Source organism: Micromonospora sp. NPDC049171 (assembly GCF_040648275.1).
GTDB lineage: Bacteria > Actinomycetota > Actinomycetes > Mycobacteriales > Micromonosporaceae > Micromonospora.
On record NZ_JBEZDJ010000007.1, the window covers coordinates 1 to 111030 of the forward strand.

General features: G+C 70.4%; 103 protein-coding genes, 25 tRNA genes and 3 pseudogenes (1 of these 131 only partly in view). 62 read left to right on the plus strand and 69 right to left on the minus strand.

The features are described from left to right. Window positions 1–25: 25 nt before the first annotated feature. Complete coding sequence (locus tag AB0B14_RS10680; RefSeq protein WP_357522293.1) at window positions 26–238, minus strand: hypothetical protein; 213 nt, start codon at window positions 236–238, stop codon at window positions 26–28. A gap of 33 nt (window positions 239–271) precedes the next feature. Between AB0B14_RS10680 and AB0B14_RS10685 the strand changes: the two genes are divergently transcribed. From AB0B14_RS10685 to AB0B14_RS10700, 4 genes are all read left to right on the plus strand, one after another. Next, on the plus strand, window positions 272–1747 hold the full coding sequence (locus AB0B14_RS10685) for an arabinofuranosidase catalytic domain-containing protein (protein WP_357522294.1): 1476 nt from the start codon (window positions 272–274) through the stop codon (window positions 1745–1747). Window positions 1748–1888: 141 nt separating this feature from the next. Further along, window positions 1889–2599, plus strand: a complete 711-nt coding sequence (locus tag AB0B14_RS10690) for a DNA alkylation repair protein (RefSeq protein WP_357065179.1) — start codon at window positions 1889–1891, stop codon at window positions 2597–2599. A 138-nt stretch (window positions 2600–2737) separates the two neighbouring features. Then, window positions 2738–3091, plus strand: a complete 354-nt coding sequence (locus AB0B14_RS10695; protein ID WP_357065178.1) for a YciI family protein — start codon at window positions 2738–2740, stop codon at window positions 3089–3091. Continuing rightward, window positions 3091–4323, plus strand: a complete 1233-nt coding sequence (locus AB0B14_RS10700; protein ID WP_357522295.1) for a sigma-70 family RNA polymerase sigma factor — start codon at window positions 3091–3093, stop codon at window positions 4321–4323. The genes AB0B14_RS10695 and AB0B14_RS10700 overlap by 1 nt, the downstream gene beginning before the upstream one ends. A gap of 32 nt (window positions 4324–4355) precedes the next feature. Here the strand turns inward: AB0B14_RS10700 and AB0B14_RS10705 are convergent, their stop codons facing one another. Further along, a complete protein-coding gene (locus AB0B14_RS10705) occupies window positions 4356–4784 on the minus strand; it encodes a hypothetical protein (RefSeq protein WP_357522296.1) in 429 nt (142 codons plus the stop codon). Between the two features lie 424 nt (window positions 4785–5208). Between AB0B14_RS10705 and AB0B14_RS10710 the strand changes: the two genes are divergently transcribed. Further along, window positions 5209–6522 (plus strand): cellulose binding domain-containing protein, encoded by a 1314-nt coding sequence (locus AB0B14_RS10710; protein ID WP_357522297.1) that lies wholly within the window; start codon window positions 5209–5211, stop codon window positions 6520–6522. A 98-nt stretch (window positions 6523–6620) separates the two neighbouring features. Here the strand turns inward: AB0B14_RS10710 and AB0B14_RS10715 are convergent, their stop codons facing one another. After that, on the minus strand, window positions 6621–7358 hold the full coding sequence (locus tag AB0B14_RS10715) for a TetR/AcrR family transcriptional regulator C-terminal domain-containing protein (protein WP_357522298.1): 738 nt from the start codon (window positions 7356–7358) through the stop codon (window positions 6621–6623). A 95-nt stretch (window positions 7359–7453) separates the two neighbouring features. Between AB0B14_RS10715 and AB0B14_RS10720 the strand changes: the two genes are divergently transcribed. From AB0B14_RS10720 to AB0B14_RS10755, 8 genes are all read left to right on the plus strand, one after another. Further along, window positions 7454–7684, plus strand: a complete 231-nt coding sequence (locus tag AB0B14_RS10720; protein ID WP_357065168.1) for a hypothetical protein — start codon at window positions 7454–7456, stop codon at window positions 7682–7684. Further along, window positions 7681–8121, plus strand: coding sequence for a Scr1 family TA system antitoxin-like transcriptional regulator (locus AB0B14_RS10725; RefSeq protein WP_357522299.1), 441 nt, complete (start codon window positions 7681–7683; stop codon window positions 8119–8121). The genes AB0B14_RS10720 and AB0B14_RS10725 overlap by 4 nt, the downstream gene beginning before the upstream one ends. Next, on the plus strand, window positions 8118–8303 hold the full coding sequence (locus tag AB0B14_RS10730) for a DUF397 domain-containing protein (RefSeq protein WP_357522300.1): 186 nt from the start codon (window positions 8118–8120) through the stop codon (window positions 8301–8303). Before AB0B14_RS10725 ends, AB0B14_RS10730 begins: the two co-directional genes overlap by 4 nt. A gap of 515 nt (window positions 8304–8818) precedes the next feature. Then, window positions 8819–9808: a hypothetical protein gene (locus AB0B14_RS10735; RefSeq protein WP_357065159.1), complete on the plus strand. Its 990-nt coding sequence runs from the start codon at window positions 8819–8821 to the stop codon at window positions 9806–9808. Window positions 9809–9828: 20 nt separating this feature from the next. Next, window positions 9829–10512 (plus strand): hypothetical protein, encoded by a 684-nt coding sequence (locus AB0B14_RS10740; RefSeq protein WP_357065157.1) that lies wholly within the window; start codon window positions 9829–9831, stop codon window positions 10510–10512. Window positions 10513–10593: 81 nt separating this feature from the next. Then, window positions 10594–10830: a hypothetical protein gene (locus AB0B14_RS10745; protein WP_357065156.1), complete on the plus strand. Its 237-nt coding sequence runs from the start codon at window positions 10594–10596 to the stop codon at window positions 10828–10830. Window positions 10831–10836: 6 nt separating this feature from the next. After that, the gene (locus AB0B14_RS10750; protein WP_357065154.1) at window positions 10837–11808 is read left to right on the plus strand and encodes a PaaX family transcriptional regulator C-terminal domain-containing protein; all 972 of its coding nucleotides are present in this window, start codon (window positions 10837–10839) and stop codon (window positions 11806–11808) included. A 209-nt stretch (window positions 11809–12017) separates the two neighbouring features. Beyond that, window positions 12018–13223: a cellulose binding domain-containing protein gene (locus AB0B14_RS10755; RefSeq protein ID WP_357522301.1), complete on the plus strand. Its 1206-nt coding sequence runs from the start codon at window positions 12018–12020 to the stop codon at window positions 13221–13223. A gap of 68 nt (window positions 13224–13291) precedes the next feature. Here the strand turns inward: AB0B14_RS10755 and AB0B14_RS10760 are convergent, their stop codons facing one another. Then, on the minus strand, window positions 13292–13762 hold the full coding sequence (locus AB0B14_RS10760; RefSeq protein WP_357065151.1) for an Rrf2 family transcriptional regulator: 471 nt from the start codon (window positions 13760–13762) through the stop codon (window positions 13292–13294). A gap of 116 nt (window positions 13763–13878) precedes the next feature. Here AB0B14_RS10760 and AB0B14_RS10765 point away from each other — a divergent pair, with 116 nt between their 5' ends. Then, a complete protein-coding gene (locus AB0B14_RS10765; RefSeq protein ID WP_357522302.1) occupies window positions 13879–14346 on the plus strand; it encodes a cupin domain-containing protein in 468 nt (155 codons plus the stop codon). Between the two features lie 138 nt (window positions 14347–14484). On the opposite strand, the gene AB0B14_RS10770 is transcribed toward AB0B14_RS10765, so the two are convergent. Continuing rightward, the gene (locus AB0B14_RS10770) at window positions 14485–15726 is read right to left on the minus strand and encodes a cellulose-binding domain-containing protein (protein WP_357522303.1); all 1242 of its coding nucleotides are present in this window, start codon (window positions 15724–15726) and stop codon (window positions 14485–14487) included. 443 nt (window positions 15727–16169) lie between these two features. Here AB0B14_RS10770 and AB0B14_RS10775 point away from each other — a divergent pair, with 443 nt between their 5' ends. Continuing rightward, window positions 16170–18149: a GTP-binding protein gene (locus AB0B14_RS10775; RefSeq protein WP_357522304.1), complete on the plus strand. Its 1980-nt coding sequence runs from the start codon at window positions 16170–16172 to the stop codon at window positions 18147–18149. Between the two features lie 8 nt (window positions 18150–18157). On the opposite strand, the gene AB0B14_RS10780 is transcribed toward AB0B14_RS10775, so the two are convergent. Continuing rightward, window positions 18158–19195, minus strand: coding sequence for a DJ-1/PfpI family protein (locus AB0B14_RS10780; protein ID WP_357522305.1), 1038 nt, complete (start codon window positions 19193–19195; stop codon window positions 18158–18160). A 210-nt stretch (window positions 19196–19405) separates the two neighbouring features. Between AB0B14_RS10780 and AB0B14_RS10785 the strand changes: the two genes are divergently transcribed. From AB0B14_RS10785 to AB0B14_RS10800, 4 genes are all read left to right on the plus strand, one after another. Then, window positions 19406–20044, plus strand: a complete 639-nt coding sequence (locus AB0B14_RS10785; RefSeq protein ID WP_357522306.1) for an HD domain-containing protein — start codon at window positions 19406–19408, stop codon at window positions 20042–20044. A 55-nt stretch (window positions 20045–20099) separates the two neighbouring features. Further along, the gene (locus tag AB0B14_RS10790) at window positions 20100–21041 is read left to right on the plus strand and encodes an NADP-dependent oxidoreductase (RefSeq protein WP_357522307.1); all 942 of its coding nucleotides are present in this window, start codon (window positions 20100–20102) and stop codon (window positions 21039–21041) included. A 231-nt stretch (window positions 21042–21272) separates the two neighbouring features. Next, the gene (locus AB0B14_RS10795; protein ID WP_357522308.1) at window positions 21273–22154 is read left to right on the plus strand and encodes a fructosamine kinase family protein; all 882 of its coding nucleotides are present in this window, start codon (window positions 21273–21275) and stop codon (window positions 22152–22154) included. A gap of 33 nt (window positions 22155–22187) precedes the next feature. After that, a complete protein-coding gene (locus AB0B14_RS10800; protein ID WP_357522309.1) occupies window positions 22188–23513 on the plus strand; it encodes an MFS transporter in 1326 nt (441 codons plus the stop codon). Here AB0B14_RS10800 and AB0B14_RS10805 read toward each other — a convergent pair. Together AB0B14_RS10805 and AB0B14_RS10810 are read right to left on the minus strand one after the other, a co-directional pair. After that, window positions 23439–24707 carry a hypothetical protein gene (locus tag AB0B14_RS10805; RefSeq protein WP_357522310.1) on the minus strand — a complete coding sequence of 423 codons (1269 nt, stop codon included), beginning with the start codon at window positions 24705–24707 and terminating at the stop codon, window positions 23439–23441. The genes AB0B14_RS10800 and AB0B14_RS10805 overlap by 75 nt on opposite strands. Continuing rightward, window positions 24704–25225, minus strand: coding sequence for a SigE family RNA polymerase sigma factor (locus AB0B14_RS10810; protein ID WP_357065139.1), 522 nt, complete (start codon window positions 25223–25225; stop codon window positions 24704–24706). The genes AB0B14_RS10805 and AB0B14_RS10810 overlap by 4 nt, the downstream gene beginning before the upstream one ends. Window positions 25226–25428: 203 nt before the next feature. Here AB0B14_RS10810 and AB0B14_RS10815 point away from each other — a divergent pair, with 203 nt between their 5' ends. After that, window positions 25429–25953 carry a hypothetical protein gene (locus tag AB0B14_RS10815; RefSeq protein ID WP_357065137.1) on the plus strand — a complete coding sequence of 175 codons (525 nt, stop codon included), beginning with the start codon at window positions 25429–25431 and terminating at the stop codon, window positions 25951–25953. Window positions 25954–25984: 31 nt separating this feature from the next. On the opposite strand, the gene AB0B14_RS10820 is transcribed toward AB0B14_RS10815, so the two are convergent. Both AB0B14_RS10820 and AB0B14_RS10825 read right to left on the minus strand, forming a co-directional pair. Continuing rightward, window positions 25985–27484: an FAD-dependent monooxygenase gene (locus AB0B14_RS10820; protein WP_357522311.1), complete on the minus strand. Its 1500-nt coding sequence runs from the start codon at window positions 27482–27484 to the stop codon at window positions 25985–25987. Between the two features lie 106 nt (window positions 27485–27590). After that, entirely contained in the window at window positions 27591–28211 is a 621-nt protein-coding gene (locus tag AB0B14_RS10825; RefSeq protein ID WP_357522312.1) for a TetR family transcriptional regulator, read from the minus strand. Between the two features lie 143 nt (window positions 28212–28354). Between AB0B14_RS10825 and AB0B14_RS10830 the strand changes: the two genes are divergently transcribed. Beyond that, window positions 28355–29773, plus strand: a complete 1419-nt coding sequence (locus AB0B14_RS10830; RefSeq protein WP_357522313.1) for a transposase — start codon at window positions 28355–28357, stop codon at window positions 29771–29773. Window positions 29774–29784: 11 nt separating this feature from the next. Here AB0B14_RS10830 and AB0B14_RS10835 read toward each other — a convergent pair whose 3' ends face one another. Together AB0B14_RS10835 and AB0B14_RS10840 are read right to left on the minus strand one after the other, a co-directional pair. Further along, window positions 29785–30042, minus strand: a complete 258-nt coding sequence (locus AB0B14_RS10835) for a hypothetical protein (protein WP_357065133.1) — start codon at window positions 30040–30042, stop codon at window positions 29785–29787. Between the two features lie 285 nt (window positions 30043–30327). Beyond that, the gene (locus AB0B14_RS10840; protein WP_357522314.1) at window positions 30328–31245 is read right to left on the minus strand and encodes an oxidoreductase; all 918 of its coding nucleotides are present in this window, start codon (window positions 31243–31245) and stop codon (window positions 30328–30330) included. A gap of 72 nt (window positions 31246–31317) precedes the next feature. On the opposite strand from AB0B14_RS10840, the gene AB0B14_RS10845 reads away from it, so the two are divergent. Next, complete coding sequence (locus tag AB0B14_RS10845) at window positions 31318–31749, plus strand: MerR family transcriptional regulator (protein WP_357065129.1); 432 nt, start codon at window positions 31318–31320, stop codon at window positions 31747–31749. A 1-nt stretch (window position 31750) separates the two neighbouring features. Here the strand turns inward: AB0B14_RS10845 and AB0B14_RS10850 are convergent, their stop codons facing one another. Further along, on the minus strand, window positions 31751–33451 hold the full coding sequence (locus AB0B14_RS10850) for a TIR domain-containing protein (RefSeq protein ID WP_357065127.1): 1701 nt from the start codon (window positions 33449–33451) through the stop codon (window positions 31751–31753). 547 nt (window positions 33452–33998) lie between these two features. Here AB0B14_RS10850 and AB0B14_RS10855 point away from each other — a divergent pair. Together AB0B14_RS10855 and AB0B14_RS10860 are read left to right on the plus strand one after the other, a co-directional pair. Then, window positions 33999–34748: a phosphotransferase gene (locus AB0B14_RS10855; RefSeq protein WP_357522315.1), complete on the plus strand. Its 750-nt coding sequence runs from the start codon at window positions 33999–34001 to the stop codon at window positions 34746–34748. Between the two features lie 180 nt (window positions 34749–34928). Then, window positions 34929–35381, plus strand: a complete 453-nt coding sequence (locus tag AB0B14_RS10860) for a pyridoxamine 5'-phosphate oxidase family protein (RefSeq protein ID WP_357065124.1) — start codon at window positions 34929–34931, stop codon at window positions 35379–35381. 46 nt (window positions 35382–35427) lie between these two features. Here the strand turns inward: AB0B14_RS10860 and AB0B14_RS10865 are convergent, their stop codons facing one another. From AB0B14_RS10865 to AB0B14_RS10895, 7 genes are all read right to left on the minus strand, one after another. Beyond that, window positions 35428–36351, minus strand: a complete 924-nt coding sequence (locus tag AB0B14_RS10865) for a hypothetical protein (protein WP_357522316.1) — start codon at window positions 36349–36351, stop codon at window positions 35428–35430. Further along, window positions 36348–37448 (minus strand): hypothetical protein, encoded by a 1101-nt coding sequence (locus AB0B14_RS10870; RefSeq protein WP_357065120.1) that lies wholly within the window; start codon window positions 37446–37448, stop codon window positions 36348–36350. The genes AB0B14_RS10865 and AB0B14_RS10870 overlap by 4 nt, the downstream gene beginning before the upstream one ends. Further along, window positions 37445–37891: a DUF4188 domain-containing protein gene (locus AB0B14_RS10875; protein ID WP_357065119.1), complete on the minus strand. Its 447-nt coding sequence runs from the start codon at window positions 37889–37891 to the stop codon at window positions 37445–37447. The genes AB0B14_RS10870 and AB0B14_RS10875 overlap by 4 nt, the downstream gene beginning before the upstream one ends. Further along, a complete protein-coding gene (locus tag AB0B14_RS10880) occupies window positions 37888–39429 on the minus strand; it encodes a phenylacetate--CoA ligase family protein (RefSeq protein ID WP_357065118.1) in 1542 nt (513 codons plus the stop codon). The genes AB0B14_RS10875 and AB0B14_RS10880 overlap by 4 nt, the downstream gene beginning before the upstream one ends. A 105-nt stretch (window positions 39430–39534) precedes the next feature. Further along, window positions 39535–40335: an alpha/beta fold hydrolase gene (locus tag AB0B14_RS10885; protein WP_357522317.1), complete on the minus strand. Its 801-nt coding sequence runs from the start codon at window positions 40333–40335 to the stop codon at window positions 39535–39537. Window positions 40336–40470: 135 nt separating this feature from the next. Further along, on the minus strand, window positions 40471–41544 hold the full coding sequence (locus AB0B14_RS10890) for a glycosyl hydrolase 53 family protein (RefSeq protein WP_357065578.1): 1074 nt from the start codon (window positions 41542–41544) through the stop codon (window positions 40471–40473). Window positions 41545–41618: 74 nt separating this feature from the next. After that, on the minus strand, window positions 41619–42809 hold the full coding sequence (locus tag AB0B14_RS10895; RefSeq protein ID WP_357065114.1) for a cellulose binding domain-containing protein: 1191 nt from the start codon (window positions 42807–42809) through the stop codon (window positions 41619–41621). Between the two features lie 217 nt (window positions 42810–43026). Between AB0B14_RS10895 and AB0B14_RS10900 the strand changes: the two genes are divergently transcribed. The 3 genes from AB0B14_RS10900 (at window position 43027) to AB0B14_RS10910 (ending at window position 46695) form a co-directional block, all read left to right on the plus strand. Further along, window positions 43027–44787 (plus strand): DUF1996 domain-containing protein, encoded by a 1761-nt coding sequence (locus AB0B14_RS10900; protein WP_357065112.1) that lies wholly within the window; start codon window positions 43027–43029, stop codon window positions 44785–44787. Window positions 44788–45176: 389 nt separating this feature from the next. Continuing rightward, the gene (locus AB0B14_RS10905) at window positions 45177–45704 is read left to right on the plus strand and encodes an SMI1/KNR4 family protein (protein ID WP_357065575.1); all 528 of its coding nucleotides are present in this window, start codon (window positions 45177–45179) and stop codon (window positions 45702–45704) included. A gap of 163 nt (window positions 45705–45867) precedes the next feature. Then, entirely contained in the window at window positions 45868–46695 is an 828-nt protein-coding gene (locus AB0B14_RS10910) for an SAM-dependent methyltransferase (RefSeq protein WP_357065111.1), read from the plus strand. 137 nt (window positions 46696–46832) lie between these two features. Here the strand turns inward: AB0B14_RS10910 and AB0B14_RS10915 are convergent, their stop codons facing one another. After that, on the minus strand, window positions 46833–47456 hold the full coding sequence (locus AB0B14_RS10915; protein WP_357065109.1) for a TetR family transcriptional regulator: 624 nt from the start codon (window positions 47454–47456) through the stop codon (window positions 46833–46835). Between the two features lie 87 nt (window positions 47457–47543). On the opposite strand from AB0B14_RS10915, the gene AB0B14_RS10920 reads away from it, so the two are divergent. Beyond that, entirely contained in the window at window positions 47544–48806 is a 1263-nt protein-coding gene (locus tag AB0B14_RS10920) for an NAD(P)/FAD-dependent oxidoreductase (protein ID WP_357065108.1), read from the plus strand. Between the two features lie 37 nt (window positions 48807–48843). On the opposite strand, the gene AB0B14_RS10925 is transcribed toward AB0B14_RS10920, so the two are convergent. The 5 genes and pseudogenes from AB0B14_RS10925 to AB0B14_RS10945 all read right to left on the minus strand — a co-directional run bounded on the left by AB0B14_RS10925 (window position 48844) and on the right by AB0B14_RS10945 (window position 52625). Continuing rightward, the gene (locus AB0B14_RS10925; protein WP_357522318.1) at window positions 48844–49551 is read right to left on the minus strand and encodes an alpha/beta hydrolase; all 708 of its coding nucleotides are present in this window, start codon (window positions 49549–49551) and stop codon (window positions 48844–48846) included. A gap of 534 nt (window positions 49552–50085) precedes the next feature. Beyond that, a complete protein-coding gene (locus AB0B14_RS10930) occupies window positions 50086–50331 on the minus strand; it encodes a hypothetical protein (RefSeq protein ID WP_357065621.1) in 246 nt (81 codons plus the stop codon). 59 nt (window positions 50332–50390) lie between these two features. Further along, a pseudogene (locus tag AB0B14_RS10935) lies at window positions 50391–50483 on the minus strand (FAD-dependent monooxygenase); the annotation flags it as partial. Between the two features lie 158 nt (window positions 50484–50641). Next, entirely contained in the window at window positions 50642–52063 is a 1422-nt protein-coding gene (locus AB0B14_RS10940) for an NAD(P)/FAD-dependent oxidoreductase (protein ID WP_357522319.1), read from the minus strand. 1 nt (window position 52064) lies between these two features. After that, complete coding sequence (locus AB0B14_RS10945; RefSeq protein ID WP_357065103.1) at window positions 52065–52625, minus strand: hypothetical protein; 561 nt, start codon at window positions 52623–52625, stop codon at window positions 52065–52067. A gap of 333 nt (window positions 52626–52958) precedes the next feature. Here AB0B14_RS10945 and AB0B14_RS10950 point away from each other — a divergent pair, with 333 nt between their 5' ends. Further along, complete coding sequence (locus AB0B14_RS10950; RefSeq protein WP_357065101.1) at window positions 52959–53567, plus strand: TetR/AcrR family transcriptional regulator; 609 nt, start codon at window positions 52959–52961, stop codon at window positions 53565–53567. A 27-nt stretch (window positions 53568–53594) separates the two neighbouring features. Here the strand turns inward: AB0B14_RS10950 and AB0B14_RS10955 are convergent, their stop codons facing one another. Continuing rightward, window positions 53595–54830, minus strand: a complete 1236-nt coding sequence (locus tag AB0B14_RS10955; RefSeq protein WP_357065100.1) for a low temperature requirement protein A — start codon at window positions 54828–54830, stop codon at window positions 53595–53597. 170 nt (window positions 54831–55000) lie between these two features. On the opposite strand from AB0B14_RS10955, the gene AB0B14_RS10960 reads away from it, so the two are divergent. Continuing rightward, complete coding sequence (locus AB0B14_RS10960) at window positions 55001–56221, plus strand: MFS transporter (RefSeq protein ID WP_357522320.1); 1221 nt, start codon at window positions 55001–55003, stop codon at window positions 56219–56221. Window positions 56222–56345: 124 nt separating this feature from the next. Here AB0B14_RS10960 and AB0B14_RS10965 read toward each other — a convergent pair whose 3' ends face one another. Further along, window positions 56346–57029, minus strand: coding sequence for a TetR/AcrR family transcriptional regulator (locus AB0B14_RS10965; protein WP_357065096.1), 684 nt, complete (start codon window positions 57027–57029; stop codon window positions 56346–56348). Window positions 57030–57121: 92 nt separating this feature from the next. Here AB0B14_RS10965 and AB0B14_RS10970 point away from each other — a divergent pair, with 92 nt between their 5' ends. The 4 genes from AB0B14_RS10970 (at window position 57122) to AB0B14_RS10985 (ending at window position 61557) form a co-directional block, all read left to right on the plus strand. Then, complete coding sequence (locus AB0B14_RS10970; RefSeq protein ID WP_357065094.1) at window positions 57122–57787, plus strand: hypothetical protein; 666 nt, start codon at window positions 57122–57124, stop codon at window positions 57785–57787. 62 nt (window positions 57788–57849) lie between these two features. After that, the gene (locus AB0B14_RS10975; RefSeq protein WP_357522321.1) at window positions 57850–58173 is read left to right on the plus strand and encodes a DUF4260 family protein; all 324 of its coding nucleotides are present in this window, start codon (window positions 57850–57852) and stop codon (window positions 58171–58173) included. Between the two features lie 315 nt (window positions 58174–58488). Then, complete coding sequence (locus AB0B14_RS10980; RefSeq protein ID WP_357522322.1) at window positions 58489–60003, plus strand: FAD-dependent monooxygenase; 1515 nt, start codon at window positions 58489–58491, stop codon at window positions 60001–60003. A 180-nt stretch (window positions 60004–60183) separates the two neighbouring features. Continuing rightward, window positions 60184–61557, plus strand: coding sequence for a serine hydrolase domain-containing protein (locus AB0B14_RS10985; RefSeq protein ID WP_357522323.1), 1374 nt, complete (start codon window positions 60184–60186; stop codon window positions 61555–61557). A 65-nt stretch (window positions 61558–61622) separates the two neighbouring features. On the opposite strand, the gene AB0B14_RS10990 is transcribed toward AB0B14_RS10985, so the two are convergent. Both AB0B14_RS10990 and AB0B14_RS10995 read right to left on the minus strand, forming a co-directional pair. Continuing rightward, window positions 61623–61850: a ferredoxin gene (locus AB0B14_RS10990; RefSeq protein WP_357065088.1), complete on the minus strand. Its 228-nt coding sequence runs from the start codon at window positions 61848–61850 to the stop codon at window positions 61623–61625. Further along, complete coding sequence (locus AB0B14_RS10995; RefSeq protein WP_357522324.1) at window positions 61847–63076, minus strand: cytochrome P450; 1230 nt, start codon at window positions 63074–63076, stop codon at window positions 61847–61849. Before AB0B14_RS10995 ends, AB0B14_RS10990 begins: the two co-directional genes overlap by 4 nt. Before the next feature lie 299 nt (window positions 63077–63375). On the opposite strand from AB0B14_RS10995, the gene AB0B14_RS11000 reads away from it, so the two are divergent. Beyond that, window positions 63376–64029 carry a hypothetical protein gene (locus AB0B14_RS11000; RefSeq protein WP_357522325.1) on the plus strand — a complete coding sequence of 218 codons (654 nt, stop codon included), beginning with the start codon at window positions 63376–63378 and terminating at the stop codon, window positions 64027–64029. Window positions 64030–64060: 31 nt separating this feature from the next. On the opposite strand, the gene AB0B14_RS11005 is transcribed toward AB0B14_RS11000, so the two are convergent. From AB0B14_RS11005 to AB0B14_RS11135, 27 genes are all read right to left on the minus strand, one after another. Further along, window positions 64061–64131: transfer RNA gene (locus tag AB0B14_RS11005), tRNA-Cys, on the minus strand. Window positions 64132–64140: 9 nt separating this feature from the next. After that, a tRNA-Arg gene (locus tag AB0B14_RS11010) sits at window positions 64141–64213 on the minus strand. 6 nt (window positions 64214–64219) lie between these two features. Beyond that, a tRNA-Tyr gene (locus tag AB0B14_RS11015) sits at window positions 64220–64303 on the minus strand. A 1-nt stretch (window position 64304) separates the two neighbouring features. Next, a tRNA-His gene (locus tag AB0B14_RS11020) sits at window positions 64305–64379 on the minus strand. A gap of 20 nt (window positions 64380–64399) precedes the next feature. Further along, a tRNA-Val gene (locus AB0B14_RS11025) sits at window positions 64400–64471 on the minus strand. Window positions 64472–64543: 72 nt separating this feature from the next. Further along, window positions 64544–64617, minus strand: a tRNA-Asn gene (locus tag AB0B14_RS11030). Window positions 64618–64871: 254 nt separating this feature from the next. Then, a tRNA-Val gene (locus tag AB0B14_RS11035) sits at window positions 64872–64943 on the minus strand. Between the two features lie 86 nt (window positions 64944–65029). Then, window positions 65030–65108 (minus strand) — tRNA-Met (locus tag AB0B14_RS11040). A 2-nt stretch (window positions 65109–65110) separates the two neighbouring features. Next, a tRNA-Lys gene (locus AB0B14_RS11045) sits at window positions 65111–65182 on the minus strand. 44 nt (window positions 65183–65226) lie between these two features. Then, window positions 65227–65300: transfer RNA gene (locus tag AB0B14_RS11050), tRNA-Lys, on the minus strand. A 1-nt stretch (window position 65301) separates the two neighbouring features. Further along, window positions 65302–65390: transfer RNA gene (locus AB0B14_RS11055), tRNA-Ser, on the minus strand. A 5-nt stretch (window positions 65391–65395) separates the two neighbouring features. Further along, a tRNA-Thr gene (locus tag AB0B14_RS11060) sits at window positions 65396–65468 on the minus strand. 5 nt (window positions 65469–65473) lie between these two features. Further along, window positions 65474–65546: transfer RNA gene (locus tag AB0B14_RS11065), tRNA-Arg, on the minus strand. A gap of 1 nt (window position 65547) precedes the next feature. Continuing rightward, window positions 65548–65624: transfer RNA gene (locus tag AB0B14_RS11070), tRNA-Ile, on the minus strand. A 1-nt stretch (window position 65625) separates the two neighbouring features. Further along, window positions 65626–65715: transfer RNA gene (locus tag AB0B14_RS11075), tRNA-Ser, on the minus strand. A 1-nt stretch (window position 65716) separates the two neighbouring features. Then, a tRNA-Asp gene (locus AB0B14_RS11080) sits at window positions 65717–65792 on the minus strand. Between the two features lie 25 nt (window positions 65793–65817). Beyond that, window positions 65818–65901: transfer RNA gene (locus AB0B14_RS11085), tRNA-Leu, on the minus strand. A 1-nt stretch (window position 65902) separates the two neighbouring features. Continuing rightward, a tRNA-Met gene (locus AB0B14_RS11090) sits at window positions 65903–65977 on the minus strand. 1 nt (window position 65978) lies between these two features. Continuing rightward, a tRNA-Leu gene (locus AB0B14_RS11095) sits at window positions 65979–66054 on the minus strand. A gap of 8 nt (window positions 66055–66062) precedes the next feature. Further along, window positions 66063–66139: transfer RNA gene (locus tag AB0B14_RS11100), tRNA-Gln, on the minus strand. Between the two features lie 7 nt (window positions 66140–66146). Next, a tRNA-Gly gene (locus AB0B14_RS11105) sits at window positions 66147–66219 on the minus strand. A 17-nt stretch (window positions 66220–66236) separates the two neighbouring features. Next, window positions 66237–66310 (minus strand) — tRNA-Glu (locus tag AB0B14_RS11110). Window positions 66311–66343: 33 nt separating this feature from the next. After that, window positions 66344–66416, minus strand: a tRNA-Ala gene (locus AB0B14_RS11115). Between the two features lies 1 nt (window position 66417). Then, a tRNA-Pro gene (locus AB0B14_RS11120) sits at window positions 66418–66493 on the minus strand. 110 nt (window positions 66494–66603) lie between these two features. Next, window positions 66604–66676: transfer RNA gene (locus AB0B14_RS11125), tRNA-Trp, on the minus strand. 73 nt (window positions 66677–66749) lie between these two features. After that, a complete protein-coding gene (locus AB0B14_RS11130) occupies window positions 66750–66881 on the minus strand; it encodes a hypothetical protein (protein WP_357065083.1) in 132 nt (43 codons plus the stop codon). A gap of 196 nt (window positions 66882–67077) precedes the next feature. Next, complete coding sequence (locus tag AB0B14_RS11135; RefSeq protein ID WP_357065081.1) at window positions 67078–68568, minus strand: endo-1,4-beta-xylanase; 1491 nt, start codon at window positions 68566–68568, stop codon at window positions 67078–67080. Window positions 68569–68893: 325 nt separating this feature from the next. Between AB0B14_RS11135 and AB0B14_RS11140 the strand changes: the two genes are divergently transcribed. Further along, window positions 68894–69469: an NADAR family protein gene (locus AB0B14_RS11140; protein ID WP_357065079.1), complete on the plus strand. Its 576-nt coding sequence runs from the start codon at window positions 68894–68896 to the stop codon at window positions 69467–69469. A gap of 148 nt (window positions 69470–69617) precedes the next feature. Beyond that, the gene (locus AB0B14_RS11145; RefSeq protein WP_357522326.1) at window positions 69618–71894 is read left to right on the plus strand and encodes a glycoside hydrolase family 44 protein; all 2277 of its coding nucleotides are present in this window, start codon (window positions 69618–69620) and stop codon (window positions 71892–71894) included. Between the two features lie 109 nt (window positions 71895–72003). Here AB0B14_RS11145 and AB0B14_RS11150 read toward each other — a convergent pair whose 3' ends face one another. Beyond that, window positions 72004–72234 carry a hypothetical protein gene (locus AB0B14_RS11150; protein ID WP_357065076.1) on the minus strand — a complete coding sequence of 77 codons (231 nt, stop codon included), beginning with the start codon at window positions 72232–72234 and terminating at the stop codon, window positions 72004–72006. A 168-nt stretch (window positions 72235–72402) separates the two neighbouring features. Between AB0B14_RS11150 and AB0B14_RS11155 the strand changes: the two genes are divergently transcribed. The 4 genes from AB0B14_RS11155 (at window position 72403) to AB0B14_RS11170 (ending at window position 77614) form a co-directional block, all read left to right on the plus strand. Then, complete coding sequence (locus AB0B14_RS11155) at window positions 72403–73629, plus strand: sensor domain-containing protein (RefSeq protein WP_357522327.1); 1227 nt, start codon at window positions 72403–72405, stop codon at window positions 73627–73629. Next, the gene (locus AB0B14_RS11160; RefSeq protein WP_357065074.1) at window positions 73617–74273 is read left to right on the plus strand and encodes a response regulator transcription factor; all 657 of its coding nucleotides are present in this window, start codon (window positions 73617–73619) and stop codon (window positions 74271–74273) included. The genes AB0B14_RS11155 and AB0B14_RS11160 overlap by 13 nt, the downstream gene beginning before the upstream one ends. 111 nt (window positions 74274–74384) lie before the next feature. Beyond that, the gene (locus AB0B14_RS11165) at window positions 74385–75146 is read left to right on the plus strand and encodes an ABC transporter ATP-binding protein (RefSeq protein ID WP_357065072.1); all 762 of its coding nucleotides are present in this window, start codon (window positions 74385–74387) and stop codon (window positions 75144–75146) included. Then, window positions 75143–77614 carry an FtsX-like permease family protein gene (locus tag AB0B14_RS11170; protein ID WP_357522328.1) on the plus strand — a complete coding sequence of 824 codons (2472 nt, stop codon included), beginning with the start codon at window positions 75143–75145 and terminating at the stop codon, window positions 77612–77614. Before AB0B14_RS11165 ends, AB0B14_RS11170 begins: the two co-directional genes overlap by 4 nt. A gap of 183 nt (window positions 77615–77797) precedes the next feature. Here the strand turns inward: AB0B14_RS11170 and AB0B14_RS11175 are convergent, their stop codons facing one another. Continuing rightward, a complete protein-coding gene (locus tag AB0B14_RS11175) occupies window positions 77798–78385 on the minus strand; it encodes a hypothetical protein (RefSeq protein WP_357522329.1) in 588 nt (195 codons plus the stop codon). Window positions 78386–78551: 166 nt separating this feature from the next. Here AB0B14_RS11175 and AB0B14_RS11180 point away from each other — a divergent pair, with 166 nt between their 5' ends. The 3 genes from AB0B14_RS11180 (at window position 78552) to AB0B14_RS11190 (ending at window position 81025) form a co-directional block, all read left to right on the plus strand. Next, on the plus strand, window positions 78552–79013 hold the full coding sequence (locus AB0B14_RS11180) for a hypothetical protein (RefSeq protein ID WP_357522330.1): 462 nt from the start codon (window positions 78552–78554) through the stop codon (window positions 79011–79013). A gap of 250 nt (window positions 79014–79263) precedes the next feature. Beyond that, window positions 79264–80436, plus strand: a complete 1173-nt coding sequence (locus AB0B14_RS11185; protein ID WP_357065066.1) for a S1 family peptidase — start codon at window positions 79264–79266, stop codon at window positions 80434–80436. Between the two features lie 28 nt (window positions 80437–80464). Continuing rightward, window positions 80465–81025 (plus strand): hypothetical protein, encoded by a 561-nt coding sequence (locus tag AB0B14_RS11190; protein ID WP_357065064.1) that lies wholly within the window; start codon window positions 80465–80467, stop codon window positions 81023–81025. Window positions 81026–81122: 97 nt separating this feature from the next. Here AB0B14_RS11190 and ilvC read toward each other — a convergent pair. After that, window positions 81123–82135, minus strand: a pseudogene (gene ilvC / locus AB0B14_RS11195) (ketol-acid reductoisomerase). Between the two features lie 267 nt (window positions 82136–82402). Between ilvC and AB0B14_RS11200 the strand changes: the two are divergent. Together AB0B14_RS11200 and AB0B14_RS11205 are read left to right on the plus strand one after the other, a co-directional pair. Continuing rightward, entirely contained in the window at window positions 82403–84322 is a 1920-nt protein-coding gene (locus AB0B14_RS11200; protein ID WP_357522417.1) for a penicillin-binding transpeptidase domain-containing protein, read from the plus strand. Between the two features lie 14 nt (window positions 84323–84336). After that, a complete protein-coding gene (locus AB0B14_RS11205) occupies window positions 84337–85368 on the plus strand; it encodes an alpha/beta fold hydrolase (protein ID WP_357522331.1) in 1032 nt (343 codons plus the stop codon). Between the two features lie 104 nt (window positions 85369–85472). Here AB0B14_RS11205 and AB0B14_RS11210 read toward each other — a convergent pair whose 3' ends face one another. From AB0B14_RS11210 to AB0B14_RS11235, 6 genes and pseudogenes are all read right to left on the minus strand, one after another. Further along, a complete protein-coding gene (locus AB0B14_RS11210) occupies window positions 85473–85880 on the minus strand; it encodes a nitroreductase family deazaflavin-dependent oxidoreductase (RefSeq protein WP_357065058.1) in 408 nt (135 codons plus the stop codon). 77 nt (window positions 85881–85957) lie between these two features. After that, complete coding sequence (locus AB0B14_RS11215; RefSeq protein ID WP_357522332.1) at window positions 85958–86554, minus strand: hypothetical protein; 597 nt, start codon at window positions 86552–86554, stop codon at window positions 85958–85960. Between the two features lie 144 nt (window positions 86555–86698). Continuing rightward, on the minus strand, window positions 86699–90013 hold the full coding sequence (locus tag AB0B14_RS11220; RefSeq protein WP_357522418.1) for a S8 family serine peptidase: 3315 nt from the start codon (window positions 90011–90013) through the stop codon (window positions 86699–86701). A 231-nt stretch (window positions 90014–90244) separates the two neighbouring features. After that, window positions 90245–90868, minus strand: coding sequence for a CPBP family intramembrane glutamic endopeptidase (locus AB0B14_RS11225; RefSeq protein ID WP_357522333.1), 624 nt, complete (start codon window positions 90866–90868; stop codon window positions 90245–90247). Between the two features lie 290 nt (window positions 90869–91158). Next, a pseudogene (locus AB0B14_RS11230) lies at window positions 91159–91794 on the minus strand (alpha/beta hydrolase); the annotation flags it as partial. 39 nt (window positions 91795–91833) lie between these two features. Beyond that, window positions 91834–92073: a hypothetical protein gene (locus AB0B14_RS11235; RefSeq protein ID WP_357522334.1), complete on the minus strand. Its 240-nt coding sequence runs from the start codon at window positions 92071–92073 to the stop codon at window positions 91834–91836. A gap of 93 nt (window positions 92074–92166) precedes the next feature. Between AB0B14_RS11235 and AB0B14_RS11240 the strand changes: the two genes are divergently transcribed. The 4 genes from AB0B14_RS11240 to AB0B14_RS11255 all read left to right on the plus strand — a co-directional run bounded on the left by AB0B14_RS11240 (window position 92167) and on the right by AB0B14_RS11255 (window position 95266). Then, on the plus strand, window positions 92167–92736 hold the full coding sequence (locus AB0B14_RS11240) for a helix-turn-helix domain-containing protein (protein WP_357065051.1): 570 nt from the start codon (window positions 92167–92169) through the stop codon (window positions 92734–92736). 114 nt (window positions 92737–92850) lie between these two features. Next, window positions 92851–93570 carry a VOC family protein gene (locus tag AB0B14_RS11245; protein WP_357522335.1) on the plus strand — a complete coding sequence of 240 codons (720 nt, stop codon included), beginning with the start codon at window positions 92851–92853 and terminating at the stop codon, window positions 93568–93570. A gap of 216 nt (window positions 93571–93786) precedes the next feature. Next, window positions 93787–94659 (plus strand): prephenate dehydrogenase, encoded by an 873-nt coding sequence (locus AB0B14_RS11250; RefSeq protein WP_357065047.1) that lies wholly within the window; start codon window positions 93787–93789, stop codon window positions 94657–94659. A gap of 4 nt (window positions 94660–94663) precedes the next feature. After that, window positions 94664–95266: a 4'-phosphopantetheinyl transferase superfamily protein gene (locus AB0B14_RS11255; RefSeq protein ID WP_357522336.1), complete on the plus strand. Its 603-nt coding sequence runs from the start codon at window positions 94664–94666 to the stop codon at window positions 95264–95266. Here the strand turns inward: AB0B14_RS11255 and AB0B14_RS11260 are convergent. From AB0B14_RS11260 to AB0B14_RS11270, 3 genes are read right to left on the minus strand one after another with little or no spacing between them, the layout of a single operon-like run. Continuing rightward, a complete protein-coding gene (locus AB0B14_RS11260) occupies window positions 95258–96112 on the minus strand; it encodes a MaoC/PaaZ C-terminal domain-containing protein (RefSeq protein ID WP_357522337.1) in 855 nt (284 codons plus the stop codon). The genes AB0B14_RS11255 and AB0B14_RS11260 overlap by 9 nt on opposite strands. A gap of 43 nt (window positions 96113–96155) precedes the next feature. Beyond that, on the minus strand, window positions 96156–97574 hold the full coding sequence (locus AB0B14_RS11265; protein WP_357522338.1) for an MFS transporter: 1419 nt from the start codon (window positions 97572–97574) through the stop codon (window positions 96156–96158). Continuing rightward, entirely contained in the window at window positions 97571–98536 is a 966-nt protein-coding gene (locus tag AB0B14_RS11270) for an alpha/beta hydrolase (protein WP_357522339.1), read from the minus strand. The genes AB0B14_RS11265 and AB0B14_RS11270 overlap by 4 nt, the downstream gene beginning before the upstream one ends. A gap of 318 nt (window positions 98537–98854) precedes the next feature. Between AB0B14_RS11270 and AB0B14_RS11275 the strand changes: the two genes are divergently transcribed. The 12 genes from AB0B14_RS11275 to AB0B14_RS11330 all read left to right on the plus strand — a co-directional run. Continuing rightward, the gene (locus AB0B14_RS11275; RefSeq protein ID WP_357065037.1) at window positions 98855–100276 is read left to right on the plus strand and encodes a class I adenylate-forming enzyme family protein; all 1422 of its coding nucleotides are present in this window, start codon (window positions 98855–98857) and stop codon (window positions 100274–100276) included. A 96-nt stretch (window positions 100277–100372) separates the two neighbouring features. Next, window positions 100373–100624 (plus strand): acyl carrier protein, encoded by a 252-nt coding sequence (locus AB0B14_RS11280; protein WP_357065035.1) that lies wholly within the window; start codon window positions 100373–100375, stop codon window positions 100622–100624. Beyond that, window positions 100621–100866: an acyl carrier protein gene (locus AB0B14_RS11285; RefSeq protein ID WP_357065033.1), complete on the plus strand. Its 246-nt coding sequence runs from the start codon at window positions 100621–100623 to the stop codon at window positions 100864–100866. The genes AB0B14_RS11280 and AB0B14_RS11285 overlap by 4 nt, the downstream gene beginning before the upstream one ends. After that, entirely contained in the window at window positions 100863–102023 is a 1161-nt protein-coding gene (locus AB0B14_RS11290; RefSeq protein ID WP_357522340.1) for a beta-ketoacyl synthase N-terminal-like domain-containing protein, read from the plus strand. Before AB0B14_RS11285 ends, AB0B14_RS11290 begins: the two co-directional genes overlap by 4 nt. Beyond that, window positions 102020–102637: a beta-ketoacyl synthase chain length factor gene (locus tag AB0B14_RS11295; RefSeq protein ID WP_357522341.1), complete on the plus strand. Its 618-nt coding sequence runs from the start codon at window positions 102020–102022 to the stop codon at window positions 102635–102637. The genes AB0B14_RS11290 and AB0B14_RS11295 overlap by 4 nt, the downstream gene beginning before the upstream one ends. Then, the gene (locus AB0B14_RS11300) at window positions 102627–104270 is read left to right on the plus strand and encodes a class I adenylate-forming enzyme family protein (protein WP_357522342.1); all 1644 of its coding nucleotides are present in this window, start codon (window positions 102627–102629) and stop codon (window positions 104268–104270) included. Before AB0B14_RS11295 ends, AB0B14_RS11300 begins: the two co-directional genes overlap by 11 nt. Continuing rightward, a complete protein-coding gene (locus AB0B14_RS11305; protein ID WP_357065026.1) occupies window positions 104267–105538 on the plus strand; it encodes a beta-ketoacyl-[acyl-carrier-protein] synthase family protein in 1272 nt (423 codons plus the stop codon). The genes AB0B14_RS11300 and AB0B14_RS11305 overlap by 4 nt, the downstream gene beginning before the upstream one ends. 37 nt (window positions 105539–105575) lie before the next feature. After that, window positions 105576–106643: a 4-hydroxyphenylpyruvate dioxygenase gene (gene hppD, locus AB0B14_RS11310; RefSeq protein ID WP_357065024.1), complete on the plus strand. Its 1068-nt coding sequence runs from the start codon at window positions 105576–105578 to the stop codon at window positions 106641–106643. 46 nt (window positions 106644–106689) lie between these two features. Next, window positions 106690–107601, plus strand: coding sequence for a phytanoyl-CoA dioxygenase family protein (locus AB0B14_RS11315; RefSeq protein WP_357522343.1), 912 nt, complete (start codon window positions 106690–106692; stop codon window positions 107599–107601). Window positions 107602–107610: 9 nt separating this feature from the next. Next, a complete protein-coding gene (locus AB0B14_RS11320; protein WP_357522344.1) occupies window positions 107611–108504 on the plus strand; it encodes an alpha/beta hydrolase in 894 nt (297 codons plus the stop codon). A gap of 20 nt (window positions 108505–108524) precedes the next feature. Next, window positions 108525–110186: a 2-succinyl-5-enolpyruvyl-6-hydroxy-3-cyclohexene-1-carboxylic-acid synthase gene (menD, locus tag AB0B14_RS11325; protein ID WP_357522345.1), complete on the plus strand. Its 1662-nt coding sequence runs from the start codon at window positions 108525–108527 to the stop codon at window positions 110184–110186. 43 nt (window positions 110187–110229) lie between these two features. After that, window positions 110230–111030, plus strand: the 5' portion of a protein-coding gene (locus tag AB0B14_RS11330; protein ID WP_357522346.1) for a methyltransferase. Its footprint extends 264 nt past the window's final position; only the first 801 of its 1065 coding nucleotides appear in the window; its start codon is at window positions 110230–110232; its stop codon lies off the right edge, out of view.

A 111030-nucleotide genomic window follows, 5' to 3' on the forward strand; every position in this document is an offset into this window, starting at 1 on the left:
ACCCGACCCACCACCCCAGCCGCGGTCACCCCCCCCTGCCCACCGCGGTGGCCCCACCGCCGGCGGTGCCGCCACCGGTCAGCGCGCGCTGCATTCCGGGCAGCGCGGCCTCGTTGATGGTGGCGATGGCCGTGACGTCGGGATGTGTCACGAGCAGCTGTTCCACGCACGCCTCGCCGGAGGCCGTGTCCTCGCCGCAGCAGACCTCCACGCCGGTCAGCCCCCGTTCCACCGCCACCACCCCGCTCCACCACACCGCCGAGAGGATCCAATGAATGTGAAGAGAAGACTGAGTCGTCTGCTCGCCGCGACGGGAACCCTGCTGGTTCTCGCTGTAGGCGCCAGTATCTACGTGGTCTCGGACGCGCCGGGTGTCGCCCGCGCCGCCGGCACGGGACCGTGCGACATCTACGCCTCGGGTGGCACCCCGTGCGTCGCCGCGCACAGCACCACCCGCGCGCTCTATGGCGCGTACAACGGCCCGCTTTACCAGGTTCGCCGCTCGTCGGACAACACCACCCGCGATATCGGTGTGCAGAGCGCGGGCGGCTACGCCGACGCCGCCACGCAGGACACGTTCTGCGCCAACACCAACTGCGTCATCACCATCCTCTACGACCAGTCCGGCCGCAACAACCGCCTCACCCAGGCACCTCCCGGCTACTGGCCCGGCCCTTTGCCCGGTGGATGGGACAACCTGGCCGACGCGAAGGCGGCCCCGATCACCATCGGTGGCCAGAAGGCCTACGGCGTCTACATCGCTCCCGGCACCGGCTACCGCAACAACAACACCAACGGCGTCGCGACCGGCGACCAGCCCGAGGGCATCTACGCCGTCGTCGACGGCACGCACTACAACCAGTGGTGCTGCTTCGACTACGGCAACGCGCAGACGGACGGCCAGGCCGACGAGCGCGCAATCATGGAGACTGTCTACTTCGGCGCCAACAAGCAGTGGGGCTACGGGGCGGGAGCCGGGCCCTGGGTCATGGCCGACCTGGAGTGGGGTCTCTTCTCCGGCGTGAACGCCGGGTACAACAACATCGCGCCGATCAACCACCGCTTCGTGACCGCCATGGTCAAGGGCGAACCGAACCACTGGGCGATCCGGGGCGGAAGCGCCCAGTCGGGCGGTCTGACCACCTACTTCGACGGGCGTCGCCCCAACGGCTACCACCCGATGAAGAAGGAAGGCGCCATCCTCCTCGGCATCGGCGGCGACAACAGTGTCTCCGGTCGGGGCACCTTCTTCGAGGGTGTGTTGACCTCCGGCTACCCGACCGCCGCGACCGAGGACGCGGTACAGGCGAACATCGCCGCCGCCGGGTACGCGCCGGCCGGTGGCGGTAACCCGCAACAGGGCGTCCAGCTCGTCGGCGCCCAGTCCAACCGGTGCGTGGACGTGCCGAACGGCACCACCACCAACGGCACCCAGGTCCAACTCTGGGACTGCGTCGGCAACACCGCCCAACGCTGGACCCACACCGCCGGCAAACAACTGCAGGTGCTGGGCAACAAGTGCCTCGACGCCAGCGGCCAGGGCACCACCAACGGCACCCAGGCCATCATCTGGGACTGCCACAGCGGCACCAACCAACAATGGAACATCAACTCCAACGGCACCATCACCGGCGTCCAGTCCGGGCTCTGCCTCGACGCCAGCGGCGCCGGCACCGCCAACGGCACCAAGCTCCTCCTCTGGGCCTGCAACGGGCAACAGAACCAGCGCTGGTCCACCCGCAACTGACCCGTACCACCACCCGACCGGCGGTGCCGCCTCCGTGAGACTCACGGAGGCGGCACCGCCGTCGGTGCCGGAAGCTGCCGAACCGCCAGGGCTCGGTCGGAGGTCATGGCCGGCCCGGCGGTCCCGGTAGGTTGGGCGGTGATGGCCACGATCGCCGACGTCCGTGCCGAGCTCGCCAGCCTCGCCGACCCGCACCGAGCGGCGGCGTCGAGCCGGTTTCTCCAGATGACCCCGGGCGGGTACGCCGAGGGCGACCGCGCCATCGGCGTCTCCGTGCCACAACAGCGCAAGGTGGCCGCCCGGTACTGGCGCGATCTTCCTCTGTCGGCAACGGCGGACCTGCTGGCCGGCGACGTACACGAGGAGAGGCTGACGGCGCTGTTCGTCCTGGTGCGCAAGTTCGCCAAGGGCGACGAGCAGGCCCGAGGCCAGATCTTCGACATCGTCCTGGCCAACACCGACCGCATCGACAACTGGGATCTGGTGGACTCGTCCGCGCCGTACATCGTCGGGCCCTGGCTGCTCGACAAGGACCGCGGCGTCCTGGATCGGCTGGCCGCGTCGAGCCTCGTGTGGGACCGGCGCATCGCGATCATGGCGACGTTCGCCTTCATCAGGGCCGGCGACTTCCAGTGGACCTTCCGGCTCGGCGACCAGCTCCTGCGCGACCCCCACGACCTCGTGCAGAAGGCGGTGGGCTGGATGCTGCGCGAGGTGGGCAACCGTGACCGGGCGGCGGCGGAGCGGTTCCTCGCCGGGCGCTACCAGGTCATGCCACGGGTCATGCTGCGGTACGCGATCGAGAAGTTCGAGCCTCGACGACGTCGGATGTACCTGACCGGAGTGGCCTAGGGACTGCTGTTGAGGCCGACGGCCGCGCCGGGTTCGAACGGAGAAATTTCGCCAGGCTGTCGATCCGGGGCTCCGCGAACTCGTCGTCTAGGTAGTGGCCACCACCGACGGGGGCCAGCACACGATGGGATGCCAGACATGGCCAAGTACATGATCCTCATCTACGGCGACGCGCAGCAGTGGGACGCGATGACCGACGAGCAGTGGAAGGCCCACGACGCCGCCCACGTGGCGTTCGTGGCCGAGGCCGGCGCGCGGGTCCTCGGCGGGCAGCAGCTGGAACCGGCGCCCACGGCCACCTCGCTGCGGGCGGACGCACTCGGCCAGCTCGACACGACCGACGGCCCGTTCCTGGAGACCAAGGAGGCGCTGGGCGGCTACTACCTGTTGGAGGCGGCCGACCTGGACGAGGTGCTGACTCTGGCGGCACTGCTGCCCGAGGTGCGCGCCGGTCACAGCGGTGTGGAGATCCGTCCGGTGGTCGACCACTGATGAACGACACGGTCGTCGCGGCGGTCGCCCAGGCGCACCGCCGCGACTGGGCCCAGGTGTTCAGCACCACCGCCCAGCTGACCCGCGACCTCGATCTCGCCGAGGAGTGCACCCAGGACGCGTTCGCGCAGGCCCTGGAGACGTGGGCCGAGAGTGGCATTCCCGACCGGCCGGGTGCCTGGCTCACCACCATCGCCCGCAACCGGGCCCGGGATGTGCTGCGTCGTGAGTCGGTGTTCCGTCGCAAGATGCCACTGCTCGTCGCGGACGAGACGGTGCCGGGCCCCGATGATGGCCTGGTCGACGACCGGCTGCGCCTCATCTTCACCTGTGTGCACCCCGCGTTGTCCCGGCAGGCGCGGGTCGCGCTGACCCTGCGCCTGGTGTGCGGGTTGTCCACCCCGGAGGTGGCGCGTGCGTTCCTGGTGCCGCCGACCACCATGGCCGCGCGGATCACCCGGGCCAAGAGGAAGATCGCCGCGGCCCGCATCCCGTACCGGGTACCGGGGCCTGACCAGCTCGGTGAGCGGACCGGCGCCGTACTCGAGGTCGTCCATCTCATCTTCACCACCGGCCACACCGCGCCGGTGGGCGCGCACCTGGTGCGGCAGGACCTGGTGGACTGCGCGATTGGTCTGGCCCGCATGCTGCACCTGCTCATGCCGACCGACGCGGAGGTCAGCGCCCTGCTGGCACTGCTGCTGCTCACCACGGCACGCCAGGACACCCGCACGTCCGCCGACGGGCGGCTGGTGTTGCTGTCCGAGCAGGACCGCAGCCGTTGGAACCGGCAGCTCATCGGCGAGGGCCTGTCCCTGTTGACCGAGGCGCTGCGCCGACGGCCACCGACCCGGTACGCCCTGGAGGCCGCGATAGCCGCCGTGCACGCCGAGGCGCCAACCTGGCATGACACCGACTGGAACCAGATCGTCGGGCTCTACGACACCCTGCTCCGGCTGTGGCCGTCGCCAGTCGTCGGCCTCAATCGCGCCGTCGCGATCGGGCTGCGTGACGGCCCCGAGGCCGGCCTCGACGCGCTCACGCCGATGCTCGCCGACCCGGCCCTGGCCACCTACGGATATCTGAGCGCGGCCCGCGCCGACTTCCTGCGCCAGCTGAGGCGGTGGCCCCAGGCCGTGACCGCCTACGAGGAGGCGCTGACCCTCACCGACAACGATGTGGAGCGTGCCTTCCTCGTCGAGCGGTTGGCGGACGTGCGGCGGCAGCACTGATCGTCCGCAGCACCTCGGGGCGGCAGGCGGCTTCAGGCATCCCGGCCTCCCCGCACCGCCGCGCCTCGGCCCGGCACGGTGGCGATCGCGGCCATCCCCAGCAGCAGAGCCGGGAGGACGAACCAGAGACCGACGCCGAGGCCCAGGAGGAGTGCCCACAGCAGCAGCACCACCGCCGAGACCGTCGTGGTGATGCCGACCGCGCGGTGGGTCAGGTCGGCGACGAGGGGACACCCGGCCGCGACCACCGGCACACCGAGCAGATAGCTGACCGCACCGCCACTGTCGTCGATCGTGAACGGCAGCAGCGCGATGACGATCCAGGCGGTGGCCGCGACCGCGAGGAGTCTCAGCAGCAGACCAACGGAACCGGATGCTGGACCGCGCCTGCGTAGGCTCACGAGCGCCGCCGCGGCGATGAAGAGTGCGACAAGGCCGCCGACCAGGGTAGCCACGTTCATTGCGACTCCTCGCTCCTAGGCCTTTTGCGGCCTGTTGTGGGGGGTGTGCCCTCGGACGGTTGAGCGAGACATCGATGACATGCTATCTTTCCGGCGCGGGGGCGCAGGGCACGCTTCCCAGCACCCAGCCGATCGACATCGGCACGCCGAGGGCGACGCCCTCCGGCCGCCCCTGCCAGTCGGTGACCAGTCCGGGCCGCTCCGCCGATGCCAGGCGACCGCGGGCGGTTGCCGGACGACCCCGGTCTCCGGCCGCACACCCCAGCTTCCCACGCCCGTCGCGGCGGACACCCGGCAGCGACGGTACGGCCCCGCACGCCGCACGGGCCGGCAACCGTCATCCACCTCCCCGGTGTCACCACGGGCGCGGCCGGCGGTCGCCGGAGCCGGTCCCGCACCACCACCAGTGGCAAGGAGTCAAGCAATGGCGAAGCATAGACAGCTCTTCTCGTTCATCGCGGGCGCGGCGGTTCTCCTCGCGGCGGCCGCCGGTGGCGTGCTCAACGGCGGCTTCGGCCCGGAGGCGGTGGCCGCGACGAACGGCACGCTCGCGGCGACCGCCGGCTGCGGCAAGGCCCCCACGCTCACCAACGGGACACGCACCATCCAGAGCAGCGGCCAGAGTCGCACCTACATCCTGCGGATCCCGGACGGGTACGACAGAAACAAGCCCTACCGGCTGATCTTCGGCTTCCACTGGCTGAACGGCTCGGCCAACAACGTCGCCTCGGCCGGCTACTACGGGCTCGCGCCGCTGTCGAACAACACCACGATCTTCGTCGCGCCCCAGGGCATCAACGCCGGTTGGGCCAACACCAACGGTCGGGACCTGACCCTCTTCGACGACATCTCCCGACAGGTCGAGAACGACCTCTGCGTCGACACGACCCAACGCTTCGCCCTGGGCTGGAGCTACGGCGGCGCGATGAGCTACGCCGTGGCCTGTGCCCGACCCACAGTCATCCGCGCGGTCGCCGTCCTGTCCGGCGCCAATCTCAGTGGTTGCAACGGTGGCACCCAACCCGTCCCCTACTTCGGCATCCACGGCATCTACGACAGCGTGCTGAACATCTCCCAGGGTCGGGCGCTGCGCGACACGTTCGTCAGGAACAACGGCTGCACCGCCCAGAGCCCCCGCGAACCGAGCCGGGGCAGCGGCACCCACATCACCACCACCTACACGGGCTGCCGAGCCGGCTATCCCGTGCAGTGGGCCGCGTTCGACGGAGACCACACCCCGAGCCCGGTCGACGGGTCCAGCCCGAACGACTCCAGGACCTGGACCTCGGGGGAGATCTGGAGATTCTTCAGTCAGTTCCAGTCCACCACTCCCCCCACGACCCCTCCGCCGACGACGCCCCCGCCGACCACCCCGCCCCCGACCACCCCGCCCCCGACCACTCCGCCGCCGACCACGCCTCCGCCGACCGGGGAGCCGGGCAGTTGCGCCGCCACCTACCGCATGGTCAACAACTGGCCCGGCGGCTTCCAGGGTGAGGTCACGGTCACCAACAACACCGCCGCCACCGTCAACGGCTGGACTGTCGGCCTGACCCTGGCCAGTGGCCAGGCCATCAGCAGCCTCTGGAGCGGCACCAACACGGGCACCACCGGCAGCGTCTCCGTCCGAAACGCCGCCTACAACGGCACGTTGGCCCCGAACGCGTCGACCACCTTCGGGTTCACCGCCACCGGCGACAGCGCCACCCCGCCCACCACCACCTGCGCCAGTCCCTGAGCAGAGGGCGAAACCGAAAGGCCCGGAGCCGGTGGCTCCGGGCCTTTCGGCTCGACTGCCGACCCCGCTCTCCCACGGTCACGCCGGCGGCGCGCCGGTCATTCCGGCAACCCGGCCCGTGCCGCTGCCCGGAGAATGCCGTCGAGGCCCTCCTCGAACAGCAGGTCGTCGTCCCATCGGGTGTCGTCGAGATGGCCGGAGGCGTCGAGGGTCGGGTAGGTGTCGGCCCTCGCGGCGATGTGGTCGCGGGCCGCGGCCCGGGCGTGCGGATCCGCGGTCTGGTGCCAGGTGGCTTCGGTGAGCGCGGCGCCGATGACGTAGTTGGCCAGCATCCGCGTGGCCACCGCGAGCTGCAGTCCGTGGCAGCCGCCGCGCACCAGCGCCGACTGCAGGAATTCGGTACGGGCGAGGACGTTGGGCCCGAGCATCGGACGTCCGACCAGGTTCGGCGCCCAGGGATGCCGCCGCATGGCGGCGCGCCAGGCTCGGGCGAGCAGGCGGGCGTCCTCCAGCCAGTCGTCGCTCACGTCCGGGATGGGCACGTCGCCGAAGATCTGGTCAACGGCCAGGTCCAGAACGTCGTCCCTGGTCTTCACATGCCAGTACAGGGCGGTAGCCGTCACGTCGAGCTGCTGGGCGAGGCCGCGCATGGTCAGACCCTCGACGCCACGCTCGTCCAGCAGTGTCACCGCCGCGTCCACGATGCGCCCGAGGGTCAGCGGCGCTCTTCGTGCCGGACGGGGTGACTCCGCGCGCAGCCATACCGGCGACGACGTGCGGCTGTCTCGTCGCCCGGCCGTGGGCATCGACGGTACGCCCGGCTCTGCGGTGGTCATGGCACCACCCTAGTCCACTGGACAGGGGACTTAACATCGGTAAGCTAGCTGAACAAACGAAGGTTGGCCGTGCCGGTCGGCAGGGAGGTCGGAGAATGCCGCTGCTACGTGTGCACCTCGACAGCGACCGGATCACCGCCCGTCGCGTTCTCCAACTGCACCAGGAGGGCAGGACCCACCACGAGTCGCGGGAGGCGGCGCGCGCGGAGGTGTGGCGTCAGGGCCGCACCCCGGCCGGCGACCCGACCTTCGTCGGCATCACCAACGGCCGCCGGCACGTGCAACTGCTCTACGACGTGGAGGTCTACTCCGACACCGCCGGTTGAACGCCCACCGATACGGCTTAGATCGAGCGACGGCTAGCCGTGCGTCTCGGTCGTCAGGCGCTGCTGACGCTCGGCACCACCCGCTCCGCAGTTCGACGTTCTGCTTGAGGAGGCTGTCTTGCGGCGAGGTGGACGCAGAACAACTACAACACCTGATCAGGGTCAGTAGGCAGCCGAACGTCTCGCTGCGAGTGATTCCGTTGGCCGGGGGCCTGCACCGGGGCAACATGACCAGCGGCACGTTCACGATCCTCGAATTCGAGGGGGGAGCCGAGCCGTCGATCGTCTACTCCGACAGCCTCACGGGTGCGCTCTACCTCGACAAGCCCGCCGAGGTCGCAACGTACGGGGAGGCGTGGGACATCATGGAGAACCCGGCGCTGACCGAAGCGCAGTCTCGCAAACTCATGGCATCGATCGCAGAGGAACTAACATGACCACGCTCAACTGGAAGACGAGCACCCGCAGCAACGAGGGGAACTGCGTCGAGGTTGCCACGCCATCCCCGGTAGTCATGGTCCGGGACTCCAAAGATCGGCTTGGACCGGTGCTAGCGTTCAGCGCCGGTCAGTGGATCGACTTCGTCCAAGGGATCAAGTCCGGCAAAATCGACGCGTGAACAAGGGTGCCGGGTGTGGTCACTGAAGGCCACCACACCCGGCTACCGCAAACGTCCGTAGGCTGGCCACCGCCGCCCTTTCCGCGCGAGCCTGCCCAGGAAGTCGGGCCCTGACCTTCGGCGTGGTGCTCGTCGCCTGCCGTCCATGGTGGCCTTCCGTGCTGCCCGCGTGTCCATCACGGCCATCCCTGCCGCCTTCTGCTTGGCCTCGGCGACCTTCCGGTACGACGCGCCCAGGGCCCGCTCGGCATCTGTCACTCCGGGGTGCCGGTCTTCGTGCCACACGACACCCGGCCGGCGCGCGGATGTCACCTCGCCGAGGGAGCGCAGTCCCCTCTGCCGGGGGAGGAGGAGTCGCCCAGCGCCACAGATCATCGATCCATGGCTGCCGGTTGGTGCCTGCTGGGTTCCGGTGTGGACAGCGGGCACGGCGACGAGCGGCCCGGTGTGCCGGCGCGGCACCGTCCGTGGGGAGTGGGATGTCCGACCGTACTGCTCGAACGTACCGATTCGCAGTGGCCAACCGGGCCAGACCGTGGGCGGTGGCGTGCGGCGCCTTCCTCCTCGGCGAGCTGGCTCTGCGCCTCTTCTGGATCGCCGGTGGCCGGTGGGCGTACACCGCCTGCGACCGGACCGACCTGGTCGATCCGGCGGGGGGATGCGGCGCCGACCACGTCGAGACACTGCCGTTCTGGGCTGGTTGGGGAGCGGTGGCGATCCTCGTCGCCCTCGCGGTGGTGGTCGTGGGCGTACTCCGCTCCCCCGGCCGCCCCGCGACCACGGCCAGTTGGTTGGCGGCGGCGCTGCTCCTGGTCGGCGCGTTCCCGCTGCACCTGCTCTTCGAGGTCCCGGCGGCGTTGACGGGACGTCCCTCGGACTGGCGTGACCTCGGCGCCCGGCTCGCCCTGCTGGCCGGTGGCATCCTGTTCACCGGGCTGGCGAACGCGTCCGGTCCCCGGCGCGGACCGGTGACCCCCGGCTACCGGCCGGTGCCCCGGTGGACACGGCGCTGGGCGTACGTGGCGGTCACTCTCCCGGTGGTCGGCTGGGCCGTACCCCATGGGCTCTGGGTGCTCGGCGTTCCGTTCGGCATCTCGGAGCGGGAGCTGGACGACATCCACCGCGACCTGTCGACGGCGACGGGCGTGGCGCTCACTCTCGCCCCACCGCTCGCCGGCCTGCTCGTTCTCGGGCTGGTGCAGCGGTGGGGGCAGCAGTTTCCGCGCTGGGTGCCGGGGCTCGGCGGTCGACGGGTGCCCCGGCTGCTGGCGGTGATCCCGGCCGGGATGGTGGCGCTCACACTTGTCGCCTACGGCGTGCTCAGCACCGCGGTGGTCGTCGACCGACTAGTCACGGGCGAGCTGCGGTGGTCGGAGGTGTGGGACGGCTGGGCGGTCACCGCCACACTGCTCGTCTTCCTCGGCTGGGGTGTGGCGCTGGGTGTCACGACCGCCGGCTACGCCCTCAGCACCCGACCGACGGCCGCTGCCGGCCCCCTTTACTGACGGTAGGTAGGGTCCAACCGGTGAGGCTGAATCTCTTTCACCACGTTCCGGAAGGGCTGACCCGACGAGCCCGGTCGTTCATTGTCGCCGACGGGGTTCAAGCCGACCTGCCGGACGTCGAGCAACACCGCTCCGCCTGGCTGGAGTCGGGCGTCCCGGCCGACGAGATCGACCGCGCCGTGGCGTTCCAGCGTCGGTGGGGCGGCCTGGTCCTGCCACCGGCACCGAAGTACGACGGCGGCCCCAGATACTTTCAGGTCGGCATCCCCGAAGGTTCACCGGCGGAAACGGCAGATGGTCCCGCGATTTCGGGATGGTGGTTCGAAGCCGGCCCGCAACGGACAGCCGTTCCCTATTCGTTCATGATCGGCCCGGCTGGCGAGTTCGGGATCCACTGTGGCCGACGGTGGGTGCCACTCCACGCCAGTGTGGAAGGCTGGGTCGAATCAGTCGCCCTGTCTGATCACGCCGCGCACTGGGCGAAGCAGATCACGAAGGTGACCGGCGAGGCACTGGATCACCTGGAGTTGCACGACTTCGAACCAGTGGCAGAAGTTCGCGGACTGGCAGACGTCTGGTGGCGCGGCGCCGACTCGCTGATCTCCATCTACTCGGGCGAGTCCATCTGTCTCGGTGCGCCGGTCGTCCGCGCCGGCCTGATCTACTCGGGTTTGGATGAGTGGGGTCTGCGCGGAGGCGGGTAGCAGCGGGAAGTTCCGCATCGCGGCCTTCCTCGTCTGAGGCTCAATGCGTGCATCCCGCCAGTCAGCGTGAAAGGAGAGGTCGTGTTCGACCACGTCATCGGCCTTGGCACCGAAGATGCCGCACGCTGGACAGCGCTGGTCGAGCAATGCCGCCCCATCCTCCAGAGCGACGGGATGGACGCGGTCCAAACGTTCCTGGCCGAGCACGAGGTGGGGATGATCCAGGCGATCGCGATCACACTCGAACTGCTCGACAGGGCGGAAACACCTCTGCGGGTCGCCATCGACATCGTGGGCACGAGTTCGGCTCGGGCGTGAGCGGAGGTGAGTGCCCACGAGCCCGCCGACGACGTCCGAGTCCCCCGAGCCCAGATCGGGTCCAGCCCGCAACATCTGCTGACGACGGTGCTCGGCGAGTATCTCGACTCCGCGGATGCCCAACTGCCGTCCACGGCGGTCATCGCGATCCTGCGGGAGTTCGGTGTCAGCGAGTCCAGTGCCCGTGCGGCGCTGTCCCGGCTGGTGAAGCGCGGTCTCATCGCGGCGCGGGGTAACCGGCGGCCACCGGTCTACCACCTCACGCCCACGGCGATCGCCAGGCATCGCTCCCGGATGCGGCACTTCCTGACCTTCGGCGCGCAGCCGCCGCGCTGGACCGGTGACTGGGTGATGGCCTCCTTCTCGGTTCCGAGCGCCGGCCAGGCGCCCCGGCACGCCGTGCGCAGGGCGTTGAGCGAACTGAGGTTCGTGGGCCTGTACGACAGCGTGTGGATCCGGCCCGGATCCGATGCCGCGCCGGTGCGGGAGGCGCTGCGCGAACTGCTGCAGCAGGTCGGCGGTGCGCGGTGGTCGGTCCTGCACGTCCGGTTCGACGACGAGGCCGGGCCGCACGGCCCGGCGTCCGCGTACGACCTGGGCGCCCTCGCGTCGGCGTACGCGGATTTCATCGAGCGGTACGCCGAGTTGCGGGTGGCGGCCCGCAACGGGGAGGTGGCCCCGGCCAGGGCGCTTGTCGCCCGGACGTCCGCCATGGACTCCTGGCGGAGGTTCGCGGACCTCGACCCGGATCTGCCCCAGCACCTGCTGCCGACGCCCTGGCCGCGTCGGGAGGCCAGGGAGATCTTCCTGGACATCCACTCCACGCTCGGCTCGCTCGCGCAGGCGCGTCTCGTCGAGGTGGCGACACCGCACTGGCCGGACGCCTCGTCGTGGATCACCCACTTCCAGGCTTCGAGAGATCCCTCGCGACCGGAACCGACAGGTGGCACGCGCGCCGGCCCACCCCATGGGGGCTGACGACACCGCCGAGACATTGACACTTTTCATTGCGAGAGTGATAGTAACTGCATACCGCTCCCCTCGGATCGCCTGCGGGAAACCGCGGCCGGGTGGTCGACCCGCCCACGTCGACCTGGCCCGTGACCAGCGCTGACGACCATGGTCGAGGGGCGCCTGCCCCACCGCCGCCGCAGGGAGCGCCGTCGCGTCATCCGCTGGAGGGGTACATGAGAACGAGATCCAAGATCTGTGTGGGCCTGGCCGCCGCCGTCGTCCCGATCACATCCGTGCTCATGGCGCTCGGCGCGACACCCGCCGATGCCGCGGTCGGCGGTTCCGGCCCGTATCCCGCGGACTACGAGACCTCGGCCAGCCTGGCCAACCACACCATCTTCCGGCCGCAGACACTCCCGTCCGAACGGCTCCCCATCGTCGTCTGGGGCAACGGCGGCTGCTCGGCCAACGGCCTCTCCCAGGGCAACTTCCTCCGCGAGATCGCCTCCCACGGCTTCCTCGCCATCGCCAACGGGGCTCCGAACGGATCCGGCTCCACGAACTCCCAGATGCTCACCCAGTCCATCGACTGGGCTGTCGCGGAGAACTCCCGGCAGGGCAGCAAGTACTTCAACAGGATCGACACCACGAAGGTCGCCGTCGCCGGCTTCTCCTGCGGGGGCTTGGAGGCCTACGCCGTCTCCAACGACCCGCGCGTCACCACGACCGGCATCTTCAGCAGCGGCCTGTTGAACGATGCCGACGACTACCAACTCCGCCGGCTGACCAAACCGATCGCCTACTTCGTCGGCGGGCCCAGCGACATCGCCTACCCGAACGCCATCGACGACTGGGGCAAGCTGCCGGCCGGGCTGCCCGCCTTCATGGGCAACCTGAACGTCGGGCACGGCGGCACGTACGACCAGCCCAACGGCGGCGAGTTCGGCCGGGTGGCAGTGCTCTACCTCAAGTGGCGGCTGAAGGGCGACACCACCGCCGGCGGGAACTTCGTCGGCCCGAACTGCGGCCTCTGCCGCAGCCAGTGGAGCGTCCAGCAGAAGAACCTGACGCTCGACGACGGCACGCCGCCCACCACACCCCCGCCCACCACGCCGCCGCCGACCACGCCTCCGCCCGGCGGCACCCCCGCCTGCACCGCCGCCTATTCCGTTCAGGACCAGTGGAACGGCGGGTTCGTCGCCACCGTCACCGTCACGGCGGGGACCACCGCGCTCACCGGCTGGCGGGTCACCCTCAACCTGCCCAGCGGAGCTTCGGTCAGCTCGGTGTGGAACGGCGTCGCCAGCGGTACCAGTGGCACCATCACCGTCGCGAACCAGAGCTACAACGGCCGACTGGGCACGGGTCAGAGCACCAGCTTCGGATTCCAGGGCACCGGAAACGGCAGCGGCACCACCGCCACCTGCACCGGGAGCTGAAGCCCACCCGATCCTGACGAACGACAAGGCCGCTCGGCGGGCCGGTGCCGGCGCACCGGCCCGCCGCACTAGCGCAGTTCGGCGATCCTGGCCCGGGTGTTGGCGGCCGCCTCGGGGTACCCGCGCTCGACGTCGGCCCGGACGTCGGCCACGGTCCGGCCGGCCAACTCCCGCCGCCAGGCCAGGTCGGCACCCCGCATGGCCTGGGCGAACGCGCAGGACTGCCGATAGTCGACGCCCGCATGCTCGCCCGGCCCCTTGCGGAGGATCTGGTCGCACTGGAACAGCTCCTCCGGGCCCTCGATCGCGGCGACGATGTCCAGCAGGGAGACCGCACCCGGGGCACGGGCCAACTGGAAGCCCCCGCGCGGCCCCGAGGTCGACGTCAGGATCCCGGCCCGGACCAGGGCCTGTAGCTGCTTGTTCAGGTAGGCCGGGGGCAGCTCGTAGAACGCGGCGAGGGTGCCCGTTGGCACCGGCGCGTCCAGCCAGCTCAGGTTGAGACACGTGTGGAGTGCCCATTCGACACCCTGGCTCATCCGCATGATTCTGGACTTTACCTGTCCAGAACCTGGGACGAGTGTCATGCTCACTGGCGTCGACGGGTTCTGGACATTTAATGTCTAGGATTCAGCGATCGTCGAAGGAGTCGACAATGACACTGGTACGCGCGGCCCAGGCCGAGGTTCTCGACAGCGACCCCGCCAGCGTGATCACACTGCTTCTCGACCCGGAGCACACCGGCGGCGCCCTGACCAGCAACCGCACCCTGCTCAGGCACGGCACCGACGGCGCGCCACCACACCTGCACACGCACTCCGGCGAGCTATTCTTCGTGCTCGACGGCGCCCTGGAGATGCTCGTCGGCGACGAGTTGCACACCCTGCACCGGGGAGACACGCTCTTCGTCCCGCCGAACACCCCGCACGCCTTCGCCCCCGCCGACGGACAGGACGCCGACTTCCTGGTGGTGATCACCCCCGGGAAGCCTCGGTTCGACTACTACCGACTCCTGGACAGGGTGCACCGGGGCGAAGCCACCTGGCAGGACGTCGGCGAGACCCAGGACCGCTACGACAACCACTACGTGGACAGCCCGTTGTGGGCAGGCCGCCGCGGCTGACCACGAGCCGCGCGGGTGCTTCGTCGACCCCGGGGCCGCGACGACGAGGGGGATGCGGAGATCGGCCCCGGCGACGAGAGGGGTGCGGAGATCGTTCGTGGCGACGATCCCCGCACCCCTCCTTCCGATAGCTGGAGGTCAGCAGCCGATCCGGCTGGACCCGATCGCGACGTCGTCGTACCAGAGGGTGTCGGCCCCGCCGCCGTAGCTCTCCCAGCCCAGCTTGAGGTCGGTGAGCTGCGGCCGCCAGGTGCGGTTGTACCACTGGCCGTCGATGTCGTGCGTCGGTACGCCGTCCGCGGTCAGCCCGGCGATGGCGGTGCCGTCCAGCCAGGTACGGAGCTGACCGGCCGAGCCGTCCACCATGAACTCCAGGCAGGCCCACCGGTTGGTGGGTAGCGGCACGCTCTGGGCCACCCCGGCGGGGCTCTGCTCGGGCAGGGTCGCGTCGTCGGAGGCGCGGTTCCACTGCAGGGCGCCGTTCTGGCCGCCGATCCGCAGGTCCTTGTTGCCGTCGGCGGCGTCGGTCATCGCCATCATCGTGGTGTGCTCGGTGGGCTGGGCGGTGGTGTGGCGGACCCAGATTCGGCCGTACCGGACGCTGCCCACGCTGCCGAGATTCTTGGTGGAGCGGATGAAGACGTGGTTGCAGTAGCCGGCCGCGCCGTTGATCCGGACCGCCCGGCTGCCGCTGTGCGTGGTGGTCGTGTCGATGGTGGCCGTGCCGGCACCGGAACAGTCCGGGCTCACCACGGTCCAGTCGCCGGACGGTGTCGAGCCGGTCTGGTTCTCGAAGCCGTCGCAGAGCACCGCCCCGGCACACCCGACCGGCGGCGGCGTGGTCGGCGGGGGCGTGGTCGGTGGCGGGGTGGTCGGTGGCGGGGTGGTGGGCGGGGGTGTCGTCGGCGGCGCGCTGGTCGGCGGGGGCGTCGTCGGCGGCGCGGTGGTGGGGGTCGGCCCGGTGCCGTTGCACGGTACGCCGTTCAGGCTGAACCCGGTCGGCGCGCCGCCACTGGACCCGAACGTGCCCTGCACACCGAACTCGGTGGCGCCGCCGGCCGGGATGCTGCCGTTGTACGACACGTTGCGGGCGGTCACCGTCGAGCCGGACTGGCTGACGGTGGCGTTCCAGCCGTTCGTGACGCGTTCGTCTCCGGCGTACGTCCAGGTGACTGTCCAACTGGAGACGGCGGTGTCGCCGGGTGACACCTTGATGTTGGCGGTGAATCCGCCGGACCACTGGTTGGGCGTGTAGTCGACCCGGCAGCCCTGGGCCGCCGAGGCGGGGCTGGTGAGCAGGGCCGTTCCGGTCGCGGTCACGGCTGCCAGCGCGGCGACGACCGCCAGGGTCGAAGCGGAGCGGGCGCGGAGAATCGTCATGGGAGGTCCTTCTGCCATCGAGCTGAACGGAGGCGGCACGGCGACGCGCGTCCGGGACGGACGCGGCACGGCAGTGCGCCCTGGGTGCGGCGCGGCGGTGCGCCACAACGGCTGGTCGGTGCGTACGACCGCGGTGCCCGGCTCGGGGTGGACCTGTCAGTCGCCGACGGCCCGGTCACCCGGACCCCGGCGGCGCCCACCCTCAATCTATTGACGGAAGACGATCTAATCAAGCGTCACCCGTCCGGGTGGGTGCCGGCCGGCTGACAGTTATTTCGGTGGACCGGCCGGTCCCGGCCGTGCCAGCGTTGCCGGAAGACGGATCCGGGCCACCATCGGTCCGGCGCCACGACAGGCACGAACGACCGACGGGAGCACGGCGATGCGAGGACTCGAAATCTTCCCGCCCATCCGGACGCGAGTTTTCGAGGACCCGTCAGCCCATGCAGACCGTCAACCTTGGCATCGTCGCCCACGTCGACGCCGGTAAGACCAGCCTGACCGAACGCCTGCTGCACGCCACCGGCGCCATCGACCGGCTGGGCAGCGTCGACGCGGGCACCACCCAGACCGACACCGGCGAGATCGAACGCCGTCGGGGCATCACCATCCGCAGCGCCGTGGCCGCGTTCGGGCTGGGCGACCGCCAGGTCAACCTGCTCGACACCCCCGGGCACAGCGACTTCGTGGCCGAGGTCGAGCGCGCCCTCGGGGTGCTCGACGCGGCGATCCTGGTGCTGTCGGCCGTCGAGGGGGTGCAACCGCACAGCCGGCGGATCATGCGGATCCTCCGGTCGCTCCGGCTACCCACGCTGATCTTCGTCAACAAGATCGACCGGGCCGGCGCCCGCCCCGAGGAGCTGGTCGGGGACGTGCGCCGCCTGCTCACCCCGGCCGTCGCCCCGCTGGGCACGGTCCACGCGCCCGGCACCCCCGAGGCCGCCTTCCGCCGTGACGATCCACGGTACGACCACCGCAGCGTCCACCGTCTCGCCGAGACCCTCGCCGAGCACGACGACGAGCTGCTGACCGACCTGGTGGACGACCTGCCGCCCGACCCGGACCGGATCGACGAGGTGCTTCGGGCGCAGGTCGCGGCCGGGCAGGTCCACCCGCTGCTGTTCGGCTCGGCGCTGTCCGGAGCCGGCGTACCGGAACTGCTGGACGCCATCGCGGCCCTGCTCCCGGCGTCGCCTCCGGCGGAGTCCGAGCCGCGGGCCCGGGTCTTCGCCATCGAACGCGACCCCGCCGGGGAACGGGTGGCGTACCTGCGGTCGTACGGCGGGCAACTCCGGGCCCGCCAGCGGGTCGTCGCGTACCGCCGGGAGCCGGACGGGCGGACCACCACGACCCGCGCCCGGATCACCCGGCTCGACGTGATCGGCACGGCCACCCACCACGCCCAGACCGGGCGGGACGATCCGCCGGCCGCGCTGACCGCCGGGCACATCGCGCGGGTGGCCGGCCTGACCGGGGTACGCCTCGGCGACCAGCTCGGCAGCCCGGCCGGCCTCGACGGGCGGTCGCACTTCCCGGCGCCGACCCTGGAGGCGGTGGTCCGACCCCGCGACCCGGCCCGGACGCTGGCGCTGCACGCCGCGCTGCTGGACATCGCGGACACCGACCCGTTCATCCGGACCCGGGTGGCCCCGGACGGCGGCACGAGCGTGCTGCTCTACGGCGAGGTACAGCGCGAGGTGCTGGCCGCCACGCTGACCGAGACGTACGGGATCGAGGCCGAGTTCGGGCCGGGCCGACTCATGCACGTCGAGCGGCCCACCGGCACCGGCACGGCGGTGGAGATCATCGGGCACGGCTTCCTCGGCACGGTCGGGTTCCGGGTCGAGCCCGACTCCGGGGTGCAGTACCGGCTGGAGGTCGAACTCGGCTCGCTGCCGCTGTCGTTCCACAAGGCCATCGAGGAGGCCACCCGGGCCGCTCTCGACCAGGGTCGGCACGGTTGGCCGGTCACCGACATCCGAGTCACCCTCACGCACAGCGGCTACTGGTCGCCGATCACCACGGCCGGGCACTTCCGCGATCTGGCGCCGTACGTCCTCATGCGCGCGCTCGCCGAGGCCGGCACCCGGGTCTTCGAGCCGTGTCGCCGGTTCGAGGCGGAGGTGCCGGCCGACCGGCTCGGCGCGGTCGCGGCGTACCTGGGGCGGCTCGGAGCCCGGATCGACGGCACCGACGAGATCGCGGCCGGCTGGCGGATCGGCGGGGTGCTGCCGGCGCGGCTCGAACCGGAGGCGCAGCGGCGGCTACCGGACCTGTCCAGCGGCGAGGGGCTGTGGTCGTCGACGCCCGGCGGGGACAGCCCGGTGTCCGGTGACCCGCCGTGCCGGCCGCGCACCGACGGCAACCCGTTCGACCGGGTGGAGTATCTGCGTTTCCTGGCCCAGCCACGCAACCGGTCCTGAAGCCGGCCCTACGGGTGTGCTCCGCCCACCTCGCGGGCGCGGCGAGCCGTGCTGAACCGCCGTTGGTAGGCGGCGGGACTGAGCGACAGCTTCCTGGCGAAGACCCGGCGCATGCTCTCGTAGCTGGGGAACCCGGCCAGAGTCGCGGCCTGCGTCGCGGAGTGGCCCTGGTCGAGCATCGCCCGGGCCAGGTCGAATCGGATGTTCTCCACGTAGCGCGCCGGAGTCGTGGACAGCTCGTCGTGGAAGAGCCGGGTGAGCTGCCGGGTGCTCACGTTGAGGTGTTTCGCGAGTGCACCGAGCGAATGGTCGGCGCGCGGGTTCGCCGTCACCACGTCGGTGATTCTCCGCAGGGCCGGCGAGCGGGGCGGCGGCCCCTGCAACGGCGCGGAGAACTGGGACTGGCCGCCCGCACGCTGCATGTACACCACCAGGGCACGGGCGACGTCGCGCGTCAGGCCGGGCCCGTGGTCCTCCTCGACGAGAGCGAGCGCCAGGTCGATGCCGGCCGTCACCCCCGCCGAGGTGTACGTGGTCCCGTCGCGAACGTAGATCGCGTCGGGCTCGACCCGGCAGGTCGGACACCGGACGGCCAGCTCGTGCGCGACCTGCCAGTGCGTGGTCGCGCGCTTGCCGTCGAGAATGCCGGCGGCGGCGAGGACGAACGCCCCGGTGCAGATCGACGCGACCCGGCCGGCCGCGGCCGCCGGTAGCCGTGCGGCGTCCGCCAGGTCGGCGGGGACGTGGGCGCGCGGATAATGGTCCGATCCCGCCACCAGCAGTGTGTCGAAAGCCGGCTTCGAGGAGACCGCACCGTCGACCGCCAACCGCACCCCGAGACTCGACGTGACGTCCGCGCCGGTCGGCGACAGCAGCATGATCCGGTAGTCGGCGCCGAACCGGTTCGCCTCCTTGAACACCTCGGCCGGACCGGCGATGTCCAGCAACGTCACTCCGTCGTAGACGAGTATCGCGACGGAATGGGGGCCGACGTTCACCACCGCGGCCCGCGCGAGGCCGAACACGCGCGGCGGGAGGCGCCCCACCGGCCTCGACCGCCACTGGTTCGCCGAACAGCGGAAATGAACACCAATCATTGGTAGCACGACCGCCGGTGTCGGGTCGCACGTCCGCGATCTCACCCCGTCCGGATATGAGGGATTCCTGGCCGGACAAAGGCGGCGGCGTACGACGATCGGAAGGCAGCATGAGGGTCGTCAACAGGTACGAACACTTGTCCCGAAAGGTCAGAGACCATGCCAGAGGTCATCGCGGGGTTGGAGATTCCGGACACCACAGCGGTCGCCGAGGCGACCAGGCACATTCAGGAAACGACCAGACCTCTCATCTACCACCACTCCCGGAGGGTCTTTCTCTTCGGCCTGATCCACGCGCGCAAGCTTGGCGTGGAACCGGACCCGGAGTTGCTCTATCTGGCGGCCCTGTTCCACGATTCCGGCCTCCTGACCCCCTTTTCCGACGCCGAGCAGCGCTTCGAGATCGATGGCGCCGACCACGCCCGCAGATTCCTCCTGGACCGGGGTTTCCCGACGGCCGCCGCCGAGACCGTCTGGACGGCGATCGCGCTGCACACCTCGCCGGGCATCCCCGACCGGATGGGCCCGGAGATCGCGACCACCTACCTCGGCGTCCTGACCGACGTGCTCGGCCTCGGCCTGGACGGCCTGGAACGCGATCAGCTCGACGAAATTCTCGCCGCCCACCCACGGGGTGACTTCAAGGAGGGGTTTCTGCGCGCCCACGTCGACGGGCTGAAGAACCGCCCGGAAACCACGAACGGCACAGTGAACTCCGACATCCTCGAACACTTCGTCCCGGGCTTCCAGCGCGTGACGACTGTCGAGCGCATCATCGGGTCGCCCTGGCCGAGCTGAGCGGCCGGTCCCCCAGCACGACGTGTCGACGAACTTTCCCGGAGAGGCTTCGAGCATGCGAGCGATCACCGTACGCGACCGTACCGCGGGTGTCGGCGGGCTCACCCTGACCGACATGCCGTACCCGCACGCCGCGGAGAACGACGTCATCGTCCGCGTACACGCCGCGGGTTTCACTCCCGGAGAGCTCGACTGGCCGGCAACGTGGTCCGATCGCGCCGGCCGTGACCGGACCCCCACCATCCCCGGGCACGAACTGTCCGGGGTCGTGGTCGAACTCGGGTACGGCACCACCGGCCTCACCGTCGGCCAGCGGGTGTTCGGCCTGACCGACTGGGCCCGCAACGGATCCCTTGCCGAATACACCGCGGTGGAGGCGCGTAACCTCGCCCCGCTCCCGGCCGGCATCGACCACACCGTGGCCGCGGCGCTGCCCATCTCCGGGCTGACCGCATGGCAGGGACTCTTCGACCACGCCCACCTCACGACCGGCCAGACCGTCCTCATCCACGGTGCCGCGGGCGGCGTCGGCTCGATCGCCGTCCAACTCGCGCGAGAGGTCGGCGCCCACGTGATCGCGACCGGTCGGGCCGGCGACCGTGCTGTCGCGCGCACTCTCGGTGCGCAGACCTTCGTGGACCTGGCCGCCGACGATCTGCGACACGTCGGCGAGGTGGACGTGGTGTTCGACGTCATCGGCGGCGACATCCTCGAACGATCGACCGCACTGGTACGCCCGGGTGGCACCCTGGTCACCATCGCCGAGCCGCCCACCGTCCAGCCAAGAGACGGGCGAGCCATCTTCTTCGTCGTCGAACCCGATCGCGCCCGACTGGCCGACCTCGCCGAGCGGCTCCGCGACGGGCGACTCAACCCCCTCGTCGGCGCGGTACGGCCACTTTCCGAAACGGCCGCCGCGTTCGCCCCCGACCGTCGTACCCCCGGCAAGACGATCATCCAACTCGTGGACGAACAGGAGACGCGTTCGCCAGAGTGAGGGCGGGGTCCCCAGGCCCTCAGGGCCTGTTTCATCAGGACTGGCCGGCCTGCGGCGGGCCCGAACGACGACCGGCGGCGTTGCGGCTTCGTCCGGATACGACACCGGTATCCGGACGAAACCGCGCCTTGCCGGATCGCCGCCCGGACTCCGCCTCGGCTCGACCGCCCTGATGAAAACAGGCCCTAGGATTGGGCGACCGAGCACGCCGACGGTGGGGGGTGCGTTCTGATGCGCTCGACGACGATCCTGCTGGAGCGCCTCCTCGAAGCCGGAATGCGCGAGGTCGTCACGGTGCAGCCGGTGGCCGGCGGGGTCGCGGCGCTCGCGGGCATGGTCACCCGCCGGGACGCGCCGCCGGTGTTCGTCAAGGCGTTCGCCGACGAGCCGGACGACGGGGTCTTCCTCGCGGAGGCCGAAGGGCTGGCCGCCCTGCGCGAGCTCGGCGGCGTGGCGACACCCGAGGTGCTCCTGGCCGACCGTCGACTGCTCGTGTTGTCGGTGTTGCACGAGCGGCCGCACAGCGAGAGCTTCTGGGAGCGACTCGCACACCTCCTCGCCGACATGCACCTGGGCACGACCCATCCTCGCTTCGGATGGCACCGCGACAACTGGCTGGGCCGTCGCCGCCAGGTCAACACCTGGCAGGACGACGGCCACGCGTTCTTCGCCGAGCACCGGCTGCTCCGGTGGCTCGGGGAGCCCCGCGTGCAGGCGGCACTCGACGCCGGAGACCGGGCGGCACTGGAACGACTGTGTCACCGGCTGCCCGACCTGCTGCCGGTCCGGCCCGCGTGCCTGACACACGGCGACCTGTGGGTCCAGAACGTGCTGGCCACCCCGGACGGGCAACCCGCGCTGATCGACCCGGCGGTGTCGTACATGTGGGCCGAGGTCGACCTCGCCCACCTGTGGTCGACCTCGCCCCCGCCCGAGGCGCGCCGGTTCTTCGATGTCTACGCGGACCGGACCTCGCTCGACGGCGACTGGCGGGCCCGCATGCCGATCGTCCAGTTGCGACAACACCTCGCCGTGCTGGCCCAGTTCGACGACGACTGGGGTGCGGCTGACCAGATCCGTGCCGTGCTCGCCCCGTTCCGGCCGCGTTCCTGACCTCTGGTGGCCAGGGATGGGGGTGGGCGACGGGTGCCGGAGGTGTCGCCGCGCAGGGCCAGGGCCGTGCTCGTCGCGCTCTCCCTCGCCGCGTTCGCGTTCATCACGACCGAGTTGCTGCCCGTCGGTCTGCTGACCCACATCGCACCCGATCTCGACAGGTCCCGTTCCCAGGTGGGTCTGCTGGTCAGCGGATACGCCGTCGTGGTCGTGCTGGCCTCCGTGCCGCTGGCCCGGCTGACCCGGCGGATCCCCCGACGTCACCTGCTCGGCGGCACGATGCTCCTGTTCGCCGCCGCGAACGGCACCGCCGCGCTCGCGCCGACGTACACCGTGCTGGCCGGCTCCCGACTCGCCACCGCCCTCGCGCAGGCCCTGTTCTGGTCCGTCGCCACGGCGGCCGTGACCGGTCCCTTTCCGGTGGCGGTACGCGGCCGGGTGGTGGCGCTGTTCGCCACCGGGGCGACGCTGGCCCCGGTGCTCGGCGTACCCCTCGGCACCTGGCTCGGGCAGCACGCCGGTTGGCGGGCGGCGTTCGCGGCGCTGGCCGGGGTCGGTCTGGCCGTCGCCGCCGCGGTGCTCGTCTTCCTGCCCTCCTATCCCCCGGCCGCTGGTGGCGCCGCCCGGGGCACCGCACCGGACGGGCGACGCTTCATCCTGTTGCTTGTCGCGACCGCCCTCGGCATCGGCGGTTTCCTGACCCTGCAGACCTACGTGGCACCGTTCCTGCTGGATGTCAGCGGCTTCGCCGACGCGTTGCTCGCGCCGTTGCTGTTCGCCGCCGGTGCCGCCGGGGTGGTCGGCACCCTGGCTGCGGCGCGGACCCTGGACACCCGGCCGATCGCCTCCCTGCTGACGCCGCTGGGCATCGGCACGGCCGCGCTGTTCGGCCTGTACGCGTTCGGCGCGCTCCGGCCCGGCGCGGTCGCGCTCCTGGCCGGGATCGGCCTCGCCTACGCGGCGTTCGGCTCCGCCGTGCAGAACCGGATGCTGCACCTGGCCCCGGGCAGCACCGACATCGCGTCGGCCGGCGTCAGCACCGCCTTCAACGCCGGCATCGCGGGCGGTTCACTGCTCGGCGGTGCCCTCCTGCCCACCTCGGGGGCACGCACGTTGGCCCTCGCCGGTGGGCTGCTGACGCTGGCCGCGCTCCTGCTGCTCGCCGTGGACGCGCGGCGAGGCTCAGCAACACACCGCACGCGTTCCCGCGAAGCAGGTGAGGCATCTCGACTGCCGGCCACCGCGCCGGCCGCCGGCGGGGCTGCCGGCGGCCGGTCTGCGGGATCAGGGCCCGACGGGGACGCTCGTCGCGGTCCCGTCGGCGTCGGTGACCCGGACGTCGGTGGCGGTGGCGGGTAGGAGTGCCGCGTTGCGGCCGGCGTCCTGCCACTGCCCGTCGCCGATCCGGTAGCTCAGCGCCGACCCCTCAGCGGCGACGAAGATGCCCTGGTCGTCGGGCAGTCGTAGCCGTACCGGCAGGGGTGCCAGCCAGTCCGTGGTCGTGCTGGCCACCGCTTCGAAGGGAAGGTTCCTGCCGGCGAGCAAGGCGATGACGCAGGAGGGGTGGTCGTCGTACTGGATGCTCTCCACGAGGAGCCGGCGACCGTCCGGGGTTGCCCCGTAGACCGACAGCCGGGGGGACCCGTTGTGCGTGTGCGAGCCCACCGGGTCGATGTAGTCCGCGATGGCCTCGGCGGGCGCGCTCACGTCTTCGGCAGCCGGGTCGCTGCCCCACACCTGCTCGGCGCCGGGCAACGTGTGGCGGAAGAGCGGTGCCGCCGGCCGGTCCTTCCCGTCGGGAAAGAGGACGAGCGACGTGTTGCTGATGTGGAGTGCGTTCCTCCGGTCGACTGGCGTCCTGGCGAGCGCGACGGTGAGCTTCGTGCGCTGTGGGGGCACCGACAGCACCGCCGCGCCGTCGCGGAACGCCACCGGCGTGAACGTCCGCTCGACCTTGCCATCGGGCCGGAAGCGCAACTCCGGGGAGAACTCCACAGCTTGTCCGAAGTCGAGGACGAGGAGCACGTCGCGCTGGGACCCGAGCAGTGTGGCCTGCTCGAGGCCGTCCGTCCCCGAGTCGCCGACCTGCGTCAGGGTACCGACGCGCGGCCCGTCGGCGGTGGGTTCGACGAACCCCACGGTCGTGGGGCGCAGGGTGCCGTCGGCGACGTAGGCGGCCGGCCCCGCAGGTGTCCTGCCGGCCCAGACGACGTGCGGCGGGCCGCTCGTCGGCTCTCCGATCTGCTTCAGATGACGATCCCATGTCGTGCGGACCTGCCGCAGGTAGCCTTCGTCGGCGGCCAGGTCACCGCGCGTGGGCTCGTCGAAGAGCGGTGCGGCGACCTGGGCGTCTCCCGCGTCGCCGGCCAGCCGAAGTCCGCCAGCCACCGGGAGGGCCACCACGGCCACGCACACGGCCGCCAACACCGCCCGGCGGCGCACCACTCGGCGCCGCCCGCCCCGGCGCACCGCGCCGAGCAGACCCGCCGGGGCGACCAGGTCATCCGTCGCGCGCTGCAGGATCTCGCGCACCTCACTGTCGTTCATCGTCATCGCGCACTCCCGGTTTCCGTGATGGGCATGGCGAGACTCGAATCCGCCAGCACCTCCCGCAGCCGCGCCAACCCACGCGAGGCGTGACTCTTCACCGCACCCTCGGAGCAGGCCATCGCCGCCGCGACGTCGGCGACCGGCAGATCCTCCAGGTAACGGAGCACGACCACGGCCCGCTGCCGGGCCGGCAACGCCCGCAGCGCCCCGACGACCAGCTCGCGAACCGCGACGGCGTCGGCATGGTCCCGGGCGACCCCGTCGTGGTCACCCAACGCCCGCTCCGGACGCCGGGCACGCCAACGCCACCGGTTGATCGACCGGTTGACCAGCGCACGTCGCGCGTACGCCTCGGGGCTGCTCTGCACCCGACGCCAGCGCACGTACACCTGCTCCAGCACCTCCTGAAGCAGGTCCTCCGCCGCGTGCCGGTCCCCGGTCAGCAGGAAGGCAACCCGCAACAACACCACCGACCGAGTACGCACGAAGTCGTCGAACTCCGCCCCACGCGAATCACTCATCCGCCCTCCCGAGCCTCGTCAACCTGCAAGACACCGGATCGGCTCGCACGGTTTACCGGTCGGCGCGACTTTGCTCGGCGAACCCCTGCCGTCGGCGGACGCCCCAAGCCCTACGGGCAGCGCAAGGCCGCCGGTGGCAGCCGCGCGGACCTGCGGCCGGCCACGGGTTTCGCCGGCCGTCGCTTTCGGGTAGCGGATGGTTCATGAACCGTAATCTCGTCAAGGCCTTGCAGGTTGCCTGGGGGCTGCCGGAGTTCCGCAGCGCGTTGCGCCACCTCATCGACCTCGACGAGGTGGCGGTGCTGCTGGCCACGCTGTCCGCCGCCGATCACGACCGCGAGGTGGAGCGCAGCCTGTTGAGCCTGCTGCGGTCCGCCCTGGACACGATCGAGATCCGGGAGGCCGTGTTGCTGCTGCTGGAGCAGGACGAGGTACGCCGGCCACTCGTCGCGGCGGCGCTGGAGCCGCTGGCGGACAAGCCGGGTCAGGTCGCCGCCTTCGCCTCCGCGGCCGAGGACCCCGCGGTCCGGCGTGAGCTGCGGGCGGTGCTGGACAACGCCAGGGTGCGCGAGCTGATCTGGCAGGCTGTCGACAACCAGGCGAGCGACAACCGTTTCGGCCTGATCCGTCAGGTGGCGGTGCTGTTCGTCAGGCACCCGAGCGTCCGACGCCTCGCCTGGGCCGTGCGCCGGCACGGCGTGCTGCGCGAACTACGCCGGAAACCCTGATCCGCGTCCACCCGCGATCGTGGTTGCCTCCTCATCGTGGGACGCCGAAGTGGTGGGTGAGCGAGGCGCGCAGCGTACCGGCATCCCCAGCGGACCAGGCGACGAAGCAGTCGGGGCGTACGAGCATCGCGGTCGCGGTCGTGCCCTCCAGTGGGCCGGTGACCACGTCGACCCGGTCTCGCCACGGCGCGGCGACCTCGGCGTACACGCCCGTGGAGTCCAGCAGCAGCGGCCGGGCGGCGCGGGTCAGCTCGGCGAGGCGGATCGGGCCGTGGTCGCGGTGCACGATCACGTCGGGGGCGAAGCGGCCGGCCAACGGGTCGGCGGGGTCGGCCCGATAGCGGATGTCCGCGCCGGACATCAGCGCCGCGATGTGCCCGGTCACCTCCGGCTTGCGCAGCAGCTCGGCAAAGAGCTCCCGCAGGCCGGTGATCTCGTCGCCGGGGCCGATGAGCGCCGACTGTGCCTGGGTGGACATGACGACCCGTTCGGCGACGGGGCGACGCTCGGTCTCGTACGTGTCGAGCAGGCCCTGCGGTGCCCAGCCGCGTACCGTGGCGGCGAGCTTCCACCCCAGGTTGACCGCGTCCTGGAGGCCAAGGTTGAGCCCGGGGCCGCCGATCGCGGGGTGCACGTGCGCGGCGTCGCCGACCAGCAGCACCCGGCCGGCGCGGTAGCGGGCGGCGATGCGGGTGTTGCGGCCGGTCAGCCGCCGCAGCAGGCCGGGGCCGTCCGGCGCGTCGAGGGGGGCGTCGGCGCCGAGCACCCGGGCGACGCTGGCGCGTAGCTCCGCCAGGTCCATCGGGGTCTCGTCGTTTGTGGGCGTGTCGGGCCACTCCGTCGTGCTGAGGATCGCCGGGCGGCCGGGGAACGGGGCCCAGGCGATCAGGCCGCGGGCGGTGCGGGTGTGCTGGAACGGCGGGACGACCCCGTAGCCGGGAACCCGCAGACCGCCGGTCTCGGGATCGAGAGCTGACGCGGGGACGGTCACGGTGGCGGTGCGGGATATCGACCGGTCGACGGTGGCGCCGGGGAACTCGATGCCGGCGAGGCGGCGCACCGCGCTGCGACCACCGTCGGCGCCGACGAGGAAGCGGGAGGTGAGCTGCGTACCGTCGGCGAGGTGAACCTCGACCGCGTCGGGGCGTTGGCGGAGGTCGACGACCTCGTGGCCGCGGCGCAGGTCGACGCCGAGCTCGGCGGCCCGGGCGGCGAGGGCGGCCTCGAGCTGGGCCTGCGGCACGCCGAGCACGTAGTGCGGGTTCTCCGTGAGCATCGTGAGATCCAGCGGGAACGCGCCGAAGACGAAGGCTGGTTGGGGGGTCGGCGGGGTGCTCGTGCCGCTGAGCCGCGCGTACAGGCCGCGGCGGTCGAGCAGGCGGACGACCTGGCCGACGAGGCCGTTGGCGCGGGGCTCGCCGGTGGGCGCGGCGTGGCGTTCGAGGACGACGGGGTGGACGCCGGCGAGGGCCAACTCACAGGCGAGCATGAGGCCGTTGGGGCCGGCGCCAACGATCAGGACATCGATCATTATCGTGATCCGTTCTGGGCGTGCGTCATCGCCACGGCGGGCGCGGCGCGCGGCCGGCCCGCCGCGTGTGCCGCGGCTGGAGAGGTAAGTGAGGTTGTGTCGGGGCTCAGCGGGGCGGTGCCGGGAGGCCGGCGGCGACCTGGGTGAAAGCGTCGGTGATGAGGCGCTCGATCGGGGCGGGCGGATCGGCGCTGTCGAGATAGTGCTGCATGGCGACGGCGACGGCCGCGCTGGCGGCGGCGGCGACGAGCCGCGGATACATGTCGGTGGCGAGGTCGGTGCCGGTGCGCTCGGCGACCGCGGCGGCCAACTCGGCCTCGGCGATCGCGACGGCGCGCAGCCGCTCGCCCTGCAACGCGGGCTCGGCGAGCATGGTGCGGACGCCGGCTGCCCACTGGTCGTGTGGCGGGGACGGCATCGCCTCGACCTCGGGGCCGCGCGTGAACTGCTCCAGCGCGGCCTGGGTCAGCGCCGCCCAGAGCGGCTCGTCGGCGGGGCGTTCGCGCAGCGCGGCGGCGGTGCGCCGGCTGCGGTCGAGATGGCGCGAGGCGATGGCCTCGGCCTTACTGGAGAAGTAGTTGTTGAAGGTGCGCGGGGACACCCCGGCCGCCTCGGCGATGTCCTCGACGCGGACGTTGTCGAAGCCGCGCTCCACGGTGAGGTGGATCGCCGCCCAGCCGAGCGCCGCCCGCGTCGCGGCCTTCTTGCGCTCCCGTAGCCCCGTCATGCCACCACGGTAGCACTATTTGCGTGGCGCGCAAATATGCGCGCCACGCAAATATCTGGCCGATCCTTCCTGGGCCGTCCAGCTAGTGCTGTGTCCACTAACGTTGGCCGGGTTGTGTCAGACCCTCGTGGTTGGCTTCGGATATGCCCAGACGTAGGGATTCGGTGGCGCCGCGGGTGGTGCATCGCACCGCCCGGGTCGGCCTGCGTCTGACCCGGGCGCAGCGGCAACGCTGCTTCGGCCTGCTCCGCGCGGCCGGGGATCTTTGGGCGTGTGTATTGGAATACAACAGCTGGCGGCATCGTCGTCAAGATCGGCCGGTCGCGAGCTATCAGGAGTTGTGTCGACTGCTCGCTGCGTCTGGTCCGGGCACGTTCGGTGAGCTCGACTCGACCGGCGCCCGGTCGGTGTTGCGTCGCTATTCTGATGCGTGGTTCAGCGCTGCCGCCCGCCGTAGGGCGGGGCATGGTGAGGTGCGGTATCCGCGGCGGCGACGGTCGTTGATGCCGGTCCGTTGGTATCACGGCACGTTCGGTCTGAGTGAGCGGCGGCTGCGGTTGCCGACCTCGGCCGGGAGCCCGCCGCTGGTGGTGCGCCTGGACCGGGCGGTTCCCTACCCTGATGATGCGGTGCGGTCAGTGACGCTGGTGTTCGATCAGGGGCGGTTGTGGGTCGAGGTCACCGCGGAGCTTCCGGTCGCGACCTACTCTGCGGGTCAGGAGCCGGAGCGGGGGCGGGTCGCAGGGGTCGACCTGGGCATCATTCACCCGTACGCGGTGGCAGCCGGTGATGGGCAGATGTTGCTGGTGTCCGGGCGGGCGATCCGCGCCGAGCACCGTCAGCACCTGGCCGACACGAAAGGCCGCCGCCGGGCGACCGCGGCCCGTGCGCCGAAGAGGGGCCAGCGGGGTTCGCGGCGGTGGCGCAAGACCCGCCGGCGGGCTCGGCTGATGCAGGGGCGGCATCGGCGTCGGGTGCGGCAGGCCGGGCACGAGGCCGCGAAGACCGTGATCGGCTGGGCAGTGCAGCACCGGGTCGGGACGCTGACCGTCGGTGACCCGCGTGGTGTCCTCGATCTGCCGGCGGGTCGGCGGCACAACCTGCGGTTGCGGCAGTGGCAACTCGGCCGGGCGATCGCGGTCCTGAAGGACAAGGCGGAGCTGGCCGGGATCACCGTGCATCTGGTCGATGAGCGGGGTACGTCGTCGACCAGATGCACGGTGTGCCGGCGCAGAGTGGTCAAGCCCCGCGGGCGGACCATGGTGTGCAGCAGTTGCGGGTTCGTCGGGCATCGTGATGTTGCCGCGGCGTTCACCATCGCCACCCGGACCCCGGGCGGCGTCACCACCACCGCACCCGACACGGGTGCGGTCATCACGCACCGTCGAGCAGGCCGACACCTTCCCGGTGCCGGGCTGTCCCGGCGTGACCCACGCCGCCCACCAGCGGTGTCAGGGTCGGTTGGCCGGCTGAGGCCCGCCCCACCACCGGTGGGGAGTCGCTCGCTCCGACAACGGCTGGGCGAGGAACCACAACACCACCGACAACCCGGTGAACGTTAGTGGTCACAGCACTAGTAGGTGAAGCTCCAGAGGAAGTAGAAGCCGGGGGCGTTGGGGCCGTACTGGCGGTACTCGCAGTAGTACCAGCTCCACAGGCCGGTCCGGACGCCCTCGCTGCCGTAGCTGTTGCAGAACTGGCCGTCGGAGTAGACATTGCGCAGCGTGCCGCCCTGCGGGTCCGCCGCAGCCGGAGTGGCGCCGATCCCCACCAGCCCACCCAGTGCGAGCGTCGCGCCCACCACCAGGGTCGCCCATCTGCGTCCGCGCATGAAGTCTCCTCCCACCACCGCCCGCGGTGCACCGACGCTCCCCATTGAGCCGGGACCCGGACATCGAAGTTCGTGAACGCAAGGCTTGCATGGGCACGCATGGATGGACTCCCGACAACGGGCGGCGCTGTCGCGATGATCCGCCAGCGCGGTCTCCGTCGAACGGGCATCCGCCCTGACCGCGCGGGGTCACCTCCCGGCGGTCCGCGCGCGGCCGGCAGCACCGCGGGGCACCCGTGACCACGAACGGACGAGGCTCAGCCGACGAGATCGAGGCCGGTCAGCTCAGCCGACGAGATCGAGGCCGGTCAGCTCGGCCGACAGCGCCCACAGGCGGGCTGCCGCGCCGCTGTCGGTGGGGCTGCCGTCGGTGCGGTGGCAGTCCACGCAGTAGTCGCCGCCGCACGCCTCAAGCTGAGGTGACGTGGCAGCCCAGACCTGGGTCGCCGCGCCCTGCTCGACGGTCTTGAACAGGCCCGGCGCGGGAGTCCCGTCCGTGTCGATCCAGCCGGCGGCGACCATCTCCTCGACGGCGAGGTGTCGTTGCAGAGGCGTGCGGACATAGCCGGGATTGACCGAGAACGCGCGGACGCGGCACGGCTCGCCGAGCAGGTCGAGATGGCGGGCGAACAGGATGTTCGCGAGCTTGGACTGGGCGTAGGCCTCCCACTTGTCGTAGCCGCGCTCGAACTGCACGTCGTCCCACCGGATCCGCCACGACGGGTCACGCCCGGAGGCGACCGAGACGACCCGAGCAGCGCCGGAGGCGGTGAGCGCCGGCCACAGCAGGTTCGTCAACGCGTAGTGGCCGAGGTGGTTGATCGCGAACTGCGCCTCCCAGCCGGGCCCTACCCGTGTCTGCGGGCAGGCCATGACCCCGGCACCCGCGATCAGGATGTCGAGGGCGGGATGGCTGCGGAGGAACCGTTCGGCGAACGCACGGACGGAGGCGAGGTCGGCGAGGTCGAGGTGACCGATCTCGACGTCGGCCGCGCCAGCGAGCGCCTGCTGCGCCGCGTCCGGCCTGCGCGCTGGAACGACGACCCGAGCCCCGGCTTGCGCGAGCGCACGGGTCGTGGCGAGACCGAGGCCGGAGTAGCCGCCCGTGACGACGGCGGTCCTACCGCTGAGGTCCATTCCGGCGAGGACGTCCGCGGTCGTGCTGTGGGCGCCGAACATGGTGTGGGTCGTGTCGCTGGTCATGCCACGGACGCTAGGTGCTAGACCGAGGTCTAGGTCAACGAGCTGCGCGGTCCACGGGCTACCGTCGACGCCATGACGGACGGGGGTCTGAGCATCGGACAGGTGGCGCGGCTTACCGGGTTGAGCGTGCACACGCTCCGGCTCTACGAGCGTGCCGGCCTGTTCGCCAGCGACGTGCGGCGGGACACCTCCGGCAGGCGCGTCTACAGCGCCTGGGACGTGGAGTGGGTGGCAAACTGCGTGAAGTTCCGGGCCTCCGGGATGCCACTCGCGACGATCAGCCGCCTGGCCCAGCTCGTCCGCGAGGGCACCGGCAACGAGGCGCAACGGCTCGAACTGCTCCGCGAACACCAACGCCACATCACCGAGCAGCTCGCACGTCTGACCGACTGCCTCGATCTCGTCAACGGCAAGGTGTCCAGCTACGAACAGCACCTCGCCGACGGCGCTCGCGGCGATCCCTGGCAACAACAATCCCGGCCCGCAGCGCAGGCCAAGCGGTGAATCAGTAGTGGCGCAGGCCCTCCCACAGGGACATCTCGCAGACGGCATCGGTGCGCTCGTGGTCGACGTCCCACACCCGTACTTCGGTCGATTGGACTGTCACCACATGTCGGTCGTCGGGCCAACCCACCACATCCGCGTGTTCGACGTGGTCGGTGAGGTCGGCTCGCCGCTGTCCGTCCCTCGCCCACACCAGCACTTGGGACTTGTGTGCTGAGGCCAGCGCCATGCCGCCCGGCGCCCACCGCAGATCCGCGTCGTAGATGTACAACACGCCGAGGACCTGCTCAAGCTCCCGGGTGTCCGCGTTCCAGATCCGGACCGTGTAGTCGTTCAACTCGAACCAGGCAAGGCTGTCGCCGTTCGGCGCCCAATGCGGATCACTCACATCGCCGGTGGTGCCGGACACCTCCGTCATGGTGCGGTCGCCGATCTCGTACACCTGCAGGTTAGGCGACTTGTCAGCGTAAGCGGACTGGTAGGTCGCGGTCACCAGCCGGGTCCCGGCGGTGTTCCATTCCATTGCGGAGAAGTTCTTGGTGTGCTGGTACCGGTAGGCCTCGTGCAGCCGCGGACCGTCGAGGTCCCAGACCAAGAGCGTGGATCCGCCGCTCACGGCCAGGCGGCGGGCTCGCGGTGACCAGGCAACCGTCTTGATGCGAGAGTCGCCGAGCGCGCGGACCACCCGGTGGAGCAGTGCACCGGTGTCCGCCTGCCACACCCGGACCGTCCCGACGCCGTCTCCGGTGGCGACCAGATCGCTGTCGGCCGACCAGGAAATCTCGTCGAGACGGCCCTGGTGGCCAGGTATCGGCGGACCGGGCTCCAGCCGATCCGCATCCCAGATCCGCAGCTCACCACTGCTGTGACCGGTCGCGAGCCGCTGTCCGTCCGGAGACCACACGACGGTCCAGACCGGGGCATCACGACGGGCGGGGAAGTCACGCGCCGCGATGAGCCCGCCGGTGGTGACGTCCCACAGCCGCACGCTGCTCGTCACATTCTCGCCCTGACCGTGGGTCGTCGCCAGCCGCGTGCCGTCCGGGGACAATGCCGCGTCGTTGACCATTCGTGACCAGCGGGTGAGGCCATCGGTCAGGCTCCAGCCGAGCGGAGCCAGCAGTAGCACGAGGACGCTGCCAATCACCAACCGCCGCTGCCATCGCCGAGCGGGTGGCAGCAGGGCCAGCGAGTCTCGCGGATGATGTTTGAGCTCTTCCTCGAACTGGTCGATCAGAAGCTCGATGTCGTCGGGCAGGTCGACTCCCGGCCGTAAGCGTGCGCCCTGCCGGTAGGGCAGGGCGGCCAGGCTCTCCGGTAGATCATCTGGCCGGGGCCGCTCCGCGCCGTCGATGAGCACCGGTACGACGGTGCGCTGAGGCTCCAGCGCCGTCTCGATCTCCAGACAAACGTAATCATTGGGCTGGTCCAACCGCCGCCGACCGGCGTTGTCGCAAGCCCCCAGCCACGACGGCCCGATCATGACGAGGACCACGTTGCAGCGCCGCACCACGCGGGGCAGTTCGGTCCGGTAGTCGCGGCCGGGTACGAGTGAGTGCGCGTCGAGGAAGACCTGGTGCGGGCCGTATCGCTCGACCAGCGCGTCGTAGACCGCCCGAGTCACCTGTCCGGAGTCACTGCGCCGGTAGCTCAGGAACACCCGCGGGCGCTGACGAAATTGGGTCAGGTCACCGAGCCACATCGACGCGGCGTTCGCGAGGAGACCGGCACCGAGGCCCAGGACAGCACCGACCGTCCCCTCGCCGCTGCCGACGAGCCCGAACAACAGGCCGAGCCCGGTCAGGCTCAGCACGTTCCAGGCGAGTGCGCCGCCGGGCCGCAACCGGCCCCGCAACCAGGTTATCTGCACCACGACTGACAGGCCCGCCCCGATGAGCACGGCGGCCAGCATGCCCATGCGGTCGCTGCCGTTCATCCCCGCGAAGAAGAACAGCCACAATCCGACGGCGTAGGGCGGCAACAGAATCAGCACTCGGGTCTTGGTGGTTACTTCGATGGTTCACTCCCTACCGTTGGGATGTGCGGTGCTTCGGGAGAACGGGAGTGGCTGAGGGAGCTGACGTCAAAATATCGACCACGACGAGTGGTCCCCAAAATACTGTCGGTATGGCGACATCTCGATGGGCTTTCCGCTGCTCTCCTTGGGCTCGACGACAAGGGCCGGATCCGGTGTCGACACGTCGATACCGAACAACCTGCCGTACCGGTTGTGGAGGCAGAATCTCGGGGTGAGTGACCGCGAAGAAGTGTTGAAGGGCAACGTGACGACCGGCGTCGTGCGCATCGGCGACACTGTTCGCCGGCCCGTCGGGCCGTGGACGGAGACTGTCGACCTGCTGCTCGACCATCTGCACGCCGTCGGGTTCACCGCGTGCCCTCGTCCGATGGGCCGGGACAAGCAGGGCAGGCAGGTGCTGGAGTACGTCCCTGGCGAGATGGGTGCGGCGTCCGGCACCTACCCCGCCACGGAGCTGCGCTCGATTGGGCAACTGCTGGCGCACCTGCATGAGGCGCTGGCCAGCTTCGTACCGCCGGCCGGCGCAAACTGGAACCAGGTCATCCCGCCCGACCGGGAAGAGATGATCTGCCACAACGACGTAGCGCCTTGGAACCTGGTCAGGTCGGATCGGGGCTGGGTGCTGATCGACTGGGACGGGGCCGCGCCAGGCTCTCGACTGTGGGACCTCGCGTACGCCGCCCAGAGCATGGCCGGCCTGCGCGCGGACCGGACGGTTCCGCAGTCCGCGGCACGGCTGCGGGCGTTCGTGGACGGCTACGGTCTCGATGACGCTTCCCGTCCGGCGCTGGCCGACCTGTTGGGCCGCCGTGCCAGAGCCATGTACGACCTGCTGCGTGAGGGCGCCCGCCAACAGCGTCAGCCCTGGGCCAGGATCTGGACCGAGGACGGTGCCTACTGGCTGGCGACCGCCGACTACCTCGACGCGCACCGTTACGCATGGCGTGCGGGGCTGGAGTGATCAGGGCGGGGACCGGGCCGGTCGGCACCGTCCATGCGACCGACGGTCCGCCGAATCCAGAAGTCACCTGCCGGGAGCGCGCAACGTTTGTCAATGACAATCTGCGCTGTATCGGGGCGTCATCGCCGGATCTGGCCCGTGGGGCTGACGCAGATCGTCGAACCAGGGAAGGATTCGGTCGTGGAGCCCGCAGCACCGCGCAGTCCGCGGCAACGTAAGCAGGACACGCTCGCCCGCCTCGACCACGATGTGGACGCGTGGGTCGCCTCAGCGGACCGGGAGGGCAACCCCTATCTGGTGCCGCTGTCCTTTCTCTGGGACGGCGCCACCTTCATCCTGGCCACCGGCGAGTCCAGCCCGACCGCGCGCAACCTGCGATCCTCCGGCCAGGTGCGGATGTCGGTCGGCCCGACCCGTGACGTGGTGCTCGTCGAAGGCACCGTCGAGACGTTCTCCCGCGAAACCGTGCCGGGCGATCTGGCCGACGCATTCGCCGCGAAACTCTGGGACGCGCGGGTCGGCACCACCCGTTACGCGTACTTTCGGGTGACACCGCGCCGGATACAGGCGTGGCGGGAGGAGAACGAGCTCACCGGTCGTGACCTGATGCGTGCTGGTCGCTGGCTCGTCTGACGGCCGGGGCACCGGTCAGGAGAGCAGGTGCCAAGGTGCGACAGGGCTATTCCGGCTGAGTCGACGGCTGCTCGCCGCGTCGGGCGGACCGGACCGGGGCGGTGCGGGGTCGGCCGACCCGAAACACCGCGAGCGGAAGGCCGGCGACCCGCTCGGCGAGCCGACCGGCGGTCGCCGGGCAGTCGATGAGCTGGCTGAGCGGGTGGACCGCCAGGCCGTGCCGGGCGAGAGCCAGCCAGGTACGCAGCAGACGTCGGCCCGCGCTGATCCGGTCTTCGCCATCGGCGGCGAGGAGGACCAGGACGCTGCCGTCGTAACGCAACAGGCCGCGGCCGCTGGCGGCCAGCAGCGCCGGCAGGCCCAGTCGGCGGGTGACCGGGTACGCGCGCAGCACGGCGGACAGGACGCGTGCTTCGGGCCGGGACAGGCTGAGCGCCCGGTCGGTGAGGCCGTCGAGGTGATATCGAGGATGGCGTGGGCTCAGGCGCAGCCAGTCCCGCAACTCGACCGCGACGGCAGGCGTGCCGAACATCCACCGGTCGGCGACGGCCAGGTCCGCTACGAGATCCCGGGTCGGGACGTGTGCGACGCCCGGCTCGAGATCGGCGAGGACGGTGTCGTCGACGTACCCGGGCGCGTATGGACCACGGGCGACCCGGCGGGCCTCGATGTCGGCGATCGTGAACGGAGTCGCGTACCGATGTGCCGCGGGGACCAGTCGTGGACCTGGCGCCACGGTGACGGTGAGACCGAGTTCGGCGGAGACGATGAGGCAGGTCTCGACGAACGCGCCGATGCCGAGGGCCAGGTCACGCCCGGTTGGGTCGGAGTCGGGCAGGCGGCCTGCCGGATCGACGGCGATGGTGATCTCGTCGGTGTGGTACTCCGGTCGCCACGGCTGCGTGTTGTGTGCGCTCGGTGCCCGCCGGCAGATCGCCTCGGCGGCCCGCACCTGCTCGACCCAGCTCACCCCGCGGCCCCTCGCTCGTAGAAGGTGTACCCGTGCAGTGGCCGCCCACCCGCGCGCCGGTACTGGGCGGCCGAGGCGGCGTTCGTCCGCTCGACGAAGGTGCTGCGCAGCGTCCGGTAGCCGTTGCGGGCGAGGTTGCGGTGCAACTCCCGGGACAGCAGCGTCAGGTATCCGTTGCCCTGCTCGTCGGGCACGGTTCCCTTGATGATGAGGACGGCGTCCCGTCGGTACCGGCCACGGGTGGCGAGAAGCCGGAGCTGATTGAGTACGCCGAGCCGGCCGCCGACGCGCATGAGGTATTCGGAGATGTCCGGCACGGTGACGACGAACGCGACGGGTCGACCGGCCTTCTCCAACCAGAGGAGCAGCGCCTCGTCGAGCAGGAACGCCAGGCCGTCGGTCTGCTCCGCCAGCTGCTCGGCGGAGATGTCGGTGTAGTAGCCCAACTGGGCGAAGCTCTCGTTGAGCATCCGGCGCAGGATCGGCAGTTGGCTGCGCAGGTGCCGCCGGGAGCCGTGCCGGATGACGAGTTGTTCGCTGCCGATCCGGGCATCGTCGAAGGCGAATCCATGGTCGGCGTCGACGGTCGGCGCCGCACCCGTGGTCGTACCGTCGAGGTCGACAAGCCAGGTGTCGGCCTCGAAGCGTCGGTGGAAGCCGTGCCGTTCGTACATGGCCGGGTAGTAGGCGGGGTTCCACGCCGAGTCCACGAAGCCACGGTCGGCGAAGCCGGAGGTGATCACCCCGCCGGTCTGGTTGGGCAGCAGGGCCACCGGCCCGAACAGCTGTCGACCGCCGGCCCGGGCCTCCACCGCGTCCATGATGGTGGCGAAGACGTCGTCGTCGTTGACGAACTCGGTGTGCCCGAACAGCTGTCGGGGGCCGACCTTGGCGTCGAAGGGCGCGCTGCGGTGCATGCTGGTGCGACCCACGACCTCGCCGCGTCGGTCGCGGACCACGAACAGCTCGGCGGCGCCGCGGTGGGCCGCGATGACCGAGGACACCAGGGGTACGTAGCGGTCGGTCGGGTGGAGCCGGAGCGGGAAGTCGACGAATGCCCGCAGGTCGGCCCGCGACCGCACGGGATCCAGTCTCATGCGCGGTGCACCGGCGGGCCGGACGTCTCGCGGGAGAGCGGGGTGAAGGTCGGGATGTGTGCCATGTCGTCGGACTCGGCGCGCCAGATGCCGTTGCTGTAGCCCTCGGGTTCGGCGTTGTAGAGGCGGATGTAGCCGCCCGTCGCGTTCTTGGTGCCGTGATCTGTCACCCAGCACATGAGGTCGCGGTGATGGCGGCTGCGGGCGAACGTCAGGAGCGCGTCACGGTCGCTGAAGAAGGCGATGGTGCCGAGCGTGAACGGGAACTGGTAATAGACGGTGTGCCACCGGTACCCGTCCATCCGTCTCATCTGCCGGACCATCCGGAACCAGGTCCGGGTGAGCGTGAGGATCGAGCGCGGCCCACGGTAGCGGGTGGCGCCGACGAACATGGCTGTCGCCTGGCCCACCGCGGGTGCGGCGGAGAAGTCGGTGGTCCTCATGCCGGCACGCCCCTCACCAGGTAGACGTTCTTGATTTTCGATGCCGCGTCGGCGAACGGGCCGGTGCCGTACTCGTGAACCTCCACCCGCAGGTCCGCCGCGGACGGGTCCTCGGCGAGGGACTCGGCGAAGTCCCGGCTGACCTCGGCCAGGTGGCGCAACACCCCCGCGCGGCAGGTGTCGGTGAGGGTTCGCCGCTGCGCCGGGTCGAGCGTCAGGCCCTCGCGCAGTTGCAGGTTGACGACCGGACGGCTCTCCAGGTCGGCCTGCTCGGTCACCGCAAGGCAGAAGCTCTGCAGTAGGTGCGCCTGGGGATTGCCGGCATAGAGGCCGTACTCGACGTCCTGCGGGTAGATGTTGGCGCCCATGTACGAGATCGTGCTGTCCTTGCGGCCGTACAGGAACAGCAGTGGTAGACGCATCCGGTCGACCTGCCAGGCACGGTCCGCGGCGGCCCGCGCCGCGGGGTCGGTGATCGCGGCCAGGACATCCGGGTACGAGATCAGCCGGCCCTCGTCGCCGATGTTGTAGCGGACCCGGGGATTGAGCACCGCCGTGGAGTTGATCGTGCAGAGCACCTCCTGGTCCGGGGTGGTCTCCAGGTACGTCTCCAGCGGGTTGTACTGGAAGATCATCGGCAGCCGGTGCTCGTCCGCGCCGAGCAGTGCGGTCCGCAGCGCGGCGTCGGTACGCAGTCGTCGGCGGACCCAGACGCTGAAGTCACTCTCCCCGGCGATGCCGATGGTGAGGTCGCTGGCCCCGTAGCCGGAGCGCACCTTGACGAAGCGCTCCTCCAGGTAGTCGCGCAGTGCCTCGGTCATCCCCTCACCGCCGACAAGTCCGCTGATGCGGTACTCGGCCCAGGGGAAGTCCTCGGCGTCGAGCTTGTCGCGCAGGTGTTTGAGGAACGGCGGGTAGGCGGTGACGATGTAGTCGAAGCCGGGGCCGAAGTACGACAGGGTGTCGACGATCTTGCGCAGGTCGGGCCCCGTGTTCTTGACCATCGCGATCGCCGACATGGCGATGCCGGTGTTGGTCCCGGTGGCCCAGGCGCCCATCGAGTACGCGTTGATGACGAACCGCCGCTTCGACGGGAACACCATCGTCGCGTAGCCGGCCAGGTTCTTGTGCACCGAGCGCAGCTCGCGGCGGCTGCGGATCCAGTTGAACGGCTGGCCGGACGAGCCCGACGACTCGTCGACCACGCTGCCGGCGATCTCGAGCTCGCCGTGCCAACAACGCTGCGCCTCCGGGTACGCCTGCACGTACGACCGCTTGTCCGTGGGCGGGTACGACGACAGGTCGAACCAGCGGAAGCGCCAGTGGTGGCGGCGGAGGAAGTCGCCGTACGCGGGGACGTCGATCGCGGCGAACTGGCAGGTCATCCAGGCGTGCAGCCGGGCGAAGCGCCCCAGGTAGGGACGGTACTGACGGGCCGTGAGCCGCCACACCGCCGGATGGATCCGGTAGAGGGTGTAGAGCCAGGTCAGGGCGAAGCTCGCGGTCCGCAGGGTCCACCGACGCAGGAATGTCACCACGCGGCAACACTATTGGCCGGTCGAAACGGCCACCTGAGGGCGGGTACTCAGTTGTCCTGAGTATCCGAACGAGGCGTGTACCTGCCGACCCCGCACCGCCGGCGGTCAGTGGAGCTGTCGTCGAATCCAGACAAGCGTCGCGTCGGCGATCTCGCGCCAGCCGCTGTCGACCGGCATCGAGTGCCCCCGATCGGGGTACGCCTGGTAGTCGGTGACCGCCGACGAGGCGAGGTATCGCCTGACCGTGGCCTGGACGACTGCCGCGGGAGCACTGCGGTCTCTGCCGCCGGCCACCACGAACAGCGGCCCCCGATCGGGGTTGGCAGCGTCGATCGTGGCCGGTGAGCGTCGGGAGAGGTTCGCGGACACCAACTCGAAGACCGGTCTGCCCGGTGACGGGATGGCCCACTGCCGGTACAGCTGGTCCGATTCGATGGTGGTGAGCGCGTTGCCGTGGCTGTAGCGGAACTGCCGTGCGGTCAGCGACAGCGCCCGGCGCCGGTTGGCCGGGTTGCGTAGCAGGGGCCAGCCGACCGGAATGCTCGACGGCGCGAGGTTGGCCACACCTCTGATCGGTGGAGGTTGCAGCGCCACCGCTGCCGCCGCGAGGCCCTGGTCGAGGAGTCGCTGCGCGACCAGGGCGCCGGTCGAGTGGCCGATGACGACCGGCCGCCTGCCGAGCGCACGGATGATCTGTGCGTAGTGCGTGACGACGTCGTCGATGCCGATGCCGGCGACCCGGTCGGGCTCCTGGCGCGCCAGTGCGACAGTGCTCGGCTCACCCGGCCAGCCCGGATTCACCGGGTCATGGCCCGCCGCCCGGAACAGCTCGACCCAACTGGTCCACGACGCGGCGTGCAGGAACATGCCATGGACGAACACGACTGCGGTGCCTGCCGCCGCCATCTGTCCCCTCCCGAGGGCATCGGTACGGGTCGCCGCGAACGACCACCGGGGCAACGGTAGAACCCACGCGGCGGGTTGTACTCCCTCGACGGAGGGAGTACATCTGCCCGACGGCGGCGTGCGTCCGGCGGCGGGTCAGGGCGACCAGCGTACGCCCGGGTTCACCCGCCCGGACCAGTCGAAGACGGCCATGTTGTCCCACTGGTTGCCGGTGCCGTTGATGTTGGCCGGGTCCCAGCCGTTGCCTCGAACCGCGTACCACGTCGGTTCCCAGTAGAAGACACCGACGGCGCCCGCGTTGCGGGCCGTGTTCTGGACCCAGTCGAACTCCTGGGCCTGCCCGGACCAGGTCGCGCTGATGCCGTCACATGTCGCGTCGCCGATGGCGTTCGGCTCGCTGTCCGCGTTGTCGCGGGTGAAGGGGTACGCGGTCTCCGCGATCACGACCGGCTTGCCGTAGCGACCGCGCAGGTCGACGATGTTGTTGTAGAGGTTCGACAGGGTGCCGTGCCACACGCAGTAGTACGACAGCCCGGTGATGTCCCACTGCACGCCCTGGGCGCGGATGCCGTCGTAGAACCATCGGGCGTTGGCGTTGCTGTCGCCGTTGGCGGTGTGGATCATCACCGGGATGCCGCCGCCGCACGCCTTTGTCGCGTTGTAGCCCTGCTTCAGCAGGCTGGCCAGCGGGGCGAAGTCGTTGTTGACGACCCTGCCCTCGTTCCACAGCATCCCGACGTTGATCTCGTTGCCGATCTGCACGCTGTCCGGCGGGGTGCCCTGCCCCCGGAGGCTGGCGCAGACGTCGTAGGTGAAGCCGTACACGTCGGCACCCAGTTGGCTCAGGCTGTGGCCGGCCCAGGCGGCCGGCTTGTACTGCTTGCCGGGGTCGGCCCAGGTGTCGGAGTAGTGGAAGTCGATGAGCACCCGGAGGCCCTTCGCCCTGACCGCCCTCGCCTGGCCCAACACCCTGTTCTTGTTGTTGTAGCCGCTGATCGGGTTGTTCCAGACGCGCAGTCGGACGTAGTTGACGCCGACGGACTTCAGGATGTCCAGTGGGTCGCGGGCGACGCCGCCGGCGTCGTAGTACCTGGCACCCAGGTCCAGGCTGCGCTGCAACGAGGAGACGTCGGCACCCCGCATGCTCAGCGTGTTCGCGGCGGAGGCGGGCGCGGACGTGCCGCCGAGCGTGGCGCAGACGACGAGGATGCCGGCCGTGAGGGCCCCGGTCAGGGCCCTGCGGTGGCGCGAATACCTGCGCACGAGACTCCTTCTCGGGCCTTTCAGCCGACGGCGCAGGGGGCGCCGTTCAGTGCGAAGCCGATCGGCGGCAGGTCGCTGGCGGCCCACCGCCCCTGTATGCCGAAGCTCGCGGAGCCGCCTGGCGCGAGGACGCGGTTCCAGTCGACGTTACGGGCGGTCACGGCGGCGCCGGTCTGGCCGACCGTGGCGTTCCACGCCGCGGTGACCTGCTGGTCTCCGGGGAAGCTGAAGGTGACGATCCAGCCGTCGACAGGTGCCGTCCCGGTGTTCTGGATCGTCAGCGTGGCCACGAAGCCGCTCTGCCACTCGGACTGGTTGCGGTAGGTCACCCGGCAGGTCGACGGCGGCGGTGGCGTCGGGGTGGACGTCGTGGGCACGGTGACCGTGTTGGACGCGATCGACACGTTGCCCACCGCGTCCCGGGCCCGCACGTAGTACAGGTTGCGCAGCGGCGTCGACGGGGGCAGCGACGTCGTGTACGTCGTCCCCGGCACGGTGGCGACAAGTGTCGAGCTGAACCAGCCGTCGAACCGGTAGACGTTGTACCCGAGCACGCCGACGTTGTCCGTCGACGGCGACCAGGACAGCGCGGCGGTCGAGCCGGTCACCTCGCCGACTGTCAGATTCTGCGGGGCGCTCGGCGGGGTGGTGTCCGGGCCGGTGTCCGTCACCGGGGTGACCACGGTCAGCGTGTCCGTCGATGGGGAGCGGTGGCCGAGGCTGTCCCGGGCGGCCACCCGGAACGAGTACTGCCGGCCCGACCCGATGTAGCTGGTGATCGTGGTGGTGGTGACGGCCCCGACGCTGGCGCTGTAGACGACGTCGTCGAACGCCTGGTAGTACGTGATGTCGTAGCCGGTCACGGCGCAGCAGCCGGGTCTGGCGGCCGTCCAGGTGAGGGTGACCGACCCGGTCCGTACCTCGCTGGCGGTCAGGTTCGTGGGCGCACTCGGCGGGAAGGGCGAGGTGTTCGGCGTGCTGGGCGCCGTCGTCGGTGCCGGCGGCGCGGTGCTGGTGGGCTCCGCGGCGGACCGCGCGGCCCCACCGGGCGCCGGGGCAACCCCCGGGTACGCGGCGGGCGCCGCGGTGCCGGCGTCGGCCGCCGGTGCGGCGCTCAGAGCGGCTCCGAGCACCGCCGTCGCCAGCACGACGGCGGCCAGCGGGCCCGGCCGCGGACGGCGGATCAACGAGGACGAACGGACACCTGTCATACCCCCGACGATGCCGCAACGGATCGATGATCGCCAACGTGTCTCACGCCTCGGCCAGCGCGGCACCGCCGCTGCCACGCGTCACGGACCGACCGGTTCACCCCCACCCGCCGGGACTTCTTACCGAATCATGACGTGCCCGTCGACAGTTGACCGTTGACCACGCGCCGGCCCGTACCGACTGGAGACAGCCGTTTCCGGCGATGAGGAGATTCCGATGAACCGTGGAAAGAGCGGGAAGCCACTGGCACAGACCCGGCCGGCCAGGCTCGCCCTGGCCGCGCTCGTGCTGGCCGCCAGCGGTGCGCTCACCGCCACCTTCGTCTCCGGTGGTGGCAAGGACACCGCGGATGCCGCCACCAACCTGGACCAGTTCGTGGCAATCGAGAAAGTGCCGGCGAACGTGCAGAACCCGAGGCCGGCCGCCGGTGCGTCGACCGGCCGGTTCACCGTCGACTGCGGCACGAACGGCAACGGCAAGTTCAGCCCGGACAATCCGGTGGCCCAGCCCGGCATCCGCAACGGCGCCGAACACGTCCACGACTTCGTCGGCAACCTGGCCATCACCGCGAACTCCTCCAACGCCGATCTGGACGCCTCTGGCACCACCTGCCGCAACGGCGACAAGTCGTCCTACTTCTGGCCGGTGGTGCGCATCGACAAGACCGTCCGCAGCGGCAAGCAGATCCGGCAGGCCCTCGCCCAGACCCAGCCGATGGTCGTCTGCCCCTCGGTCGGCAAACGGCTGCGGGCCGTCCCCACCGGGGCCCGCGGCACCGTCGACCGCCTGTTGGCGGAACTGGATCGCCAGCAGGCCGCCGCGAACCAGCGGATGACCGCCACCCGGGGCCGCATCGACGCCGCGTTCAACCGGGAGGTCATCGACTCGCTGCGCGCCGGCCGCGCCGACATGCTCAAGGAGATCAGCACCACGATCACCGCCGCCGGCGGCAACCAGCCCGGCCTGGTCTCGCTTGTCGAGTGTGACGTCAGCTACGACGACATGCACGCCCGGATGCCCGACAGCGCCCACCGCGCAAGCGCCACGGCGGCCCAGGCCGCGAATCCGCGGATTCAGTGCCCCAGCGTGCGGGACAGGTTGCCGGGTGTACCCGATCGGGCCCTCGTCGAGGTGAACCGCAACCTCGACGACCTCGACCGGCAGATCTCCGAGGCCAACGAACGTCTCGTCAGCAGTCGCGGCCAGGGCGGCCCGGCCTTCGTCGACAACGCCATCCTCGGACCGCTGCGCGCCAAGCGGGTCGCCGCGCTCGACCGGATCGCCACCGCGATCGGGCGGCAGGCCACCCGCCCGCAGGGTCTCGACGCGCTCGCCGCGTGCAGGCTGGACCAGGCCCCCAGCACTCCGCCGGCACCGAGCAGCGCGCCCAGCACCGCCACCGCGCTCCCCGACCCGCAGGGACCCAACTTCGAACTGCCCGGCAACACCGGCGGCATCGTCCGCCCGGCGCAGGTGCTGATCGAGTACCGCGGCAACCCGGTCAGCAAGGTGGTGGCGATGCCGAAGTTCCTCCGGGCCCTCACCGGCGACGCCAAGCCCACCAGCCGCGGGCCGGCCAACGCCCGTGCCACCTGGACCTGCTCGGGCTTCACCGACCGCCTCTCCGACAAGTACCCGATCTGCCCCGCCGGCAGCCAGGTGCAGCGCGTACACGACTTCCCCGGCTGCTGGGACGGCAGCAACATCGACAGCGACAACCACCGCAAGCACGTCGCGTTCGCCGACAAGGCCACCGGCGCCTGCCCGCAGGGCTTCCAGGCGATCCCACAGCTGCGGATCACCGTGGGGTACGACATCGCCCGCAAGGTGCAGGTCAAAGGCCAGTACGCCCTCGACTCCTTCCCCGAGGAGAACCACAACCCCTTCTCCGACCACAACGACTTCGTCAACGTCAACTCCGCCCAGACCATGCAACGCATCGTCACCTGCATCAACAAGGGCAAGAACTGCTCCTGACGCCTCGGAGTCTCCTCCCGAGAGGGGCCGCACCCAGAGGAGTCCGGCATCGTCCCGGCCTTCAACTTCTACAACCACACATCCCGGAACGCCGAGATCAGCTGGTCCTACACGTACCTCTCGGGGCGCAGATGTCCGGCGTACTGTGCTCTCGCCCCGGCACAGGAGGGGACCTGTATGTGCCCATGTTCGCGACGAAGGTGAGCTGGCAGACGCGCACCTGCTGAGCCACGGTGGCAGACCTCGGACGACCGACCGGCACACACCGGATCTGCGCCCACTCGAGAATGAACGCCGAGAGGCCCGTTACCGGTTGCCCCGGGGACGGGCCTCTCGGCCCCGGTCACCCGCCGTCGTTGCTGCCGACAACAGCAGGGCTACCGGCGATTCTGGAACCGACGCCGACCGGCTACCGTCGACCCGTGCTCGATCCCGCAACTGTCTTCGACGGATCCGGCCCGTTGGAGGACCCGCTCACCGACGAGGTGCTGCGGGCGGTGCAGGAGCAGCTCGGGCACCAGTTGCCCTCCGCGTACGTCGACCTGGCCCGTCGACACAACGGTGGCCTGCTCGGCTGTGACGCCCACCCCGCGCCCCGCCGAACCTCGTGGGCCGAGGACCACGTCGGCGTGAACGCGCTGGCGGCGATCGGTCGAACCGCCCGGTTCAGTCTCTGTGGCGACGTCGGTAGCGCGTTCTGGGTAGCGGAATGGGGCTACCCGGACATCGGCATCTACATCGCCGACTGTCCGTCGGCGGGCCACGACATGATCGCCCTTGACTACCGCTCGCCCGGTGAGCCGGCCGTCGTGCACGTCGACCAGGAGTGGAACTACCAGATCACCGTCCTCGCCCCCGACTTCGAGTCGTTCGTGGCGGGCCTGGTCGACGCATCCGCGTACGACGTCGAGGACTGATCGCCGCCGGGTCGCCCGCGAGTGCGCTGGTGCGGAGCCGATTCACTGGGAGCGGTACCAGTCGGGGGCAAAAATCGACTGTTCCGATCGCTACACTCGCCGCAAACGCCGGCACCGCCCGCAGATCTCTGCCTGCGCTCATCCCCATCGAATGGAGACGCCTGTGACTCCCGACAAGGCGGCACCCCCCGGCATCGATCCCCGCATTCCCAGCGTGGCCCGGGTCTATGACTTCTTCCTGGGCGGCAAGGACAACTTCGAGGTCGACCGGGAGGTCGCCCAGCACGCCCTGCGGATCACACCGGACGGGCCGGCGGCTGGCCAGGCGAACCGGGCCTTCCTGCGTCGCGTGATTCGCTTCCTCGTCGCCGAGGCGGGCATCGACCAGTTCCTCGACATCGGGTCGGGGCTGCCCACCCAGGGCAACGTGCACGAGGTCGCCACCGAGCAGAACCCGAAGGCTCAGGTGGTGTATGTGGACAATGACCCGATCGTCCTGACCCACGGACGAGCCCTGCTCGCCGCCGAGGGCACCGCGACGGTGATCCAGGCGGACGTTCGGGCACCGCAGGAGATCCTCAACCACCCGGACGTCCGTCGGTTCCTCGACTTCGACAGGCCGGTCGGGTTGCTGCTCTTCGCGATCCTGCACCACCTCGGCGACGACGAGGACCCGCGAGCGGTGGCGGCGGCATTGATCGACGCGCTGCCCTCCGGCAGCTACGTGGCGGTGTCGCACTTCCGCGACCCGGGCGAGCGAGACCCCGAGGGCTCCCGCAAGGCCCGCGAGGTCGAGCGGGTCTTCAACGAGTCGCTCGGCACCGGCCGCTGGCGCACCGACGAGGAGATCCTCTCGTTCGTCGACGGGCTGACGGTGCTGGACCCGGGGCTGGTGCCGCTGGCCGAGTGGCGTCCCGAGCCGGGCGCGCCCACTCCGAACCAGACCGACACCTATCACACCTTCGTCGGGCTCCTCGCCCGCAAACCGTAGGCTCCGTCGCCGGTACGGTCCGTCGGCGAGAGCACGTCCCGCCGACGGACGCACCGCGTCGGATCAGTCCGCATTCCCCACGGTCGCCGCTCCGGGGCAGCCGTCGATGAACGTGGTCTGCGCTTGCCGAACGGGAGTCAGATCGGTTCGGCGAAACGGGCGATGACGCGACGTAGCTGCTCGGCGTACGCGTGGAGGAATTCCGGCGAGTCGGCGGCGAGACCGGTCATCCGGCGGACGACCTGTGGCAGCACTGTCGGCGCCAGCGTCGCCGCGAAGAGCAACACCTGGACGTAGGCAGGGTCCAGGTCGGCGGCGAGTTCACCGGCCTGCTGCCGGCGACGCATGTCGTCGACCATCGCGGCGAAGTAGGCGTCGGTCACGGGGTCGGCATCCGGCTCGGTGGGTGGCTCGGCGGGGGCGAGTCCCTCCCAGGCGAGCAGCCGTGCCCACGACCGCTGCGGGGCACCGGGAGTGAGGAACCCGCTCACGATCTCGGCCAACGGCAGGTCCGGACGCGCGGCGCCGTTGGTCGTCTCCCAGGTGCGCTGAAGGGCCCGGTAGAGGCCGTCCTTGCCGTCGAAGTAGTACGAGATCAGCTGCTGGTTGACCCCGGCGCGGGCGGCAATCGCGCCAGTCCGGGCGCCGGCGAAGCCATGTTCGCTGAACTCGATGAACGCCGCGTCGAGGATGCGTTCGCGGGTGCGTTCGGGATCGCGTTTGCGCTGTTCACCGCTTGGGGACCGGCGAGGCTTGCCCATGAAGATCACCGTAACACGGTCAGTCGGGCAACCATCCTAATCAACTGTTTGATTGACAGTGCCATGCGTCTGTTTGATACTCGTCGCATGGCCCCCCTCAACGTCATGATCATCGGCGCCGGGATCGGCGGTCTGTGCCTGGCACAGGGCCTGCGCCGCGCCGGAGTGTCGGTGACCGTCCACGAACGCACCCGGGCCCGCACCGACTGGCTGCAGGGCTACCGCATCCACCTCAACCCGAACGGCAGCCGCGCACTGCACGCGTGCCTTCCACCCGCCACCTGGCAGGCATTCCTCGACACCGTCTCGATCGACGGCGGCGGCTTCGGGTTTACCACCGAGCGGCTCGACGACCTACTCCGCTTCACCGCCGAGGAGATCACGCCGGCCGACGCTCCCGAGAGCCGACACTATGGCGTCAGCAGGATCAGCCTGCGCGAGGTGCTGCTGTCCGGCATGGATGACGTGGTGCGGTTGGACCACGAGTTCACGCACTACGAGACGACGAGCGACGGTCGGGTGACCGCCTACTTCGCCGACGGCGGCACGGCCACCGCCGACCTGCTCATCGGCGCCGACGGCGCGAACTCACGAGTACGCCGCCAGTTGCTCCCGCACGCGCGGCGCGTCGACACCGGCGTCGTGGCGGTCGCCGGCAAACATCGCCTCGCCGACGCCACCCTACCCAGGGCGCTGACCCACGACGTCAACCTCGTGATCCCGAAGAGCCGTGGATCCTTCTTCACCGCGGTGTGGCATCCCGGGCCGCAGGTGATCGCTCCGCCGGAGCAGTTCCTGCTCGACAACACAAGTCCCTACCTGCTCTGGGGTTACACGGACGCGGCGACGGCTTTCCCGGCCGAGGCCGTCGAGTCCCTCTCCGGAACGGACCTGCAGCGCCTCGTGCTGGACCACACCGGCGAATGGGCACCGGCGCTGCGGGAAGTGATAGCCGGATCCGACCCGCAGACGGTCAACGCCATCCGGGTCCGCAGTGCGACCCCCGTCAAGGCCTGGGAGACCGGACGGGTCACCCTACTGGGCGACGCGATCCACAACATGACACCGCTGGCGGGGATAGGCGCCAACACGGCACTGCGCGACGCCGCCCTGCTCTGCGACAACCTCACCAAGGTCCAAGCCGGCACGACGGCGGTGGTACCGGCGCTGCGCGACTACGAACGTCAGATGCTCGAATACGGCTTCGCCGCGGTGCGACAGTCGCTGCGCAACGCCCGGCAAGCCAGCTCGACCAACCGCCTGAGCAGAGTGGCACTGCGCGCCACACTGCGTACCGCCAGTGCCCTGCCGCCCCTACGCCGCCGGATGGCCGCCCAACTCGGCCAGTGATCCCAATGCGACAGATAGTGGAAGGCGCGGTCCCCGGTCAGGCTGTCGCGCGGGCGGCGGAGTCGATGAGGTCCGCGACCGGGCCGGGCTGCGAGACCGCCACCGCGTGGGAAGCCTCGATCTCGACAGTGGTGGACCCGGCCCGCTTGGCCATGAAGCGCTGCAGGTCCGGCGGGATCCCCCGGTCCTGGGTGCTGATCAGGGTCCAGGATGGGATCGTCTTCCAGGCGGCCTTGGTCACGCTCTCCGTCTGGGCGTCCGCGGTGGGCGGCCGCTGCGTCACCGCCATCAGCGCGGCGACGTCGGGGTCGACGTCGGCGGCGAACACCTCCGGGAACTTCTCCTGATAGATGTACTGCTCCATGGCCGTGCCACCCCCGTCGAGGGCGTACGGGACCATCCTGATGGAGGTGAGGAGCGCGCTTCCCGGAAACTTGGTGGTCAGCTCGGCAACGCTCTCGCCGACGTCCGGGCTCACGCTGGCGACGTACACCAGAGCCTTGACGTTGGAGGCACCGTCCGCGGCCTCGGTCATCACCGATCCGCCGTAGGAATGAGCGGCCATCACGACCGGGCCGGACACGCTGTCCACCACAGACCGCACATAGGCGGCATCCTTCTGCACACCGCGCAGCGGATTCGCGACGGCAAGGACGGGATAGCCTCGGCGCTTGAGGTGGGCGATCACCCCATTCCAACTCGACGAATCGGCGAATGCGCCATGGACGAGCACGATGGTGGACATCCCCGCCTCCTGGGCAGACATGTCAGAAGCAGCATTCATCTGGCATTCCTTTCGAGAGGCCCGCAATTGCTGGACGTGTCGGGGCAGACCGGACGACGAGGATGCGTCGACAGGGCGTTTCGGTGACGGCCGCCCACTGGCCCGCATTCCCAGCCTGGGAGCGGTGCAACATCCAGTATCCGGAGCGGGTCTCACCTCTGTCCGCGAGATCTGGAAAGCGAGGCGTCCTTGTCGATGCCGGCCCGGGTCTACCCACCCTTCGCGGAGTTCGGCCACCATGGGGGGGCGACCGGGCAACGGGTCAGCCGATCGCGTCGAGATAGTGCGATACCGCCGAGACGTCACCGGCATCGGAGATCAGCGCGAGATAACCGTCGGGACGGATGAGCACGAGGGTACGATCGCCCGCGCCGTAGGCGCTGGCAAGATGCCCCTCGGTGTCGGCGACGTCGTCGGGGTCAGTCGGTTGACCGACGACACTAAGAGTCCTGAGGCCAGAGTGAGGAGCCGCGACCGCAGGCGCGCTTCCGAAACTCAGCAGCGTGGCTGTCCGCCTCGGGTCAGGTCGAACAGCCGGCGTTCGCCTCCCACAGTCGTCAGTTTGGTCGCGTCGGGGGCCCGGTCACCGGCGCGGAGAAGCGCACTCTCCTCGCGGTCGTCGCGCGCCAGGGCAGATCCGCGATAACCGACGTTGAGCTGTGTCGTGCTCGCATCGCGGTGGGTGGGGATGCCCTTCTGCTCGAGCGCCTGCTTGAGGCGCGCGTTCGAGAGCGCGAGCACGCCGGCCGCGACTGGTCGCCGCGCGAGCCGGGCTGCGGACCGGAGACGGCCTCGACCAGGCGAAAGGAGACGCCGCCGCAGGCAAGCTCGCAGGCCAGCGTCAGCCCGGTGGGGCCCGCGCCGACGATCAGCACCGTCGGCGCGGGCCGCACCTGCGGGGACAGCTTCGTCGAGTCGGCCGTCTCATCTCCAGCTCACCGAGAGGAATCCCTCTCCACCGAGGGTAGGGCCCCCAACCGTCCGCCCTGGCCGACACGGCAAACACCTCGAGTCAGCTCTGCTCGCCGCCGGGTGGGACGCGGCCACACCATCAGCGGCCGTATGTCTCCAGCAGCCGTAGCCACACCTCGCTGACGGTCGGGTAGGCGGGAACCGCGTGCCACAGCCGGTCCAGCGGAACCTCGCCGACGATGGCGATCGTCGCGGCATGGATCAGCTCCGCGACGTCCGGACCTGCGAGGGTCACGCCGACGATCACCTTCCGGTCCTCGTCGACGACCATGCGGGCGTGCCCCCGGTAGCCATCGAGGTGCAGGGAGGATCCGGCGACGGCTCCGAGGTCGTAGTCCACGACCCGGATCCGCAGGCCGGCCGCCGCGGCCGAGGCCGCCGTCAGCCCGACCGACGCGATCTCCGGGTCGGTGAAGACCACCTGCGGCACCGCACGCTCGTCGGCCGTGGCCACGTGCCGGCCCCACCGGCCGTCCTCGACCTTCGCGCCCTTCGCCCGGGCAACGATCACGTCGCCCACCGCACGAGCCTGATACTTGCCCTGATGGGTGAGCAGCACCCGACGGTTCACGTCACCCGCCGCGTACAGCCACTCGCCACCGCCGACGACGCGCAGAGTGTCGTCGACAGTCAGCCAGGCACCCGGCACCAGCCCAACGGTGTCCAGTCCGATGTCCTGGGTGTTCGGCGTACGGCCGATCGCCACCAGGACCTCGTCGGCCTCCAGGACGTCGCCGTCGGTGGTGCGGATGTGGACGGTCCCGCTGTCGTCGCGGCTGACGGAGAGGGCCTGCGCGCCGACGCGTACCGCCACACCTGCCTCGCGCAACGACTCCTTGACCAACTCCCCCGCGAACGGCTCCACCGACGGCAGCACACCGTCGCGGGCCAGCACCGTCACCGAAGACCCCAGAGCGGCGAACGCGGTCGCCATCTCGGCCGCCACCACGCCACCACCGATGATGGCGAGCCGACGGGGAACCGACCCGGCCGAGGCGGCCTCGCGGCTGGACCATGGTGCCGCCTCCCGCAAGCCCGGGACGTCCGGCAGCAGAGCACTGCTTCCGGTTGCGACGACCACCGCGTGCCGCGCGGTCAACCGCGTCACCACACCGTCGACGCCTGTCACGTCGACGACCCGGGCGGACCGGATCCGCCCCTGGCCGCGGTGCAGCGCGATCCCCGCCGACTCGAGCCAGGAGACCTGCCCGTCGTCCTTCCAGTGCGACGCGAAGGAGTCCCGGCGTGCGAGCACCGCCGAAACGTCCAGGTCCTTCGTCACCGCCTCCCGCACACCCGGCAGTCGGCGAGCCGTCCGCATCGCCGACGCGCTGCGGAGCAACGCCTTGGTCGGCATGCAGGCCCAGTACGAGCACTCCCCGCCGACCAGCTCCCGCTCGACGATGGCGGCGGTCAGGCCGCCCCGTACGACCCGGTCGGCGACGTTCTCCCCGACCGGACCCGCGCCAACCACGACGACGTCGTACTCGGTGGTGGTCATGTCAGTTGCCCTTCGCGCCGCGGCCGAGGCGGAGGGCAGCGATGAGGAAGAAGATGGCGCCGGGGATGGCGTAGCCAGCCGCGTTGGTCAGCGACGGGTCAGCCGCGGAAGCACCGGCGATGAAGGACCCACCGGCGAGCACCGAGATGCCTCCGCTGATGATCATCGGCCACTGCCCGCCCATCTTGCGTCGGGTGACCCCCACGATCAGCTGGACCAGACCAGCCACAACCGCCCAGGCACCCCACACCCGCAGCACCGCCGGAATTCCGGACGCGCAGGCGACACCCACGCCAACGGCGGTGATCAGGCTGACCGCGATGTTCACGTACAGCAGGGTCGACGATCCGGTGGCCCGCGTCGAGCGGAGGTCGTAGCTGGCGGCGCCCACGTCGAACAGCGGGTAGAGCACGAACAGCACCGCCGTGAGCGGACCGATCTCCTTGGCGGTCGCGATCGTCACGAGTGCCCACACGATGGCGAACGCGAAGCGGACGAAGTACAGCCGCCGCAGCGCGGAAGCGGTCTGGGAAATGCCGGGCGAAGCAACTACGGAACTCACGATGGCCCTTTCCGGGGATGGATGGTGCGGAGGCCTGGCCAGAACGAACGTTCTACCTATGACAGGTTCTCACCTTCGCTGAGGCAGCGTCAAGACAGAACGTTCTACCTCAGGGGTGATGAAGACCGCACCTCCGGCCGGCCCAGGTGCCTGCCGGTCGCCTACTGCATGGGGTGACGCGAGCGCAGGCCGGCTATCGCTGGCCAGGTCACGCGGCTGGACCGACCCGGGGGCCCGTGAGCCATCGCCGAGGGAGCCTCAGCCGCGCCCGCTGGACAGGGCGGCAACGCAAGTTCGCTTAAGACCGAACGTTCTATCCGCTAGAATGGGCGCATGAAGCGCGGCGCACCCGCTGACCGGCCCTCTGAGGCGCGATCCCGGCTCCTCGGCACGGCAACCAAGATCTTCTACGCCGAGGGCATCCACTCCGTCGGTGTTGACCGGATCATCGCCGAGGCGAAAGTGACCCGGGCCACCTTCTACCGGCACTTCCCCAGCAAGGAAGATCTCATCCTCGCGTACCTGCGGGAAGTTCACCGGATGGATCGCGGCGCGGTCGGCGCGGCCATCGCCGCCAACCCGCCGCCGGGCGACCCCCTCCTGGCGATCGCCGGCGCCATCGCTGAGAGCATCCAGTCCCCCGGGTTTCGCGGATGCGCCTTCCTGAACGCCGCGGCGGAATATCCCGACGCCGACCATCCCGTGCACCGGGAGATCATCGCCCACCGGCAGTGGTTCCTGGACACGCTCACGACACTGATGGCGCAGGTCCACGAGGAGACGGCAGAGCCCGCCGCGCGTCACTTCGTCATGCTCCGCGACGGCGCCATGGCAGCCGGCTGCCTCTTCGACCCCGCGTTGGTGTCCGAGACCTTCCTCCGCGGGGTCGAGGGTCTTCTCCGGATCAACGCGGAGCGCCGGTCGGCCGAATCCGCCCGCTAGCGCTTGATCTTTACAGGGCGTGCGCGGTCACGCCTCGGAGTCACGGTCGTGGGACGTCTCCCGCCCGATCGGCGACGCGGGAACCTCCCGCGGCCGACCCCGGTTCCGCAGCGCGTCGCGCAGCGCGATCAGGGCCAGCACCCCGGCCACCACGCTCAGCCCGACCATCGGCGCCCAGCGGGCCAACGCCGGCGTGGCCAGCAGCAGGGCCACCAGGCCGATCAACAGGGAACGGGAATGCCGGCCGAAGATCTCGTACTCCAGCCGCATACGGGCGACGAGGAAAAGCATCGGACCGCCCACCACGAACAGGAGCCAACCGGGCCGAACCAGCCCGTACGGGTGATCGATCACCAGCTCGTACCCGACCGAGGTGACGAGCACGCTGAGCACGATCAGCAGATGAGTGCGTTCCGACGCCGCGCCCAGCCGACCGGGCATGCCCGCCCGCTCCAGCGCATCGGTCAACAACAGGCCGGCGCGGTGAAAGTAGATCCGCCAGAGCAGCGCGCTGGTGACGAACGCGATCCCGAAGGCGGCCGCCCGCCCGGCGGAGTAGTCCGTGCCGCTGAAGACCACACCGAGGACCAGGATCGACTCACCGAGTGCGATGAGAAACATCTGCTGGTAACGATCGGCGAGGTGCGTCCCGGCGATCCGCCAACGGCCGATCTTCGAGGCTCCGAGCCACGGCAACGGCCAGCCCAGTGTCCAGGCGAGGTAGTCGACGGCAAGGGCGACAGCCCACAGCGGCAGGCGAAGTCGGTCCGGACCCAGCGCGCCGCCCAGCCACAGCGGTGCGCTCGCCGCCGCCCACACCGAAAGCCGGAACGGCACCAGCCGTCGCGGATGGCCACGCAGCGCGGCGGCGACCACCATGGGCCGCACCACCATCACCGTCAGGTACGCGATCGCGAACGGCAGCGCTCGCTCCTCCATGGCACGTGGGAGCGCCACCGCCATGACCAGGCCGGCGAACATGGTGCCGACCACGACGGCCTGGATGATCGACCGCTCTGGTTCGTATCGACTGGTGATCCAGGCGGTGTGTGACCAGATCAGCCAGAGCGCCAGGAAGAGCAGCAGCGTGCGACCGAACCCGGTGACGAGCGCCCAGCCAGTGTCATCATTCAGGCCGGCGAATCGCTGCGAGACCCGGGTGAGAGCCACGACGAAGGCCAGATCGAAGAAGAGTTCCAGGAACGTGGCGCGACCCGAACTCGTGGGAGGGCGCAGCAGGTCAACGCCGTGCCCCGCCGCCATCGCCCGCCTCCGTCCGCCCCTTGTCGCACCAACGAGCCGGTCGCCGGAGGGTTGCGTCGGGCCCGACGGCGGCCGCCGGGGTTGTCTGCGTGGAGGTGGACGCCCCGGCTGGACGACGTGTGGGCTCGGCCAAGGTCAACATCCCCGGGACGGAGTACTAGAGTCGGGGGATGTCCGAGCACCGCCGCCTTCCGCTGTGGGCGGGACGCACGGCCGCGCTGCTGGGCATCGGGCTCGTCGCATTCACCCTGCGCCAGGCGGTTGCCACGGTATCGCCGATCCTCGGCGACATCCGGGTGGACATCCCGATATCGAACATCGACGTCGGGCTGCTCGGCACGTTGCCACCGATCCTGCTGGCGGCCTCTGGGTTCGTCGCGCCGCGCGTCGCCCGCGGCTTCGGCCTCGACGGCGGCATCGTGCTCGCGCTGCTGCTCATGACCCTCGGCCATCTGGTGCGCGCGTTCGCCCCGGGCTTCGCGGTGCTACTCGCCGGCAGCGTCGTCGCGCTCGCCGGTACGGGCATCGGCAATGTGCTGCTGCCGCCGATCGTGCGGCGCCACTTCCCCGACCGGGTAGCACTGCTGACCGCCGTCTACGTCTGCGTCGTGGGCGTGGGCACGGCCGTGCCCGCCGCGGTCGCCGCTCCGGTCTCGGCGCAGATCGGCTGGCGGTTCTCGCTCGGTATCTGGTCGGTGACCTCGATGGTCGCACTCGTGCCGTGGCTCGTCATCATCGCGCGGGAGCGCCGCCAGCGACTCTCGGATGCCGGCACCGTCGAGTCCCCGCCTACCGCCCTCGTCTCGCGACTGTGGCGGTCACGCGTGGCCCTGTCGATCACCGTCGTATTCTCGACCAGCACGATCTGCACCTACGCGGCGTTCGCGTGGCTGCCCGAGATCCTCGGCGACATCGCCGGCTCGACGCCGACCGAGGCCGGCGTGCTGCTCGCCGCGACCGGCATCATCAGCGTGCCCGGCGCATTCGTCGCGCCCCTACTCGTCGCGCGACTGCGCAACGTCGGCTGGCTGATCGCCGCCGGTGTCGTGAGCTTCTTGTCCGGCTACCTCGGCCTGCTGCTCGCCCCTACGACACTCACGCTGCTCTGGGTGCTGCTCATCGGCTCGGGGTCGATCCTGTTCCCGGTCTGCCTCGTGCTCATCAACGTTCGCACCCGTTCCCACGGCGGCACCGTCGCGCTGAGCGGCTTCGCCCAGGGGGTCGCGTACGCGCTCGGCGCGCTCGGTCCGCTGCTCGTCGGGCTGCTGCACGACCTGAGCGGCGGGTGGACCCTGCCGCTGCTGTTCCTGCTCGCTGTCACCCTCGTGGCGACCATCCCGGCGATCACGCTTGCGAGGCCCGCGTTCGTCGAGGACGAACTCGCCCGCTGACGCACCGCTGGGACGACCACCCTGGCGCTCCTCGCCCACGCCTCGAAGCATGATCAGCCCAGCCGCTGAACTCCCGGCGCCACCCGCCGAGGTCGAGCCGTCAGTGTCAGGTCGCCACTGATCCCTACCCCACCGGAGGTGCGGAACCCGGGAGGCCGTTGTTCAGGGCTTGCAGAATCAGATCGAGCCCGAACTCGAATTCCTCGTCCAGCGGACGGGGCAGGAGGTGCACGACCGAAGCCGTGGCGGGGTACGGGCCCCCGCCTCCGCCCAGAAAGGTGTCCTCCAGCGTCGAACGGCTGACCGTCGCGTCGTTCTGCATCGCGAACCCCACCACGTAGTGGGAGATCATCGCGACCGTGTTCACGGATATCACCGGGGGAAACCCGGCCTGCAACAGGGCCGCCAGCATCCGTTCCCGGATGACCAGGCCGTTCGGCCCGAGAGGAAACCTGCTGGTGAACAGGTGCGCTGAGGCGTTGTGGCTCGACAGGACCCGGTACGAGATTCTGGCGGAGTTGCGGCAGACCTCGTCCCAGGTCGCGCTTGCGCCGAGTTGGGCCCGGATCTGCCCGTCAGCCTCGCCAAGAAGGTGGTCCATGACGAGGCCGAGTAGTTCAGAGTGGCCTTCGACATGCCGATAGAGCGTCGCCGTGCTCGACGAAAGACGTTTGGCCACAGCTCGGAAGGTGAGTGCGTCCGCGCCTTCCTCGTCGAGGATGCCGAGCGCCGCCTCGACGATACGGACGCGCCCGACGGCCGGACGTCCTCGTGGCCGCTTTGGTTCCTTTCTGGCCGGACCATCCATTCGATCGCGTCTCCCATCACGAGTTCGCGGCCACGACCCGCGGGTCAGGACAGTACGAAGACGCTACACGCAGGGGACCAGGAGAAGTGGACGTGGGCGTTGCCGGAGTCAAGGACCGCCGCGAGCCGCGGCTCCGGCGGCGCGACGCTCTGGCATCAGGTGCCGTGGCCGGGTGGCTGTCCGGGGATCCACTGGCATGTTCGAAAATTTATGGCTACGCTGTAGCCATAAATACTGATCGAAAGTCCTCTCGCCGCCGCCGGTTCACCCCGGCGGCGACCCCCGCGCAGCAGACCGACTCCCTGCGCGAGGGCATCTATGTCACCTTCACCGCGCTCTCCGTCACTCTCGTCGTGGCTTCCCACCCCGGGACACCCGTCGAGGCCCTCCTCGTCCTGCTCGTCACGACCACCGGGACGGTGGTCGCCGCGCTGACCGCCGACGTGCTCTCACACCTGGCCGTACACGATCGGTTCTTGAACGGTCCGGAGCTGCGCCACGCGCTGCGCGCCTCGCTGGGCTCGTTGGTGACGGTCGTCGCCCCGCTTGTGCTGCTCGGTGCCTCCGCTCTCGGCGCCTGGCCCGTCACCCCCGCGTTGCGGGTTTCCGCAGCCGCTCTCCTCGCAACGCTCGTGACCGTCGCCGCCGTCGCGATACGCGGCATCAGGGTGCCGTGGTGGCAGCGAACGCTGTTCCTCCTGACCCTCGGTGTCGCCGGCCTGTTGGTCGTCTGGTTGCAGACGCTCGCGCACGGATGAGCCTTCGGGCAGGCATCACCGGCGAGCCGTCCACCTGACCCGCACCTACCCACGAGGAGCGCATGACCAGCACTGAGTCACCAGCGAGTGCCCCGGAACCACGCGGTAGAAAGTGGGCCCCGGCCCGGCCATCGCCCGACGTCGTCGCCGGGACGCCAGGTGTCGTCACCGGCCGGCCCCTGACCTGGCTTCGGATCGAAGGGCTGACCGTCGCCGGAGCCGCTCTCGTCGTCTTCGCGACCACCGGGCAGCCCTGGTGGCTGGTCCCAGCGCTGTTCCTGGTGCCGGACCAGTCCTGGCTCGCCTACGCCGGTTTCCGCCATCACAGACGAGCCCTCTGGTTACCAGGCCTCAGTTTTTCTCTCGAGCGGCCAACATATCCCTGATCTGTCTGGCATCCGCGACGTCCGTTTCCGTGTCGTTCGCCCGCGCTGCCGGGGGCACCTTCCTCGCGAGCCATGGGTCGGCTGACCTGATCACCGACCGCCGAGTGGACCGCCCTGCTGACCGACGAGCGGGAGACCCACAGCATTGCGCCGGCCACCTATTTTCGGCTACGCTGTATCCATAAACGCTGAGGGCCTGGACGCGACTCTCCGCCGACCTGACATTCGGCGACGGGACCGCTGGCGCAGCGCCCGATCGATCCGTGCGGTGGGCGATCCCACTCAACCGCGTTTCCGAGCTTCGAGGTGACGGCAATGACTGACCGTATCGACGTGCTGGTGGTCGGGGCCGGCCCGGCCGGGCTCGCGCTGGCCTGTGATCTTCAGCGCCGGGGTGTTCGGCTGCGCGTCATCGACGCCGCCGAGCATGGCTTCGAAGGCTCTCGGGCCAAAGGAATCCAGCCACGAACCCAAGAGGTTCTGGACGACCTCGGCATCCTGGCCGAAATCCAATCCCGCAGTTCGCTCTATCCCCTACTCGGCGCGCACGTCGGCCCCCTCACCGTGCCCTGGGTGATGATCAAGCACCGCAAGCCGACCGAGGATGTTCCCCACCCGAACACCCTTCTGGTGGCGCAGTACGAAACGGACGCGGCGATCAGACGCCGTCTCGAACAACTCGGCGGCACGGTCGAGTACCGGACCCGGCTGACGTCCTACGAGCAGGATGCGGACGGTGTCGTCGCCACCGTCGACGGTCCGGCCGGCACCGTGCGGATCTCCGCCCGTTTCCTGGTCGGCGCCGACGGAGGCGGCAGTGTTGTCCGCCGTACCGCGGGCATCGACTTCGTCGGGGACACCGACGAGAGCGACCGTATGATCGTCGCTGATGTGACAGTGCCCGGTCTGCCCCGCAACCGGTGGCACATCTGGCCCCGCGGCAACGGCCGGTTCATGGCACTGTGCCCGTTGCCGGACAGCGACAAGTTCCAACTGATGCTCAAGCTGCGTCCGGACGACAAGGCCGACCTAAGCCAGGAAGCCGTAAACCGCCTCGTTCACGAGTACGCGGGCGCCAAACTGCACGTGGCGGAGGTGCACTGGGCGTCGGTGTGGCGGCCGAACATCAGGTTGGCGCAGCGTTACCGGTCCGGGAACGTCTTCCTCGTCGGCGACGCCGCCCACGTACACCCGCCGACCGGTGGTCAGGGCCTGAACACCGGCGTGCAGGACGCCTACAACCTCGGTTGGAAACTGGCCCAGGTCCTGGCCGGAGCCCCCGACGTCCTGCTCGACACCTACGAGGCCGAACGGCAGCCCATCGCCGCCCGGGTGCTGGGGCTGTCGAGCGACATCTACGCCCGGATGAACAGTCGCCCGCTCGCCGCGGCCAAACGCGGCGACGAGGAACGCCAACTCGCCCTCAACTACCGCGGCGGTCCGCTGGCTGCCGACAGCGACGACGAGACCCCCAACGTCATCGCCGGAGACCGCGCACCCGACGCGCGTTACCGCGACACCGACGGCCGCTCGGGCCAACTGTTCGACGCGTTTCGCGGTGCTCACTTCACCCTCATCGCCGTCGGGGAGCCCGCGGTGTCGGCGCTCAAGCACATCTCGTGGCCAGGTACGGGCGCTGCTCTGAAGACCGTCGAGATCCCCGAGAAGGACGCGGCAGGAGTGCGCCGTGTCTACGGCATCACCGGCCCGGCGCAGATCCTCGTCCGGCCCGACGGCTACGTCGCCTATGAGGCCCATGACGACTGGACCGGCACCCTGTCCACATACACCGAGCTCATGCTGCCGACGGCCGGCCGACGCCACACCTGAGGCACCCGCCGAACAGATCACCGCCGCCTCGGCTCGTGACAACTGCCTCGCGGAAGCCACCGCGTCCACCGGCGCCTACTGACAGCGGCGCCCTCAACTCACGCTGCCGCGCGCACGGTGGCAGATCCGGACCCGCCGGATCATTCCGGGCCGCGCGGCCCGCCCGGTAGGTTGCCCCACATGTCACCGATCCCGACGCCGCTGTTACCCGAAACCCGACGTGCGCTCGTCCACCGGCTGGCCACTGGTCAGGTAGCGGGTCGGGCGCCTTCGGTCGTCGCTGCCGTGGTGCGTGATGGCCGTCCGGTGTGGGTGGACGGGTGGGGAACTGTGGACGGCAGGGTGCCGGATGGCGAGCTCCAATACCGGATCGGCTCGATCACCAAGACCTTCCTGGCGGTGCTGGTGCTGCGCCTGCGCGACGAGGGGCAACTCGCGCTTACCGACCCGCTGGCCGAGCACCTGCCCGGCACGGCGGCGGGCCAGGCCACGGTCGGTGCACTGCTGGCGCACACCGCCGGGCTGATCGCCGAGGCGCCCGGTCCGTGGTGGGAACGGACCCCGGGCACGCTGCGGCCCGACCTGGCCGACGTGCTGGGCAGCGAGCCGCAGGTACATCCGGCCGGACAGCGCCACCACTACTCCAACCCCGGCTATGCGCTGCTCGGCGCGCTGGTGCAGCGGGTTCGCGGGCAGGCTTGGGGCGAGGTGCTGCGGCGCGAGGTGCTGGAGCCACTCGAGATGACCCGCACCACCCTGCTGCCGGTCGCGCCGCATGCCACGGGCTGGGCGGTGCATCCCTGGGCCGATGTGCTCCTGGCGGAGCCCGCCGTGGAAACCGGTCTGATGGCCCCTGCCGGGCAACTGTGGTCGACCGTGACGGACCTGGCCCGGTTCGCGGCGTTCCTCATCGACGGCGACGACCGGGTGTTGCATCCGGACACCGTCGCGCAGATGCGCACCCCGGCGAGCCCACCGGAGGCGACGGACCGGGACAGCGGCTACGGGCTCGGCATGCAGTTGCTGCGCCGCGACGGCCGGTTGTTGGCCGGGCACACCGGCTCGATGCCGGGCTTCGTCGCGGCCGTCTGGGTCAGCCCCGACGAGGCTCTGGGCGCGGTCGTGATGGGCAACGTGACCGCCGGCCTGTCCGCCGGCGCTCTCGCCGCTGATCTGCTGCAGACGGTCGCCGAGCGGGAGCCCCGGATCCCCGCGCCGTGGCGACCGCTGCCCTCGGTTGACCCACAGCTACTGGATCTCGCCGGCCCGTGGTACTGGGGGCCGGCCCCGTACGTGCTGCGCCCGCAGGCTGATGACTTCCTGGAGCTGACCCCGCTGTCCGGCGGGCGCGGCACCCGGCTGCGCCCCACCGGCGACGGCGGCTGGGAGGGGCTCAACGGCTACTTCGCCGGCGAACGGCTGCGGGTGCACCGCGACGCGACCGGCGCCGTCAGCCACCTCGATCTTGGCACCTTCGTCTTCACCCGGCAGCCCTACGACCCTGCGGCGCCAGTGCCCGGCGGCGTCGACCCGGCCGGCTGGCGGGCCGGCTGACCTCACGAGCGCGCTGATCTTGAGGATCATCCGCGGCGGCGCAACCGGCCGGGCTCGATTTCGGGTCACTCCTCCGGCGCGATCAGCCGGTCGTCGGTGGCGTCGCGGACCGTGATCGCCTCCACCGGGCACGAGTTGGCGGCGTCGACGATGGCCTCGGCCGGGGCGACGACGTCGGCCAGCGGCGCGGACAGGTCGCCGACCAGGTGGAAGTGCTCGGGTGCGGTCCCGACGCAGACGCCCGTGCCCATGCAGCGGCGGGCGTCCACCCCGATCCGCCATGCGGTGCTCACCAGGCCACCGGCATGCCGAGCAGGCCCCGCACCAACATGCCCCGCTTCCACTCCAGCTCGGCTTCTGCAACGGCGAGCCGCAATCCGGGTAGGCGAGTCACGAGGGTGGCCACAGCGACCTGCAACTCCATGCGGGCCAGCTGCGCGCCGACGCAGTGGTGCACGCCGTGCCCGAAGCCCAGGTGCGGGTTCTGCTCGCGGTCGAGATCCAGCCGGTCCGGGTCGGCGAAGACCGTACCGTCCCGATTCGCCGACGACAGTGAGCCGAGAACCGGCTCACCTGCCCGGACCAGCACCCCGCCGACCTCGACGTCCTCCTTGGCGTACCGGGCGAAGGAGGAGCCGACGCCGAGCGGCACGTACCGCAACAGTTCCTCGACGGCGGCCGGCACCAGCGACGGGTCGGCCCGCAGCCGAGCGAGCTGGTCCGGATTGTGCAGCAGGACGTAGACGAAGTTGGGAATCTGGGTCACCGTGGTCTCGTGGCCGGCCGCGAGCAGCCCGCCGGCCAGCTCCACCAACTCGGTCTCGCTGAGCCGATCCTGATTCTCGTCGCGGGCCCGCACCATCGCGCCGAGCAGGTCGTCGATCCCCGGCTCGCGGCGGCGCTCGGCGACCAGGTCACCCATGTAGCCCCAGAGACTGTTCAGGTACTCCTGGATCGTTTCCGGGGGCAGCGAGGTGGTCGAGACGATCGCCTCGGACCAGATGTGGAAGCGGTCGCGGTCGGCGTACGGGACGCCGAGCAGCTCGCAGATCACCTGGATCGGCAGCGGCGTGGCGACGTGCTCCACCAGGTCGGCCGGAGAACCGAGCCGGATCATGTTGTCGACAAGCGCGTCGGCGATCTCCTGGGTTCGGGGTCGCAGCGCCTCAACCCGACGTGCCGTGAACGCCTTCGCCACCAGCCGGCGCAGCCGCGTGTGCTCGGGCGGATCCATGGTCAGCATGCCGCTGTCCTGCTGGCGTTGGGTGAGCCTGGGCTCGTCGCGCTGAACGGCCGGTGCGCGGCCGAACCGCACGTCGCCGAGGACCGTACGGACGTCCTCGTACCGGGTGGCGAGCCACGCCTCCTCGCCGTAGGGGAGCTTTACCCGGGTCATCGGCTCGGTCTCGCGCAGCTCGCCATAGGTCGGATCGACGACGAGGCGGTCGGGCACACTGAACGGGTAGGGCCGTGCGGGCGGAACGGTTCGGCTCTCGGTGGTCTGCGCGCTCTCCGTCATCCGGATTTCCTTCGTCGAGACGGCGTGATCCTCACGCCGGCACCACCTGCGTAGCGGCGCCGGATTGCCAGCGGCCAGGTCTTACGAACAGCACACATCAACGCTCGGTGATTCACCGATACCGGATCGTAGCGGCAGGCGTCGATGATCGCCATGGAGGCTGGTCCGCGTCCGTACGCGACAGCACTCTCGCGGCGACCGGCCTGCGGGCCTCGTCTCGACGACCGGCGCAGTCGTCGGGAACGGTCGTACGCCCACTGTGGTGATTGCGGGTCGGATCGGGCTGGCATGATCAATCGGTGCGGTTGATCATGCTCGCGACAGGGCCGATTCTGCTGTTGTGGCTCAACATGTCGCGAGCGCCGCGAATCCGATGGCTGGTTGCGCTGTTCCTCGCAGGGTTGACCGCGCTCGCCGCCACACTCATTTATTTCCTGCCGCGTGGCCTGTTGGAGATCTCGCTTGTGTGCGTGGCGGTGGCCGCGCTGACGGTGGCTGCCGCCCGCCTGCACGAACGCCGCCGACTCGGCCCCGTCCACAGGCCCGGGAACGTCGTGTCGACGTACCTGCTCGCCGGCTGGTTGCTGGTGCTGCTCTGTTGTGGCGTACTGCTCGGGCGACCAGGGCCATTCTTCCCGGCAGCCGACAAGGTGCTGCCGTTGCCCAACGGACTGCAAGCCACGGTCCTTCCGTCGGATGACGGCGACTGCGGCTCAGGATCGTGCCAGCGGAGGATCACGGTTACCGGCCGAGCCGGTCAATCCGGCGAAGACCTCTACGCGGAGGTGAAGCGGCACGTCGAGGCACGAGGGTGGGGTCGGGGGTGCCGACCTGTTGGCTGGCTGCTGGACCGGAGCACGGAATGCGTCGATCTGGCCATGGACGCCGGTCAGGTGACGATCATCCTGTCCGGCAATCGGGACGACCTCCGACAGGTGACGACAGTCAACTGACCGGTGCACCCCGCACAGTGGATGGCAGTCGAGGCCGTGACCGGAATCGAACCGGCGTGCGCGGTTTTGCAGACCGCTCCCTGACCACTCGGGCACACGACCAGGCAGAAGCACCCGCGGAGGGAATCGAACCCCCGCCACCCAGCTCCGGAAGCTGGTGCTCTGTCCGCTGAGCTACGCGGGCAAGCCGTGGGAGTGGAGAGATTCGAACTCCCTGAGCGCGAACGCACCGGGGTTACAACCCGGCCCACCTCACCAGCGGTGGCGCACTCCCGTGGGGTGACTGGCGGGTACTGACCCCGCGACCTCCCGGGCCACAACCGGGCGCTCTACCACTGAGCTACAGCCACAACTACGGCCCGAAGGCCAGTGCCCGTACCTGGACTCGAACCAGGGCGACCCGCTGTGTGGGAGCGGTGCTCTGCCGCTGAGCTACACGGGCATGGGATGACGGGCGGCCCTGGTGGACCAGTCTCCGCCGAGGGGACTTCCGCCCGTCCCGGCCCCGCCATCGCTCCCTCGCCTGGGTTCGAACCAGGAATCTTGCGGTTAACAGCCGCCTGCTCTGCCAGCTTGAGCTACAAGGGAATGGTCGCGCGTGCGGGGCTTGAACCCGCTCCATCGCCCAAAAAATATGCAACGTCTTTCCAGATCTCACGCCGTCGAATTTTGTTGACCGTTTGCGGACGCACGTCGAAAACGGGAGCAAGCTGCTCCCCGGACAGGTTGGACGCCCTGATCTCAATAACGTCGGCTGCCGTAAGCTTCGTCCGTTTATCTAGCCCTAGATCTTTCGCTTTCGGGCGGGGCGGCGAGTTGCCCATAACCGAACGCGCGTTGCGTACCCCGAGCTGGTGTCGAACCAGCGACCCCCGGCTTGTCGAACCGGTGCTCTCCCGCTGAGCTATCAGGGCGTGATGAGGGGGTCGGCCGCGGAGTGTGCTGCCGCGCTTGCGCCTGGCACTCCCGGTGCCAGGGCCGACCCGAACGGATAGGGACGTGGTGGCGGGGGCGGGATTCGAACCCGCGAGCTCCGGCTTATGAGGCCGGCGAGGACGACCGAACTCCTCTACCCCGCAAGTGCCGCCGAAGGGAATCGAACCCCCGCAGTCCGGATTAAAAGTCCGGAGCCCGGCCATCAGGCGCCGGCGACATCGTGCTGCGCCCCGCTCTGTTCGCTGCGCCAGCGGGGCACGGTGGTACGCCGCCGGAGGGTCGAACTCCGGTCCCCGGATTAAGAATCCGGTGCTAAGCCACTCAGCTAGCGGCGCTTGGCGGTGAGGGAGGGAGTCGAACCCCCAAGGCCCTGTGGCCCTGTCCGCTTTCGAGGCGGCGCCCGTCACCTATCGGGTGGCCTCACCATGAGTCGGGATGGCCGGGCTCGAACCGACGGCCTCCGGTCCACCAGACCGGCGCGCCACCGACTGCGCCACACCCCGATGCGTACCCCCGGCGCGATTCGAACGCGCGACCCCCAGATCCGTAATCTGGTGCTCTATCCGCTGAGCCACGGGGGCATGGTGTCGTCGGAGGGAGTTGAACCCACGATCTCTGCGTTATCAGCGCAGTGCCTTAACCAGCTTGGCCACGACGACATGGCGGAGAGGGAGGGATTCGAACCCTCGGCGGTGTCACCCGCTCCGCGTTAGCAACGCGGTGCCATCGGCCGGACTAGGCGACCTCTCCGTGGCGCTGACGACGGGACTCGAACCCGCGACCGCCTCGCTGACAACGAGGTGCTCAAGCCGCTGAGCTACGCCAGCATGGGACCGGCCGGAAGCCGGTGAGTGCGCTCGGGGGGAGTCGAACCCCCACGCCTTTCGGCACACGGACCTGAGCCGTGCGTGTCTACCTGAGTTCCACCACGAGCGCGTGGTGCCGACGCCCGGGGTCGATCCGGGGGCCTTCCGGTTATGAGCCGGATGCTCTGCCGTTGAGCTACGTCGGCTTGGTGCCCTCGACACGAGTCGAACGTGCAACTACGGCCGCCTCACGACCGCGCCTCTTCCGTTGGGCTACGAGGGCATGGTGAGCTCCGGGAGCAGGAATCGAACCTGCGACTGTACCGGGATCCAAAGTCCCGTCGCCCCTGCCAGCAGAGCATCCCGGAACGGTTGAGCGGCCGGCGGGCACCGACCCCGCTTCTTCGGTTTGGAAGACCGACGTGTCCGCCGAGTTCACCACGACCGCGTGGCATTTTCTTTGCGTAGGCCGTACGGGGCTCGAACCCGTAACCTCCTGGCTGAGAACCAGGTGAGCTGCCAGCTTGCTCCAACGGCCCATGGAACCGGCGGGGATCGCGGTCGCGAATGCGTGGAGAAGAAGGGATTCGAACCCTCGACCTCCGGTCTGCCGAACCGGCGCTCTCCCAGCTGAGCTACAACCCCGTGGTCCGGGACCGGGGTGTCGAACCCCGTGTCTCTCGCTCCCAAAGCGAGCGGGTCAGCCGTCTCCCTCGTCCCGGAGATAGTGCCCCCGGCCGGCCCGTGCAGGCGCCGGCCGGGGTCTTGCTCATGCCATCCACTGTGGAGTTGAGAATGTGCGGCGCCACCGGCCGCGGCCGTGGCGAAAAAGCAGGGGCGGCAGGACTCGAACCTGCAACCTTCGGTTTTGGAGGCCGGTGCTCTCCCAGTTGAGCTACGCCCCTATCAAGGTGCTTCAGTAACGAGAAAGCCGCCCTGCCCCGGTCGGGGTGGGCGGCTTCGCAGCTTGCGCTGGCGCTATTCGCGCCGCCACCCCGGCTTCCAGTTTTGCTCACTCGCGCACAGATCGTGGGCTCGCCCGATCGAGGGCAGCACGACACCGCCGCGCGGCGTGAACCGCGTGGTTTCGGTGTAGGCATACTGCGACACGGGGAACTCCTTGGGTTGGTCGGAACGGCCTTGCTCATTCAAGGTAGGCGCTGTGCGAAGCGGATGGCAATGGATATTCCGAGCTGCCGCCATGTGACTCACCGGGTCCGACCGACAACGACGGCACTCGGGCCCGGAGCCGATGGCTCCGGGCCCGGTCAGCGTCCTGAGGCGAAGGGCTGGTACGTGTTACCGGTCAGGGGCTGGTGCAGGAGAGGTTGCCGGGCGCCGCGCTGCTGCTGCCGTTGGCCAGGAAGCCGAAGGTGGTCGAGGCGTTCGCGCCGAGAGACCCGTTGTACTCGGCGTTGCGGACGCTGACTGTCCCGCTGGTGCCGGTGTTGATGCCGTTCCAGACATTGGCGATGGTCTGCCCACTGGCCAGCGTCAGCCGTACGGTCCAGCCGCTGAGGGTGGCGGAGCCGTTGTTGGCCACGGTGACCTCGCCCTGGAAACCACCGTTCCAGTTGTTGACCATGCGGTACGTCGCGCCACAGCCACCCGGCGGCGGCGTGGTCGGCGGGGCACTCGTCGGCGGAGCAGACGTCGGCGGAGCACTGGTCGGCGGAGCAGACGTCGGCGGAGCACTGGTCGGCGGAGCAGACGTCGGCGGAGCACTCGTCGGCGGTGTGCCCGGCACCGTGGTGGAGGCGGCGTTGAGAGCGTTGAGGACTGCGGTGTACGCCGCCTTGGGGTTGCTGTTGCGGTCAAAGAGCAGCGGGTTCTCGTTGCCGCGCCAGGAGTCGCTGTCCCGAATGCCCCACGTCGTGATGCCGACGCAGCGGGGGACGTTCATGCAGGCCTGGGTCAGGCCCTGGTACTGGCTGGTCGAGGCGTTGGTGACGTCGGCCTCGGTCAACGCCACGTCGACCCCGAGGGCGGCGAAGCTGGACAGCGTCTGCTGGAAGTTGCTCGGCAGTGAGCTGCCACCGGTGAAGTGGGTCTGCAGGCCGACGCAGTCGACCGGGACGCCCCGGGCCTTGAAGTCCCTGATCAGGTTGTAGACGCCCTGCGTCTTGGCGTACGTCCAGTTCTCGATGTTGTAGTCGTTGTAGCACAGCTTGACGCTCGGGTCGGCGGCGCGCGCGGTCCGGAACGCCACCTCGATCCAGTCGTTCCCGGTGGCCTGCAGGTTCGACGACCGCCGGCTGCCGTTCTCGGCGTAGGCCTCGTTCACCACGTCCCAGTAGGCGAATTTGCCCTTGTAGTGGGCCATGACGCCGTTGATGTGGCTGACCATCGCGGCCCGCAGGGCGCTGCCGCTGAGACTTCCCCAGAACCTGGGCTGCTGGCCGTGCCAGGCCAGGGTGTGACCACGGAACCGCATGCCGTGCTGGGTGGCCCAGTTGTAGATCGCGTCACCGCGACGGAAGTCGAACTGGCCGGGGTTGGGCTCGGTCGCGTCGGGCTTCATCTCGTTGACGGCCGTCATCATGTCGAACTCGCGGTCCGCGATGGTCAGGAAGCCCGAGTCGGTGAGACGGTCCGACCCCATGGCGGCGCCGAAGTACCGGCCGCTGCGCTCGGCGGCGGCTTTCAGGGTGGTCCCGGGCGGACCGCTGAGGTCGGCGCGGGCGAAGGTCGCCAGGGCCATCGAGGACACGGTGATCGCCAGGGCGCAGGCCCCACCCAGAAGCAGCCTGGCGGCACCCCTGGGTCGGCGTTTCGGTTGAGCGGGTACGTCGTTCATCTGTGCGTTCTCCTCGGTGTGCTGTCTGGTCCATTGCCGATGCGGGGCACGGAACCGACGTTCGCTGCACGGCCGACGAACGGAGCACCGCGCTCGCCACTGGACCAGCACGCCGCAGGTAACGCCGAGCCGGCGCCAACCCAGCCGCGCCCGAATCGGTGGCCACCGCTGGCTGCCCGGCCCGCCCGGTGGATGGTGAGCACTCCGCGCCGTACGCCCGTGCGGAGTGACACTGCCCTGCCCGGGATGATATATCGAATCAATTCGATCCGCGCCCCCGGTAATGGTGGTGCGGCCGACCTGCTGGTGCCGCACACTCACCCACATGGCGACGTCACCGAGCAGCGTCGGGGAGCTGACCGGCAGGATGCGTTCGGGCGCCCGGGTGAAGTTCCTGTTCTTCTGGGGCCACCAGCCGCAGCGCGACGGCGGCATCGGGGCTGGGTGCTTGAGTCAGTGGTGGCCGGCGCCGTTCACCATCGACGGGCTGCTCTTCGCCACAGCCGAGCACTACATGATGTGGCGCAAGGCCACGCTGTTCGGTGACCGGGCGACGGCCGCCCAGACTCTGACGGTCACGCACCCGCACGCCGCGAAGACCCTTGGCCGGCAGGTCACCGGCTTCGACCAGAGGGCATGGGAGCAGCACCGCTACGACATCGTGGTGACTGGCAACGCGGCGAAGTTCGGCCAGCATCCTGCGCTGCGCAGCTACCTGCTGGGCACCGGCGAGCGGGTGCTTGTGGAGGCCAGCCCGCTCGACCGGGTCTGGGGAATCGGCCTGGCCGCAGACCACCCGCACGCCACCGACCCCGCCCGGTGGCGAGGGCTGAACCTGCTCGGCTTCGCACTCATGCGAGCCCGCGCGGCCCTACGCGAACAGGGACCAACCGAGGGGTAGGAGTTCGACCCGCCGTACCAACTGCCCGAACAGGTCGAATCGAGTCGAATTCGACATGATCCACAGTGGGTCTTCCGGCGTTGACTCGGAGCCGGGAAAGCGCAACCCTGTGGAAGCGCTCCCATCGTCGAGCTCCTATGCGAAAGGAATGCTCGTGCGTCCCACCACCGCTCTACTCCCGGTCGTGCTCGCCACGGCCCTCGCCGGTCTGGCCCTGCCAGAACCCGCCCTGGCCGCGGCCGGCCCGGCGCTCACCGTCGACACCACCGCCGCCCGCCACCAGATCAGCCCGTACATCTACGGCATGAACTTCGCCGACCAGGTTCTCGCCCAGGATCTGCGGCTGCCGGTGCACCGCTACGGCGGCAACGCCACCACCCGCTACAACTTCCGTGCCGACACCACCAACCGCGCGGCAGACTGGTATTTCGAGAACATCCCCAACGACAACCCGAGTCCGGACGACCTCCCGGAGGGCTCGGAGACCGACCGGTTCGTGCAGCAGAACAAGGCCACCGGCGCGGCCACGGTCATGACCATGCCGATGCTCGGCTGGATCGCCAAGGACCGGTCGCGGGCGTGTGGCTTCAGCGTCGCCAAGTACGGCCCACAGCAGTCCACCGACACCTGGGCCCCGGACTGCGGCAACGGCATCAAGCCGGACGGGTCACCGATCACCGGCACCGATCCGGAGGACACCAGCGTCGCCGTCGGCCCGGAGTACGCCACCGACTTCGTCAACCACCTCAAGGGGCAGTTCGGCGCCGCCGCCGACGGTGGGGTCCAGTTCTACAACCTGGACAACGAGCCGGACCTGTGGCACTCCACCCACCGCGACGTCCGCCCGACCGGGCTGGGCTACGACGAGCTACGCGACCGCACCTACGAGTACGCGGCCGCCATCAAGGCTGCCGACCCCGGCGCGAAGACGCTCGGTCCCGTCGGCTGGGGCCTGAACTCGATCCTCTACTCGGGCCTCGACCAGGACACCTGCTCGCGCACCGGCTGCTGGTCGAACCCACCGGACAAGGCCGCGCACGGCGGCCAGGACCTCGGGCCGTGGTATCTGGACCGGATGCGTGAGTACGAGCAGCAGCACGGCACACGCATCCTCGACTACTTCGACGTCCACCTCTACCCGCAGCAGGCCGGCGTGTTGGGCGACGCGGCCGGCGACGCCAACACCCAGGCGCTGCGACTGCGCTCGACCCGCCAACTCTGGGACCCGACCTACGTGGACGAGAGCTGGATCAACAGTCCGGTCCGGTACATTCCGCGCCTGCGCGAGCTCGTCGACCAGCACTACCCGGGCACGAAGATCGCGATGACCGAGTACAACTGGGGCGCCTTCGGGTCGCTCAACGGCGCGCTCGCCCAGGCCGACGTCCTCGGCATCTTCGGCCGCGAAGGACTCGACCTGGCCACCCTCTGGACCGCACCCACGGCCGACCAGCCGGTGGCCAACGCGTTCCGCGTCTTCCGCAACTACGACGGCAAGGGCGGCGCGTTCGGCGAAACCTCCGTCCAGGCGGCAAGCGCCGACCAGGGCAGGCTCGCGGTGTACGCCGCCGAGCGCAGCGCCGACAAGGCGCTCACCCTGGTCGTCGTCAACAAGACCGGTGACGACCTGACCAGCCCGGTCGCCCTCACCGGCGCCTCCGCCAGCACCGCCCAGGTCTACCGTTACAGCGGGGCGAACCTCGCCGGCGTCGTCCGGGAGGCCGACCTGCCGGTGACCGCCAGCGGCCTCACGGCCACCTTCCCGGCCAACTCGATCACCCACCTGGTGCTGCCGCGCGGCACCACGCCCGGCGACACCCAGGCGCCGACCGTCCCGGGCAAGCCGACCGCCGGCACGATCACCGGCGACAGCGTCGCGCTGACCTGGACGCCGTCCACCGACGACACCGCCGTCACCGGCTACGACGTGCACCGGGTCGACACCGCCGGCCCGGTGAAGGTGGGCAGCGCCACCGGCACCACGTACACCGTGACCGGGCTGACGCCGGACACGCCGTACACCTTCGTGGTGACCGCCCGGGACGCGGCGGGCAACGTCTCGGCGGCCTCGCCCGGCCTGGCCGTGCGGACCGCGCCCACCGCCCCGACCGCAACCTGCACTGTCGGCTACACGGCTTACAATTGGTCGGGCGGCTTCACCGCGGCCGTAACGATCAAGAACACCGGCACCACCGCGATCGACGGCTGGAAACTCGCCTTCGACTTCCCCACCACCGCTCAGAAGGTCGACCAGGGCTGGTCGGCCACCTGGAAACAGAACGGAACGAGCGTCACCGCGGACAGCATGAGTTGGAACGGCAAACTCGCTCCCGGCGCGTCCACCAGCATTGGCTTCAACGGCACGTGGAGCGGCACCAATCCGGCACCAACCACCTTCACCCTCAACGGTCAACGCTGCGGGTGACCTGAGAGACACCTCCTCCGCGGCACACCCGCGGAGCAGTCCGGAGGGGGCCGGGGCGCAGCAGCGCCCCGGCCCCCTCGCTCCCGAGTGGCGACACTGCCCGCCGTCCCTACGACGCCCGGGCGCGGTTACGGCGGTGGTGGACGATCAGCGCGACCGCGCAGAGCAGCGCCACCAGGCCGAACGCCGAGCTGATCCACTGGTTGTCCGCCGCGGTCGACAGCACCACGTTGGCCGCCGCGCTGACGAAGAGCACCAGCCACAGCAGCGGGCGTAGCCGGCCGCCCGGCCTCTTCGGCGTGTCGACCGGGGCCTCGGTGATGCGGTACGGATCGGTCATGGCTGCCTCCTCGGGCGTTCGATCCTCGACGCCGTCAACGCTAGGCGGGCGGCGCGGCGGGGACGATCCCGCCAACTCGACGACAGTGGTACAGCAGGCTGTACCTTCCGCGCAGGGCGTTGCTGGGCGGGTTCCGCGGTGGCCTATGTTGGCGAGGGAGGTGGGTCGATGACGTACGTGCGGAGCCGGGTTCGCGCCTCGGTCGACGCCCTGGAGCACCTCGTCGGAGGGCTGGGCACCGCCGCGCTGGCCCTGGGCGCGCTGCTCTGGGCGGCGATCGTGGCGGTGGCCTGCCTGGGCGGGGTGGGGCTGCTGGTCGCACCCGGCGCGTTGCGGGCGGTGCGCTCGGTGGCCGATCGCGAGCGGGCCCGGCTGTCCCGCTGGGGCGAGCCGATCCCCACGCCGGGGCCGGTGCCGGCCGGGTTGCGGACGGCGACGCGTGATCCCTTCGTGCGCCGGGAGCTCGGCTGGGTCGGGCTGTCCTCGCTCGTCGGCCTGGTGACCGGGCTGGTCGGCCTCGTGCTGCCTCTCTCTGCCGTCCAGTACGTCACATTCCCGCTGTATTACCGGCTGCTCCCTGCCGATGCCGGCGAGCCGGGGATCGTCTGGTGGCGCATCGACGGACTGCCCGACGCACTCGTGGTCGGGTTGCTCGGGGTGGGCTGGCTGGCCGCCGCGATCTGGTTCAGCCCGGTCCTGGCCCGTCTCCAGGCGTGGCCGGGCCGGTTGCTGCTGCCTCCGCCGCCGGGTGTCGACCTGTCGCTGCGGGTGGCTGAGCTGACCGCCACCCGCGCTGCGGCGCTGGACGCCCACGCGGTCGAGCTGCGCCGGATCGAGCGTTCGTTGCACGACGGCACCCAGAATCGGTTGGTCGCGGTCAACCTGTTGCTGGGGGCCGCGCGGCGGGCCGCGCGCCGCAATCCGGACCGCGCCGACGAGATCCTCGGGCAGGCGCAGGACGCTGCGGAACAGGCACTCGGCGAGCTTCGTACGGTCGTGCGCGGGATCCTGCCGCCCGTGCTGGACGACCGGGGTCTCGCCGGCGCGCTGGCGGGCCTGGCCGCCAGCTGCGTGGTGCCCTGCCGACTCGAGGTGGACGTGGCTGTGCGGTGCGCGGCCTCGGTCGAGGCCACCACGTACTTCGTGGTGGCCGAGGCGCTGACGAACGTCGTCCGGCACAGCGGTGCAAGCCAGGTGGACGTGGCCGTGCGCCGCGAGCGCGGCCGGCTGCTGGTGTGCGTCGAGGACGACGGGCACGGCGACGCGGACGAGAAACGTGGCTCGGGGCTGACCGGTATCCGCCGGCGGGTCGAGGCGTACGACGGGCTGATGACACTGACGAGCCCGCCGGGAGGGCCGACGAGAATGGACGTGGAGCTGCCATGCGGATCGTGATCGCCGAGGACGACCCGCTGCTGCGTGAGGGGTTGGCTCTGCTGCTGCGGGCGGAGGATCTGGACGTGGTCGCCACGGCCGGTACTCCAGGCGAGTTCCTGGTCGCCGTCGACGAACACGCGCCGGACGTCGCGATCGTGGACGTACGGATGCCGCCGACCCACACCGACGAGGGCATCGTGGCCGCGGTGGAGGCCCGGCGGCGCCGCCCCGGCCTCGCGGTGCTGGTCCTGTCGGCGTACGTGGAGCAGGCCTTCGCCACCGACCTGTTCTCGGTCGGCGCCGTCGGGCTCGGTTATCTGTTGAAGGAGCGGGTGGGCCGGGTCGAGGAGTTCCTCGCCGCGCTGCACCGCGTCGCGGACGGCGGCAGCGTGATCGACCCGGAGGTGGTGGCGCAGTTGCTCGCCCGCAACCGCCGGACGGACACGGCGCTGGGCGAGCTGTCGCCGCGTGAGCGTGAGGTACTGGGGTTGATGGCCGAAGGGCTTGGCAACAGCGCGATCGCCGGGCGGCTGTTCGTCACCGACGGCGCGGTGCACAAGCACATCCGCAGCATCTTCTCGAAGCTTCAGCTTCCACCGGACGACCATGCCGACCGCCGGGTCACCGCGGTGCTGCGCTACCTGAACGGTGATCAGCGGTAGCGCCTGCTGTACCCGGACCTGGCAGCCCACGGGATGGTCGCCGTTCTCGCACGTCAATAGCGTTTCTGGTGCGCGCAGTTCTTGCCGATGACACGGAGAGAGGCCACCAGAATGCCGGACAATCCGGGACAGACAATCGAACCGGCGGTACGCGTCGAACACCTCACCCGGGTGTACGGCGCCGGCCGTAACCAGGTGACCGCGCTAGCGGGCATCGATGTCGGCTTCGACCGGGGCACCTTCACCGCGGTGATGGGGCCCTCGGGCTCCGGCAAGAGCACGCTGCTGCAGACCGCGGCCGGGCTCGACCGGCCCACCTCCGGTCGGGTAGTCATCGGAGGCACCGACCTGTCGGGGCTGTCCGAGACCCGCCTGACCGAGCTGCGTCGTACCCGGATCGGGTTTGTCTTTCAGGCGTTCAACCTGATCGGCGCGCTCACCGTCGAGGAGAACATCGTGCTGCCCCTGCGCCTGGCCGGCGTCCGTCCGGACCGGGCCTGGCTGGCCCAGGTGGTCGAGCGGGTCGGCCTCACCGACCGACTGCACCACCGGCCGGCCGCGCTCTCCGGCGGCCAGCAGCAGCGGGTGGCGATCGCCCGGGCGCTGGCCACCCGCCCCGAGGTGATCTTCTCAGACGAGCCTACCGGCGCCCTCGACTCGCGGACCGCGGCGGAGGTGCTGACGCTGCTTCGCGCGGTCGTGGACGAGAACGGGCTGACCGTGGTGATGGTGACCCACGATCCGATCGCCGCGTCGTACGCGGACCGCGTGCTCGTGTTGGCCGACGGCGCGATCGTCGCCGACCTGCCGCAGCTCGGAGCCGCCGGTATCGCCGAGCACCTGGCCTCGCTGGATCGGCGGGTCCTGCGATGACCGGCCTCGCCGCCCGCCTGCTGCGGCACCGCGTCGGCCCCGCCGCCGCGACCCTGCTGGCCCTGATCGCCGGCGTGCTGATCCTGGTATCGATGGGCACGCTCGTCGAGTCCGGGCTGCGTTTCCGCACGGAGCCACGGCTCTGGGCAACGGCCGACGTGGTCGTCGCCAACCGCACGGTCAGCCACACGTTCAAGGAGTTCGGCGGCGACACCACCACGAGCACGGTCACGCTGCCCGAGGGCGGCACTGTGGACGCGGTCCTGGTGGACCGGATCCGCCAGGTGCCGGGCGTCGCGGCCGTCACCGGCGACGAACGGGTGCTGATCGGCTCACCCGCTGCCGTGGGACACGGCTGGGACACGTACGCGTTCACCGGTCGTCCCATCGGCGCGGGTGCCGCGCCACGAGCCGACGACGAGGTGCTTGTCGACACCCGTCTCGGCGTGGCACCCGGCGACCGCATCGACCTGGTCGTCGGCGGGGTCAGCCGGTCGTACCGGGTGAGCGGAACCGCCGAGACCGGTTCGGCGGCGGTGTTCTTCACCGACGTGCAGGCCGCCCGGTTGTCCGCCCACCCGGGCCGGGTGGATGCGATCGGCGTACGGATGGTGCCCGGCGCCGACCTCGGCCCGGTACGCGAGATCGCGTCGGCGGCCGGCGCCACGACGTACGCCGGGAAAGACCGTGGGAACGTCGAGCAGTCGGAGGACCAGGCCGCCCAGACGTTGCTGATCGAGGTCGGATCGGTTTTCGGGGGGTACGTCGTCCTGCTGATCGTCTTCGTGGTGGCCGGCACTATCGGGCTGTCCGTCCGGCACCGTCGACGTGACCTGGCGCTACTACGCGCGGTCGCGGCCACGCCGGGGCAGGTGCGCCGCATGTTGGTAGCCGAGGCCGCGCTGCTCGCCCTGATCGGCTCTGCGATCGGCGGCCCGGCCGGCCTGTTGGCGGCCCGCTGGGTGCACGGCGAACTGGTCGGGCGGGGGTTCGTGCCGGCCAGCTTCCCGATGACCGGCGGCCTGTTCGCGGTGCCGGCCGCGGTCCTCGTGGCGGTCCTCGTGGCGGTGCTCGCCGCGTTGGTCGCCGCACGCCGGGTCACCGGGATCAAACCGATCGAGGCGCTCGGCGAGATCGCTGTCGAGCCTCGGCGTAGCGGCCGGGTGCGGCTGATCGCCGGCGTGCTGACGCTGGTGGCGGCCACCACCTCCGGGGCGTTCACGCTCGGTGCGGCCGGGTCGACCGGGGCACTGGCCGGCGCGGTCGGCATGCTGTACCTGTTCGTCATCGCGGTGGCGCTGCTCGCACCGAGGATCAACGCGTACGCGGCACGCCTGCTCACACCGTTGTTGCCGCGGATGTGGCGGGTCAGCGGCTACCTGGCTGCGGCCAATCTGCGGGCCAACGCGCAGGGCATGGCGACAGTCCTGACCGCCCTCGTGCTGTCCGTGGGGTTCGGCGGATCGGTCTGGTTCCTGCAGAACAACCTGGAACGGCAGACCACCACGCAGAGCAGCGCGGGCACCCTCGCCGAGCGGGTGCTTGTCGCTCCGGGTGGGCTGCCGGCGGACGCGGCGCGGGAGATCCGTGAGTTGCCCGGGGTGCAGGCGGCCACCGGTGTGCACCGCACGCAGGTGGTGGTGCGGGCGCTCGGCGGAATCGAGCCGGTCAGCGCGCAGTCGGTCGACCCGGCGGGCATCACGTCGACGATGGACCTCGCCGTGCGCGAGGGCAACCTGGCCGACCTGCGCGCCGGCACTGTCGCCCTGTCTGCCATGCAGGCGTCCACTTCCGGCTGGGACGTCGGCGACCAGGCGGAACTCTGGCTGGGCGACGGCACCCCTGTCACGTTGGACGTCATCGCGATCTACGGCCGTGGCCTCGGTTTCGGTGACGTCACGCTGGCCGCCGAGACGGTCGCCGAGCACACGGCCGGGGGTACCGACGACGAGATCCTGGTCCGTGCCGGCCCGGAGGCCGACACCGCGTTGGCCACGTGGTCGGCTGGGCATCCGGGCACCGAAGTTCTCGACGCCGCCACCCGTACCCGCCTGATCAGCACCGATATGGCGTTCGGCGCCTGGCTGAACCGGCTGCTGATCGGCGTGATGGTGGGGTACGCGGCGCTGGCGGCGGCGACCACGATGGTGCTGGCCGCGCTGGCCCGCCGCCGCGAGTTGGCGTTGCTGCAACTGGTCGGGGTCACCCGCCGTCAGATTCGGAGGATGGTCCAGGCCGAACAGGCCGGGCTGCTCGGCACCGCGGTGCTGATCGGCGCGACGATCGCGGCGCTGACCCTGAGCGCGATCGTCAACGGACTGACCGGCAGCCCGATCCCGTACGTCCCGCCGCTCGGTTGGGTGGCAGTGCTCGGCGGCACCACACTGCTGGCGTTGACAACCACTGTGTTGCCCGTCCGACGGCTGCTCAGCGCTCCTCCGATCGACAACATCGGGGTGAAGGAGTAGGCGTCGCGGCTCGGAATTCGGCGGCCGTGCCGCCTCCGCGGACAGCGCGGAGGCGGCACGGCCGCCCTGGTGTCCCGGCGACGAAAGCGAGATGAGGATCGATTGTTCTTGACCGATTCTCGACCTACGCGGCGGACAGCGGACGAACCATGACCGTGCCCGTCGATGACGGGTGGGCTTGAGTCACCCTCGCATCAGACGGTCGATCGTCCCTTCACCGAAAAGGGGTCCCCACGGCAAGCCGCCATCGTCATCATCAATGAAGGCCACCGTCGGATCTGTGGCGCGCGCTGACTGCCAGAACGTCAGCACCGGGTCGTCGAGCACATCCAGCTCCAACTCGCCGACAAGTAAGGACTGAAGCTGGTCGAGATCGGGATGCCACTGCCGCATTCCTTCCTGGAGCCGGGCCTGGGCTCTCCGCATCTGGTGGAGGTCTCCCCCACCGGAGAATTTAAGCAGGTCACGCCAGTTCGGCAGAGCGACAATCGTGGCCAGAGTGATCGCCAGGCTCGGTCCGATGAGGCCCGCGCTACCCTCCGAGTCCGCGTACAGAACGGGACGCGACGACGCTTCGGTACCTACCAAAAAGAACCGACCCCCCGTGCTGTCACAGGCGATCACACGCAGACTCACGCTCGAAGACAGCCGCGCCGTGGATGCGTCGACGGACACTACATCCTCAACGTCAAACTCGACGAGCTCGCGTAGGAGACCCGAGACCGATGGTGCTGCCGCGATCCTGCGTAGCAATGAGATGTCGTCGAGCATTCGCAGAGGGTACAGCCGGCCCGGCGAACTCATCGGCACGTGAGCGGACGTCATCCGACATGACGTGAACGGCACCGCCAACCCCCTGGACCCCAGCGTGAGTACGGGAAAGCCCACGGCCCGCCGACCCAGATGAGCGCGGTTGTCGGAGGGTATCGTCGCTGGCATGCCGCTGCCCGAACTGGTGCCGATTGCGCGCGAACCGGGGTACCACACCGACCGGATAGGCCGATACGCCGGCGGCCAGTTCTACGCGGCGATACACGGCGCGCATCGCGATGACGACCATCCGTCGGATCCGGACCGGGAACGGGTCCGCTGGTACGCCTACCTGCACCTGTTCGACGTCGACGGCCGCCACTGCCGGTCTGACATCTCGCTGGTGGCCACCGCGCCGTACCTGCGCGGTGAGCTTGGTGAGCACGCCGAAGCCTGCCTGGCTGGTCTGCTCGATCAGCTACCCGAACGACGGTACGGCGACATCGCCATCCAGCTGTTTCGCGTGGTCCACGACGGTGTCACGTTCGGCTTGATCGACGAGTCTGACGCTGAGTGGGGCGACCGGGTCGAGTTGTACCCGGACCGCCTCGGGTTCACCGAGCCGTGGGACGGGCTCTACAGCACCTGACCGTCGAGCACCGCCAGCATCGCGTCGCGCCTCTGCAACCAGGTGTCCAGCCGTGTCCAGTCGCGTCCAACATCCGACTCGCGGCCCCCGCCCCATTGCGACGATTGCCGTCCGGCCCGGGACGTCCAGCTCCTGACCCGGCCGACCAGTCCCCTCGTGATGGGAGCGGTGCATGTCAGAACGTATTGTCAGCCACCCGCGAACGACAAGACCAAGCCGCAGGTCCCTGCTCGCGACGACACTCGCCGTCGTGGCGTCGGTGGCTTTCGTCCCGACGGCCGCAGCGGCCGGGCCGGTCGACCGGCCGGCCCAGCCCGGGGGCGCGGCGGATCCGGCCCGGACCGAGGGCCGGGCGACCCTGGCTTCTGGCGGCGGCGGCGCCGACCGGAAGCGGGCGGACGGGGCGGCGGACATGGCCGAGGCGATCGCCGCGCAACGGGGCATCAGCCGCGATGCCGCCGAGAAGCTGCTCGGTGCCGAGAACGCCAGTGTGCGACTCGCCAACCAGTTGACCACCGAGCTGGGTGCCAGCTCGGGCGGCGCGTACCTGTCCAACGGGGACCTCATCGTCACGGTCACCGACGCCGCGGCTGCCAAGAAGGTGACCGCCGCTGGCGCGAAGGCGCGCCTCGTCGCTCGTGGCGAACGGCAACTCCAGAAGATCCAGCGGGCGCTGGAGGCCGCGCCGAGTGAACCGAACACGACCTGGGGGGTGGACCCGGAGACCAACCAGGTGGTGGTGAGCCTGCCGGCGTCGGGGGCGAAGAACGCCGCGCAGAGCTCGGCGGCGCGCACGTTCGGCGCGGCGGTGCGGTTCGAGACCACCGCCGGCGAGATCCAGCCGAACGTCGGGATCTCCAGCGCGGACGCGTTGGGCGGTTGCTCGGTCGGCTTCACCGCCACCGACTACACCTTCAACTACATCATCACGGCCGGCCACTGCACCCAGGGCTACCCGCACTGGACACTGCCCAACGGCCAGGACGTCGGGCCGTCGCTGGAGAGCAACTATCCGGAGGACGACTACGGCCTGATCTGGATGAACGGTCCGTCGGTCTGGGCGACCGGCACCATCAACCTGTGGAACAACACGAGCCGCAGCATCCACGGTTGGGCGACGGCCGTGAGCGGGCTGTCGGTGTGCAACTCGGGCAAGACCACCGGATTCAGGTGCGGCTCCGTGCTCAGGACCAACGTGACGGTCAACGGCGCGGGCGGCACCGTACGCCAGATGGTCGAGACCAACATCTGCACCCTCGGCGGCGACAGCGGTGGGCCGCTGTTCGCCAGCAACACCGCGTACGGGCTGAACTCGCACGCCAACCGGGTCGGCAGCCAGTGCAACTCCACGCCGAAAACCTGGCACCAGCCAGTGGGAGAGGCGATCACCGGATACCAGGTCGTCATCTACGGCGCGCCGTGACGAACGGCGACGAGCGAAGGAGACAGGGATGAGAAAAGCATTCAGCAGAGCCGCACGCCTCACCGCCGCGGCCGTCATGGCGACGACGGTGGCCCTGACCGTGGCCGTCGGTCCCGCCCAGGCCGACCTCTGGACGCACACCGACGGGTTCGAGGGGAACCCGGCAGCGGTGTGGGAGTTCCACCGCTCCGGGGCCGGGAGCGGAGCCTACGAGCTGGGCACCGGAACGGCGCATTCCGGTTGGAACAATGCCATTCTCACGACCTCGGCCGGCGGCTGGTCCGGGGTGGGCAAGCTGCTCACCGTGGGGCCGCGTACCGCCGGACACAACACCACCTGCGGCGGCGGGTTCTTCGTCCGGGCGGTCAGCGGGTCGGCGGTGCTCAACGTCGAGGTGATCGACCCGGCGAGCTGGACCTACCTCGCGTTGCGCACCGTCCGGATCACCGACACCGCCTGGCGGCGGCATGACGTGGCCAGCTACGCCAACGGTCCGACCCAGGTGTTCTTCCGGATTTCCCTGCTCGGTGGCAGCGGTGCCGTGCGGGTGGACGACATGGCCTTCCAGTGCTCCTTCTACCGCTCCTGAGCAGGTGAACCACAGCGGGGCCGGCGCTCGTCGCGCCGGCCCCGCGAGGTACGCCCGCCCCTCGGCGGCACCGAGGGTGCTGCTTACCGCGACGTGGTCAGGCCGTCTCGGTGATCGGTCGATCGACCCAGCTCATCATCGCCCGCAGGGCGCGGCCGGTCTCCTCGATCGGGTGGGCCGCTGCCTGCTCCCGATACTTGGTGAAGGTGGGCCGGCCGGCGTCGTCCTCGGCGATCCATTCCCGAGCGAACTCGCCCGACCGGATCTCGGCGAGGATGCGGACCATCTCCTCCTTCACCCGAGCGTCGATGACGCGCGGGCCGCGGCTGTAGTCCCCGTACTCGGCGGTGTCGGAGATGCTGTACCGCATCCGCGCGATGCCGCCCTCGTACATCAGGTCGACGATGAGCTTCAGCTCGTGCAGGCACTCGAAGTAGGCGATCTCCGGCTGGTAGCCGGCCTCCGTGAGCACCTCGAATCCGGTGGTCACCAGTGCCGTCACACCACCGGCGAGAACCGCCTGCTCACCGAACAGGTCCGTCTCGGTCTCGTCGGCGAACGTCGTGCGAATGGCACCGGCCCGGTGCCGCCGATAGCGGCGGCATAGGACAGGGCGAGCGCAAGAGCCCCTCCGGTGGCGTCCTGCTCCACCGCGACGAGCACCGGCACCCCCTTGCCGTCGACGAACTGTCGGCGTACGAGATGCCCCGGCCCCTTCGGCGCGATCATCGCGACGTCCACATCCGACGCGACAGTGATGAATCCGTACCGGATATTGAAGCCGTGGGCGAACAGAATCGCGTCGCCGGCCCGCAGGTGAGGAGCGATCTGGTCCGCGAACAGCGTCCGCTGCACCGTGTCGGGTGCCAGGATCATGATGGTGTCGGCCCACTGGGCCGCCTCGTCCGGGGTGAGCACCGACAGGCCCTCCTCCTGGGCCTTGGCGCGACTCCGAGAGCCCGCCGGCAGGCCGACCACGACCTCCACCCCGGAGTCGCGCAGTGACAGCGCGTGCGCGTGCCCCTGGCTGCCGTACCCGATGACGGCGACCTTGCGCCCCTGAATGATCGACAGATCGGCGTCCGCGTCGTAGTACATGTCAACTGTCATTACTGCCCCTCCAAGCCGCCACCCAAGAGACGGCCTCGTCGACTGACGACGATAGGGCGGCCGAATGGAGGAAGACTTGACCATGACTGGGTCCACGCGCCGCAGGTGTGCGCGGTGCGGCGACTTCCCGCGTCCAGTGCGCGTCCACTCGATCTCCAGTAGGCCGACCTAGCCTGCTTCAGGGATAGGTGAGCAGAGTGGTTTCACGATCTGAGGAGATTCCGCGTGTTGCACCGGTTCCACCCGTCAGACAGTGGCCGCCTCCGGATGCGGGGAGTGCTCGCCGCGATGACCGTGACGGTGCTCACCGGCGGGGCGCTGACCGCCTGCTCGGCCGATGACGGTCCGGAGGGCAGCATCGACGCTTTCGTGGCCGGTTGGCGCAAGGGTGACCTGCGGGCGGTCGACTTCGTCGGCACCACGGGCGCCACGCTGTCGGCGGCCGAGGTGACCCGGCAGCTCAGGGAGTTGTCCGGCGAACTGGCCGCGACCCCGCCCGCGGTCGCCCGGCAGGGAGACCCGAAGGTCGACGACGGCACGGCGACCGGCACCATCACTGTGGACTGGACGCTGCCCGGTGACACCCACTGGACGTACGACCGGCAGGTGCGGCTGACCCGGAAAGACGACAAGTGGCAGGTGATCTGGGAGCCGCAGCTGGTGCAGGAGAAGCTCGCCAACGGCGACCAGCTGGCCCTGCGTCGGGACGCCGCTCGCCGCGGCGAGGTCCTGGACGCAGCCGGCGAGCCGATCGTGGAGCCTCGGCCCGTGGTGCGGGTCGGCGTACAGCCGAACCAGGTGACCGACGTGCAGAGGCTGGTCGGCGAGTTGGACGCCGCATTCCGGGCGATCCGTCCGGCGCTGGTGCCCGCCGTCGACGTCGCCGACCTGCCCAGTCGGCTCAAGGGGGCCGCCCCGGACGCGTTCGTTGAGGTGGCGACGCTGCGCGACGAGGCGTACCAGCAGATCAGGACCCGCCTCCAGGCCCTGCCGGGCACCACGTTCCAGACCGAGAAGCTGGACCTCGCCCCCACCCGGGAGTTCGCCCGCGCACTGCTCGGCTCGGTGGACGCGGTGCAGGCCGACGACCTGTCTGCCCACCCCGGCAAGTACGTAGTCGGTGATCTGATCGGTCAGGGCGGTCTCCAGGAGCGTTTCGACGACCGGCTGCGCGGCAGCGCCGGGCTCACGGTGACGGTCGAGCGGCCGGGTCAGGACGGCAAGCTGGCGCCGACCGGCACCGAGCTGTTCCACCGGGATCCGGAGCCGGGGCAGGCGGTGAAGACCACTCTCGACGTCGGGATCCAGAACGCGGCGGACGCGGCGCTGGTTGCCGAGCCGCAGCGAGCCGCCGTGGTGGCGGTGCGGGTGAGCGACGGCGCGGTGCTCGCCGCCGCCAACGGGCCGGGCGCGGCCGGGGAGAACCTGGCCTTCACCGCCCAGGTCCCACCGGGTTCGACGTTCAAGATGGTCAGCGCGGTCGGGCTGCTCGACCGCGGTGCGGTGACACCGGACGCCGTGGTCGACTGCCCGAAGACCCTGAAGGTGCAGGGCCGCTCGTTCAAGAACTCCAACGACTTCGCGCTTGGCCGGGTGCCGTTCCGCACCGACTTCGCCAAGTCCTGCAACACGGCCTTCGCGTCCCTGGCACCGACGCTGGGGGGCGACGGGCTCGCTCTCGCCGGCCGCTCGCTGGGGTTGGAGGGGCAGTGGGACGTCGGCGTCGACGTGTTCACCGGCAAGATTTCGGCGAATGGGTCCCCCGACGAGCAGGCTGCTGCCATCTTCGGGCAGGGCAAGACCGTGGTCAGCCCGCTGGCCATGGCCGCCGCCACGGCCGCCGTCGCTCGGGGGCGGTTCGAGCAGCCGAAGCTGCTGCTGGACCCGGCCCCGGCCGCACCGGCCGCCGCCGCCGGCCTCAAGCCGGGTTCGGTCGAGGCGGTCCGGGCCATGATGCGCGAGGCGGTCACCGTCGGCACCGCCACCGCGCTCAAGGACGTGCCGGGCCAACCGGTGTACGGCAAGACCGGCACCGCCGAGTACGACAACGACCCGGCCCACACCCACTCCTGGTTCGTCGGCTGGCAGGGCGACGTGGCGTTCGCCGTCTTCGTGGAGGGTGGCGGATCCAGCACCGAGTCCGCCGTCCCGATCGCGGAACGGTTCCTTCGCGCCCTCGCCCGCTGACCGGAGAGAGCACTGTGGACACCTCAATGCCGGCCGGCACCCTCAACGAGGAGGCCGCGAACCGAGATCCCCGGGACAGCCCCGCCCGTGCCCGTCGCAGTCCCCGCGGCCGGTTCACACGCGGGCTGACGGTCGTCCTCACGCTGGTCGTGGTGGCCGTCCTGGCCGTGTACGGGTGGCCGCTGCGTACCGACGAGCTTCAGCGCGCGGCGCCGGAAACCCTGAGCTTCGCCGTGGCGAGTGAGCGGGCCACGCGGACCGCCTCGGCGGAGTCCATCGATCCTGAGGTGCGCCCGGAGTGCCGGAGCCAGTTCCTCTCCCACGGACGTACGAGCGCGAAGGCTGTTCTTCTGCTGCACGGCTACACCGACTGTCCCACGCAGTACCGTGGCCTGGCGAAGCTGTTCTTCGACCGGGGCTACAACGTCTGGGTGCCACGAGCGCCACGGCACGGTGTCACCGACCGGTCCGCGCACGCGACGCTCGACGCCAACGAGCTGGTCGACTATGCGAACGACGCGATGAACGTCGCGGCCGGCCTGGGCGACTCGGTCGGTGTGGTGGGCATCTCCGGCGGCGCGGTGTTGGCCACCTGGCTTGTCGGTCACCGTCCCGATGCGGTGCACCGTGCTCTGCTGCTGTCGCCCCTCTACAAACCCGACCCCGCTCAGGTCCCTGACCTGGCGGTCAAGCCTCTCGTCGTCCTCTTCGGGTCGCACCTTGTCCCGGACCGGGTCAACGCCGACGGCTTCTCGTCCGCGGCGCTGTCGCAGTACCTGCGCATCGTCCGCAACTTCGCGACCGACCCGAGGAGCCCGCACCTGCGCGAGCTGGCGATCGTCACCTCGCAGGACGACGACGTCATCGACCGACGGGCGGCCGTCGACATTCCGAAAGACATCGCTGATCGAAACGACACCGCATTCTCGGTGCACGAGTTGCCGCGCGAACTCGGCATCGGGCACGACATCGTCGACCCCGACGGATTACGGGGCAGGGCCGACGAGATCAATCAGTGTTATCTCGATCTCTACGAGGGGAATTAAGGTCTGCGTCAAAGTCCCGGTCGACGGCGGCAGGCGACCACAGCGGGCCGGCGCTCGTGGCGCCGGCCCGTGCCGGTCGGCGGCCGCGGTTGTGCCGTCTCTGCCTACGAAGCAGGTTCCAGTACGACGACCGGGATCTGGCGAGTGGTCTTCCGCTCGTAGTCGGCGAAGCCTGGATACGCGGCCTTCTGCGCGCTCCAGATCCGTTCCCGCTCGTTGCCGGTGGCAACCCTGGCGACCAACTCGACCTTGCCCGTACCGATCTCCGCCTGGGCCTGCGGGTGCGCGAGCAGGTTGTGGTACCAGTCAGGATTGGTGGGCGCACCGCCCTTGGACGCGAACACGGCGTAGCCGCCGTCCACCCTCTGGTACATCATCGGGTGCACGCGGGGCTGGCCGCTCTTGGCGCCGACAGTGTGCAACAGCAGCAGCGGCGCACCAGCGAACTGACCGCCGACCTGCCCACCGTTAGCGCGAAACTCAGCAATGATCTTGTCGTTCCAGTCGCTCACACCTTCTCCTTGCCTCCGCACTCCGGCTTCGTCGACGCAATTCTGACAGGCTCAACCGGGGCGGGACAGTAGAGTCCTCAGTACCCCTCCGCAGGCTCAACTTCGTGCTGGCGCGACAAGGCTTTCGCCGGACTGTCGTTCAGGCCGAGCTCGGCGGGATAGCTGCCGAAGCTCCTGAGGTTGAACTTGCGTACCGCCGTGGCCCACGGGTTGTGCGTGGCCAGGTGGACCAGGTGCTCGAAGTGGGACAGGTACGTCTCGCCGCGCTGGGCACGCTCGGCGAGGATGTAGGGCTCCAGGACCCGCCAGGCCTGCCGGGAGCGGTAGCTGACCGTACCCATGAGGAGCCGCGGGTCGACCGCCGCGAATGCGAGCATCTGGCCCAGACCGTTGTAGTACAGGGACAGCCGGACCACCTGGTGGCGGGCCTCGGCCGGCAGGTCACTGACGCTGACACCGGGTGGCGGGTGGCGGAGGGTCAGCTCACTGAGGACGAAGTCCTCAGCGTGCAGGAACTCGACGCTGGATCGGTCTCGGGTCAGCAGTTCGATCGCGACGAGAGTCTGGTTGGCGGTCTGCGCCGAGCGCAGCTGGCGTAGGGCGAAAACGACAGTCACGACAACCGCGATCGCCGAGCCACCCGCCGCGACGACATCCGCCAGGTCAGATATCACAAGCCCCGAGGGTAGTAGGCCGAGGCGAGCGGCCACGTCTCCGCGCTTCGGGCTGGCGGCGACGCCGCTCGCCCTGCTGGCCCCGACGTGGAGTCGGGGCCAGCAGGCCGTCGGTCAATTCGCAGGTGCGGGCATCCGTCGGGGTCAACCCTTGATTCGGTACGCGCGGACGATGGTCTGACGCACCGTGTTGCCGCTCTGGTCCACCACGTACGCGCGTAGCGTGGCGTAACCAGCGCCGGCCGGGTGGTGCACGTCGGCGAGCCAGCCGGCACCGGTCTCGCGGACCGGTGCGGGCTTCCAGGTCCGGCCGTCGTCGTAGGACACCTCGACGGTCAGCGACCGTACCCGGGCTGGCGTCGCACCGGCCTGCCGCTGCACGGTGACCGGGATGCGAAGCCCTCTGCCGGCCGGTGCCGCGTTGTCGCCGTCGAGCGCGGGTGCGAAGCGCACCGCCATGACCGGCAGGCGGGTGAGCTGCTGCGACTTCTGGGAGCGGAACGTCCACTCGGCCTGCACGCGGGTGGAGAGTTCAGCGTCTCGGGTTGCCGTGACGTTGTATCGGTAGTTCGCCGCCGCTGGGGGCACCTCGTAGTCGAAACCGTCGATCGAGGGCACCAGCTGCCCGTCGCGGAACAGTTGTTGCGTGTAGGACGTGGTGTCGGCGAAGCCGGCGTGCCGGACATCCCGGTCGGAGAAGAGCGGAACGACGGCGAAGATCCGATTCCCCTGTCGGGTGATCCAGTAACCGTCGGGATCGACCGCGAAGTAGGACGGGAGGGCCGGGAAGCCCGGGCCCAGCGGGCCCGCCTGCCATGATTCGGTCTGCCGGCCGGCCGGATAGGCGGTGGGTGCCGACAACTGTCTGACCTCCCCCATCCTGACATCGGCCGACCATCGGGTGTCGTCCGCTCGGGAGTAGTACTCGGTGTGCGTGCCCGGCAGGGAAACAAGGCCGCCGAAGGACAGTGTCTCGGTGTAGTCCGGACGCGAGGCGGTGGCCACCTTCTCACCGATCGTGTCCGACGTGCTCGCCGGATACGTCGCGGTCACCTCCGCCAGGTCCGCGGGCCGCACCTCCTTGCGGATCCCGGACGGCACCTGCCCGGACGGGAACCAGGCCAGGTGGTAGCGGTGCGACCCGGACCCGAACTCCCCGTCCGGACCTGGCTCGGTGAAGAGCGCCTGCAGACGTCCCCGCATCACCTTCCCGGCGAGCGCGGGACCGAGCTGTGCGGCGAACAGCGGTGCCATGCCGTCGAGCGAGAACACCGACGCGCCGGTCAGACCGCCGTCCGGAAGGTGGCGGTAGTACCCGACAACCGCTCCGAAGGGCGTTGCCGCCGGCCGGGGCACGGTTACCGTGTTCGACTTGGCGAGCCGGGCGTCCAGCACGACTGTGGTGTCCGCCGTCAGTTCGAGCTGCGGCTGGGTGAGCAGGGACACGAGGCGATCATCGCCGTGCTCCTCCGAGATGATGCTGGTGAGGTGGTAGTTGCCGGCCCGCAACCGGATGCTGGCTGTCCCGTCCGGCTCGTAGGGATCGACGGTGCCGGAGGCGGAGACACCATCCAGAAAGGTGCCGTAGGTGCCGGTCAGGCTGCCCGTCCGGTCCAGGTGCGTGAGCGTCAGGTCATAGCTCTCCGGTTCCCGGTCGATGGTCACCGGAACCCGCACCGCGCCAGCGGGGCCACTGGCGACCACCCGCCCCTCGTACACCCCGTCCGGGCCCGAGATGGAGGTCCTGGCGGTGATGGTCGCCGACGCCGAACCACCGGCCGCGACAGTGAGCTGCGCTGGTTCGATGCGGAACATGCCCGCCGGCGCGCGGGCGCCGTCCGGCCCGGTCACGGAGAGCGTCAGCGACAGCGTTGCCGCCGTGGCGCCGTCATTGCGGAAGGCGACGGTACGGCTGGCCGCCTGGTCGTCCTGGTGGGGCCACTTCGCGATGCCGAGATCGACAGCTGGTGGTTCGGCCCGCAACGTCGAGCCCGACGCCGCCGCCACATCGACGCGTCCCGCGCCCTGCTCGGTCAGCCGCAACGTCGCATCGGGCCTGGCCGTGCCCATCAGGGTCGCCTTCAGATCCGCCGCCCGAAAGGTCGGGTGCTGTTGGGCGAGCAACGCGGCGGAACCGGCGACGTGTGGCGTCGCCATCGAGGTTCCCGACATCCGCGTGTACGACTCGCCAACCGGGTCGTCCGCCTCGAAATTTCGCGCCCGGGCGGCGACGATGTCCACGCCCGGTGCGGTGATCTCCGGCTTGATCGCACCACCGGTCAGTCGCGGGCCACGGCTGGAGAATTCGGCGAGTTTGTCGTCGCCATCCACGGCGCCCACGGCCAACGCGGAGTCGGCGCTGGCCGGAGAACCAATGCTTCGGGCTTGGGGGCCGCTGTTGCCGGCGGCCACGACGAAGAGCGTGCCCGCACCCGCGGTCAGCGTCTCCACCGCCTCCTTCAGCGGGTCCAACTCGGTGGTGTCGGCGCCGCCGAGGCTGAGGTTCACCACCGCCGCACGATTGGCGGCGGCCCATTCCATTCCGGCGAGGATCGCGGAGTCGGGGCACCCACCATCGGTGCAGACCTTGCCGACCAGCAATGTCGCGTCAGGCGCCACGCCCCGGTACCGGCCACCGGAGGCGGCACCCGAACCGGCGATGGTCGAGGCGACATGGGTGCCGTGGCCCAAATGATCATCGGCGTCCGGGTCGTCGGTGAAGTTGCGTACCTGCGCCAGTCGGCCGGCGAAGTCCGGGTGCGTGGCGTCGATGCCCGTGTCGAGCACCGCGACGGTGACGCCCCGGCCGGTTCGGCCCGACTGCCACACCGCTGGTGCACCGATCTGCGGGACACTGCGGTCCAGGCTGACCTGACGCTGCCCGTCCAACCACACCCGTTCCACGCCAGCGCTCGCGGCCTTGCCGGCAACCGGCGCGTCGAGCGATCTCCAGAACTCTCCGGCCCGCTGCTTCGGGACCCGGACCGCCTGAGCACCCAGCCCCGGAAGGTCACGCACCACCGCGTACCCGGAAGAACGCTGCCGGGCCGCGGTCTGGCCCGTCGCGCGTACCAGCAGTGGCAGCTCCTTCTGCGTGGCGTCGTCGTACCTCGACGCCAGCAACTCGGTGATGTCGAACAGTCGGCGGTCAACTCGACGCGCACCGATCATGGACAGCGCATCGGCCGGAATGACGTAGTCGTGGCCGCCAATCCGGCGCTGTGCGAAAACCATCCGCTCGCGACCGGGACCGGGCTGCACCTCGTAGGTGCCGGACCGAGCTCGAACCCGGTCGCCGGACACCAGAGTCACCGTACGCAGCGGATCCGCCGCGTCGACTCTGGTGTTCCCGGGGGCCGCCGTACCGGTGGACTCGGCGGCCCCCGCCTGCCCCACACCCGCGACGGCCAGCGCCACACTGAGCGCCGCCGCCCCTATTCCCCGCAGTCGTTTCGCCATCGTCACCCAGCGCCCTCCGTGAGGTGTCCGTCCGCCGGTAAGTCGAGGTCGGACGGACGGCACGCCGCCTGGATTCGGAGTGAAATCGATCACGTGAAGGAGGCGATGCGCGCGGGCACAGTGGACACCGTGACCGACCCGGCGGGGAAAGTGGTGCAGCGGGCGCGCGAGGACGGCATCGAGCAGGGTTTTCGTCTCACCGCTGGGCGTCATCCGCGATCGGCCACCCGTTCACCGCAGGTCGGCCAGGTCGCGGTGGTCCAGCGCCGGTCGGTCCTGCCCACGATCGCGCGATGAGGCGAGCAGCGCGGCCGCCACGATGATCTGCACTGCCAGGACGAGCGCCTGGGCGGCGGGTGCCTTGACGGTGAGCAGCGCGATGGTGGTGTTCACGCCGAAGTGGACCGCGACCGATGCCGCGACCCCGGCGAGTTCGTAGGCGTAGCCGGTGAGCAGTGCCATCGGGAAGACGCTGAGCGTGAACAACAGGCCGCTCCAGCTGACCAGGCCGAATTCGGACTGAAGTGTCCCGTTGATGAAGAACAGCGGCAGGTGCCACACCGCCCAGGCGGCGCCCAGCAGCAGACCGGCGCTCAGGCGGCTCATCGACGCGCGCAGGCGTGGGTAGGCGGTGCCACGCCAACCGGGCTCCTCGGCCAACGGACCGCCGATGAGCATGCTGATCAGGAACGGTACGGTTCCGCCCGCCGTCGCGATCAACTCGCGCCCTTCGGTCAGGCTCATCGCGGGACCGCCCAGGAACTCCGCGAGCAGTGCGGCTGCCAGCACGGTCCCCGATGCCAGGGCCAGCATGGGCAGCGCCCAGAACAGCCGTGGCCGCAGCCGAAGTCGCACCGTATGGGCGGGGATCGGTTGACGACGGCGATGGCGCCGTATCCGGACAGCGATCGCGCCGATCGCCGGGCCGAATCCACCGAGAAGATACGGAACGAGGGTGGGGGACGTCATCGCCGGTCCATCGAGTGTGCTCGCGAAGAGCCAGAAGGCGAAGGTCCACGCGAACGTGACGATCCAGAAGGTGGTGAGGCCGTCGTTTTGGCGAGCAGAGGTTGCGGGGGTCACGCCGTTTCCCTTCGGGGGTTAGGAACAGGGGCTGAGGGCTCTGTGTGGGGGTGAGCCATCGGTTAACCGGCACGAACCGTGTCGGGCGTCTCGGGTAGTCGGTGGGCGAGCCAGCCGGCCACCTGCGCGAGCAGGTCGGCGTCGACCGGCTGGCGGAGCAGCCGCCGGTAGGAGCGCACCGACGGACGGCCGAGGTCGCGACGCAGCACATGGGTGAGGTCGGGGATCCGGTGGACCGTGACGTCGCCGGGCACCAGCCGGCGGATCTCGTCCAGGTCCGCCGGGTCGACCTGGATGTCCTTGTCGCCAGTGATGGCCAGGACGGGAGCCTTGATGTTCGCCAGGTCGGAGCGCGGGTCGTGGTCGAGCAGCTCCCGCAGCCACCGGGCGTTGGTTGGCCTCCCGAGGATGCGCACCACGTCCGTGCTGGTGGTCTTGATTCGGGTGAGTTGCCGGTTGGCCAGGGATCGCAGGATCGGTAGCAGCGGTCGTACGACAGCGGGGAGGTCGCGGGCGATCATTGCGGCCTGCCAGCGCAGGGCGTCCTCCCCTGGGCGGGCGAACCCGGCCAGCAACACCACCGCCGCCACCTCCGGGCGTGCCCCGAGAGACATGGCGTGAATGGCACCCTCGCTGTGCCCGAGCACGCCAACGGCGTCCGCCCGGATGTCGGGTCGCACTGCGAGGGCACGGAGCGCGGCGGCGGCGTCGTGCCGACCGGCGGCGAATCCGGTCGCCTACCAGTCGCCGCCGGTGGCGCCGACACCGCGCCGGTCGTAACGCAACGTGGCGATCCCGGCGTTCGCCAGGCTCTTGGCCAGTGGTGGTCCAAGCTCCATCCGGAGGCGCGCGGTGTTGGAATCGCGATCCAGTCGCCCGGAGCCGTGCAGGAGCAGAACCGCCGGGTGCGGTCCCGGGCCGACGGGCAGGGTCAGCGTGCCAACCAGGGGAAGTCCGTCGTCTGCGACAGCCGTCATGTCGACAATCCGCATGCGCCACCTCCGATCATTCTCAGTGTTCGCGAACATTATCAACGCTGGGAACATTATCGTATGTGGGAAGATAGGTCCATGGCAACCGCTGACCTTCTCCTGCACCCCGTCCGGATGCGCATCCTGCAAACGCTGTTCGACACCGACCCGCTGACCACCACACAGCTGCGCGACCGCCTGCCCGACATCGCCCCAGCGACGATGTACCGGCACATCGCCGTGTTGGCCGAGGCCGGCGTGCTGGAGGTGGTCGACGAGCGGCGAGTACGCGGCACGGTGGAGCGCAGCTACCGGGTACGCCAGGAGCAGGGCACGATCAGCCCCGCCGCCCGGGCCGCGATGACCCGCGACGACCACCGACGCGCCTACACCACGTTCGCGGCGTCACTGCTTGGCGACTTCGACCGCTACCTCGCCCACGAACACGCCGACCCCCACCGCGACGGCGTGGTCTACCGGCAGGCCGCCGTCTGGCTCACCGACGAAGAGTTCGCCACGATGGTCGCCGAGATCGAACACGCCGTCGTCAGTCGGACCGGCAACACCCGCGACGGCCGGACCCGCCGCGTCGTCAGCCTCGTCGTCGTACCGGACACACCATCGACGCCATCTGGATCGGCCACAGCCACTCGGCCCCCGACCGAGTAACGCAGCAGGAGGGCGCAGCGCTGCGCCCTGGGTCATCAGCCGATCGGATGGTCTAAGACGATGATCGGCTATTTCCATGTGCGACGGGCACCCTGCGACGCCTAGGAAGGAGGCGTGACCAACGAGCGGACCGTTCCCCTGCTGCCGTGCGCATCCATCGACGACATCGAAACCTTCTACGGAGTTCTCGGTTTCCGCACCACGTACAAGCAACGCAAGCCCAACGCGTGTGTGGGGGTGCAGCGGGAAGACCTGCATCTGCAGTTCTTCGAGATCGCCGGATTCGACCCGGAGGAGTCCTATGGCTCCTGCCTCGTACTCACCGCGGACATCGAGGGACTACATCGGGCCTTCGCAGCCGGCATGCGGGCCGCGTACGGCAAGGTACTGGTCTCCGGAACGCCGCGGATGACCCGGCCCCGGGCACGGAAGAACGCCGACGGGGTGGGCGGATTCAGCGTCATCGACCCGGGCGGCAACTGGATACGCGTCTTTCGGGACGCCGACACCGCGCCCATGCCGGCCGCCACGCCTGCCGGGCGACTGGCCAAGGCCCTGGCGAACGCGGTCGTGCAGGCCGATTCCAGGGGAAGCGTCGGACAGGCCGTTCGGATCCTCGACAGTGCGTTGGCCCGGCCGCAAGCCGACGACGACCCGGTCGAGCAGGTAGAGGTCCTGGTCTACCGCGCCGAACTCGCGATGGTGCTGCACGATCCAGAGACTGCGTCCGAGATGCTGGCCCGCGCCCAGTCCGTCACGCTCACGGAAGACGAATCCGACAGGGCGGCACCCGCGTTCGACAACGCTGCCGACCTCGCAGCAGCACTGCGATGACTCGCCGGTCGGCGGAGTCCAGGACGTTCCAGCCGCCTGTCGCGGCCAGAGTCGTCAGGGCGGCGGACCGGACGGTGCCCCCCGCCGGGCGCGCGGCCCGCGTAGGGTCCGTATCGATAGGCGTCCGACGATGGACCTGCCACCGAGCCCAGGGTGCTCATTCCGTCAGCCCACGATCCGGAACATCAGCCCGGCCGTACCGCGGAGGAGAATCGGATGGGAGAAATCCGTCAAGTCGTCGTCATCGGCACCGGACTGATGGGGACCTCCGTGGCGCTGGCCCTGCGCAGAGCCGGGATCGGGGTGTGGCTGCGGGACCGCGATCCGGCCGCCCTGGAGCAGGCCGTCCGGCTCGGCGCCGGTCTGGCGTCCGACCCGGGCGCGCCGGTGGACCTCGCCGTCCTGGCCGTGCCGCCGGCGGCCGTCGCGGCGACGCTCCACGAATCCCAGCGAGACCGGATCGCCGAGTTCTACACCGATGTCGCGAGCGTCAAGTCATCGGTGTACGCCGCGGCCGCGGCACGCGGCTGTGACCTGGCGACGTATGTTCCGGGCCACCCGATGGCCGGTGGGGAGAAGACCGGGCCCGCAGCGGCGCGCGCGGATCTGTTCGACGGTCGCACCTGGGCCATCTGCCCCACCGCCGCGGTCCGTCCACGGGCCATCGCGGTGGTGCGCCGGGCCGCCGAGCTCACCGGGGCGGTGCCGTACGAGATCGGCGCCGAGGAGCACGACCGGGCCACCGCCCTGGTGTCACACCTGCCCCACCTGGTTTCCAGTGCCCTCGCGGCACAGCTCACCGCGGCCGACCCGGCGGCGCTGCGGTTGACCGGCGCCGGCGTGCGCGACGTAACCCGGGTCGCGGCCGGTGACGTCCCGCTCTGGGTGGACATCCTCTGCCAGAACGCCGACCGGGTGGCGGAGCGGATCGAGGCCGTCATCGAGGATCTGCAATCGGCGGCGACCGAGCTGCGGGCGCACGCGGCCAATCCCGTCGAGGCACCGGCCGACCGCGTGGCGGCCTTGGCAGCGTTGTTGCGCCGAGGCAACGACGGGCACCGGCGCCTGGTGGCCGGGCAGGTCGCCTGACCAGATGTCCGTGACCGTGGTGATCCAGCGGACGGACCGGGCGCCGCGCGAGGCAGCACGGGCGCTGCTGCTGCGTACGGTGTCGGACCGCACCGGCCGCCCGATCCGCACCATCGAGGTCGCCCACGAGCCGGGTGGGCGGCCGTACCTGACCGGCATCGACCTGCACGTGAGCGTCAGTCACACCCGCGGCGCGGTGGCCGTGGCCCTCAGCACCCGGGCGGCGGTCGGTGTCGACGTCGAGCCGATCCGCCCGCTGCCCGTCGTCGCCCTGGCCCGCCGCTGGCTGCCGCCCGTCGAGGCCGAATGGTTGACGGCTCAGCCGGAGGACCGCCGGGTGGCCGCCTTCTTGCGGCTCTGGACCGTCAAGGAGGCGATCGGCAAGGCGCACGGGCGAGGGCTCGGCGGTGGATCGCTGCTGCGCCGGCCCGTACGACTGCCGGAGGGCGACACGGCTCTTCGCCCCGTGCCGGACTTCCCCGGGACCGTGGTGGCTACGCCGGGCGTCGGCGACGGTCTCGTCCTTGCGGTCGCCTGCCACGGCGGCGACCAGGCGCCGGCCGAGGTCGCCGTCCGGCACGAGGCGGCGTACGAATCCTCAGCGTAGGGTCACCTCGGCGTCGGCCAGCACCGGTGCGTCCTCGCGTTGCGCGGCGGTGGCGGTGAGGCGGATGCCGGCTGGCTCCGCCCACAGGCGTACCCGGAGGGTCTCGCCCGGATAGAACACGCCGGCGAACCGCGTCGTGTAACCGACTATCCGCGTCACCTCCCCGTCGAGCAGCGTGTCGGCAGCCGCTTTGAGAGCGATGCCGTAGGAGCACAGTCCATGCAGGACCGGTCGGCTGAATCCGGCGGCCGCCGCGGTCGCCGGGTCGGCGTGCAGAGGATTCAGATCGCCGCACAACCGGTAGAGCAGAGCCTGGCTCGTTCTGGTCGGGCACTCCACCACCAGGTCCGGCTCTCGGCCCGGCGGGGGCACCCGGCGGAACGGGCGGCGGACGGCGCCGGGTGCCCGCTCGCCACGCACGATCAGCTCTGACTCGCTGCTCCACAGGGGGCCGGCATCGTCGTCGACGTCCGAGCGCAGTGCGAGAACCGTCGTCCGTCCCGCGTCCCAGACGCCGGTCACCCGGGTGCGCCGGCGTGCCGAGCCGGACCGGGGCAGCGGCCGATGCACCACCAGCCGCTGCGCGCCGTGCAGCACCGCCCCCTGATCGACGTCGATGCCCGGCAGGGACAACCTGCCCGCCTCGAACGGGCTGCCGACCACCGCGGTGCCGAAGCTCGGCAACACCTGCAAGCGGTCCTCGAGCACATAGCGCAGCTCGCTCTCGTCGGCGGCCTGCTCGCCGGCGCCGATGGCCAGGTGGTAGAGCTGCACGTCGCGAGCACTCCAGGTGAGCGTGGCGTCGCGCGCGTCACCGGACAGGGCCAGGTCCGTTTCGATCGTCATCGCGACCTCCCGGTCGTTCTCACCGCCGGCACGACCGGTGTCCTCACGGTCGGCGCGGCCGCAGGAACAGCGCCGAGAGCGCGGCCACCGCCGCACAGATGGCGCAGGCGAGGAAGACGTTCAGAAAGCCGCCCGCCGTCATCCCGTGTCCCGCGGCGAGGATGGCCCCCAGCCCGGCGATGCCGACGGCGCCGCCGACCTGCCGGGCGGCCATCAGCAGACCGGAACCGGCAGCGAAGCGGTGCGGTGGCAGCGAGACCGAGGCGACGACCGACAACCCCGTCAGTGTGGCGCCGATGCCGACGCCGCCGATGAGGCCGGCGGGCAACCACACCGCCAGGAAGGCCGGTGAGTCGCCGAGCAGCAGGTACATGCCGGCCACCGAGGCGGCGAAGACCAGCGCGCCGAGAACGGGGGCGATCCACTGCCGGCCGCTGGGCACCAGCCGGCCGACGGCCAGCGCCGCAACCGCAGCGGTGAAGGCTCCCGGAGTCACCGCCAGACCGGCCTTGATCTCCGAGTACTGCCAGACCACCGTGAGATACAGGATCGCACCCAGCAGGTACGCGTACATGGCGGCGCCGAAGAAGAAGGCCGTCACGTTGGTCGCCGTGAACGTGCGACTGCGCCAGAGGGCGACGTCGAGCGCCGGCGCGGGGTGACGTCTCGCCCGGGCCAGGCTGACGACGGTGAGCGGCAGGCCGATCCCGATGAGCCCCAGGACGCTGGCGCTTCGCCATCCCCAGTCGCTTCCCTGGGTCACGCCGAGCACCACACACCCGGCTCCGCAGGTGATGCCGAGCACGCCGATCGGATCGGGCAACGACTCGCCGGACCGCACGTCGCGGGGCAGACCGAGCAACGCGCCCAGGAGGATCAACAGGCCGAGCGGCAGGTTGATGAGGAAGATGCTCCGCCACCCCCAGGCGTCGACCAGGAGACCGCCGAGGGTGGGGCCCACCGCCGCGGCCACGCTGCCGGCAGCCCCCACCAGACCGATGGAGGTCATCCGCTGTGCGGGCGGCACGAGCGCGAGCACCAGGCTCAGCGCGGCCGGCATCATCCCCGCCGCGGCCGCACCCTGCAGGGCCCGGGCCCCGATGAGCGTCGGGAGGTTGGCGACGGTGGCGCAGAGCGCCGACGCGACGGCAAACAAGCCCACCGAGCCCAGGAACAGCAACCGCCGCCCGACCACGTCGGCGACCCGCCCGGCCGGGGCGAGCAGGGCGGCGAACGGCACGGCGTAGGCGGTCACCACCCAGGTCAGCAGTGCCACCGAGGCATGGGTGAAGCTGCGGTGCAGGTCAGGGAAGGCGATGTTGACCACGGTCGTGTCGAGCACGGCGAGGAAGGTCGCCGCGGACGACAGCAGCAACACCAGGCCGACGCGGGGGGCGGCGCCGGTGTCTCCCGATGCGGACGGGCCGGCGGCGAGCGCCGAGGCGGCTTCCGGCCGGCTCATGACGGCTCCGCACCCCGATGCCCGGGTGTGCCGTGGAGCCGACCGGCCAGCCAGTCGACCGCCTGCCGCACTGCCCGGGCGCCGGCGTCGACGACACCGCCCATGGCGAAGAAGCCGTGCACCATGCCGGGGTAACGGGTCAGCTCGACCGGGACGCCACTGTCGCGCAGCCGGTCCGCGTACTGCTCGCCCTGGTCCCGGAGGGGGTCGTACTCGGCGGTGATGACCAGGGCGGCCGGCAGGCCGGACAGGTCCTGGGCGCGCAGCGGCGAGACGAGCGGGTCGTCGCCGTCGGCCGGATCGGCGAGGTAGTGGGACCAGTACCAGTCCACGGATCGCCGGTTGAAGAACGCGTCGTCGTCGTTCTGCCGCATCGACGGTGTGTCCGACCGGTAGTCGGTGTTTGGATAGACCAGCAACTGGGCGGCGATGGACGGACCGCCGTCGTCGCGCGCGAGGAGGGTGACCGCGGCGGCCAGGTTGCCGCCCGCGCTGTCGCCGCCGACCGCGATCCTGCCCGGGTCGGCCTCCAGTTCGGCGGCGTGGGCGGCGATCCACCGGACTGCCGCGTGGCAGTCGTGGACCGCAGCCGGGTATCGGTGCTCCGGGGCCAGTCGATAGCCGACGGACACAGTGACACAGCCCACACCGTTGGTGAGCGAACGGCAGATCGCGTCCGAGGTGTCCAGGTTTCCCAGGGTCCAGCCGCCGCCGTAGAAGTACGCGAGCACGGGGAAGGGGCCTGCTCCGGACGGTCGGTAGATCCGGATCGGAAGCGGGCCGCCGGGGCCGGGGATCTCGCGGTCGAGGACGCCCGCCACCGGCTCCGGCGTGCCGGCGCCGGCGCGGATGTCGGCCAGGTCGGCGATCCGCGCCTCCTGCAGGCTCATCTCGTAGAGCGGTGGGCGCCGATCGGTAAGGCGTTGTCGCCGCAGCGCCTCCACCTGCGGGTCCATTGGCATCAAACACTCCCGATATCGGAACATTCGGATGGGCGATTTGCATTTCGCTGGGGGTGGTCCCGGATGCTACACGGGTGCCCCGCTTCCCGAAGGCCCGCTTATAACGCGACTCTCCTAATTGATGGATCGCCCGTCCAGAACTTGACAAGTGGGTGTCCACCGTTGACTCCCGCAGACGGCCGCTGCTACAGTCGATTCAGATTGACCTATGTGATCTTGTGCGGCCGAATGTGGGTGCGCCGCTCGATGCTGCTGCGATCGAGTGCGAGGCGGCGAAGCCCGTTGCATCTATGCAGGTCATCACATTACGGGGAATATATGAATAGCGTTTCACTCTTAGCCGACGGGCCGGTCCCGCCGGACGGCCCATGGGTGGACAACGTCCTCCTGGCCGGACCCGACGACGAGTGCTGCCTGGTCCTCGACCAGCCGATCACCCGGGCAACCCTGCGCAACCTGGTGACGGAACGCCAGACCCACCTGCACGCCGCCGGGCTTCGCGCCGGCGGGACGGTGGCGCTCTGCCTGCCACCTTCGCTAACCGGTATCACGACGATGCTGGCTGCCTGGCGAGCCGGTGCCCAGGTCACGCTCCTCGATCACCGCCTGGCCGCTGCCGAGATCTCCCAGGCGCTGTCCCGGCTCACCCCACAGTTCCTCGTGCGGCCGACGACGCCGGTGGCCGGGGTGTTCCGCGGTTTCTACGAGGTGGAGTCCGACGTCGTCGCGCAGCCCGGCGGGCTGCCGGCTGCCACGCCGCACGTGCTCTACCAGCTCAGCTCCGGCTCGACCGGACCATCGAAGATCATCGGGCGGACGGCGGCGAGCCTCGTCGCCGAGGTGCGGCGATACGCGCGGCTCGACGACTTCCCCCGCCCCGGGGAGCGGGTCGTGCTGCTCGGTTCCATCGTCCATGTCCTGGGCCTGGTCGGTGGGCTGCTGTACGCGCTCGCCGCCCGGGTCCGTCTGGTGATCCCGGCGCGGGTCAAGGCCGATGCCGTGCTGGCCGCGATCACCGCCGAGGACCTGCCGACCACGGTGATCGGCGTCCCGTTCCACGCCGAGATGCTGGCCAGCGTCCAGAACCCCGGCGCGACGCCCCGGTTCCACCGGATGATCACCGCTGGTGAGCTGGTCCGCGGCGGCCTCCGGGACGCGTTCCGGGAGCGCTACCCGGCAACGCTTCTCGGCAACATGTACGGGATGACAGAGGTCGGGGTGATCGCCACCGATCTGTCCGGACGGCACACCCCCGCCGTTTCGCCGGCGCCCGGCATGGAGGTGAGTGTCGTGGCGGGGCAGGTGCTGGTGCGCACCGAGACGTCGCCGTACGTCGGCCCGGTCGACCCGTCCCGGTGGGTGGACGGCTGGCTGCGCACTCGGGACGCTGGCACGTTCGACGCGGCGACCGGCCTGCTCACCATCAACGGCCGACTGGACTCGCAGGTCTCCATCGGTGGCCTGAAGGTCGATCTGGCCGAGGTGGAGGCCGTGCTGGCCGGCCTGCCCGGGGTCACCAGCGCGATCGTGCTGTACGACAAGATCATCATGGCCTACGTGACAGTCGCCGGCGGCCGGACGGCCGAGGAGATCCAGGCGGACCTCGGCGAGCGTCTGGCCGCTTACAAGCGGCCACGTTCGCTGCGTGTTCTGGGCGATCTTCCCCGCACCGCCACCGGCAAAATTGTCCGGGATCCAGCCGCATTACGCAGCGTGGCACGGGACGCCGCGGTCCGCTGACGAGCTTGGGCAGCGCACGTTCCGAGGTAGCCGAAAGTTCACCAGAATGGCACGCCGAATCAAGCGGTCGCGCCATGCCAATCGAAGGGAATCCGTATGTCTGCCGACGTATTCGCGTTTCTTGTCGACGCGCTCAAGAACATGAACTATGACATCTCATCGGTGACCCGGGAAACTGCGTTGGGTGCCAACGGTCTGGAATTGGAATCCCTGGCGGTCGCCGAGATCTCCATTCAGGTGGAGGACGCCTACGGCGTGCGGTTCGACGAGGACGAGGCCGAGCGACTGGCCATGATGACCGTGGGTGACCTAGCGGATGAGATCACCGCGCGCATGGGGCAGAAATGACCGCTGCCGCGTCTCTGGACCGGCAAGGCGTCATTGAGATCCTCGCCGAATATCACCAGCGCACGGCCGACGAGGAGGACGCCGACGCCATCGACTCGCTCGAGTTGGCCTGGCTGATCCATCAGGTCGAGCAACGGTACGGGGTCGAGCTCGATCTGCCCGACGAAACGTTGCTCCAAATGTCCACTGTGGACGACGCTGCCCGTCTCCTCCGACAGTCGCTGGACGGATCATCGAGATGACCTCAGGGAAGGCGGAAGCGGTCGCGCCGCCCCGGTGCCGTCCGGTGTCGATCACCGGTCTGGACGTCATGACCGCCTGCGGCCGGGGCGTCCCACCGCTGGCGTCGGCTGCCTTCGCCGGGGAGCCGGCGTTCTCGTCGGTGAGCCGGTTCGCCACGGACGGCCGCCGCGCCGGGCACGCCGCCGAGCGGAAGGACGCCGGCTCCCTCTTCGACGAACTGGCCACCGTGACGCAGAACGCGTGCGAGGCCGCCGGGCTGGCGGCCGACGCACGCGCGGAGGTCCCGTTGTTGCTGGCGATGAGCACCGATCCGGCGGTCGCCTGGCCGCCGGGGACGGCCCGGGCGGCGCATGGCGCCGGGGCGACCGCCGCCGAGCTGGCGCGCCGCTGCGGGCTGGCCGAGGCGACACGCGCGTACACCACCGCCTGCGTCGCGGCGAGTACGGCGGTGATCGACGCCGCCGTCATGATCGGCACGGGACGCGCCGAGCGGGTGCTTGTCGCGGCGGGGTACCTCGTCGACCCGAACCGCTTCGCGCTCTTCGACGCGGGCCGGGCCCTCGCGCTGGACGGCCGGCAGCGGCCGTTCGACGCCGGGCGCGGCGGGATGCTCCTCGGCGACGCGGCGGTGGCCGTCCTGCTCGAGTCGGAGGCGGCCGCCGCCCGGCGCGGCGCGCAGGTGCTGGCCCGGCTCACCGGCTGGGGCAGGTCCGGCGACGCGTACCACGTGACCCAGCCCCGCCCCGACGGCGCCGGACAGGCCCGGGCCATCACCACGGCGCTGCAGCGGGCCGGCCGGACCCCGGCGGACCTCGGCTACGTCAACGCCCACGGCACCGGTACGCCGGCCAGCGACCGTGCCGAGAGCGTCGGCCTGCGCCGGGCGCTGGGTGTCCACGCGGACGTGGTGCCGGTCAGCTCCTCCAAGTCCGTCCACGGCCACACGCTGGAAGCCAGTGCCCTGGTCGAACTGGTCGTGACGACCGAGACGATCCGGCAGGGCCGGCTGCCCGTCAACGCCGGCCTGCTGACGCCGGCGGACGGGTGCCCGGGCGGTCTGGTGGACCAGCCCCGCTCCCGCGAGGTCACCTCGGCGTTGACAGTCAACTTCGCCTTCGGTGGCGCGAACACCGCACTCCTGGTCGAGGCGGCATGAGCCGGCAGACCTGGACCGCGGCGCACGCGGCTCGCGACATCCCGGCCATGACCACGCTGGCGGTGCTCGGCTCCGGGCACTGGCCGGCCGAACGGGATCACGGGTCGCCCACCCCGCCGCCCGGCTTCATCGGATCCTCCTTCATCGGGCTGGCGGCGGAGCTCGCCCGGCGCTGCCTCGCGGGGCACCACACCGAGAAGCCACTGCCGCCGGCGGAGACCCCGCGGACGGCGGTGATGTTGGTGAGTCCCCGGGGCGACGTCGCGACGGCCGCCGCCGTCGCGCGGGCCGTCGACACCGGCGGGCGGGTGTCTCCGCTGCTCTTCTTCCAGTCGGTGCCGAACTCGGTGGCCGGCTGGGTCGCGGCCCACTGGGGGCTGGACGGGCCGGTCGTCTGCACCAGCCCGGCCGAGGACCCGGTGGCCGATGCGGTCAGGACGGCGGAGCTGCTGCTCGACGACGGCGAGGCGGACCGGGTCCTGTTACTCCTCGTGGACCAGGCCGGCCCGGAACACGAGTCCGACCAGGGTGCCGGCGTGCTGCTCGCGAGGCGTCCGGCCGTGCTGACGAACGCCCCCACGACATCTTCCAGGGAGCCGAGACATGGACGTTAAGAGAATGCGGGCCGAGCTCGCCGCGGATCCGGCGCTGGGCACCGGAAACCTGCTGACCACGCTGATCGCGCGTGGTGAAGGGCTGGACGACCCGGCGCTGACCTTCGACACCCCGGTGGACGACCACCCGTCCTGGCAGCCGATGTCGCTGAACGAGCTGGAGCATCGGGTCACCGCCCGAGCCGCCGAGCTGCACCGGCTGGGCATCCGGCCGCGGGATCCGGTGGCGGTCTACGTCCGCGCCGCGGCCGACCAGGCGCTGACTTTCCTCGCGCTGGCCCGGATCGGCGCCGTTCCGGCCCTGATCAACGGCAACCTCGGCAGTGGTATCGCCGCCGAGTACATCCGGAAGCGGCTGGCCTCCCCCGTGGTCATCACCGACGCGGGGCACCGGCAAGCACTGCGCGACGAGGGGATCGCCAACCAGTCGATGGTCGATGTCGCGACGCTCGGCGCCGGTGACCCGCGGCTGGCGCCACCGCCGTTCCAGCACCACCCCGACGATCCGGTCGTCATCACCCACTCGTCCGGGACCACCGGTCTGCCCAAGGCGGTGGCCCACTCGCACCACAGCCTCTTCGCGGCCGTCCGGCACCGCCTGACCCTGCCGAAGGCGGCGGCGCTGGACCGGATGCTGGTGATCCTGCCGCCCGGGCACGCGGCCATGGTGATCGCGCTCAGCGTGGCGCTGTGCAATCACGTGGAGCTGGCGTTGTGTTCCCGGCAGAACGGCGCGTACGTCCTCGACGTGATCGAGAAGTGGCGCCCGATCAGCGTGCTCGGCTTCTCGACGACGTGGTCGGATCTGGCCGGCGTCGACCTCGCCACCCGGGACCTCAGCTCGGTGCAGGCCTGGTGGAACACCGGGGACTGCGCGCACGAGCCGCACATCCGTCACCTCGTCGGCGCCGGCCGGCGCTACGTGATGACGAGCGAGGGCGTGACCCAGAAGCCTGGTTCGGTCTTCATCGACGGGCTCGGCTCCTCGGAGATGGGTCATTCGCAGTTCTTCATCACGCACACCCCGGACACCGACAAGTACCGGCGTTGCATCGGCCGGCCGCACGTCTACACGGACGCCGTGGTGTACGACGACGACGCCCGCGAGCTACCGGTCGGGCAGGTCGGTCAGCTCGGCATCAAGGCGCCCACCCTCTCGCTCGGCTACTGGAACGACTCGGAGCTGACCTACCGGACCCGTCGCAACGGCTACTTCCTCACCGGTGACCTGGTCTTCCGGAACGAGGAGGGCTACTTCTTCCACGTCGACCGGCTTGTCGACGCGGCCGACATCGGCGACGGGAACTGGGTGTACACCGCCCTCGCCGAGGAGCGCATCCTGGCCTCCTGCCCGGAGGTGCTCGAGTGCACGGTGGTGGCCGTGGGCGAGCCCGGCGAGGTCCGAACGGTGATTCTGCTGACGCTGCGTGACGGCGGCGCGCCGGATCCCGACCTGGTGGCCAAGGTGACCGCGGCGCTCGAACCCGCGGTGGCGGCGACCGTGGCCGGCGTACTGACGGCCGACGACGGCGTGCTGCCGTTCGGGGCCACCGGCAAGGTGCGCAAGGCGTTGCTGCGCGACCGGCTCGTGAGCGGGGAACTGCTCGGCGCGGCCGCGGCGGTGGTGCGGTGACGAGCGCCCGTCCCGTCATCACCGGCATCGGTCTGTTCACCCCGGTGGGGCGTGCCGTCGACACGGTGTGGGATGCCGTCTGCGCCGGCAAGTCCGGCATCCGGCAGGTGCCCGCCGACCATCGGCTCGCCCCGGCCATCGACTACGCCGGCTTCGCGCCGGAGATCAACGCGTCCGAGGTGCTACCCCCCGCCGAGGGCCGGCTCGTCGACCGGTTCGTGCTGATGGCTCTCGCCGCCGCCGCGGACGCGATGGCCGACGCCGGGCTGACCGTCGGCACCGACGTGGATCCCGACCGGGTGGCCGTGGTCGTCAGCAGCGGTGCGGGCGGCCTGGACATCTTCGAGGAGCAGAGCCACGCGTACGCCGCCCGCGGCCGTACCGCGGTGAGCCCGTACATGCTGCCGGGCTTCCTGGGGAACATGGCGGCGGCCCGCATCGCCATCCGGTACGGAGCGCACGGCTTCAGCTCCGCCATGTCGACGGCGTGCTCGGCCGGCGCCCACGCGATAGTGGAGGCGTTCCGCCTGATCGCACACGGAGACGCCGACATGGTGATCTGCGGAGCGTCCGAGGCGCCACTGAACCCGACCGGCTCGCTGAGCTTCCGGCACGCCCGCGCGCTGGCGACGCGGTGGACGGATCCCACCGCCGCGAGCCGTCCCTTCGACGTACGCCGCAATGGTTTCGTGCTCGCCGAGGGTGCGGGCATCCTGGTGGTCGAGCGAGCCAGCGACGTGGATGCCCGGGGCGGGGCCGGGTACGCCGACCTGCTGGGCTGGGGTGTCACGACCGACGCGCACCGGCCGACGACGCCCCTTCCGGACGGCACCTACGCGGCCAAGGCGATGGCGGCGGCCCTGCGTCGCGCCGACCTCCCACCCGGCGAGGTCGACTACGTCAACGCGCACGGAACCAGCACCAAGCTGGGTGACGTGGCCGAGGTGAAGGCGCTGCGCACGGTCTTCGGCGCGGTACCGCCGGCGCTCAGCAGCACCAAGTCGGTGACCGGTCACCTGCTCGGCGGATCAGGTGCGGTGGAGGCCGCGATCACGGCGCTGGCGGTGTCCCGGGGGGTGCTGCCGCCGACGTACAACCTGGACGAGGTCGACCCCGAGTGCGAGGCGGACCACGTACGGAAGCAGCCGCGCACCGGCCGGGTGCGCAACGCGATATCGAACTCCTTCGCCTTCGGCGGCCACAACGTGAGCCTGCTCATGGGTGAGGCCAGCACGCGCCGTCACCGTACTGCGGTGATCGGCGGCTGACCCGCGCCAAACCCGACATCCTGAAGAGGAGCCAGCAATGCAGATCAACGACATCGACCACATCGAGTTCTATGTCGGTGATGCCCAGCAATCGGCCTTCTACTGGTGCACCGCCTTCGGATTCCAACTGTGCGGCCAGGCCGGGCCGGAGACCGGCCTCGCGGACCAGCGATCGCTGCTGCTGCGGCAGGGCGACGCGCGGTTCCTGCTCACCTCGGGCCTGACGCCCGCCCACCCGGCGGCTCGCTACGTCGCCAAGCACGGCGACGGCGTGGCGAACATCGCCTTCGCGACGCCGGATGCCGGCGAAGCATTCGAGGAGGCCGTCGCCCGCGGGGCGAGAGCCGTCGAGCCGTTGTCCACGGCCGTCGACGACGAGGCACGGGTGGTGACCGCGACCGTCGGCGGCTTCGGTGACGTCCAGCACCGCCTCGTCGAGCGGCACGGCTCGGAACACGCCTTCCTTCCGGGGGTCATGGACATCCTCACGTCCGAGCCGGAGCCCCGTGAGCAGCATTTCTCCCTGGTCGACCACGCGGCGGTGTGCCTTCCCACCGGAGACCTCGGGCGGACCGTCCAGTACTACCGTGACGTGTTCGGCTTCCGCCAGATCTTCGAGGAGTTCATCGAGGTCGGCGCCCAGGCCATGGACTCCAAAGTCGTACAGAACGACGCGGGGACCGTGACGTTCACCCTGATCGAGCCGGCGCCCGGCTACCGGGCGGGCCAGATCGACCGGTTCCTGGAGCAGCACCAGGGCGCGGGCGTGCAGCATCTGGCGTTGCTGACCGGCGACATCGTGGCCGCGGTGAGCGACCTGGACGTCCGCGGCGTCCAGTTCCTGAGCACGCCGGCCAGCTACTACCACTCCATCGAGGAGCGCCTCGGCCGGACCGACGTCCCCGTCGAGCGGCTGCGGGCCACCAACGTCCTGGTCGACCGGGACCACTGGGGCGAGCTGTTCCAGATCTTCACCAAGCCCGTGCACGTCCGTGGCACCTACTTCACCGAGCTCGTCGACCGGCACGGCGCCCGCTCGTTCGGCAGCAACAACATCAAGGCGCTGTACGAGGCCGTCGCCCAGGACACCGAGGTGAGCGCGTGACCCCCGGCGACGACACGACCCGGCGCTTTCGCAGAAAGGGATCCCGATGACCTCGCAAGTTGACTCGTTCGCGCTGACCGACGAGGAGCGCGACCTGCTGCCGTCCGACTCCGACGTGCAGTTCTACCTCGAGCACGGCTGGTTCCTCTCCCCTCGGATCTTCAGCGACGCCGAGGTCGACCTCCTGGTGACGGCCAGCGAACAGTTCTACGCCGGTCACCGCGACCGGGTCCTGCCGGTACGCCCGGCGAGGCTGGCCTACTGGGAACCATCCGCCGGCGCCGTCCAGCGCCACAACGACTACATCCACTACGAGTCGGCCGCCATCGGCGAGATCCTGCGCAAGCCGCTCATCGGTGCCATCGCGGCGCGACTGGCACAGGCCGACGCGATCCGCATCTTCCAGTCCACCCTGATCTACAAGCCGGCCCGGCCCGCGGAGGAGACGAACATCGTTCCGTGGCACTTCGACAGGCACTACTGGGCAACGTCCACGTCCGAGCGCATGCTCACCGCGTTCCTCCCCTTCCACGACTGTGACGAGGAGATGGGCACCATCACCATGGTGGACGGCAGCCACCGGTGGCAGGAGATCGGTGGGAACGACGAGACGTCCCGGCACTTCGCCGACCGCGACCGGACGCAGCTCGAGGAGATGCTGCGGGAGAACGCCGAGGCGAACGGCACCGAGGTCCGCAAGGTCCCGATGATCATCCCGAAGGGGCATGTCAGCTTCCACCACTGCCGCACCTACCACGGCAGCGGGGCCAACGTCAGCGACCGTCCGCGCCGGGCTATCTCGCTGCACCTGCAGGACGGGGACAACGCGTACCGGAAGTTCAAGCTGTCGGACGGGTCCCAGGTCAGCTACAACCACGACGTGCTGGTGCGTCGCCAGGCGGACGGCACTCCCGACTACTCCGATCCGGAGTACTGCCCGACGATCTGGCGCGGATAGCCGTCCACGATGGCCAGGAGACTACTGACCGCCTCGTCCGTCCGGACGGGCCTCAACATCGCGTCCTGGATAGCGCCGGCGCTCGCCGGCCACGGCGCGTACGTCACCTTCTGCAAGACCTGGAAGCGGGCGAACCTGCGGGTCACCGAAAAGGAGGTGCACGCGTCGGCCATCCGGGACGTCGTGGTGGTCAGGGGGAAGCGGGTCGTCACGTACCGCTGGGGTGACGGCGGGAAGCCGGTGCTGCTGCTGCACGGGTGGCGCTCGCGGGCGTCACGGTTCGCTTCCTTCGTCCCCCGGCTGCTCGCCCACGGGTACAGCCCACTGAGTTTCGACGCCCCCGGCCACGGCCACTCGGGCGGCGAGGCCACCACCGTGGCGGAGTACGGCCGCGTCATCGACGAGGTGCAGCGGTGCTTCGGCACCTTCGAGGCGATCGTCGCCCATTCGTACGGCGTGCCGTGCGCCCTGCTCGCCGTACGCAACGGCGTGCGGACCCGGAGACTCGTGGCCATCAGCGGTGTCGCGGACCTCGGGTTCCTGGTCGACGAGTTCCACCGGCGGCTGGGGGTGAACGAACGGGTCGTGCGCCGCCTGCACCGGCGCGTCCAGCAGGAGGTCTTCTCGGCCGGGCAGGGCGGCGGGCAGCAGTCGCCCGGCGCGCGCGCCGAGGCCGCCGTCCCGATGCTCGTGATCCACGACGGTTCCGACACCACGGTCGGCATGGATCACGCGAACCGGCTCATCGCCGACTACGCCGGCCCGGCCCGGCTGCTCGTCACCGACCGGCTGGGCCACCAGCGCATTCTCATCGCCCGTGAGGTGGTGCAGGCGGTGGTCGAGTTCGTGGACGAGGCGCCGAGCGCCGCGTCGCTGGCTCTGGCTCCCGAAGCCGACGACTGATCGTCTCCGGAAAGGACATCGTGCACTTCTCGGATCCCCTGGCCAGCACCGTCGCCGACGAACTGGCGCGGTGCGGGGTCACCGACGTGGTCGCCTCGCCCGGCCTGCACTCCGGAGTGCTCGCGCACGCCGTCCACCAGTGCCCGGGCGTGCGGCTGCACGTACGCATCGACGAACGGTCCGCGGCCTTCCTCGCGCTGGGGCTCGCCCGGGCGAGCGGCCGCCCCGCCGCCGTGGTGTGCACGTCGGGGACGGCGGCAGCCAACCTGCATCCCGCCGTGCTGGAGGCCCGGCACAGTCGCGTGCCGCTGGTCGTCATCACCACCGATCGGCTGCCCGCGCTGCGCGGCACGGGAGCCAACCAGGCGACCGACCAGGTGCGGCTGTACGGGACGGCGACGCCCCACTACACCGAACTGCACACCGAGCCACCCACCACGGCCACGGTGCGGTACTGGCGATCCGCGGTGTCCCGGGCCCTCGGCAACTGCGTCTCCGGGCCGGTGCATCTCAACATCGGCCTGCACGAGCCGTACGACGCACCGGCCCCGCTGCCGGACGAGGCGGCCCTCCTGGCGTCGGCGCGCCCACCGGGGGAACCCTGGACCCGGGTCCGGCATGCTCCGGAGCCACCGCGCACGCTGGACGTGCCCGCCCGCGGGGTGATCGTCGTCGGCGACGGCGCGAGCGATCCGCACGCCGCTGTCACCTTCGCCGAGCAGGCCGGGTGGCCGTTGCTCGCCGAGCCGCAGAGCGGTGCGCGCTACGGTGCCAACGCCATCCGGACGTACGGCGACCTGCTCAGCCATCGGAAGTTCCGGGAGGGGGCCGAACCGGAGATGGTGATCACCATGGGGCGGCCCGGCGTCCACCTCGCGGTTCTCGACTACCTCGGTCAGGCCCGCGACCATCTCGTCGTCGATCCGTCCGCTGACTGGGCCGACCCCACCCGCGGCGCCACCGAGGTGCTGTCCCGGCTCGGTACGCCGAGGCTGCGCGACCAGGATCCGGATTGGTTGCGCCGGTGGCAGGACGCCGACAAGGCCGCCGGTGCCGCGCTCGACGTGATGCTGGACCGTACCGATCTCAGCGAGCCGCGCATCGCCCGCGACCTGGTGGCGGCGATCCCGGACGGGTCGCTGCTCTTCGCCGGCTCCAGCATGCCGATTCGCGATCTGGAACAGACCATGCGACCGCGTCAGGCCGTCCGGATCCTCGCCAACCGGGGACTCAGCGGCATCGACGGAGCGGTGTCCAGTGCGATCGGTGCCGCGCTGGCACACCAGGCGCAGGGCGGCGGCCGAGCCTACGCGCTGCTCGGCGACCTGTCGCTGCTGCACGACCAGAACGGACTCGTCACCGGCCTCGGCTCACCGCGGCCGGACCTCACCATCGTCGTGGTCAACAACAACGGCGGCGGCATCTTCTCGCTGCTCCCGATGCGGAGGCCGATCGACGACTTCGAGGTGCTCTTCGGTACGCCGCACGGCGTCTCCTTCGAACAGGTGGCGGCCGCGTCTGGCTGGCCGTACACGCGGGCCTCCGACACGGCCGATCTGCTCGCGGTGCTCGACCAGCCCGGTCCCCGCCTGATCGAGGTGGTCACCGATCGCCGGGACAACGCCTCGCTGCACCGGCGCCTCACGGTGGCCGTCACGTCCGCCGTCGGAGCGGCCCTGTGAGCGGAGCTCCCACTCACTCCACGTCTGCCCGCTGGGGGAAATGATGTCGACTTTCCACGCTCAACCGGACCACACCGTGGCCGCGGCCCCGCCACGGGTACGACTGAGTGACGCCGCGCTGGTACAGAGCCTGCTCTCCGGGGCGTGGCTGGGCCAGGCCTGCTACACGGTCGCGAAGCTCGGCATCGCCGACCTGCTGGCGGACGGTCCGGAGACCGCGCCGAACCTGGCCGCGCGGTGCGGCGCCGATCCGGACGCGCTGCTGCGCCTGCTGCGGGCACTGGCTTCCGTCGGCCTCTTCACCCAGCGGGGACGCGAGACGTTCGAGCTCACCGGCGCTGGCTCGCTGCTACGGAGCGACGTGCCCGAATCGGCCCGGGCCAGCGCCATCATGCTGGGCGAGGAGGTGTTCCGCTCCTTCGCCGAGCTGCCGCACGCGGTCCGGACCGGCACCCCGGCCTTCGACCAGGCGTACGGGCAGCCCATGTACTCCTACCTCGCCACTCATCCCGAGGTCGCGCGTACGTTCCACGCCGCCCTGGGCAGCCATCGGACGGTACCCGCCGCCCTGTCGCGGTGTGACGTCGGCAGGGCCCGCACCATGGTCGATGTCGGTGGCGGCGACGGCGCGCTGCTCGCCGCCCTCCTCACCGGCCGGCCGGAGACCCGCGGCGTCCTGCTCGAGCTGCCGGAGGCGATCCGGCAGGCGAGCACCCGCTTCGCCGAGGCCGGTGTCGCGGACCGGGTGACACTTGTGGAAGGCAGCTTCTTCGACCGGGTGCCCGGCGATGGCGATCTCTACCTGCTGGCGCGCTGCCTGCACAACTGGAGCGACGACAAGGCC

Coding starts and splice junctions, on each gene's coding strand:
- AB0B14_RS11260 (WP_357522337.1), bottom strand. CDS start 96,112: ATGACGATCGAAACGGACCTGGCCCTGTCCGGTGACGCGCGCGACGCC.
- AB0B14_RS10835 (WP_357065133.1), bottom strand. CDS start 30,042: ATGCGCGGACGCAGATGGGCGACCCTGGTGGTGGGCGCGACGCTCGCA.
- AB0B14_RS10760 (WP_357065151.1), bottom strand. CDS start 13,762: ATGAGCCAGGGTGTCGAATGGGCACTCCACACGTGTCTCAACCTGAGC.
- AB0B14_RS10915 (WP_357065109.1), bottom strand. CDS start 47,456: ATGGGCAAGCCTCGCCGGTCCCCAAGCGGTGAACAGCGCAAACGCGAT.
- AB0B14_RS10795 (WP_357522308.1), top strand. CDS start 21,273: ATGCGCTCGACGACGATCCTGCTGGAGCGCCTCCTCGAAGCCGGAATG.
- AB0B14_RS11140 (WP_357065079.1), top strand. CDS start 68,894: ATGGCGACGTCACCGAGCAGCGTCGGGGAGCTGACCGGCAGGATGCGT.
- AB0B14_RS10845 (WP_357065129.1), top strand. CDS start 31,318: ATGACGGACGGGGGTCTGAGCATCGGACAGGTGGCGCGGCTTACCGGG.
- AB0B14_RS10790 (WP_357522307.1), top strand. CDS start 20,100: ATGCGAGCGATCACCGTACGCGACCGTACCGCGGGTGTCGGCGGGCTC.
- AB0B14_RS11180 (WP_357522330.1), top strand. CDS start 78,552: ATGCCGCTGCCCGAACTGGTGCCGATTGCGCGCGAACCGGGGTACCAC.
- AB0B14_RS10950 (WP_357065101.1), top strand. CDS start 52,959: ATGAAGCGCGGCGCACCCGCTGACCGGCCCTCTGAGGCGCGATCCCGG.
- AB0B14_RS10920 (WP_357065108.1), top strand. CDS start 47,544: ATGGCCCCCCTCAACGTCATGATCATCGGCGCCGGGATCGGCGGTCTG.
- AB0B14_RS11170 (WP_357522328.1), top strand. CDS start 75,143: ATGACCGGCCTCGCCGCCCGCCTGCTGCGGCACCGCGTCGGCCCCGCC.
- AB0B14_RS11265 (WP_357522338.1), bottom strand. CDS start 97,574: ATGAGCCGGCCGGAAGCCGCCTCGGCGCTCGCCGCCGGCCCGTCCGCA.
- AB0B14_RS10885 (WP_357522317.1), bottom strand. CDS start 40,335: ATGGCGGCGGCAGGCACCGCAGTCGTGTTCGTCCATGGCATGTTCCTG.
- AB0B14_RS10975 (WP_357522321.1), top strand. CDS start 57,850: ATGACCAGCACTGAGTCACCAGCGAGTGCCCCGGAACCACGCGGTAGA.
- AB0B14_RS10985 (WP_357522323.1), top strand. CDS start 60,184: ATGTCACCGATCCCGACGCCGCTGTTACCCGAAACCCGACGTGCGCTC.
- AB0B14_RS10730 (WP_357522300.1), top strand. CDS start 8,118: ATGACCACGCTCAACTGGAAGACGAGCACCCGCAGCAACGAGGGGAAC.
- AB0B14_RS11235 (WP_357522334.1), bottom strand. CDS start 92,073: ATGACGGCTGTCGCAGACGACGGACTTCCCCTGGTTGGCACGCTGACC.
- AB0B14_RS10785 (WP_357522306.1), top strand. CDS start 19,406: ATGCCAGAGGTCATCGCGGGGTTGGAGATTCCGGACACCACAGCGGTC.
- AB0B14_RS11270 (WP_357522339.1), bottom strand. CDS start 98,536: ATGCCAATGGACCCGCAGGTGGAGGCGCTGCGGCGACAACGCCTTACC.
- AB0B14_RS11135 (WP_357065081.1), bottom strand. CDS start 68,568: ATGAACGACGTACCCGCTCAACCGAAACGCCGACCCAGGGGTGCCGCC.
- AB0B14_RS10955 (WP_357065100.1), bottom strand. CDS start 54,830: ATGGCGGCGGGGCACGGCGTTGACCTGCTGCGCCCTCCCACGAGTTCG.
- AB0B14_RS11250 (WP_357065047.1), top strand. CDS start 93,787: ATGGGAGAAATCCGTCAAGTCGTCGTCATCGGCACCGGACTGATGGGG.
- AB0B14_RS10755 (WP_357522301.1), top strand. CDS start 12,018: ATGAGAACGAGATCCAAGATCTGTGTGGGCCTGGCCGCCGCCGTCGTC.
- AB0B14_RS10940 (WP_357522319.1), bottom strand. CDS start 52,063: ATGACCACCACCGAGTACGACGTCGTCGTGGTTGGCGCGGGTCCGGTC.
- AB0B14_RS10805 (WP_357522310.1), bottom strand. CDS start 24,707: ATGACGATGAACGACAGTGAGGTGCGCGAGATCCTGCAGCGCGCGACG.
- AB0B14_RS10960 (WP_357522320.1), top strand. CDS start 55,001: ATGTCCGAGCACCGCCGCCTTCCGCTGTGGGCGGGACGCACGGCCGCG.
- AB0B14_RS11315 (WP_357522343.1), top strand. CDS start 106,690: ATGACCTCGCAAGTTGACTCGTTCGCGCTGACCGACGAGGAGCGCGAC.
- AB0B14_RS11295 (WP_357522341.1), top strand. CDS start 102,020: ATGAGCCGGCAGACCTGGACCGCGGCGCACGCGGCTCGCGACATCCCG.
- AB0B14_RS11200 (WP_357522417.1), top strand. CDS start 82,403: ATGCGGGGAGTGCTCGCCGCGATGACCGTGACGGTGCTCACCGGCGGG.
- AB0B14_RS10820 (WP_357522311.1), bottom strand. CDS start 27,484: ATGATCGATGTCCTGATCGTTGGCGCCGGCCCCAACGGCCTCATGCTC.
- AB0B14_RS10965 (WP_357065096.1), bottom strand. CDS start 57,029: ATGGATGGTCCGGCCAGAAAGGAACCAAAGCGGCCACGAGGACGTCCG.
- AB0B14_RS11220 (WP_357522418.1), bottom strand. CDS start 90,013: ATGGCGAAACGACTGCGGGGAATAGGGGCGGCGGCGCTCAGTGTGGCG.
- AB0B14_RS11300 (WP_357522342.1), top strand. CDS start 102,627: ATGGACGTTAAGAGAATGCGGGCCGAGCTCGCCGCGGATCCGGCGCTG.
- AB0B14_RS10720 (WP_357065168.1), top strand. CDS start 7,454: ATGCCGCTGCTACGTGTGCACCTCGACAGCGACCGGATCACCGCCCGT.
- AB0B14_RS11160 (WP_357065074.1), top strand. CDS start 73,617: ATGCGGATCGTGATCGCCGAGGACGACCCGCTGCTGCGTGAGGGGTTG.
- AB0B14_RS11320 (WP_357522344.1), top strand. CDS start 107,611: ATGGCCAGGAGACTACTGACCGCCTCGTCCGTCCGGACGGGCCTCAAC.
- AB0B14_RS11280 (WP_357065035.1), top strand. CDS start 100,373: ATGTCTGCCGACGTATTCGCGTTTCTTGTCGACGCGCTCAAGAACATG.
- AB0B14_RS10810 (WP_357065139.1), bottom strand. CDS start 25,225: ATGAGTGATTCGCGTGGGGCGGAGTTCGACGACTTCGTGCGTACTCGG.
- AB0B14_RS10980 (WP_357522322.1), top strand. CDS start 58,489: ATGACTGACCGTATCGACGTGCTGGTGGTCGGGGCCGGCCCGGCCGGG.
- AB0B14_RS10690 (WP_357065179.1), top strand. CDS start 1,889: ATGGCCACGATCGCCGACGTCCGTGCCGAGCTCGCCAGCCTCGCCGAC.
- AB0B14_RS10895 (WP_357065114.1), bottom strand. CDS start 42,809: ATGACAGGTGTCCGTTCGTCCTCGTTGATCCGCCGTCCGCGGCCGGGC.
- AB0B14_RS10870 (WP_357065120.1), bottom strand. CDS start 37,448: ATGAGACTGGATCCCGTGCGGTCGCGGGCCGACCTGCGGGCATTCGTC.
- AB0B14_RS10770 (WP_357522303.1), bottom strand. CDS start 15,726: ATGACGATTCTCCGCGCCCGCTCCGCTTCGACCCTGGCGGTCGTCGCC.
- AB0B14_RS11290 (WP_357522340.1), top strand. CDS start 100,863: ATGACCTCAGGGAAGGCGGAAGCGGTCGCGCCGCCCCGGTGCCGTCCG.
- AB0B14_RS10685 (WP_357522294.1), top strand. CDS start 272: ATGAATGTGAAGAGAAGACTGAGTCGTCTGCTCGCCGCGACGGGAACC.
- AB0B14_RS10775 (WP_357522304.1), top strand. CDS start 16,170: ATGCAGACCGTCAACCTTGGCATCGTCGCCCACGTCGACGCCGGTAAG.
- AB0B14_RS11285 (WP_357065033.1), top strand. CDS start 100,621: ATGACCGCTGCCGCGTCTCTGGACCGGCAAGGCGTCATTGAGATCCTC.
- AB0B14_RS11175 (WP_357522329.1), bottom strand. CDS start 78,385: ATGCTCGACGACATCTCATTGCTACGCAGGATCGCGGCAGCACCATCG.
- AB0B14_RS11145 (WP_357522326.1), top strand. CDS start 69,618: ATGCTCGTGCGTCCCACCACCGCTCTACTCCCGGTCGTGCTCGCCACG.
- AB0B14_RS10840 (WP_357522314.1), bottom strand. CDS start 31,245: ATGACCAGCGACACGACCCACACCATGTTCGGCGCCCACAGCACGACC.
- AB0B14_RS10825 (WP_357522312.1), bottom strand. CDS start 28,211: ATGACGGGGCTACGGGAGCGCAAGAAGGCCGCGACGCGGGCGGCGCTC.
- AB0B14_RS10900 (WP_357065112.1), top strand. CDS start 43,027: ATGAACCGTGGAAAGAGCGGGAAGCCACTGGCACAGACCCGGCCGGCC.
- AB0B14_RS10715 (WP_357522298.1), bottom strand. CDS start 7,358: ATGACCACCGCAGAGCCGGGCGTACCGTCGATGCCCACGGCCGGGCGA.
- AB0B14_RS11155 (WP_357522327.1), top strand. CDS start 72,403: ATGACGTACGTGCGGAGCCGGGTTCGCGCCTCGGTCGACGCCCTGGAG.
- AB0B14_RS10700 (WP_357522295.1), top strand. CDS start 3,091: ATGAACGACACGGTCGTCGCGGCGGTCGCCCAGGCGCACCGCCGCGAC.
- AB0B14_RS10875 (WP_357065119.1), bottom strand. CDS start 37,891: ATGAGGACCACCGACTTCTCCGCCGCACCCGCGGTGGGCCAGGCGACA.
- AB0B14_RS10995 (WP_357522324.1), bottom strand. CDS start 63,076: ATGACGGAGAGCGCGCAGACCACCGAGAGCCGAACCGTTCCGCCCGCA.
- hppD (WP_357065024.1), top strand. CDS start 105,576: ATGCAGATCAACGACATCGACCACATCGAGTTCTATGTCGGTGATGCC.
- AB0B14_RS11190 (WP_357065064.1), top strand. CDS start 80,465: ATGAGAAAAGCATTCAGCAGAGCCGCACGCCTCACCGCCGCGGCCGTC.
- AB0B14_RS11150 (WP_357065076.1), bottom strand. CDS start 72,234: ATGACCGATCCGTACCGCATCACCGAGGCCCCGGTCGACACGCCGAAG.
- AB0B14_RS10695 (WP_357065178.1), top strand. CDS start 2,738: ATGGCCAAGTACATGATCCTCATCTACGGCGACGCGCAGCAGTGGGAC.
- AB0B14_RS11255 (WP_357522336.1), top strand. CDS start 94,664: ATGTCCGTGACCGTGGTGATCCAGCGGACGGACCGGGCGCCGCGCGAG.
- AB0B14_RS10710 (WP_357522297.1), top strand. CDS start 5,209: ATGGCGAAGCATAGACAGCTCTTCTCGTTCATCGCGGGCGCGGCGGTT.
- AB0B14_RS10705 (WP_357522296.1), bottom strand. CDS start 4,784: ATGAACGTGGCTACCCTGGTCGGCGGCCTTGTCGCACTCTTCATCGCC.
- AB0B14_RS10850 (WP_357065127.1), bottom strand. CDS start 33,451: ATGTGGCTCGGTGACCTGACCCAATTTCGTCAGCGCCCGCGGGTGTTC.
- AB0B14_RS11275 (WP_357065037.1), top strand. CDS start 98,855: ATGAATAGCGTTTCACTCTTAGCCGACGGGCCGGTCCCGCCGGACGGC.
- AB0B14_RS10925 (WP_357522318.1), bottom strand. CDS start 49,551: ATGTCCACCATCGTGCTCGTCCATGGCGCATTCGCCGATTCGTCGAGT.
- AB0B14_RS10830 (WP_357522313.1), top strand. CDS start 28,355: ATGCCCAGACGTAGGGATTCGGTGGCGCCGCGGGTGGTGCATCGCACC.
- AB0B14_RS11240 (WP_357065051.1), top strand. CDS start 92,167: ATGGCAACCGCTGACCTTCTCCTGCACCCCGTCCGGATGCGCATCCTG.
- AB0B14_RS10815 (WP_357065137.1), top strand. CDS start 25,429: ATGAACCGTAATCTCGTCAAGGCCTTGCAGGTTGCCTGGGGGCTGCCG.
- AB0B14_RS11165 (WP_357065072.1), top strand. CDS start 74,385: ATGCCGGACAATCCGGGACAGACAATCGAACCGGCGGTACGCGTCGAA.
- AB0B14_RS10765 (WP_357522302.1), top strand. CDS start 13,879: ATGACACTGGTACGCGCGGCCCAGGCCGAGGTTCTCGACAGCGACCCC.